The sequence below is a fragment of the Rhodococcus sp. 14-2496-1d genome (assembly GCF_002259365.1).
GTDB lineage: Bacteria > Actinomycetota > Actinomycetes > Mycobacteriales > Mycobacteriaceae > Rhodococcoides.
Map to the genome: position 1 here is coordinate 1 of NZ_NPFV01000002.1, position 108,875 is coordinate 108,875.

Sequence of the window (108,875 nt, forward strand, 5' to 3'; positions counted from 1 at the left end):
GGTGACCGCACCGATGCAGGGCACCGTGGTCAAAGTCGCTGTCGACGAAGGCCACACCGTCGAGGCCGGGGACCTCATCGCCGTCCTGGAAGCGATGAAGATGGAAAACCCCGTCAACGCCCACAAAGCAGGCACCATCACCGGCCTGACCGTCACCGCAGGCGACGCCATCACCCAAGGCACCGTCCTCGCAGAAATCAAATAACGACATATCGGTAGCGATGCGAATTTTGGCTCGAATCCGGGCCTTGGATAGCGTTACCCTGTAGCAATGTCCGAGCTTCCGGAAATTCGTATCGGTACAGCTGATCGGGAAAAGGCGCTCGACGCGCTGAGCCTGCACTTCAGCGAGGGTCGCCTCACGGTTCCCGAGTTCGACGAGCGCAGTGCCACTATCGCTTCGGCCACGACGCGTGGGGAGCTCGACACAGTATTCGTCGATCTCCCCGCGACGCCGGGTACGGCCCAGGCACCTGCTCGGACCGGGGCGTCGCCCGTTCCGGCAACGGCCGGAACCGGTATCGACTGGCGTGCAGTGGTGATGCCGGTGGTGATATTCGGTTCCCTGGCATTGTTCTTCCTCACCGACTTCGATCAGAACTGGCTCTTCTTCCTTCTCATTCCGTTGGCGGGTGCGGTGCTGTCGGCAGGTGGCCATTCCAAGAACGAGAAAAGGAAGAAGAAGAGGGATCGTTGAAGGCGCTTCTGTTCGATGTGTTCGGCACGGTGGTCGATTGGCGCACCAGTGTGGCCCGTGAGGTCGAATCTCTGTGTGGTTCCGACGTGGACAGTCATGCATTCGCCGACCGCTGGCGCAGCCTGTATCAACCGGCGATGGAACAGGTCAGGTCGGGTAGTCGACCGTTCACCCGGCTCGACGTACTTCATCTCGAGTCTCTTCGAGTCGTACTGTCGGAGTTCGACGTTCAGCTCGACGACGCCGACGTCGCATCCTTGAACAACGTGTGGCACCGATTGGATCCGTGGCCGGACTCGGTGCCCGGTCTCACGAGACTGCGGACCGATTTCATCATCGCCCCACTCTCCAACGGCAATATCTCGTTGCTTCTCGACATGGCCAAGAACGCTGGGCTGCCGTGGGACGCGATCCTCGGTGCAGAACCGGTCCAGGCGTACAAGCCCATGCCCGACGCGTATCTCCGCACCGCGGACATTCTGGGCCTGGAGCCGAGCGAATGCATGATGGTCGCTGCCCACAACAGTGATCTCATGGCAGCAGCCGACTGCGGGTTCGCTACGGCCTTCGTCGCCCGTCCACTCGAACACGGGCCGAGCCAGACCGCCGACCTCGCCGCGGAGTCGGACTGGACCCACAGCGTCGACTCGATCGAATCTCTCGCAACGCAATTGGGCTGCTGACCGCACCTGCCGCTCAGTGACGCGCGAGAGGAATCAGTTGGCGCGCAATCCACGCGTCCACGTCCCGATGCGACCGGAAGCGGACAATCGTCAGCTCTGGGCGGCGCACACTCAGTTGCCGCACCCGCTCGGTGGTCGACCGATCGGTGTTCCACGCCCATCGAATGATGTGCTCACGGTCGAGGAAGATGCGGTGCAGTGGCGGCTCGATGTTCCCGTTCCACAGCTCACGCCTACCGAACCTGCGGCGTAGCGTCCGAATTGTCACCTGCCGCATGACTGTTCGACGGGGTAGGTCGAGCCACAGGAACAGCTCGGCTCGATCGGCGAGACGGTCTCGGACATACTGCCATTCGGTGACCCACGAAGAACGTGCAACGAACTCGTCGACGTCGTGCTCGAAGGTCGGACGCGGTGTCCAGTTCGGGCCGTGGAACAGGCTGTCGATCTCGATGTGTTCGATGCCGAGCAGGCACCCGAGGCGCGCGGCCAGCGTGGTCTTGCCGGAACCGGATGTCCCCGCGACGACGATTCGCGCAGGGCGATGTGGCAGCGCGGCATCCGGTCCGAAAATCACGACCGCGTTGCTCGTGTGCGGGCCAACAGATACGCCTGAGGCGTGGGTTCGTGCCCCATCGGGGCTCGATGCACGCGCACGTCCACCTCGAAGTCCGCGTCGACGAGCATGCCCGCGACTGCGTCGGGGTCGAGTCGATAGGCGTCGTAGGAGACCGAGTGCCCGTAGACGTGTTCGAGCCGCACTCGCTGGTCGCCGGACTGAAATGCCAAGAGCAGTGAACCGTTGGGCATGAGCACTCGATGCAGTTCGGCGAACACGGCAGGCAGGTGCGCCGGAGGGGTGTGGATGATCGAGTACCAGGCAACGATCCCGGCGACGGAGCTGTCCCCCGCGTCCAACGCCTCCATGGATCCGACACCGAATCGCAGGTGCGGATGTTCGCGCCGAGCGACCTCGATCATGTTGGGCGACAAATCTATTCCCGCTACGTCGAGGCCGAGGCGGTGCAGCTCCGCGGTGACGCGGCCGGATCCGCAGCCCACCTCCAGAACGGACCCGCTCGGTACCCGGGCCGCGAATGTCGCCAACAATCCGTGCTCGAGATGTCGGCCGTCGAGCTCGTCGCGGACGAGGTCGGCGTAGCTTTCGGCGACGGTGTCGTAGACAGATCTCGTCATCGAAACATGCTGGTGCTCGGCCACGGTGGCTACGGTACCGGCTCACCCGGCGTCGGCAGGTACGAGTGCGTCAGCATCTCGAAGAAGTGACCGGTCGGGTCGCGGAAGTACACTCCGCGGCCACCGTGCCCGGTGTTGACGGTGCCGGGTTCGGTCATCCGAGGATCGGCCCAGTGCTCGACGCCCTGGTCGACAAGCCTGGCGTAGGCCGCATCGAACAGATCGTCGCTGACTCGAAAGGCGTAGTGCTGGAACTGAATATCGTCGAAGGGAGGCTCGGCGAATTGAACGAGCGTGCCGTCGGTGAGTTGCACGTTGACGAACGGCCCCCACGACGGTGCCTCCGGCAGAGAGAACAGCGTGCGAAAGAACGCCGCAGAGTCGGAACTGTTCTTCGCCACGATGATGGTGTGATCGAACGAAATGGACATGCGCTGCTCCTGGGCAGTACGACGCCTCCATGCCTGACGCAGTCCGTCATCGACACGCGACGCTGCCGCCGATGCTCGCACGGACCCCGAATCCGAGTCAACCGGTGAATTCACGGCCGCAGTTCGGTCATCTCCGATGACAGCATTGCCGAGGAAAGGACCACAGCATGGTCGGCAGACTTCTGTTCGTTCACGGTGCCGGCGGATTCGTCGACGACGCACCGCTGGCCAACGGGCTTGCGCAGGCTCTGCGCCTCGACCCTCGGATGCCGGAGCTGCCCGACACCGCGATGGGTTTCGAGGACTGGGCCGAACCAGTTCGGCAGCACCTGGACCGGCTCGGACCCGACGATGCGGTGATTGCGCATTCTTTCGGCGCATCGATCCTCGTCAGGGTCTTGGCAGAACATCGCCGGGAGCGACCCCTGCGAGCCACTCTGTTGGCAATGCCGGACTGGACGCCGCGTGGGTGGGACGTCGCCGACTACGCGTTCACCACCCAGGAGCCCGAGACCGACCTGACGCTGCTTCACTGCGGGGACGACGACGTGGTTCCCATTTCTCACCTGGCGCTGAACTCGAAGGCTCTTCCGTCGGCGACGGTGGTCGAGTTCCCGACCGGTGGTCATCAGTTCGACGGCATGATCGACGCCGTTGCCGCTCGAATCCTCCGACCGGGCGCTCACCGATAGTCGTGATCGATTCCCGTTGCCCAGTGCGAACATTCGACGGCAACGACGTCGTCTCTTCCCCGCAGGAAGTCTCGGGCACCGGAGTCTCCCGATGCCGATGCCACGGCTGCGTCCACGTGTCGATGCGCCAGAACGACAGGATGGCCGGGACGGCCGTCGAACACGGCCCTGGCGAGACCGGTTTCCCGCGCGGCGGCGAGTACTGCCCGCACCACCTCGGGTCCGACGTCCGGGGTGTCGACCACGTGCACCACCGCGTATTCCGCGTCCGCCGTCGCCGCCAAACCGGCGGTGAAGGAGGCGCTCATGCCCTGGTTCCAGTGGGGCGTGTGCACCGCGATCACGCCGTCGGGCATGGGCGCATCTGCTGCGCCGAGAACCACGACCACGCGATCACAGCCACCGTCGCGCAGCGCCTGCACCGCCGTCCGCAACCACAGCCCGTCGTGGGCGAGAACCTTGGGCGATCCGTATCGCGTTCCGGCACCGGCGGCCAGTAGCACTCCGACGGCCAGGTCCGACACGATCGCTCCCTTCTCCGTTGGATGGAGTCTTGGATGTTCGCACAACGTCCACGTCGAGTACGCCCCGAAGTTTGTGCGCGCTCGACTAGCGAGGATAGGCGTGATGGCTGATTCTTAGTGCACTTCTCCTGCAGCGTCGCAGGAATCCTGCCCTGTTGCTTCCGCGAGGTGCCCACCCATGTCCGTCAAGCCCACCACACGCAAACGTGTCCATCCTGTCGACGAAGTGCTTCCCGTTCCGAAACTTGCCGCCTACGGGTTCCAACATGTCGTCGCGTTCTACGCAGGCGCTGTCCTGGTACCGATCATCATCGGCAGCGCGATCGGACTGACCAACGAACAGTTGATCCACCTGATCAATGCGGATCTGTTCACCTGCGGCATCGCATCGATCATTCAATCGGTCGGATTCTGGAAGGTCGGCGTTCGACTCCCGCTGCTGCAGGGTGTGACGTTCGCCGGTGTCTCTCCGGTGATCGCGATCGCGATGGCGAACGGCGGCGGCACCGAGGGGTTGCTGTACGTCTACGGTGCCGTCATCGTCGCCGGACTCGTCACCTTCTTCATGGCTCCGTACTTCAGCAAGCTGCTGCGGTTCTTCCCGCCGGTGGTGACCGGTACCGTCATCACGATCATCGGTGTCGCGCTGCTCCCGGTGGCCGTCAACGATGCGGTGACCAATCCCGCTACGCACGAGCAGGATCCGACGAACGGCCGGTGGATGGCGTACGCGATCGGCACGCTGCTGATCATCGTGCTGATCCAACGTTTCTTCAAGGGCTTCATGGCCACCATCGCCGTGCTGCTCGGCCTCGTGATCGGAAGCGCCGTGGCATTCGTGCTGGGAGACATGAACTTCGACGGCACCTCGGATGCATCGTGGGTCGGCTTCACCCAACCCTTCCTGTTCGGAGTACCCAAATTCAGTGTCATCGCGATCATTTCGATGATCGTGGTCATGCTCATCATCGCCGTCGAAACCACCGGCAGTGTGTATGCGACGGGTGAGATCGTCGGCAAGCGCATCAAGAAGGACGACATCGCAGCGACTCTGCGGGCGGACGGAGTGGCCACCGTCATCGGCGGTACGTTCAACTCGTTCCCGTATACGGCGTTCTCGGAGAATGTGGGCCTGGTGCGCCTGACCGGTGTGCGCAGCCGGTGGGTCGTCGCCGTGGCCGGCGGCATCATGATCCTGCTCGGCCTGCTGCCCAAGACCGCGGCGGTCGTCGCGTCCATCCCGCCACCGGTACTCGGTGGTGCCGCGCTGGCGCTGTTCGCGACCGTCGCCGTGGTCGGAATCCAGACGCTGTCGAAGGTGGACTTCACCGATCATCGCAACCTGATCATCGTGGCCACCAGTCTCGGACTGGCGATGCTGGTGACCATTCAACCGTCGGTCTCCGAGGGCGTGCCGGATTGGCTCGAGATGTTGTTCGGCAGCGGCATCGTTCTCGGCGCGGTGTCCGCGATCGTGCTCAACGTGTTGTTCTTCCACATCGGCAACCGCGGCCAGGCGGTTGCAGGCGGTCCGGGTAAAGGCATCACCCTCGACAAGGTCAACGAGATGTCCGCCGAGGACTTCGCCGCCACGTTCGGCGGCCTGGTGCAGGGCACTCCGTGGGTGGTCGAACGCGCCTACCAGCAGCGCCCTTTCGCCGATGCGCACGGTCTGCGCGAGGCCTTCCAGGAGGCACTGTTGGCCGGCACCACCGAGGAACAGATCGAGCTGATCAACAGCTACCCCGATCTCGGCAGCGAGGACGCCACCGGCACCCTCAACGCGGCCGATCACGTCGGCCTGTCCAACCTCGAGGAGGACGAACACAACAACATCGTCCAACTCGCCGCCGAGTACAGGGAACACTTCGGCTTCCCGCTGGTGATCTGCGCGCGGGAGACCGAACGCTACGATCGAGTCCTGGCCAACGGCTGGTCTCGCGTCGAGAACGCACCGTCGGCCGAGCGGTCGTTCGCGATGATCGAGATTGCCAAGATCGCCAACTACCGGTTCGACGATCTCGTGGCCGATGCCAACCCGATCGCGGCCGCGCGGTTCGGTCGCATCAACGATTTCAGATAGAGAGCGCGAGTTGCTACACGAATGGATAGGGCTCGACGGGTTCAATCGGCTCAGTGACAGGCAGGCGATGCATGCGCTCTACGAGTGCTGCGCGTCGTCGATCTGGGCCCGTCGAGTCGCCCACGGTCGCCCCTTCGACAGCCGAGACATGCTGTTGGACAGAGCAGATCGGGTGTTGGCCGAACTACCCGAGGCGGAGATCGACCATGCGCTCGACGGTCATCCTCGGATCGGAGGCAAGGCCGACAACCCGTCGTCGAAACGTGAGCAGGCCGCGGTGACGAGCGCGGGCACCGAGGTGCTCGACAAGCTGGCGGCGGGAAATCGTTCCTACGAGGAGAAGTTCGGTCACGTCTACCTGGTGTGCGCCACCGGCAGATCCGCGGAGGAACTGCTCGCTATCCTCGAGGAGAGGCTCGACAACGATGCCGAAACCGAAAGACGGGTGCTGCGCGTGGAACTGGCCAAGATCAATCGAATTCGCCTCGGCCGCATGCTGGGCCCCGAGCAGTGACGGGATTGTCGACGCACGTCCTCGACGCGACGTCGGGGACACCTGCGGTAGGGATGAGGGTGCGGTTGTTCCATCCCGAGGAAGGCGAGATCTCCACGGCCACCACCGATGGCGACGGCCGCATCGGCGAGGTCGTGCCCGGTCCGATCGATCCGGGCGTGTACCGCCTGTCGTTCGACACCGGCGACTACTTCGAGGCGACGAGAACACCGAGCTTCTATCCCGAGGTGTCCATCTCGTTCACCGTCACCGATCCCGACGCCCACTACCACGTCCCATTGCTGTTGTCCCCCTTCGCTTATTCGACCTATCGCGGGAGCTGACATGACCGACCTGACCGGCAAGATCGTCCTCGGATCCAATCAGTACGGCAAGGCCGAGAACCGCGTGGTGCGGATCTATCGGGACTCGCCCCGGCACGAGATCCACGACATCAACGTCTCGAGCGCTCTGCGTGGCGATTTCTCTCCCGCGCATCTGGTGGGTGATCAATCCAATGTGCTTCCCACCGATACTCAGAAGCAGACCGCTTATGCGTACGCGAAGACCAAGGGATTGCTCCACCTGGAGAGTTACGGCCTCGATCTGGCCCGCCACTTCGTCGACGATGTGGAGCCGGTGGAGGGTGCGCGCATCGAACTCGAGGAGTACGCGTGGGCTCGCGCGGTGATCGACGGCGTCGAGCACGATCACACGTGGACCCGCAAGGGCGAGGAGATCCGTACGTCGGCGGTGACCGTCGAGGGCAAGGGTGACGCGCAGCGGACGTGGGTGATCAGCGGCTTCAAGGAAATGGTGATTCTCAAGTCGACAGGTTCGGAGTTCCACGGATTCCTCGAGGACGACCTGACGATTCTCGAGCCCACGACCGACCGGGTGATGGCGACATCGTTGACAGCGCAGTGGCGATACACCACCACCGACGTCGAGTGGGACGGCGTCTACGCGGGCGTGAAGGCGGCGATGATCGAACGGTTCGCCAATTTGCAGTCACTGGCCCTCCAGCAGACCCTCTACGCCATGGGCGAGGCGGTGCTGGAGAAGTATCCGTTCATCGCCGAGATCACCATGTCCGCACCCAACAAGCATCACTTCGTCTACGACCTGGGCAAGTTCGGCATCGAGAACAATCTCGAGGTGTTCAACGCGGACGATCGGCCGTACGGTCTGATTCAGGCAACCGTCGAACGCGAGGATGCCCCGGACGCCGGAAGTGCCTGGCGGACATACTCTGTCGTCGGGTAGTGCGCTGAGTTCACGTGTGCAGTGCCGCAGTCCACTCCACCAACGGTGCGAGAGCTCGCCAGGCATCGCGCACCTTCGTCGCGGCCTTGGGTGTCTCGAGCCACGCGGGTGAGCCGAAATGCCTGCCCGCGGTGAGTGACTTGTGGCGCAGGAGGTCGATGCGCGGGTGGTCGAGCTCGTATCCCCGCGGCTTGGTCTTGAGCTTGTCGCCGCCGATCTCGTAGCCGGCCTTGGTCAGCGTCGCCAGTATCCGCTCGAGTTCGGCTCCGCGGACGTCGTCGTCGACGGTGCGGCGGTAGCGGGCAACGCCCTCGGACGAGGAGTTGTAGAAGCCGCCTGCAACGAACAATCCGGCGGGATCTATCTGCACGTAGAAGCCGAGACTGTCACCGCGAGCGACGAAGCCGCCCTGGTGGGTCTTGTACGGGGTCTTGTCCTTGGAGAAGCGAACGTCGCGGTAGGGGCGGAAGACCTTTGCGGTACCGAACTCCGATTCGAGTGTCGCGAGCAACGCCGTCATCGGACCCCTGACCGCGTTGTCGTAGACGTCCTTGTGCTCGTTCCACCAGAGCTTGCTGTTGTCGGCTTCGAGGTCCTCGTAGAAGTCCAGAGCCGCGAAGGGTATTCCGGTGAAGCCAGTCATCGTTCGATCCTATGCGGCCCCGGTAGCCGACGAACGAGGGATGGATTGAAGCGCGAGATAGACATCGAGCCGATCCGAGGTGGAACTCATATCGCGGCCCAGCAACTCCTCGACTCGCTTGATTCGGTACCGCACGGTGTTCAGGTGTACGTGCAACGATTCGGCCGTTCGGTTCCACGATCCGCCGGTGGCCAGGAACTCGCGGAGGGTATCGGTCAGACCGGCATCGGTTCGCCTGTCGTAGTCGAGCAGCGGCGCCAGAACGTGTTCGACGAACGACCGACGCACGTCGTCGGGCAGAGCCGAGAGCATCGTCACCGCCGATGTCGGCTGCGCACCCGCGGTGATGGTCACCGGGCTCGACCCTTGCCTGCTCATTTCCAGTGCGTGGCGGGCCGATCGCAGCGCGCCGTCGATGGTGATCCCGGTCGCTTCGGAACTGACGCCCACGAGCAGACGGCTGTGTCCGATGCCGGAGCCCAAGCGGCTCAATCGGGTTCGCAGTGTGTGCGTGAAGCTCGGATCGTCGGTGTTCACGACGGCGACGATGTCGCCGTGCGTGCTGCATCCGACGCACCCGCCGCCGAAGGAGGTCAGGGTGTCGCTCAGAACCGTGCGCAGCATCTCGCGCAGGTCGATCCGTCCGCTGTGGACGACCCTGACGACGACCAGCGAGCGGTCCGGGTCGACTCCTGCCTGGCGCAGCCGCGTCATGGCTTCGGGTCTGGTGCTGTCGGTTTCGATCAACGCCACTGCCTGGTCGGCGATTTCACGACGGACCAGCCGCCCCTCCTCGCGTCGAGCACGATCGAGCGCGGCGATCGCCGCGAGCTGACCGAACGCGTCGGAGATGGCGGGTGGGAACGTCGCCATGTCTCCGGCCACTGCGAGGAACCATCGCGTGGTCCGCTGCACGAGCGACGGTCCGATACCGAAGATGCTGTACACATCGCCGTCACCGAGAGTGGTTGTCGTGGGGAGCCTTTCGGAGGACAGCGCGGCGTGCGTCAGCGTGTCCACGTCGGCATCGGTGAACGCCGAGACCTCGGCGACCAGCCGACGTCCGGTCGCGGTGAAGATCAGACACGCCATCCCGGTCTCCCTGGAGGTGTGCAACGCCAACTCGTCGAGCGCCCTGCCGTCCGCGATCGCCGCGAGCAGCTGACGTTGCCGGACGAGCGAGGTGTTCAGCATGGCTATGCGGTCTCCGGTGACACGGCCGACGAGGAACTCGGTCACCTCCCCGAACGACACGGCCTCGGGTATTGCGAGCAGCGGTAGACCGTGCCGCTCGCAGGCCTCGATCAGATCGGGTGGGACGTGGCCGAGAAGCCCTTCACCGGCGGCCAGTGCCGACGCTCCCGATTCGGTGACGGCCCGGACGAACATCTCACTGTCCGCGCGCGTTCGATGCCATACGAGACCGGTGATGACCAGCTCACCACCCGCGATGTAGCGCGACGGGTCGGGCAGATCCGTCGTGTACGTCCATCGCAACGTCCGACCCAGTGCGTCGGTATCGGAGGTGAGCAATCGAATGCCGAGCTGCGCGGCGTCCAGCAAGTCCTTGACCTGCACTGCGGTTCCTCCCCCGGCCCTCGCTGAGCGTGCCCGAAACAGCCGAGCGCGTAGGAAGAAACAGTATGTGTGGGTTGTTTCCACCGGGTTTCGGGCGTATCGCCGAACGACCGAAGATCGGTAACAGATACTCACTACAGTTCGAGAGAACACATCGGCTGGTGGATCTGCCGGCGTGGAGGATCCGCCGGCGAGGACGAGGGGTGAACGACGACCATGGATCTCGGTACTGTCGACGACATCGTGCTTCCCGGCTCCCGCGCGGACCTTCCGCCAGGACGTGTGGACACTGCGGTCCTCGCGGGAGGTACCTGGCTGTTCTCGGAGAAGCAGGACCATCTGGCCACCCTCGTCGACATCACCGCCTTGGGCTGGGAGCCGTTGACAGTCACCGAGACCGGGCTCTCGATCGCCGCGACGTGCACCATCGAGACGCTGGCACGCTACACCTCTCCGTGGCCGGCCACCGCGCTGTTTCCCCGCTGCGCAGCAGCATTGTTGGCCTCGTTCAAGATCTGGAAGACCGCCACCGTCGGCGGCAACATCGCGCTGGCTCTTCCTGCCGGAGCGATGATCTCGTTGACCGCAGCCCTCGACGGCGTCGGGCAGGTGTGGTCGGGCGATGGCCCCGATCACGACTATCGCATCGCGATCGCAGACCTGGTCACGGGCCCGCACGCCAATGCCCTCCGACCGGGAGACGTGCTGCGCAGTATCGATGTTCCACTGCACGCTCTCCAGTCGCGAACGGCGATGCGCAAGCTCGCGCTGTCACCGCTCGGCCGATCGGCGGCCGTGGTGATCGGGCGGGTCGACGAGGGCGGCGAGTTCGTTCTGACCGTCAGCGCGTCGACCGTCCGTCCGTTCGTTCTGCGCTTCCCGGCCCTGCCGACGGCGGGCGAGCTCGACGACGCGCTCGCCGCCACCATCGGTCCCCAGCACTGGTACGACGACCCCCACGGGGCTCCGGACTGGCGGCGTCACATCAGTTGCACTGCAGCGCAGCAGATTCGCGAGGAGTTGTCATGATCGTAGACATCAACGGTGTGCCGACCGATGTCACTCCACGGCCAGGTCAGTGTCTGCGCACCATGCTCCGTGAACACGACCACTTCGAGGTGAAGAAGGGGTGCGACGCGGGCGACTGCGGCGCATGTTCGGTTCTCGTCGACGGTGAACCGGTGCATTCGTGCATCTTCCCCGCGTTCCGTGCAGCGAACCGGTCCGTCACCACCGTTGCGGGGCTCGGTACACCGGACGATCTCCATCCGATGCAGAGCCGGTTCGTCGAAGCCGCCGGATTCCAATGTGGGTTCTGCACTGCGGGAATGATCGTCACGGCCTCGACGCTGACCGAGGGCGATCTGGACGAGCTTCCCGAACGACTGAAGGGAAACCTGTGTCGCTGCACCGGGTATCGCGCCGTGTCCGACGCGGTCTGCGGAGTGGTCAACACCGAGAAGTCCGTCGACGGTCCGGCGTGTGGACGGTCCCTCGCGGCACCGGCAAGTACCCGCATCGTCACCGGAACCGAGCCGTACACACTCGACCACACCCCTCCCGGATTGCTGCACGCCAGTGTTCTCGGAAGTCCACATGCACATGCCCGGATCGTGTCCATCGATACCAGCGCGGCCGAGCAGGTGCCGGGCGTCGAGTTGATCCTGACTGCGAAAGACAGTCCGAGAACCGCGTTCTCGACGGCCCGACACGACCGCCGCGTCGACGATCCGGACGACACCCACGTTCTCGATACCGTCGTGCGCTTCATCGGCCAGCGAGTGGCGATCGTGGTAGCAGAATCGGTCGCGGCAGCCGAGGAAGGGTGCCGCGCTCTCGTCGTCGAGTACGACGTGCTGCCCGCAGTGTTCGATCCGGAGTCCGCGCTCGCCCACGATGCGCCGAAGATCCACGGCGACAAGGACGCGACGGCTCGGATCGCGGATCCGTCGCGCAATCTGGTGGCCGAGCTGCACGGCAGTACCGGGGACGTCGACGCAGGCGTTCGCGACGCAGCTGCGGTGGTCACCGGTCGCTGGACCACTCAGCGGATTCAGCACGTGCACTTGGAAACCCACGGCACCATCGGCTGGTTGGACGAGACCGGAAAGCTGAATCTGCGCACCAGCACTCAGGTTCCGTTTCTGGTGCGAGACGAGATCTGCGAGATCTTCGGCTTGGCACGCGATCGCGTCCGCGTGTTCACCGCGCGCGTCGGCGGCGGATTCGGCGGCAAGCAGGAGTTGCTCACCGAGGACGTGGTGGCGCTGGCGGTACTGCGTACCGGTAGACCGGTGCAGTTCGAGTTCACGCGCACGGACGAGTTCACCGTGTCGCCGTGTCGTCACCCGTTCCGTGTCGACGTCACCGCCGCCGCGAGCGCCGACGGTATCCTGACGGCCCTGGCGATCGACGTCCTCACCGACGCCGGTGCCTACGGGAACCACAGTGCCGGTGTGATGTTCCACGGCTGCGGCGAGTCGGTGGCGATCTACCGGTGCGCCAACAAGCGGGTCGACGCGAAAACCGTGTACACCAACAACATTCCGTCCGGAGCCTTCCGCGGTTACGGGTTGGGGCAGGTGATGTTCGCGATCGAATCGGCGATGGACGATCTCGCCCGAGAGATCGATATCGATCCGTTCGAGTTCCGCAGGCGCAACGTGATCGTCCCCGGCGACGACATCGTCGCCGCCCACCACGAGGCGGACGATCTGCAGTTCGGCAGCTACGGCCTCGACCAGTGCATCGATCTGGCCGAAGCCGCTCTGCGACGCGGCAACGGCGAGCACGCACCGGCGGGATGGAAGGTCGGCGAAGGGATGGCGGTGGCCATGATCGCGACCATTCCGCCGCGCGGTCACCGCGCCGAGACCTCGGTGGCGTTGCTGCCCGAGGGTCGGTACGAGATACGGGTCGGGACTGCAGAATTCGGCAACGGCACCACCACCGTCCACACTCAGATCGCGGCGAGTGAGCTGGGCACGTCCGTCGACCGCATCGGAGTCGATCAATCCGATACCGACTCGGTCACGTACGACACGGGCGCATTCGGTTCGGCGGGCACCGTGGTGGCGGGCAAGGCCCTGTACGCGGCGGTTCGCGCGATGTCGACTCGGATCCTGGAGTTGGCCGCCGCCGCGACCGGACACCGGAATTCGGACTGCACACTCGGACCGGAGGGGGTGCGCTGCGGAGATCGCTTCGTCACCCTCGACGACGTTCTGACGATGGCAGGAGGCACCCTCGTGACCGCGGGCAACAGTGGTGGGCTGCCGCGTTCGCTCGCGTTCAACGTGCACGCGTTCCGGGTGGCGGTGCACGAGGACACCGGTACCGTGAAAATACTGCAGTCGGTGCAGAGCGCGGACGCAGGAACCGTGATGAACCCGCAGCAGTGCCGTGGACAGGTCGAGGGTGGCGTCGCCCAGGCGATCGGGAGCGCACTGTACGAGGAGATTCGTACCGACGGGGCCGGTCTGGTCACCACCGATTCGATTCGCAGCTATCACGTTCCGCAGTTCGCGGACATTCCCCGCACCGAGGTTCTGTTCGCCGACACCTACGACCGTCTGGGTCCCTTCGGTGCCAAGTCGATGAGCGAGTCTCCGTACAACCCCGTGGCACCGGCTCTGGCCAACGCGATCCGTGACGCCGTCGGTGCCCGACTGTACGACCTGCCCATGTCGTCGGACCGGGTGTGGCGTGCGGTCAGCGGTCGTAGAAGGTCTGCAGAATGATCGTGCTGCGTGTCCGCACGTTGGCGGTTGCTCGGATCTCCTGCAGCAGACGCTCGAGCGCCCTCGGCGACTCGACGCGTACCAGCAGGACGTAGCTTTCCTCACCGGCAACCGAGTGGCACGACTCGATGGCCGACAGATGCTTCAACCTGGCGGGGGCATCGTCCGGTTGCGCGGGATCGATCGGAGTGATGGCCACGAACGCCGACAGCGGCCGACCGAGGGCCTCCGGGTCGACCTGCGCCGTGTACCCACGGATCACGCGTCGGGACTCCAGCCGCCTGACTCTGGATTGAACGGCCGAGACGGACAGCGAAGCCTTCTCCGCCAACGTCGCCAGAGTGGCGCGTCCGTCGGAGACAAGCTCGTCGATGATCAAACGATCGACGCGATCGAGATTTTCACTCACCTGCGCAATGTAGCCCAGATCCCGAACGAATCAGCGGCCAGATCCGTTATCGCTGGTCGAATCGGTGCTTGTGCCTCTTTTCGATCGTCCGGCAGAGGTCACACGAAGAGCGGCGGTAGGGCGAGAACCATGACCGCCGACCAACTGACGTGCGTCAGGATCGGCGCCAGAATTCCGCCGGACGCACGCCGCTGCAGTCCCATCACGTACCCCAGAAGTACCGCGGCGAAGCCGAGCATCGGGTTGCCCGAGGCGAGGGTGGCGATCGCGTAGACGACCGTCGAGATGATGACCGGATGCCTGACGCCGATGGCCGCGTACAACGCTCCTCGGAAGAAGATCTCCTCGGCGACGCCGTTGAGCAGCGCGATGAACACGATGAGCACCAGCGAACCCACCCGAGCGTGCGCCAGTACGTTCTCGGTGAAGTCGGCGAGCGGCGGTATCTGCCGAACGACGAGTCCGCCGAGCATGAACACCCCACCGACGGCGAGGCCGATCAGGATGGGTGTGACGATCGGTCGCCTGATCGATCCCCCGACCTGAATGCGTCCGAGATGCAATGGGCCCGAAAGGAATCCACCTACCGTCCACACCGCAGCCAACACCAGGGTCAGTGCGTAGAACGCCGGATCGCCCGGCTCGACCTTGAGCGAGAAATAGAGCACCGTCGCACCGATCACCAGTGTGATCAGCACGATGATCCGCCGCTTGCGGAACGCTGCGTCGGACTCCTTGTGATCGCGCTCGACCGGGTCGACCAGAGCTGACTTCATCACGTTGAGCGCGGTCGTGGACCACGTTCCCATCACGCCTCCTCGGTATCGGTCAGTCGGCGCACGACCGACCTCGCGCGTCGATTCACGTCGGCCATCACGTCGAGATTGGTCCGCACCGCCGCCGCAACGGGCTTCGAGTACAGCAGTCGACGCCCACCGAGGGCTTCGATCAACCCCCACGTGCGGTCCGACGACGCCGCGACACCGCGACGCCTGATCCCCAGGGCGTCACCGCCGCTCCACGCCGCGTCGGTGTTCGCCAGCCGAAGCGGATCCTTCAGGGAGCACACACCGGGAGGGTCACCGACCATTCCCCGCACACTACGGGCCATGGCGTCGGCAATCGTGGTGAGACCTCGGGGAGGGTCGGGAACGAGCTCGCGAATCCGACTCTCGGACGTCGTCATCGTGTTGTGCAATGATCCGACGAGATCCTCGGCGAGTCCGGCGGGAACCGGAATGATCTTTCCGATCACCTTTCCTGCGAGCGAGGTCGGCACCAGCGGCACCGGAACGCCGATGCGCTGGAGACCGGCAGCCTCGACGTACGCGAACACCAGATCTCGATACGGCACCACATCCGGCCCACCGATGTCGTAGGAGCCCGCCGGAACCGTCTCGGCGTCGGCGGACGCCACCAGGTAGTGCAGCACGTCGTCGACGGCGATGGGCTGCACGGGCTCGGCCAGCCAACTCGGCAGCGGCAGCACCGGCAAGCGGTCCGCGAGGTAACGCAACATCTCGTACGACGTCGAACCGGCACCGAGGACGATGGCCGCTCTGAGCCAGACCAGCTCGACGCCGTCCACCGTCAGTTCCTCGCCGACGTCCGCCCGGCTCGCGAGGTGCTCCGACAGATGGTCGTCGTCGGGTACGAAACCGCCGAGGTAGACGATTCGGCGTACTCCCGCACGGGCGGCCGCGGCTGCGAACTGCTCGGCGGATCGTCGGTCCTGCGCGCGGTAATCCGACTCGCCGATGGCGTGAACGAGATAGTAGGCGACATCGATGTCACCGGATTCCGCGAACGCGGCCGCGCAGGACCGTTCGTCGGTGACGTCGAGCGAGACTGCGGTGACGGAGTCGAAGAAGTCGAAGGTCCGCAGGTTGTCCGGCGTTCGGGAGCCGACGACGACGTCGGCATCGTCGGCCAGCAGCGCTGCCACCAACCGCGACCCGATGTATCCGCTGGCACCGGTGACGAGAGCTCTCATGCGTCGAGGCTAACGGCACTCGGGGCGTGGTGTCGGTGTGGCATTGTCGCTCCTATGGCTCTGGTCTTGGCAGGTGTGGTTCTCCCCGATCCCCTCGGTACCGAAACGGTGCTCCGGCGCGGAGTCGCGGTAGCGCGGGCCGGAGCGGGCTGGATGCTCACCACGACCGCTTTCGCGCTTACCCTCCCCGGCCGAATCGAAGCACTGCTGACGCGTATTGAGATGTTGATGACACGCATCGATCACGTGATCGACTCCGCCGACGCCGTGGTCGCCAGCGTGCAGCGGACGACCGGTGCCGCGGACGACGTGGTCGCCTCGGCATCGGTCGCCTCGCACACCGCGCTCGAACTGATCGAGTTGTTCGATCCCATCGCCAAGAAATCCGAACCCATGGCCCGCAAGTTCGTCGACAACCTCTCGGAGGAGGAAGTCGACGCAGCGATCGCCATGGTCGATCAGCTGCCTGGACTCCTCGCTCACATGGAAGCGCTGCTTCCCATCCTCGCCACCCTCGACACGGTGTCCCCCGAGATTCACGAGCTGCTCGGAGTCACCAAGGACGTCCGGCGCGCGGTCATCGGAATCCCCGGATTCAAGTTCTTCCGAAACCGCGGCGAGGACAAGCTGGCCGACGAAGAGCGATTCGAGGACTGACCCCTACTTGACGAAGGCGAACTCTTCGCCTGCGTGGAACCGGGCGAGGGTCTCCGAGATCGATCGCCGTGACGGCGGATGAAAAGCAAAGGCGTGCAATGCCGCTGCGACATAAGCGATTTCGGGTGACTTGATGAAGCCGATCCCGCCCAACGATTCGACCGCAGCGGAACTGCCCCGCACCAGAGCGTCGCGAACGGCGATGCGGTTGAACAACAACCTCACCGAGATGTCCTGCCCGCGTTCACCTTCGTCGAAGGCGCGGGCCACGTTCTCGATCGCCGCCATCGACGTCTCCAGTTCGGCCGCCGCGCGAGCGTATCCCTCGTAGTCGCCTTTGTCCTGCTCGATCATGCGCTCGAGCAGAGACGTCGCTGCACCGATGTAGTTGGCCGAGATCAGCATGCCGAACCAGAGGTATCCGGTCATCTCGTGCACACCGTCGGGGTCGTCGTCCTTGTTCGGCAGAACCAGACTGGCAGGCACTTCGACGTCCTCGAGCAGGACCTCTTCGCTCTGCGCGCCGGCCAGGATGTCGGTGGTCCAGAACGGCTTCACGCTCATTCCCGGGAGACTTGCCGGGATCAGGGCGACGGCACGGTCGCCGGAGTCGATCTCCACGCTGCAGGTCAGCAGATCCATCGATCGTGCCAGGCTGCACGGCTTCTTGCTGCCATTGACGATGTAGTTCTCGCCCTTCTTCACCGCGGTCATCGTCGGGATGAACACACTCCCGCCGGTCACGCCCTCCGAGAATCCGGAGGCGACGATCGCCTTCTGTTCGACCAGTCCCTTGATCAAGGCACGGTCGTCCTCGGTGGCACCGCGAGCGAATTCCGTCAGCGAGGCGACCGAGAGATGGTGCATCGTGGTTCCCGCACCCAGAGAGGGCGACCGCGACCCGATGGCCCGCTGCGCCCGGACCGCGTCGATGGCCGGAGCACCGAGACCCCCGAGTTCGGTCGGAACCACCAAACCGGTGCCACCGAATTCTCGAAACTTGTCGATCGCGTCCGACTCACGCGACTCGAGTCGATCCAGCGGGGTTGTGTCCAGATAGTGCATCAAACCCGGCATGTACTTCTCGAGGGTTTCCCTTTCGCGCACCATTAATCCAGTCACAGTTCTTCTCCTTGTGTCACTAATCGATTGTGTGCCACTGATTGATTGTATCTACGCCGTTTTGTGCCATCACTTGATCGCGACATATCGGTCGTAATCCATAATCACAGCGGTGGAGCAGGTGAATTCGCGCTGACCATCGACGATACCCTGTGACCTGCACAGATAAACTAAAGATATCGTAAAATCTTGGCGATCAAAAAATACCGAGATCATTTTTTCGGGCCGTTTTACCGACTGATTTCCGTTGCGAAAGCGTCTATCGAAACATCGAATATTCTTTCGTCGAATACCGATCGATGTCGCCGCCGGCTCCGAATCAAATCATGAATTCGCGACGAACCACAATCGACTCTGTGAGGAGTTCTGGTACACGATGGTTGTCAACAGATTGGTGAAACGACTCGGCGGCGACGAACGCGTGGATTTGCTGCGGGCCGTCCGAGAAGCCGATGTGGTCCCCTACTTCCGCAAGATGGAATCGGCTGTCGCTCCCGTCGTTCGCGTCGAGGGCGAAGACAAGATCATGCTCGGTTCCAACAACTACCTCGGCATCGCCGACCACCCGAAGGTGGTCGAGGGTGCTCAGCACGCGCTCGACACGTTCGGCAGTGCCGTCACCGGAAGTCGCCTGCTCAACGGCACCCTGGACCTCCACCTCGAACTCGAACACGAGATCGCCCAGTGGCACGGAACCGACGACGCACTCGTCTTCACCACCGGCTACCAGACGAATCTCGGAACGATCAGCGCGATCGTCGGCCCCGGTGACACGGTGATCGTCGATTCTGCAGCCCACGCCTCGATCCGCGACGGCAGCGCGCTCTCCGGAGCGTCGGTGGTCAAGTTCAAGCACAACGACATGGCCGATCTCGAGGCCCGACTCCAGCAGCCCGTCGTCGACGACGGGGCCGTGCTGGTCATCGTCGACGGCCTCTACTCCATGGAGGGCGACCTCGCACCGCTCGATGCCGTCTCCGAGCTGTGTATCCGTTATCACGCGGCACTGATGGTCGACGAAGCCCACAGCCTCGGCATCTACGGGCCCCAACTCACCGGAGCCGCCGAGCTGTTCGGCATCACCAAGGACGTCGACGTCACGATGGCGTCACTGTCGAAGAGCCCCAGCTCCACCGGCGGGTTCGTCACCGGATCGAGTGATCTGATCGACACCCTGCGAGTCAAGGCCCGCGCCTTCCTGTTCACGACTTCCGGCGTGCCTGCTGCGGTGGGAGCCGCGCTGGCTTCCGTCAAGCTGATCCGCAGCGACGAAGGTAAGGATCGGGCTCGGCGCGTCCTCGACAACGCCGAGATGCTGCGCGGCGGATTGCAGGCGGCCGGGCTCGACGTAGCCGGTCGCTCCGCGACCCCGCACGGAGACACGGCCTCACCGATCGTCTCACTCCACGTCGGCGACGATCTGGTGGCCATGAGTCTGTGGAAGAACCTCTACGATCGCGGCATCTTCACCAGCGCCGCCTTGCACCCCGCGGTGCCGAAATCCGGTGCGATACTGCGCCTGTGTGTGATGGCAACACACACCGAACAACAGCTGTCGACCGCAACGGACCACATCGTCGAGGCCGTGGCCGGACTACCCGGATGAGTGAGCACACCCGCGGTCTTCGTATTGCGGTCACCGGCGCCACCAGCGATTTCGCGGCCGCGATCCTGCCCAGATTGTTCGACGACCCCGAGGTGGACACGGTCGTCGGCATCGCCCGTCGGCCTGCGCGAATACAACACCCCAAGTTCACCTCCGTCCGATCGGACATCCGGTCGCCGGATCTCGAGACGCTGTTCGACGGCTGCGATGCCGTCCTGCATCTGGCGTTCGTCGTCGAGGAGCTCAGGGACAAGACCGAAACTCACGACATCAACCTGCGCGGCTCACGCAACGTGATCGACTCGGCGTACCGAGCGGGCGTCGCGCGGGTGGTGATCGCGTCGAGCATCAACGCGTACGGTGCCGACATCGCACCGGAACCGCTCACCGAGAACACCTATCCCACAGGTGACCCGGGCCGCTACTACTTCTACGACAAGGCCGAGGTAGAGCACTACGCGGAGTGGTGGCTACGCAGACACCCCGAGGAGATGGCCATCTCCATGCTGCGGTGCACCTACATCGTCGGACCCGACTTCTCCAACGACGGGATCGATCAGTTCACCGGCCCGGTGGGAGCCTTTCCCGACGCGGATCGCGCGTCGTATCAATTCCTGTATCAGGACGACATGGCCGACGCGTTCCACCGAGCCGCGAAGACCGACCTCGTCGGCCCGTACAACCTCGGTCCGGTGGACTGGGTCGGTGTACGCGAACTCGCCGCGATGCAGGGGCAGGTGATGTTCGACGTTCCCCAGAAAGCCGCGACCCACGTCGCGAACGTGGCGTTTCGGCTGGGCCTGACGCCCTTCTCCGGGCAGTGGGTGACACCGGGCGAACCGATCGTCGACTCCTCTGCCCTCGGCCGCGCCACCGGCTGGGCACCGACTCTCACGGCACACGAGAGCGCGGCGGTGATGATTCTGTTACAAGGCAAGCCGCTGCTTCGGCGCGGTGACGCCCTCGCACGCGGCATCGCCTGCGAAGCCGCCCTACGCCCGGCCTCCGAGGCGGTGGAGCTGAGCCGCGCGGACCTCGCGGCCCTGCAGATCGACCATCGACAGCTCGATACCGGTCACGGAAGCGTGCACGTCGAGATCCATCGGTCGTCCACGGGATCCGATCGTTCCGTCGTTCTTCTGGCGGACACCGGTACGCACGGGCGGTATCTGACGACGTTGGCGTCGGACATCGCGGCCGGAGGCGTCGATGTCGTCGTGCTCGATCTCCCCGGGCACGGCTTGAGTACGGGTCGGCGCGGTCGATCGTCGGCGGCGCAGACCACCGCCGCCGTGGATGCGGCGTCACGGTTCGCTCGGGTGGAACTCGACACCGCGCCGATCACGGTGCGCAGCGGTGTTCGCCACGCAGCGGACACGCTGATCGGCGGTATCGTCCGGCGGGCGACCGGCTGGACGACGATGGACGAGCCCAGCCGATCCGACGGCCTGCTGCCGGACCGGACTCGCGTCGACGGGACCTCGAGCATTCCGTTCGTGTCGACCGCCGCCGATGCACTGGCCCTGTGCGCGACGACACCGGGCCTCAGCGCCGCCGGATGAACCTGCTGCCGATACGCGTCCACCACGACGGTCGGCCGACGCCCGTCGTCGTGGCACCGGACGTCCGGGCCGCCTGAGCGGCGTGCTCGCGCGCGAGTCGGTCGACCTCGGCGCGGTTGATCCGCCAACTCTCCATCCAGGTCTCGACGTCCACCGGGCCGAGCGGCACGACCGGCGGCGTCGGGAACCGAATCCAGTCGACGATGCGAGCATTCAACTCGTCCAGCACATCTCGCGCCGAGTCCTCGCGCCGGATGGCGATGAGCGTCGAGGGCAGCCGCTCGATCTCCTTGCGGAGCTGCAATGCGGTCGGCAGCAGTGCGTCGGCGGGCAGGTTCTCCCTCTTGAGAAAGCCTCGCACCCACCACAACTCGTCACCGGGATCCCCCATCGGGATCGGCTTGCCGGTCCCTTCCAGATTCTCGAACGCGCCGTTTTCCTGCGCCTGACGTATCTGTTTGTCCACCCAGGACTCGAACGTGACTCCTGGTTCCTTGCGCTCGGTCACCCCACCGACTGTAGATCCGTGGCTGCGCTGTTCGCCAGATCGGAACACGAGGAAGCCCCGGACCGGTGTGCGGGCCGGGGCCGGGGTCGCGGCGGTGTCGGGGGTCAGCCGTACTCGGCGACCAATCGATCGAATTCGTCACGGTCGATGACCTGTGGCTCGTTGATCGCGAGCGCCTGCGCGTACTTGCTCGCCAGGTGGTAGTCACGACCGAGCGGCCCCTGCTCGGCATCGTCATCGTCGGATTGGATGCTTGCGCCCGGAGGCACCTCGTTCTGCAGTCCGTTGGTCTTGCTGCCGAGCAGAGCGTCGAGTTTCGCGGAAATCTTCTGCATGATCTCTTGGTCGTCGGTCATGGGAGGGGTGTACCCGAATCGCTCGAATCGACACCGCTGCGCGATCGGGGAACCGCGTGAGGATTATCTGTCGGTGCCCGGGGGCATGATGATGGGATGGCCAGGCACAGTACGGGCACCGACGTAGCGGGCGAGCTGTCGGTGATGGAGAAGTTGTCGCGGCCGACCCGGGAGTGGTTCTCCGGCGCTTTTCCTGCTCCCACGTCCGCGCAGTTGGGCGCGTGGTCGTCGATCTCGAGTGGTTCGCACACGCTCGTGGTGGCGCCGACGGGTTCGGGCAAGACGCTCTCGGCCTTCCTGTGGGCCTTGGACGAGCTGGCGCAACTGGGTGCGGACAGCACTCGCAAGACCAAGGTTCTCTACATCTCGCCACTCAAGGCCCTTGCCGTCGACGTCGAACGCAACCTGCGTGCGCCACTGGTCGGCATCACCCAGACCGCCAAGCGGCTCGGCCTGAACCCACCCGAGATCTCGGTCGGCGTGCGGTCCGGCGACACCAGCGCCGCCGACCGCAGAAACATGATCAAGACTCCGCCGGACATTCTGATCACCACCCCGGAATCGCTGTTCCTCATGCTCACCTCGGCCGCCCGCGACATCCTCGCCGAGGTCGACACCGTGATCGTCGACGAGGTTCACGCCGTGGCAGGCACCAAACGCGGCGCGCATCTGGCGGTGTCCCTGGAACGGCTCGACGCGATGCTGGACAAGCCCGCCCAGCGCATCGGCCTGTCCGCGACGGTGCGACCGCACGAGGAGGTGGGCCGTTTCCTGGCCGGTGCGGCCCCCATCGAGATCGTCGCACCACCCGCTCCGAAAACCTTCGATCTGACGGTCCAGGTGCCGGTGGAGGACATGACCGAACTGGGCGTCACCGATCCGAACGCCGACACCTCCGCCGCTCCCCCGGCGCAGGGCTCGATCTGGCCGCACGTCGAGGAGAAGATGGTCGATCTCATCCTCGAGCACAAATCGTGCATCGTCTTCGCCAATTCCCGTCGCCTCGCCGAACGGCTCACCGCGCGGCTCAACGAGGTGTACGCCGAACGGATCGGCGACGGCGTGGAGACACAACACAAGCCGCCCTCGCAGGTCGGCACTCCGAACGACGTGAACCACGGGGCCGATCCGTTGCTGGCCCGGGCCCACCACGGCAGCGTCAGCAAGGACCAACGCGCACTGATCGAGGACGACCTCAAGACCGGCAGGCTGCGCTGCGTCGTGGCCACCAGCAGCCTTGAGCTCGGAATCGACATGGGCGCAGTCGATCTGGTCGTTCAGGTCGAAGCACCGCCATCGGTGGCCAGCGGTCTGCAGCGCGTCGGACGCGCAGGCCACCAGGTCGGCGAGATCTCCAAGGGCGTGTTGTTCCCCAAGCATCGAACCGACCTGATCCACTGCGCGGTCACGGTCGAACGCATGACGTCGGGCAAGATCGAGGCGTTGTTCGTTCCCGCCAACCCTCTCGACGTCCTGGCGCAGCAGACCGTGGCAGCCTGCGCTCTCGAACCGATCGACGCGGAGGACTGGTTCGATTCGGTCCGTCGCACAGGCAGTTTCGCCACCCTGCCCCGATCTGCCTACGAGTCGACTCTCGACCTGCTATCGGGCCGCTACCCCTCCGACGAGTTCGCAGAACTGCGGCCGCGGTTGGTGTGGGACCGCGACGCCAACACTCTCACCGGCCGTCCCGGGTCGCAGCGACTGGCCGTCACCTCCGGTGGCACCATCCCGGACCGCGGACTCTTCACCGTCTACATGGTGGGTGAAAAGCAGTCCAGGGTAGGTGAACTCGACGAGGAGATGGTCTACGAATCGCGAGTGGGTGATGTGTTCGCACTCGGTGCCACCAGCTGGCGCATCGAGGAGATCACCCACGATCGGGTGCTCGTGAGCCCGGCGTACGGCCAACCCGGCCGGCTCCCCTTCTGGCACGGCGACGGTCTCGGTCGACCGGCCGAACTGGGCCAGGCGCTGGGCGAATTCCTGCGAAGCACCACCGATCGCAGCAACCTGGCCGAGCGACTGAGCTCCGACGGCCTCGACGCCAACGCCGTCAACAACCTCATCGCCTTGCTCGACGAGCAACTCGAGGCCACCGGTCAGCTCCCCACCGACAAGACGATGATCGTCGAGCGGTTCCGCGACGAATTGGGCGACTGGCGGCTGGTGCTGCATTCGACCTACGGTCAGCAGGTACACGCGCCGTGGGCCCTCGCAGTCGGCGCGAGGCTCATCGAGCGCTACGGCATCGACGCCGCCCCCACCGCATCCGACGACGGCATCATCGTCCGGCTCCCCGACACCGACGACCAGCCGCCGGGCGCAGAACTGTTCGTGTTCGAGCGCGACGAGATCGCCGACATCGTCACAGAGCAGGTCGGCGGGTCGGCGTTGTTCGCATCGAGATTTCGCGAATGTGCCGCGCGCGCACTGCTTCTCCCCCGCCGAAACCCGGGCAAACGCGCGCCGTTGTGGCAGCAGCGCCAGCGTTCGGCTCAGCTGCTCGACGTGGCACGCAAGTACCCGACGTTCCCGATCCTGCTCGAAACCGTCCGCGAGTGCCTGCAGGACGTCTACGACCTCCCTGCCCTCGAGGACATCCTGGCCCGCATCGGCCGACGCCAGATCAGAATCGTCGACGTCGAAACGCCGTCACCGTCACCGTTCGCCAATTCGCTGTTGTTCAACTACGTCGGCGCATTCATGTACGAGGGCGACAGCCCGTTGGCCGAACGCCGGGCCGCCGCACTGTCACTCGACTCGGCGCTCCTCGCCGAACTGCTCGGACGCGTCGAGCTGAGAGAGCTGCTCGACGACAGCGTCATCACCACCACCGAACTCGAACTGCAGCGTCTTCCCGAGGACCGTCACGCCAAGGACATCGAAGGCGTGGCCGACCTGCTACGCCTGCTCGGACCGTTGACCGTGGACGAAGTCGGCCTGCGCACCGACGGCGACGAATATCCGCAGTGGCTCGCCGAACTCGCCGACGCCAAACGGGCGATGGAGGTCTCGTTCGCCGGCCGGAACTGGTGGACGGCCATCGAGGACGCCGCTCGATTGCGCGATGCGTTGGGCGTCCCGCTTCCCATCGGTACTCCGGCCGCCTTCATCGAACCCGTCGACGATCCGCTGGTGGACCTGATCAGCCGGTATGCCCGAACCCACGGACCGTTCACCCTCGACGACGCAGCGGCGCGCTTCGGGGTCGGCACCGCCGTGGTACGCGACGTCCTACGCAGACTCGCCGTCGACAAGCGCGTCGTCGAGGGCGAATTCCGGCCCGGTGCCACGGGTAGCGAATGGTGCGACGCCGAGGTACTTCGGCGACTGCGGCGGCGGTCGCTGGCTGCGGCCCGGCAGGAGGTCGAACCCGTCTCCACCGCCACCCTGGGCCGCTTCCTGCCCGCGTGGCAGCACGTGGACAGCCGACGCCTGAGCGGGATCGACGGCGTCGCGACCGTCATCGAACAGCTCGCGGGCGTTCCTGTTCCGGCATCGGCGTGGGAATCTCTCGTGCTCTCGTCGCGGGTGACCGACTACAGTCCGGCGATGCTCGACGAGCTCACCTCGACCGGCGAGGTGCTGTGGTCCGGACACGGCGCGATCTCGTCGAAGGACGGCTGGGTGAGCCTGCACATGGCCGACACCGCACCACTGACCCTGGTGCCTGCAGCCGAGTCCGATCTGTCGGAACTGCAGATTCGCATTCAGGACGCCGTCGCGGGGGGCGGTGCGTACTTCTTCCGGCAGCTGTCCGACACCGTCGGCAGTACCGACGACACCGCACTGCAGGCTGCACTGTGGGAGCTGGTGTGGGCTGGTCGTCTGAGCAACGACACATTCGCTCCGCTTCGTGCGCTGCTGAACTCCACGACCACCCGCTCGGCCCCGAGTCATCGTGCACCTCGCCGTACACCGCGGTTGCGCTCGTACCGACAGTTCGAGCGTCCCTCGCTCCCGACCCGAACCGGACCGCCGACGGCGGGTGGGCGATGGTCACGATTGCCCGAGCTCGAACCCGACCTCACCGTCCGTGCGCACGCTACCGCCGACGTCCTGCTCGAACGCTATGGCGTGGTGACCCGCGGTTCGGTGATGAACGAAGGTGTGCCCGGCGGCTTCGCCACGATGTACAAGGTGCTCACCGGATTCGAGGATTCCGGTCGATGCCGTCGGGGCTACTTCGTCGACTCACTCGGCGGTGCGCAGTTCTCCACCTCCGACGTGGTCGACCGATTACGCAGCTACGACGAACCGAAGAAGAACGCCAGCGCTGTCGTACTCGCGTCGTGCGATCCGGCCAATCCCTACGGCGGAGCACTGCCCTGGCCGAAAGCCGGCAGCGGCGAGGCCGGTGTCGGAGATACGCCGGACGAGACGACGAAGCATCGGCCGGGCCGAAAGGCCGGTGCACTGGTCGTCCTCGTTCGGGGCGAGTTGACGATGTTCGTCGAACGCGGCGGGAAGTCGGTGCTCACGTTCGGTGAGAACGCCGACGACATCGACGCTGCAGCAACCGCATTGGCGGCCACCGTTCGCCGCGGCGGAGTCGACAAGCTACTCGTCGAGCGCATCAACGGTCACGACATCCACGGCACCGACTTCGCCAAGACCTTGACCGAAGCAGGTTTCTCGGCGACCCCACGCGGACTTCGCCTGCGTCGCTGATTGCCCACTGCCTGCGAGACCACCGGAGAGGACACGAACACCGATGCCCGAGGGCGATACCGTCTGGCGCGCCGCCAACACCCTGCGCGCCGCACTCGAGGGCCGGCAGCTCACCACCTGCGACATTCGCGTACCGCGCTACGCCACAGTCGACTTCACCGGCGAGACCGTCGATTCCGTCGCCTCACGCGGTAAGCATCTGCTGATTCGAGTCGGCGGATACTCCATTCATTCGCATCTGAAGATGGAGGGCACCTGGCACGTCTACGCGCCCGGTGCTCGCTGGCACCGCCCTGCGTTCCAGGCGCGGATCATCTTGAACACCGCCGACGCGCAGGCCATCGGTTTCGAGCTCGGAGTGCTCGAGATCCTCGAGGACGAGGACGATGCCGTCGGATATCTCGGACCGGATCTGCTCGGTCCCGACTGGGATCCCGACGTGGCGCTGTCCAGGCTCGCAGCGGATCCGGCCCGGCCGATCGGGCTCGCGCTTCTCGATCAGCGCAACATTGCCGGCCTGGGCAACGTCTACCGCAACGAGATCTGCTTTCTCCGGGGCGTCGACCCGCGCACCCCGGTCGGCGAAGCCGGTGACCTGAGCAAGACGATCGACCTGTCCTACCGATTGATCATGGCCAACAAGGATCGCAACCAACGCGTCACCACCGGAGATCGACGTCCGGGCCGACACTTCTGGGTGTACGGGCGCGAGAACAAGCCGTGCAGACGCTGCGGAACCACCATCGAATTCGGTCTGATCGGAGACAATCCTCTGGAGGAACGCCAGATCTACCACTGCCCACACTGCCAGAAACGAGGTGTGGCGAGATAGTTCGGTCCGTGGTGTCCTTTTCGACGAACCCCGTTCGTCCTTCGTGTGTAGGTCGGCAAACGGTGCCGATCGCGACGAACCCGAGGAGTCTTCATGACCACGTACGCAGCCATCGTCTACACCCATGATGCCGACTGGACCTCGCCCGAGGTCGCCGACGAGATGGCCGAATACGGTGCATTCAGTGCCGCGGCCGGATCCGCGATCACCGGCGGAGCGGTCCTCCACCCCACCTCGACCGCCACCACGGTGCGCGTGTCGGGAGGAAAGGGAGGTGACGTCCTGACAAGGGACGGTCCGTTCGCTGAGGGAAAGAGATGCTTGCCGGGTTCTTACTCCTAGAGTCGCGAAACGTGATCATCAGTGGGTGGAGCAATTGATCCATCTGGCGTTGACGCTGCCGTTTGTCGCGACGACTGCGTATGCGTCGACGGTTGCGAGTCGTCATCGTCATCAGGTGTGGTGGGCGAAGACTATGGCGGCACAGTTGCGTACTGTAAACCCTTGCGTTTTGGCGTTTAAACGAACGATCGCTCGATAGTGTTGTCGCAGTTGAGTTTTCGTTTTCTTGGCCATGCGGCGTTCAATACGTCCGAAATGCATCCGGGGACGGTGTCTGTCCTAGCTCCCGTGCAGTCTTTGTGGCGATCGCGGACACGAGTGGGTCGGAGTAGTCGTTCGATCTCCCTTTTGCGGATTCGCAAGAATCCCCAGTTCAGACTCGCAAGAGCACGGTCGCGCGGTGCCTGTTGCTGAACGTGGTGCGCACATCGCATCAGTACGGCGTTCGACATGTCCGTGCGCACGGGAGCCGAGTCCGCCGCGTGCGGCACCTCGGTAGCGCGTCCGTATCGCAGAACACCCGTGGTCTATCACGCTCAGCCGATACATTGGATGGTTGTTGTTCTCGGGCAGAAAAAAGGGGGGCCCATGCTGGTCAGTGGTTGGCAGCAAGCGTTGACTCTTGTCGCTGTGTTGGTGCCAGGGTTTGTTTTTCAGGGAGTAAAGAAGGCTCGCGTCGGTCCATCTCCCGAGGATCGCGATCTGAGCGCGCGTCTGATCCGCGCCCTCGCGCTGTCGGTCGGGTTTCTGCTTGTCTACGTCCTATGTCTGGGTGAAGCCCTAACGAAGCGACTGACCCAGCCTGAACACCGGTTCGATGATCCTCGATTGGTCGGGTTCGTTGGCGCACTTCTTGTTTTCGTCATTCCAGCCCTGGCAGGGCATGTGGCTGCAAGCTTTGTCATGCGTCAGAGCTACAACAACACGGGTTTCTGGGGGACAATTTTCCACTCAGCTGATTCGGAGCGCGATGAAGTACCCTGGCGGAAAGCACTTTTCAGTGCTGACAGCAACTATTCCCCAGTGCCGACTGCGTGGGACTATGCGACTGCTAAGGTCGCGCCCAACAGCTTCGTGCGGGTACTGAATGCCCAGGGTTCATGGATTGGTGGATGCGTTACCACTGAAGCATTTTTCACCGGCTATCCAGAGCCTAGGGATATTTACGTCGACCGAGCTTGGAGCATGGCAGCTGACGGTGAGTTCTTGGACGAGTTACCTGGCCCAACTGGAGTATGGATCCCGTGTACCGATGCTGCTCTTGTTCAGATAGTCGCTCCGTCACCCGAAACACCAGAATCAGACGAGGAGTCATCCACATTCCTAGGGTGAGAAGGCGCAGGTACAATCGAGAAAGCGGGCGGAAGATTCTTGTCGTCAGGGACCCGTGCGTTCGGCAAGGGCATGCTGGCTACCGGAGGTATCGATAATGGCAGATCAGACCAGTTCACAGCCAAGTGGGAAATCCCGGCGTGTGTGGATCGCGCCGCGATCGGGAGGCTACCGGCCCGGCGGCGAGTTCGTTGCTAGCTCGTCACAACAGAAGTCCTCTCCCAAAAAACCTAAGGGTAGCGCTGGCGTTCCCTCTAAGACGGGCGCAAAGGGATGACGGGCAACAAAGACTGCACGGATGAACCGGAATCCCTGGTCGGCGGAGGGTATCGCCCGATCTCAGCTAGGTCAGATGCACCCGACGAACAGCGTCACGGCGGTCGTAAACCGGTAAATACCGGCCAACGCCCCCCTCGTCAGCAGCAAACGACCCAGAAGCCCCCTCCTGGTTCAGGTGGAGTGAAGAAGAGCTCCTAGATCATCCAGAGAACCGGCAATCGCCTGGACCGCGCGGAGGAGGCCAGGAACGCACGAACGACCGCGCTCGCTCTCGGCCCGTCGCCTGCCGAGAGGGCGTATCTCGAGGCGCAGCTCGTGCCGCCCTCCCACCCTGTCGAGCGACAACGAGAAGAAACCTGAAAGCTCCCTGTCAGGTGCGACCAAGCCCCTTCACAGCTTCGCCGACCACCATGGATCGCATGCTGACACTTGCGATACTCACCCTGCTCGTCATGGCCGTCTCCGGCGCGACGGCCGCTCGCGCGCCCCGGACGCTGGTTCGACTCCGTTAGATCGTGCGAACGGGTTCGAGGATTTCCTGGCGGGCCTCGGGAGCGACGACGCGCAGCGCGTCTGCCGACTCGTCGTCGGGCTGACGCTGCGACTCGATCTCGGCCTCCACTCGGGCGCGGTAGGTCTCGACCTCACGATCGACCGTCGCCTCGTCCCAGCCCAGAACCGGTGCGATCAATGCAGCGACCTGACCCGCGCAGTTCATCCCACGATGCGAGTACTCGATCGAGATTCGGGTCCGACGCGAGAGCACGTCCTCGAGATGCAGTGCGCCCTCCGCTGCCGCGGCGTACACCACCTCCACCTGGAGGTATGCCGGCGCATCGGTGAGTGGTTGCAGCAGTTCGGGTTTGCCGTCGGCCATGGCCAACACCTCGTCGATCAACGAACCGTATCGGTCGAGCAGATGCGTCACCCGATGCGGATGCAGCTTGTGCATCTCGCCCAGGTGCGGTGCCTGATTGACCAGCGCGAAGTAGCCGTCGGCACCGACGAGGGGCACCTTCTCGGTGATCGAGGACGCCACCCGCACCGGGATGTCCTCGGCGGCCAGATCGACTGCGTCCTCGGCCATCACGCGGTAGGTCGTGTACTTGCCGCCCGCGATGGCGACGAGTCCGGGTGCAACCCGAGCGACCGCGTGTTCCCGGGACAGCTTGGAGGTTTCGTCGCTCTCGCCGGCGAGCAGTGGCCGCAAGCCCGCGTAGACCCCGTCGATGTCCTCGTGGGTGAGCGGCGTGACGAGCACCGAGTTGACCTCGCCCAGGATGTAGTCGATGTCGGCCTTGGTGGCGGCCGGGTGTGCGAGATCGAGGTTCCAGTCGGTGTCGGTGGTACCGATGATCCAGTGCGCGCCCCACGGAATGATGAACAGCACCGACTTCTCGGTGCGCAGAATGATCGCGGCCTCGCTGACGATTCGATCGCGCGGCACCACGATGTGCACGCCCTTCGAGGCGCGTACCCGGAACCGGCCGCGCATGTTGGACAGTGACTGGATCTCGTCGGTCCACACGCCGGTGGCATTGATCACCACGTGTGCCCGCACCTCGGTGGTGGCACCGGTCTCCGAATCACGCACGCGGACACCGGAAACCCGGTCGGCCTCACGCAGGAATCCGACCACCTGGGTCGATGTGCGCACCACTGCGCCGTAGTGGGCGGCCGTTCTGGCGACCATCATGGTGTGCCGGGCGTCGTCGACGACGGTGTCGTAGTACCGAATCCCGCCGATCAGCGACTTGCGTTTGATCCCGGGCGACATACGCAGTGCACCGGATCGAGTCAGGTGCTTCTGCTGCGGCACCGATTTGGCCCCACCCATGCGGTCGTAGAGGAAGATCCCCGCGGCGATGTAGGGCCGCTCCCACAACCGATGCGTGAGCGGGAAGAGAAATTTCAGCGGCTTGACCAGGTGCGGTGCGAGCGTGGACAGAGAGAGTTCGCGTTCGTGCAGGGCCTCGCGCACGAGCCCGAACTCGAGCTGCTCGAGGTATCGAAGCCCGCCGTGGAACATCTTGGACGAGCGAGAGGACGTTCCCGACGCGTAATCACGCGCCTCGACCAGGGCGACCTTCAGTCCGCGCGTCGCCGCGTCGAGGGCCGCTCCTGAGCCGACGACGCCACCGCCGACGACAACTACGTCGAACTGCTCGGTTCCGAGCTGGTCCCACGCCTCCACCCGCTGGTCGGGTCCGAGGAACTTCGTATTCGATCGGTTGCTCATCTCGAACGCTACCTCTCCTTCGAAAATCCCCGCATTGCTTGCACGTCAGGCTACCGCCCCTGGTCGTCAGGCCGCAGAACCTGCCGAGTGCGCGGCGGCCAATCGTTGCACTGCGTCTGCCAGCACGGGCGGGGTGGATCCGGCGTAGCTCAACCGGAGCGAGTGACGGTACTGCGCACCCGACGCGAACGCCGTTCCCGGCACGAAGGCAACTCCGTGCTCGAGTGCCGCATCGAGCAACTGGCCGGTGTCGGTTCCGTCCAGGAAGGTGGCCCAGGCGAACATCCCTCCCGCGGGGCGTGAGACGACCAGCCGATCAGCGAACTGTGCGGCGAGAGCGGCGATCAATGCCGTTGCACGGCAGGCATACTCGCGCCGCAGAACAGTCAGGTGTGCGTCCAGCCACGCGGAGTCGGCGAGCATCTCCGCCGTCATCGACTGCGTCAGCGAGGATCCGCACAGATCCGCGCCCTGCTTGAGCAGTTCCACCGCCGCACAGACGCTGGGTGGGGCGACGAACCAGCCGACTCGGAGCGTCGGAGCCAGGATCTTCGACGCACTCGACAGTCGGATGACGCGATCGCTGTGACGCGCGATCGGTGCCGGCGGGGCGTCGACGCCGGATTCCGTTGTTCCGAACCAGATCTCACCGTACGGGTCGTCCTCGATCACCCAGAATCCGTAGTGATCCGCCAGCGCCGCGAGGTGACGACGTCGCTGCTCGCTCATCGTGACTCCACGCGGATTGTGGAAGTTGGCGACGGTGTGGACCACAGCGGGCCGCAGTCCCGCTGTCAGTCGACGTTCGAGTTCGTCGGTGTCCATTCCGGTAAAGGTCAGGGGAATGGACTCGATGCTCGCTTCGGCGATAGAGAAGACCTGCAGCGCACCGGTGTACGCGGGTTCGTCGACCACGACGACAGCGCCCGGGTCGATCAGGGCCTGCGCGAGCAACGTCAGGGCCTGTTGCGAACCGTGCGTGACGATGACGGACTCGACCGGAACGGGCACTCCCCCGCGCACGGCCGATTCCCTGGCCGCAATGACGCTGCGCAGAGTGCGGTGACCGGATGTCTCGCAGTACTGCACCGCGTCGGGGCGGCGAAGCGCAGCCTCTGCGGCTGCGGCGATGCGGTCGACCGGTATCAGATCGGTGGCCGGTAGACCTCCGGCCAGGCTGATCACGTCGTCACGTGCGGTGAGGGACAGGAGATCGCGGATGGCCGAGCTGGTGAGCGAGTCGGTGCGCCTGGCCAGGCCGGCGGGAAGGTACGTAGAGGACATGAGAGAGACTCCGGGGCAGCAGGAATGGGGGAAGAACGGCCCGCGGATCCGCTGAGTCGAAGAAGGAGCGGACGGGTGTGTCCGCTCCTTCGACTGTCTCACGCGCTACCGAAATATGAAACGCGATTCTCACATCGTGAGATCAGTCCAGATCGTCGTGCGCCATCAGCTGGCGCGCGGCCTCGATGACCGAACCGGACAGCGACGGGTACACCGAGAACGTGTTGGCCAGGTCGTTGACCGACAGATTGTTCTGCACCGCCATCGCGATGGGCAGAATCAGCTCCGACGCACTCGGGGCGACCACGACACCGCCGATGACGACGCCGGTGGCCGGACGGCAGAAGATCTTTACGAAACCACGCTTGAGGCCGCTCATCTTCGCTCGCGGATTGGTGGTGAGCGGCAGCATCACCACGCGCGCGGGCACGTCGCCTGCGTCGATCGTGGACTGCGCGACGCCGACCGACGCGATCTCGGGCCGAGTGAACACCGCCGAGGCCACGGTCTTGAGCTTGATCGGGCTGACCGCCTGCCCCAGTGCGTGGTACATCGCGATGCGTCCCTGCATCGCCGCGACCGAGGCCAGCGGCAGCAGACCGGTGCAGTCGCCGGCTGCGTAGATGCCCGCGACCGCGGTACGCGAGACGCGATCCACGCGCAGATATCCGCCCTTGTCGAGTTCGATGCCGACCCTCTCGAGACCGAGACCGGAGGTGTTGGGCACCGATCCGACCGTCATCAGCGCATGGCTGCCCTCGACGGTGCGACCGTCCGAGAGCGTGACGCGGACACCGTCGTCGGTGCGGACCACCGAATCGGCGCGGGCATGCTTGACGAGGGTGACACCGCGCTCGTTGAACGCGTCCTCGAGCACCAGCGCGGCGTCCTCGTCCTCGTGCGGGAGGACGCGGTCACGGCTCGAGACCGCGGTGACCTTGACGCCCATCTCGGTGTAGGCCGAGACGAACTCGGCACCGGTCACACCGGATCCGACGACCACCAGGTGTTCGGGGAGAGCCTCGAGGTCGTAGAGCTGACGCCAGTTGAGGATGCGTTCGCCGTCGGGCTCGGCTCCCTTGACCACGCGGGGGCGGGCTCCGGTCGCGATGAGCACGACATCGGCGTCGAGGATGCGTTCTTCGCCGTCGGCGAGGACGGCCTTGATCTGGTGCGAGGCCATCCCGACATGGGAGTCGATCATCTCGGCGCGTCCGGCCAGCAGTTGCACCCCGACGGAGGTGACGCGGTGGGCGATGTCGGACGACTGCGCCTGCGCGAGGCTCTTCACGCGGTCGTGAATCTTCGGCAATGCGACGGCGGCCTGCGACGGATCGAGGGAGATGCCGAGGTCGCTGGCTCGACGCATCTCGGTGCGAATGCCGGTCGACGCGATGAACGTCTTCGACGGCACGCAGTCCCAGAGGACGCAGGCACCGCCGATACCGTCGGAATCGACGAGCGTCACCTCTCCGCCGTGCTGTGCGGCAACCAATGCTGCTTCGTACCCTGCCGGACCACCACCGATGATCACAATCCGGGTCATTGATCCTCTTCTCGCGTGCTCGAAATCTCTCGTTGTCTCGCGTCAACGGTATTCGAGAGGCCGTCCTCGCGCGTCGGTAGGGCTGGCTTCGTCGGCCCGATGGGAGGCCGGACCTGGGGCGACGCACCGAAACACGACCACGGGGCGTCAGTGTGCACCGATACGGTTTAGGCTGGCCGACGTGCCAATTTATGCCGCCTACGGATCGAACATGCATCCGGAGCAGATGTTGCAGCGATGCCCTCACTCGCCCCTGTCGGGAACCGGATGGCTGCACGGATGGCGGTTGACCTTCGGCGGCGGCGACATCGGCTGGGAAGGCGCGCTGGCGACGGTCGTCGAGGATCCCGACTCGCAGGTCTTCGTGGTGCTCTACGACGTGTCCGAGGAGGACGAGGAGAGTCTGGATCGCTGGGAGGGCTCCGAACTCGGCATTCATCGGAAGATCCGGCTGCGCATCGAGACCGGCCGGGAGCCGGTGCTCGCGTGGATGTACGTACTCGACGCCTACGAGGGCGGTCTGCCGTCGGCACGCTACCTCGGCGTGATGGCGGAGGCAGCCGAAATCGCCGGTGCCCCAGCCGAATACGTGCGAGACCTACGCACCCGCAACAGCCGCAACGTCGGCCCGGGTACCACCTCGTAGCGGGAGATCCAGCTCAGAAATAGTTCTTCATGACCGACGCCACCCACGCCGGTTCCCTCACGTCTTCACGCTTCGGAACCATGGACTGCAGGAACGGCTTGATATCGAACACCGGTGAGCCGTCGATCGCATCGAGACCTCGGACTCGGATGCGCAGTCCGTCCACGTCGACGAGCTCGCACCGCGACACCCCGAGATGATTGGGTCGGTCCTTGACTCGTTGAGCGAGGACACCCACCCGAGGAAGCGTCGTATCACCGCGGGGGTGCCGTGAGCCGGTGGTCGTCGCGGCGGGATCGCACAGGTGGAAGCCGTAGATCACCTCGAGGTGGGAGAACTCGGCGAGACCGAGGGTCGCGTCGGCGTCGAGGACACTCTCGTGCAGGTCGATCACGGACTCGACCGACCCCCAGTTGTCGTCGACCACTTCGGCGCGATCGGATCCGACGATCCCGATCGGCGACACGTCGAACACCGTCTCGTCCCCCACGTCTAGTTCGGATCCAGCGCGATTGCGGTCATCACCTTCACGCCGACGGCCAGTGCTCGTTCGTCGAGATCGAAGGTGGGTTGGTGGATGTCGAGTTGTGGTCCGGTACCCGGCCACACACCGAGTCGAGCCATTGCGCCCGGCACGCGTTCGAGGTACCACGAGAAATCCTCACCGCCACCGGATTGCGCGGTATCGGCCAGCGCGTCGGGTCCGACCCGGCCGATGGCCTTCTCGAACGTGTGCGTCGACTCCGGATCGTTGACCACGGGAGGCACGCCGCGACGGTAGTGCAGCTCGAATCGGACCCCGGTCGGTGCGAGCAATCCGGTGACGATCTCGCGGACCAACGGTTCGAGCAATGCCCAGGTCTCGTGGTCACCGGTGCGGACGGTGCCGGTCAGCATGCCGGTCTGCGGTATGGCGTTGGGAGCCTGGCCGGCGACCACCGCTCCCCAGACCATGACCGTGCTGGTCCGCGGGTCGATTCGCCTGCTCAACATTCCGGGCAGGCCGGTGATGACGGTGCCGAGCGCGTACACGAGATCGGTGGTCAGATGTGGCCGCGAGGTGTGCCCGCCGGGCGAATCCAGCCGCAGCTCGACGGTATCCGCCGCCGAGGTGATCGCACCGAGACGTAGGCCGACCTGCCCCACTTCGAGCCGCGGATCACAGTGCAGCGCAAAGATCTTGGTGACGCCGTCGAGCGCTCCCGCCGCCACCGCGTCGAGCGCACCGCCCGGCATGACCTCCTCGGCGGGCTGGAAGATCAGACGCACCCCGTACTGCAGGTCCGGCAGCGACGCCAGCGCCAGCCCCGTTGCGAGCAACACGGTGGTGTGTGCGTCGTGCCCACAGGCGTGGGACACCCCAGGCACGGTCGACGAGTACACCGCGCCGGTGTTCTCCTGCAGCGGCAGGGCGTCCATGTCCGCCCGCAACGCCACCCGGGGACCGTCGGGACCGATGTCGCAGATCAACCCTGTTCCGCCGGGGAGCGGCTTGGGTGACAGGCCCGCTGCTTCGAGATGCTCCATCACGAATGCGGTGGTGCCGAATTCGCGTCGAGCCAGTTCCGGATTGGCGTGAATGTGCCGACGCCACAGAGACAGGTCGGTCGTGTGCGCGTGAATCCACCGATCGATCGCGTCTTCTCGGGTGCTCACGACTGCGCCGCCGAGCGGGCGATCACGCCGTCGAGCAGACGAGCACGGGTACCGGGATCAGCGGCGGCACGCGCAGCGGTCCTGGCGAGACCGAGGGCCCCGTCGAACAATGCCCGATCGGCCGACTCCGTGATGCACGCGGCGGCGAACTCCGGCTGATGCGTCACCGCCCCTCCTGCATCGAGTCCGACGACGGGATGGATACCGGGTAGAACATTCGTCACGTTTCCCATGTCTGTGCTGCCCAACGGGCGAAATCCTTCCAAATCCGGAGCGAGGGGCGATCGGCCCAGCGCTTCGATCTCCTGCCGAAATGCCGCGACCAGCCACGAATCCGGCGTCAACGCCGCGTAGGTCGGCGACACCGTACGGATCTCGTGAGTGCACCCGGTGGCGATCGCTCCTGCCTCGAAACACGCGTACGTCTTCGCGGTCAGAGCGTGCAGCGATTCGGTGGTGTTCGCGCGGAGGTAGTACAGCAACTCCGCGTGGCCGGGCACGATGTTCGGGGCCGCACCCCCGTCACTGACGATGCCGTGCAGCTGCTGACCCGGCGCGAGGTGCTGCCGCAGTAGCCCGAGTGCCACCTGACTGATGGTCACCGCATCGCCTGCGTTGATCCCCCACTCGGGAGCGGCGGACGCGTGTGCGGCCCGGCCGGTGAACTCGACGGCGATGTCCGCCAGCGCCAGCGACGTCGCACCGACGATGTCGAAGGGACCGGGATGGACCATCAACGCCGCGCCGACGCCGTCGAACACTCCTCTCTCGAGCATCAACACCTTGCCGCCGCCGGTCTCCTCGGCCGGGGTACCGAGCACTCGCACGGTGATGCCGAGAGCGTCGGCGACCGGAGCGAGCGCAAGCGCAGCACCCACAGCCGAGGCCGCGATGATGTTGTGCCCGCACGCATGACCGATCTCGGGTAGAGCGTCGTATTCGGCACAGATACCGATCACCAGATCGCCGCTGCCGAACGACGCGGTGAAGGCGGTGTCCATGTCTGCAACGGCCGTCTCGACCTCGAAATCGTGCGCCCGGAGGGTATCGAGGATCTTGGCGACGCTGCGATGTTCGGCGAACGCCAGCTCCGGTTCCGCGTGGATCGAGTGCGAGAGCGCGACCACTTCGTCGGTGGCGTCGGCCAGGGCGCGGTCCATCGCCTCGCCCACGGCAGCACTGTTCGATTCGTCGATCACGAGAGACAGTGTGTCACTAGCGCGACCGAGTGTCGGAACAGAGCTGTGCCGAGTCGCGGGTGACGACGGTCCTGCTACTTCCCGAAGCTGAAGTTGCTGTCGTCTGTCGTGGTGTTCAGCGCGGCGAGCAGATCCACGTGCATACGACTCTTGATCCCGGCAAGGTTCGCACCCCGGGTGCTCGTCAGCGCCGCCGCCTTCGCGACCGCGTCGGACAGCAGCGTCTCCTCCGATGCCGTCGCCTCGACGATTCCGGCGGCCACTGCGTCGGCACCGCCGTAGCGGCGACCGGTCGTCATGGCTTCGACGGCGGTCTGCTTGGGCAGCCGGGAGTTGATCAGAGCAGACATTCCCACGGTGAACGGCATGTTCAGGTTCACCTCGGGCAGGCAGTAGAAGCCTCGGTCGGCGCGCTGGACACGGAAGTCGTGCGAGGTGGCGAACATCGCGCCCGCACCGAATGCATGCCCCTGCACAGCTGCGACGGTGGCCATCGGGAAAGCGAGCAACCGGGTGTAGAGGGTGTGGACGCGGTCGAGATACCAGGTGATCTTGTCCAGGTTGGCGAACAGCCAGTCGGTATCGAGACCGTTGCTGTAGAACTTGCCTGCCGACGTGGTCACCAGAGCCGCCGGGCCCTCCGAGGCCTCGACCTCGTCGAGCAACGCGTGGGTGGTGTCGATCCAGTCCGGGTGGAAACGGTTCTCTGGATTGTCCGCTCCGTCCTGGGCACCGAGGAACAGGATGTGGACGTCGCCGTCGCGTTCGAGATAAGGCATGCAGCGGATACTACCCAACGGTAACTTCCGCCGGTCGCACATCCGTGTCGTCGATCTCCTACTGTTGTTCATCGTGGCAACCACCGACGCACATACGACCGACCCCGTGACCGATCCCGACGGTGCCGCGCGCACCGCCGCCGACGCACTCGCCGCAGCAACCGGGGTCGATACCCACACCGTGGCCATCGTTCTCGGTTCCGGATGGCAGGCGGCAGCCGACGTCTTCGGCTCCCCCACCGCGACCGTGCGCATGGCCGACCTGCCCGGTTTCGCGCCGCCGTCGGCGTCGGGGCATTCCGGCACCATCACCTCGGTGGACGTCGGCGGTACCCACACACTGCTGCTCCAGGGACGCACTCATGCCTACGAGGGCCACGATCTACGACGCGTCGTGCATCCCGTGCGGACCGCGATCGCCGCCGGTGCCACGACCGTCGTGCTGACCAACGCTGCAGGCGGTATCAGGGACGGTATGAGCGTCGGGCAGCCCGTGCTGATCTCCGACCACCTCAATCTCACGGCTCGCTCGCCCCTCGTCGGTGCCGAATTCGTCGATCTGGTCGACGCGTACTCGCCCGAACTTCGCGCGCTCGCGGCACGGATCGACCCGTCGCTCGAGGACGGCGTCTACGCCGGACTGCCCGGCCCCCACTACGAGACGCCCGCCGAGATCAAGATGCTGCGCACGCTCGGTGCCGACCTCGTGGGGATGTCTACGGTGCACGAGACGATCGCCGCCCGCGCGAAGGGTGCACGCGTCCTCGGCATCTCTCTGGTGACGAATCTTGCCGCCGGAATGACCGGCGAACACCTCGATCACACCGAAGTGCTCGCTGCCGGTAAGGATTCCGCCGCTCGCATGGGAGCGCTGTTGCACGAGTTGGTTTCACGCCTGTGACCGAGGAGCTCACCGAGCGGGTGCAACGATGGATCGCAGGCGATCCCGACCCCGTCGCCCGCGAGGAACTCGACGGCCTGTCCGACGCCGAACTCGCCGACAGGTTCAGCGGTCCCCTGACGTTCGGCACCGCGGGGCTCCGTGGTCCGGTGCGCGCGGGACCGAACGGGATGAACGTGGCGGTGGTGACGAAAACCTCGGCCGGCATCGCGGCGTGGTTGATCGAGAACGGTCTCGGCGGGTCAACCGTTGTGGTCGGTCGCGACGCCAGAAACGGATCCGAGCAGTTCGCTGTCGCGGCCGCCGAAGTCTTCTCCGCGCAGGGCTTTTCCGTGGTGATGCTGCCGCGGCCACTGCCGACCCCCGTCGTCGCCTTCGCTGTGCGGGCACTCGACGCCGAACTCGGCGTACAGATCACGGCGTCGCACAACCCTGCGGCCGACAACGGGTACAAGGTGTACCTACGCGGCGGCTCGCAATTGATCCCGCCGAGTGACGCCCAGATCGAAGCGCTGATCGCCGCCACGGCCGACGCGGTCGAGATCCCGCGCGCGATCGTGCAGCCCGGCGGCTCCGACATCGCAGCGCGATACCTCGACTCCGTTGTCGCACTGCCACGTTCGACGCGTCGAGACATCCGCATCGCGTTGACTCCCCTGCACGGTGTCGGTGGCGAGCTCGCGACGGCCGCACTGCGTGGTGCGGGGTTCCGTGACATCCGGGTGGTCGAGGACCAATTCGAACCGGACCCCGCGTTCCCGACCGTGACGTTCCCCAACCCCGAGGAACCGGGCGCGGCCGACGCGGTGCTCGCACTGGCGGCCGACATCGACGCCGATATCGCGATCGCACTCGACCCCGATGCCGACCGCTGTGCGGTCGGAGTTCCCGGGCCCGACGGCTGGCGCATGCTGACCGGCGACGAGACCGGTGCCCTCCTCGCGAACCACCTGCTGAGTCATTGCCCCGCAGACCCGTTGGTGGCCAACACGATCGTGTCGTCACAACTGCTCTCTGCGCTCGCCCCGGCGCGCGGCGCTCGCTATGCCCGCACCCTGACGGGCTTCAAGTGGCTCGTCCGTGCGGGTGAGGGCCTCGTGTACGCCTACGAGGAGGCCATCGGACACTGTGTCGATCCGACGGTGGTGCGCGACAAGGACGGCATCTCGGCCGCCGTGGTACTCGCCGACCTGGCCGCCGGCCTGAAGCAGGAGCGCCGCACCCTGCTCGATGTGCTCGACGACCTCGCGGTCGAGTTCGGCGTACACCTGGGTGCACAGGTCTCGCGGAGGGTGCAGGACCTCGCCGAGATCGGGAACATGATGGACCGGCTCCGCACCGAACCGCCGACCGAATTGGCCGGTCGGGCCGTCACCGTTGTGGACTACGCCCAGCGCGACGACGAATTACGCACCGACGCAGTCGACATCAGCGGATCGGGGCTGCGGGTGATCGTGCGACCGTCCGGTACCGAACCGAAGCTCAAGGCCTACCTCGAAGTGATCGAGCAGGTCGTCGGCCGAGAGGACCTGCCGAGAGCGCGGGCGGCAGCAGCCGAGATCCTGGCCGAACTGACCGACTACGCCCAACACCTCTAGGCGCGCCGACGAACCCTCAGAACAGCGCCGACTGCACCGCAGGCAGATCGGACGTGAAGGCCCCCAGTTCGATTCGCCGACCCTTCAGCGCCGCCAGATCCACGACGTAGGTCTCGTCGTCGACGGTCGCGATCACCGCCTGCCCGACGCAGGTCCTGATCTCGAGACCGTGGGATCCGGTTGCGATGTCTGCGGGGTAGGCGACGCGACTGACGTTCTCGCTCAACGCTTCCCGGCCTGCGGGCGGGGCCCATCGTTCGTCGATCGGAGTGCATCCGGCGATGTCTGCCTCGGTCAGCATCTCGCGGACCTGCTCGGCCCGAGCAGCGGCGGCGGCATCGAGCCTGTCGACGTCGATCGGCAGACACAGCGAGGCGGCCTTTGCGGCCGACCGCACCGCCTGCCGTAGTCCCATCGATTCGGTCACGAGATCCTCGGCTACTCGGACGACCTTTCCGTCGTCCGCGTGAGCGACGTACCGAGCGCAGATGGCACCTTGCTCGGCCAATCGGCCCCATTTACGGGTGTCCGCTGCCGTCCCGATCTTGAAGGTGCCGTTGGCGAACGCTGCCAGATACAACCAATGCGGTTGCATGACATGCTTTTCCAGATCCCGCGAGACGAACCCGCTGCGATGCACGGTGTGCACGAATCGGAAGCTGTCCTTGTCCGCGCACGACGCGCACTGCCCCGACGCGACGGCCCGCTCCCGGCCGGGGCACGGCACGTAGCGCGGCGGGCCGTCGGCCCGAAATGCCATGCGCCCGGTGCAGTATCGATCGGTCGACGCACCCGGCGCACGGAATCCGAGCGTGCGACCGACCAGTTCGCGGAACTCGATCTGCTCGGTGGCGACGTCGAGCAGCCGCAAGCCGGGCTGCGGTGCAGGTGACGCCACCGACGGCCACGAGACGCCGAGGACCAAACTCGGCGCGGCAGCGTTCGTCAGCGCGGGCCGAACTGACGATCGCCCGCGTCGCCGAGGCCGGGAACGATGAAGGCGTTGTCGTTGAGGCCGTCGTCGATGCTCGCGGCCACCAGTCGCACCGGCAGACCCGAGGCTTCGAGGGCGGCAACCCCTTCGGGAGCAGCAACGACGCAGATGGCGGTCACGTCGGCTGCGCCGCGGCCGACGAGCAGTTCGATCGTGTGGACCATGGATCCACCGGTGGCGAGCATCGGGTCCAATACGTAGACGGGCGTCCTCGACAGATCGTCGGGCAGGGACTCCATGTACGGCACGGGCTGGTGCGTTTCCTCGTCTCGGGCCATCCCGACGAAACCGACGCCGGACTGCGGGATGAGGCTGCTGGCCTTCTCGACCATGCCGAGGCCCGCACGCAGAACCGGAACCAGCAACGGCGGTCGAGCCAGCCTGGTTCCCTCGGTGACCGCGACGGGTGTCCGAACCTCGAAGGTGTCGATCGCGGCATCGCGGGTGGCCTCGTAGACCAGCATGTGGGTGAGCTGGCGCAGAGCCGACCGGAACGTGGCGTTGTCGCTGCGCTCGTCCCGCATCGTGGTGAGCAGGGCTGCGGCCAGTGGGTGATCGACCACGTGTGTTTCCATGCCGACCAGGATAGGACGTGCGCGGCGGGGCGCGAACGGCAACTCGGGGGAACCGAATGGCACGTACCCGCGTCGAACCAGTTGGGCGTCGCACTCGGCGACCGTGAATCGATTGCATACTCAGGGGGCAGTGATGGCCGAGCTCGTCGTCGAAACCGAGGGGGTCCTCGCATACGGTGCGGTGGCGTCGACCATGGCCGAGCAGATCGCGGCGGCAGGTGCTGCCGCCGCCGCGTGCGGCCCCGCTGTGCTGGCTCCGGTCTTCGGCCTGATCGGACAGGAGTTTCTCGGCGCGGTCACCGGCACCCATCTGGCGCACACCGATGCCGTGGTGCGCCTGGCCGGCGCGGTGGCGAGCATCGGCTCCGCGGCCACTGCATCCGCGGTCTCGTACGCCCTCACCGATGCCGGCACCGGCGCAACCGTTTCGGCCTCGGCCGCCGGTGTCGCGACGGACGCGCGGTAAGCGCCGATGATCGATCTGCTGGCCCGTCCCATCGTCGATCTGCTCGGGGCCTTCGGCAACGGGGCGCTCCCCACCGGGGGGCCGGCCGACGTGCTGCGGGTGCCCTCGGCAGCGATCGAGGCGGCTCGGGGAATCGGCAGGGTCGCGGTCACCGAGCTCGCTGCGAATTGGAACGGTGAGGCCGCCGATGCGGCAGTTCGCTACGCCGAGAACGCCCATAAGAGCGCCGTCGCTCTCGCCGACCACGCCGACGACATCGCTGCCGTCGTCGATCGGGCCTGTCGCGACACCAACCAAGGCTTCCTCGAGCTGCAGGCGATCGTGCAGTCCTTCGTGGGAATCGCACTGTCGGCCGGGCCGATCATCGCCACCCCGCCGGGGCAGACCATGCTGATCACGGCGGCCATCGAGCACCTCGAGCGAGCTCTCGTGGTGGTGTCCAGGGTTCGCGGCGAATTGGCCGTCCACACCACGAAAGTCGGTGAACTGGCCGTTCCGCCCACGGTTCCCGCCCCCGTGGGCGGCGAACCGACACCGGCCTCCGGCGCACCCTCGAATCTCATGACCTCACCCGCGACATCACAGGTGATCGAGGCAGGCGAGAAGCTGGCGAAGACGTTCGCCCAGTCCGTCTCGTCCCCCGCCGCGGGGACCGAGTCGCTCGGCAGCGGTGGTGCCCACAACTACCTGGGCAATCCGGGCACCGATCCCTCCCGATCCCCCGAGCACATCGGCCGGGGAGTCCAGATACGCCTACCCGACGGCAGTACCGTCACCGCGCCCAACGCCGAAGCCGCAGGTGCCGTCCGCAGCGCACTGACCCAACAGGGTGTGCCCTACGCGTGGGGAGGTACCACGCCGGGCCGCGGGCTCGACTGCAGCGGATTGACCCAGTGGGCGTACGCGCAGCAGGGCATCGAGATCCCGCGTCTGGCACAGGAACAGGACATCGGATCCGCCGTGGCACCCGGTGAGGTGATGCCCGGTGACCTCGCAGTCTGGGACGGGCACGTGGCCATGGTCATCGGAAACGGTCAGCTCGTCGAGGCTGACAGTGACAAGGGGTTCAGTTCGCCTAACGATGGAATCTCGAGATGAACGCGGGTCAACCTGAGTTCACCCCTGCCGAGGAGACGTGGCTCGCCGAGGTTGAGCTGACACACAAGGTGCCTCTCAGCGCTGAGCAGAACGCCGAGGTGCTGCGATTTTTCAGATCAGCGACGCCGGCCGATGCCGCGCACAATGCGTGCCCCCCTGGTAAAAACATCACGTGACCGAGACGGATGCAGTAGAGCAGAACCCATCACCGCGACTGCCCAGGAAGCGACTGATCGTAGTCGCGGCCGTGGTCTTCGTCGTAGCCATCCTTGCCTTCGGGGCCTGGGCGTTACTTCGCGACACTGAGCCTGACGCGTTCGAGCTAAGAGGCTCGGTCGGAATCGTCGACGGGGCGAGGTCCACTGTCAGCGGCGGATGCGAAGGAAAGGGGGGCTACGACGACCTTGCGGAAGGTGCTTCGGTCACGGTTTCGGACGCCTCGGGAACCACGGTCGCCACTGGCAATATCAACGACAGCACATACATCGACGGCGCGTGCCTTCTGAGTTTCGCTTTCGATGTCCCTGCAGGGAGCGACTTCTACAAAGTGGAAGTCAGTCACCGCGGAGAAGTGACGTATCCGGCCGATCAAGCGCGGTCCGGCGTGTTCATGACCATCGGAGGTTAATGCCCCACACAGCCGATGACCGGCACCGTGCAGTCACGTTGGTCACCGTTCGACTTCGAGGTCAGTGCGTGCACCCCGACCCGGACGATTGAGCACCCACTCGTCGATCGTGGACTCAAGCCAGCCTCGACGACCGGCGATTTCCGCGTCGGCCTCAGGGAGCTTGTACCGACTCATGGCGTTGTCGCTGACGCCGATACGCTTGGCGAATTCTCCGCGAGACAAGTATCGAATAGTCATTTTTTCTCCTGAGTAAGAAATACGCGAAGCCCGGTTACCTATAGATGATACACGACGGTAGTGCATAGTGCAAGTCGGGAAACAGCTACCGGGTGGGGCCGAAGCCCCACCCCCTCAGGCTGCCGTCAGCCAGGGGCAGAGCTGGTAGCTGGTGCCCTGGGTTCCGGTCTCGTCCAGCCACTCGGTGGCGGTCTCGATGTCCACGGGAGCCTCAGTGCCCTCGTCCTCGTTGTAGGCGGTGATGGCTGCCAGGGTGGCCTTGATGTCGAAGTGGCGGGGGCTGAGGCCGGCTGCGGTGATGATGTTGGCGAGTGTCTCTGCGGTGATCATTTCGTTCTCCTTTGTGTTGTTCTCTCTTATGTCTATAACTATACACGCCACTCGTGCACAGTGCAAGCCCAAATGGAGAATTATTCCAAATTTCTTTTTCTGGAATTAGAGTTGCACAATGCACGGTGGCCGTGTATCGTCTATAGGTAACCGGGCTTGACCATTTAGTTTCGAACGCAGAAAAAGCGCCCCCGCCTCGACTGAGACGGGGGCTCTCCTTTGGCCTTGGTGGCTACCGGGGCAGTGCCTCGCCCGGGACGATGCCGCCTTCGGGGGTGACGTCGCCCGGCTCGGTGCCGGTCCCGGTCTCGATCTCGGCTGCCTCGCCGTCGGTGCCGGCCTCGGCGTCGTCCGTCGCAGCATCGGGAACGATGCCCTTGATCGGGGCCAGGAGCTTGCGCACCTCGGCAGCCGTCTCGGCGTCAGCACCGAGCGCCTCGATGATCTTGTCTGCGGCCTGATCGGTCTCGGCCGCGATTGCTGCCGACACCTCTGCGAGTGCGGCTCTGGTTTCGGTTCCTACTGCCATGACGGATCTCCTTGTTCGTTCGATCGTGAAAAGAATCGTGCCGAGTAGCACGATCTCGATGAGTCGCCGAAGCATGGCGACACCTCCCTCTGTCGGGAAACGAGAGAACCCCCGAGCCGTTGGGCTTCGGGGGTTCAGTGGGGGGTGGCGTGTCGGTGGGCACGCCTACCGTGTGGCGGATGGAGCTCTACCGCCGCGGTGATCAGTGGGCAGAACCGGCACCCGAGTTCTGCCCTCGTGGGCATCTACTCGGGCCGCGCCGGGTGCTGGTGGGCTCGCAGGTCTGCTCGTGCGAGGTGCACCACCACCGCACTCACACCTGCATGGTCTGCGGCGAGGTTGTTTGCACGCCGCCAATTACGCCCGAGTGCACCGATTCGAGCTTCGACGGCCGGGCGCGGTAGGAGCACAACTCACGTTATGCACCCGATCGGGACTGTCGTTCAAACGGTCTACGCGACTGGATTCGCTACAGGCAATCGTGACATTCGCCCGTGAACTGTCACGGAACCTGTCATGCTGTTTCGATGCTCTGGTGGGTAATCGGCATCGTCGCCGTGTGGGTCGTGATCGGCGCGGTCGCAGCCGTGTGGATCGGCCGGGCCATCAGCCACGCCAAGCTCGAGGAAGCTGCCGCCGAGCTGCGCCGCGCAGAGAAGCACGAGACGCAACTCGCCGACGACACGTAGGAAAACTCGGACCCATCCGCGTTGTGATCGGTCACGAATGCGTGGCGTGATCGCCGTGATTCGACGTCTCTTCGCCACCTTCACAGGTCGGCCCAAGCGCACCCGTGGGTGCACCTGCGCCGCCTGCTGCTGGACTCGCGACTAGGCTGGTTCCGGCTCCGGCACGAACGGCTCTGGTTCGTCCTGCGGCTCCGAGCATCGAGGTAGCTGCGAGAGCACGTGCAGCGTCTCACCGCTCTCGTACGTGAACAGAGCCTCACCGCAGTCCTTGCAGTTCACTGTCGTCATGGTCATGCCTTCCTGAGCCAGATTGCCGGTGCCACGTTCGACGCCTGCGTACCTGTGAACGTTGCGGGCGGGTCTGCTGTCACGCCACCCTGGAACACTCCCGCGCTCGCGCTGTTGGTCAGTGCTGCGATTTCGGCAGAGGTCAGCCCGACGTCGGGGATACTCGTCGTTCCTGAAAAGGTGCGCAGCCCCGGATCGCCGCCGTTGGCGATGAGCCCGAGCCACACCCTGCGGCCTGCGACGAGCTGCTGACTGATCGTCGCTTCCTTCCATCCCGTCGTCGACGCGTCCCCGACCCCGACCCCGGCTGGGGCCGAATCGAGAAGCAGGGTCGAAGGCCAACCTCCACCGTCGCGATAGATAACCCACCGCAGCGTCGATGCTGCGACCGCTGTAGTCACGAGCGAGCCGATCCGGTCGTAGGTCGCGGTCTCGGGAACCACCCACGGAAACAGGCGGAGACGGTCCTGCGTCGGCGTTCCCGTGGCCAATGGCACGCCGACCGCTCCGTAGTACTTGCCTGACACCAGCGGACGGAGCGGGGCCGCCGAGCCGAACAGTGGCACCCAGGTCAGGCCACTGTTCACCATGTCGACCGACTCGCCGGGATTGAGGACAAAGCTGGTGGCCGTCAGGCTGCCGTTGACCGCGATTAGATCGGCCGACGATCGGCTGACGATCACCGGTGCCGCAGTCGGGGACGCCACAATTCGGTAGATCGCCAGGTCCGAGTTCGGGATGCCGGCGCGCGGAGGCAGAACGACGGTCGCCTGCGTCGTCGCGTAGACGAACCACGTGCCCGGACCTGTGACGTTGATGTTGGTTGCGGACGATGTATAGACCGGAAAATCAGATTTGTTCCACGCCATCAGAGGCCTCCTGCTGCTCGGCTGACCAGTGGGGTGATGGGGTCCGCCATGTCGACGTTTGCGCCGTCGCCGGGGTGGATACCGTCGGGGAGCTTCCCCGCGATCGGCAGCACCTGACCCGACGATGTCGCCCCCGACAGGGGTGTCGAGGTATCGGCCACGAGGACGCCTCGGTCACGAAGCGCGAGAGCGCGAGCATTGGCTGCGAGGCGCTTGGAATCGGCCGCTCCCCACGCGTGGATCGACGGATCGGTGGGAATCATGGTCCACAGCACCGGAGTCACACCTGTTCGCGCGCAGGCTGCTAAGACACGTTGGTACATCGCGTCGGAGGCCGCGAACCCCGCGTCGGTCAGGGCGGACTCGTTGTTCGGTGAACTGTTCGGGAAGACGAGAATGTCCGGCTTGACGTCGGAGTGCACGATGTCGATGGCACGCTCACCGAAGATGCTCGTCGCCTGGCCCGACCATCCGCAGTTGGAATACTCCACTGCGAGAGCATCGGAGGTGAGGCGGTCAGCGACAAGTCCGCCGAAGCCCTCGCCGAGGTACGTTCCGCGGCCGTCCGAGATGGAGTCGCCGACGACCATGAGGTTGACCACGCGTCCGCGGGACCAGTACCGGATGCCAACGATTGGTGACTGGGAGACGTTCGTCGTGCTGGTGAATGCGGTGGGCGTCGAGACGCCGTCGCCGTCCATCTGCCGCATGACCCAGCGTCGGCCGTTGGTGCGGGATGCCCAGTTGGTGAAGTCGTCCGTTGTGGGCGTGCCGGGTGTGCCGTTGCCGAGAACCGTGATGTCGCCGCCGGTCATGTAGACCCGTACGACGACGAGTGGCTTCGAACCGCCGTCTGTGCGCGGGATGCTGGCCAATGGAATCACGTCGGACAGGGCGTAGCTCAGGCGTCCGGTGGCGGGCGAGATGGGCAGAGCCATCCGCAACAGGCCACTCTTGGTGACAGTGGTCCACGGACCGGCACTACCGTTCAGGTCAGCGGCCGAGGGTAGGACCGACGCTTTCATGTTCACAACGTTGTCGGAGTAGCCGGGCTTCTGGTTGGCGAAGATGACCTGTATGGCGTCGAAGTGCTGCTGTACCTCGCATGTGACCTGGAAGGTCTTGGCGACGCTGGCGTTGTAGAGGCCCATGCGTCCGCCGAAGATGCGCTGCCCGACATTGCCGAAGGGCCGTTGGTCGCGGAGGTTGCGCTTGGATATTCCTGGTGCGTCGAGTACGCCCATGTCAGCTCACCGTCATTGCGGGTCGGGCCGTCACTGCGCCGTTGGCGTCGCGGGTGAGGGCAGATTGGGTGTACGTGGTGGTCACGCCGCCGAGTACGTGGGTGACGGTGTAGCTGTCGATCGCGCCGGGAGTCGTGGTCGATTCGGTGCCGACGAACACGCCGGTCGCGCCGTCGTCCCACACCACCGCGAAGCCAGTTGCCGCACCGTTCGCGGAGCGGGTGATCGCTCCGACTGCGATCTCGTCGGGGTTCTTCGCCGCCCGAGAAACGGGCGCATAACTCTGGTCAGCTTCCTCTTTCGTGATCCCCCCGGTCTCGATCGGGTTGGCCTCGAAGTAGTCGCCGACGGCTGTCATGAGCCGCTCGACGGGGGTGTCCGGTGGAACGTTCACCGCGGCCGAGATCAGCGGCCACAGCGGCAGAGGCGTTCCCGACGAAGGAATGATGATCTCGAGGTCGCCGTCGAGACTGCCGGCGAACCGGACGATGGCCCGGCCGGGATCGAGGTCGGGGGTGGTGAAGACGCCCGAGCTGTTCGGGACCGCCTTGTGCCACTTGTCGACGATGATGCCGCCCGACGTTGCCTGCCGCAGAGAGGCCGAGAACCACACCGCGGTGGTGGTGGCCGGTGTCTTGGCCACGTTCTTGAGGGTGTCACTGATGATGGTCATGCCGTGGGACCTCGTCTCTTCTGCTTGATGGCGGTCGCGAGAACTTGCACGTAGGCGCGGAGTTGGGCGGGGACCGACCCTCCGACGATGAGCCCGATGGCCCAGTTGAGGTGGTCGAGCGAGGCGTAGAGACCGTCGACCGCGGCCATCGGGTTGCTCAGGTCCGCGGCCTGCTTGGTGTCGTAGGTGACGTGATCGTTGACCGCCGCGGCTCGGCAGATGTATTTCGGCCACGTCGCCGGGTGCTGCAGCTCGTGCAGCGGTTGGTCGGGCACGATCTCTGTCGTTCCATCCTGGTGAAGAATCCAGATGTCGGAGTCGTGAGCGTTGTCAGCGTTGTGCGCGAGGATCTCGGTGAACTGTTCGAAGGTGACGTACTCGGTCATGCTGCCAGCTCCGTATCCGGTGTGTCGTAGGCCAACCAGTCCGCGATGCGCGGGCTGTTCTGAAACGGCGTTCGTGAGACGCCGACGCCAGCGAACCGACGCTGCGGCCCGTAGGGGACGGTGCTGGACGGGATTGATGTGCGAATAATCTCGATACCCTTGTGGTAGACGATCACTCGATCGAGGTAGTCCACACCGTCAACAGTTTCGCCGTCGACCACTGTGATCTCATTGGCTTGCGCGACGGTGGCGGGGACCGTTATCGCAGCCGAAAACGATCCGTTGGAGAGCGTCTCGAGTCGGATCGTGCCTTGCCGATATGCGACCGCGAGACCAGTTGATCGGTTCTGGGCGCAGCGGAACAGCATTCGCGCCCATGCCGCCGGCGTCTCGACCGTCGGAATGGAGCCGACGTGGATCGTGTGAACCTGCTTGTCGGTCGTGAGCGGCGAGGACCACAACGCCGTCGCGACGCCATCGTTTGTGTCGATGAACGCAACATCGTTGGATCGGATACCTAGAGCACCCGAGATCGACCACTTGCCGCCGATCCCGAACAGCCCACCCGAATCCTCCCGGTCGAAATTATCCGAGAAGTACCGCTTCGCCTGCGCCACGACAATGTTGTTTCCGACGGCCACGTAGACCACAAAGCCAGACGGATACGCAGGCCATGTGACGGACGATTCCGGAATAGAGTCCGGCGCGGCCGTCGTGGACGAGATTGCAGTCGTTGCACTGATCTGACGAGGGTAGAAACCCTGCGGCAGTTCGGGTGTGAAGTTCTCGGTTCCCGCCAGATACACCGTTCCGACGGCCCGGAACCGGACCGCCACCCACGTACCGGCCTCCACGATCGCGTCTGCAAAGTTGGTTGGGGTCGAGGTGTGCTGAGAGTTGACGAGCAGGCTCCCCAGGTTCGGGGACTCCGGCGTCAGCGCGGTCATATCTCCGGTGGGCGAGACGGAAAAGACCCTGGTATGCAGAGCGGTCGGTGTACCACGCGCGAAGAAGTTCAGGCCCGACAGCGCCGTATCATCCGGGATGCGGATGAACGCGAACCACTGCGTGTTCGCCGGTAGCAGCTTCTCCGGCAGCCGCGTCATCCGGACGTCGACGGACCCGATCGTGTCGTAATCGGTGTAGCCGTTGGACCCCGGTGTCGGGTGCCGGTGACGAGTGATGTTCACGTCGGCGGGCAACATCTTCAAATCCGAACGTGGAATCGACGGCCACTCCGTGCCGTTGATCGCGACGTACCCCGGAGTGGAGGATCGGACGTCGAACACTTCGAGCTTCTGAGTGACCACTTTCTGCACGTTCACAACCGCCTGTGCAGCACCCGTGGCGGTGTTGATCGCGGTGTCAGCCTTTGTGTCCGTGGCCTTGAGTGCGCCGGTCAGGTCGATCAGGCCACCGGTGATGCCCTTGAGCCCGAACACAAGTGCCGAGATCAGGCCGAGTATTCCGTTGAAGAATCCGCCGAACAGGTTGTTGATCCACTTGTCGAAGAAGTTCGTCTCGTACTTGGTGGCGAACTGCCCCGTCTGTTCGGCTTTCCACTGCGACTGCGTCTTCGCGGCATGAGCAGAGATGCCCGTGCCCGTGTTGATCGAGCCCGCGGGATAGCCGCCAGAGGGGAGTGTCATTCGTCCATCTCCGGTGGCCGAACAGGCACTTCGATGTTGCGGTCGATGAGGAGCCGTGACAGACGGGCGATGTACTGCCGCAGGATGAGTACCAATCGGTCCTGCTTGGTCAACTGAGCAACGACCTCGACCACGCGCTCGTTGGCCCGTTCCTCGTTCTCTCGCGCCTCGTCACGCTGCCGAATCGCGAGAGCGAGATCGTCGAGGTGATTGTTCTTCCGGGTCGTCAGTACGCCGACGATGATCGCGCCGATACTCGTGATCACGCCGCCGATGGCTGCAAGCAGGCTCGGATCCATCAGCGATGCCCCCTGTCCCTGCATCCAATTGCGATGCAAATGTGCAGCAACCCAACGAATGTCGCGTAGGTCCCATGAACGACCGGCACGGGTGGTTCGGTGAGAATTGCGGAGATCAAGATGCACGAGCCGTACAACACGCTGATCCCGGCTGCCGCGATGTGTGCATTCACGAAGCCCTTGCCGCGCACCGCCGCCGCCAGCAGCGCCAGTGCGGTTCCAAGGAAGAACACCGTCCACAGCGGGCCGATCGTCTCGATGTACGCCACCGCCGACACCTGCCCTGGCAGCAGGGGCCGACGCACCAACGACTCGGGAAATGCAGGCAGGTAGAGCACTCCCACGGTCGCCTGCATGATCCCGCCCGTCGCAGCGGTCAGGCGAGCGCCGAGCACTATTCGACCTCGGGGGCGCGATGCCTGCCGACGTACTCCTCGATCTCGGCAACCTGCTTCTCGGTCACACCGTTCGGAGTGAATCGGATGCCGACAGTCGCGAGAGACTGGATGGCGACGGCGATGCCGACGAGCACGTTCGTCGGGATGTCGACACCGAGGCCGATGAGAACCCAGATCAGGTTGACGCCCAGGCCGAGCAGGGATGTGACGGTGTTCGAGTACCGTTTGACGAGCGGCTGATTCGCGACGATCTCGCGCAATGCGTCGAGCGCGGCGTTGTTCGGATTCGTCATCACTTGCCGTCCTTGATCGCCGCAGCAATGGCAGCAGGCAGACCGTCGAGGGTCCGCTGCAGATTGCCCAGCTTCTCGACAATGAACGCGCCGTCGAGCGCATCGAGGACAGCTGCTCCGCCGTGCGGGAAGTTTGCCGGGTCCACCTCGACGCCCTCGGGTGCCACCCGGGAGCGAACTACCCCGTTGACCCGGTCCGCCGCGTCGAGTACTCGCTTCTGCTCTTCGTCGCTGAGTGCCATCAGGAATCCCTTCGTGAGTGGTTGGCCCGCAACGATTGCGCGAGCTCGGTCGATCAGTACGTCCCAGGGAAAGTTGGGCCCCGGGTCTGTGTGTCCGCCGCCCCATGCGCCGAAATCGACGTGGCCGACGACGCCTCGAATACCGGCATCGACGCCGGCCTTTCCGACGTACACGAGTGGGATGTCGCGGGCGATGGATCGCTCGGCGAGCCACGCCGCACCGCGCCACATCATCAGGTCCTGGTTGACCCCGTCCGCGTCCTTGCCGGGGTCGAGCCACTGCTCGCGGGTCCACTCGGCGAACGAACCTGCGAAGCAGAAGTGGTCGGCGCGCGAGTTCGCATTCGATGCCGCCCAGGGATTCTGGTCGTACGGGACGATGAGAACCGTCTCGCGCTCGTCGGCGATCGCGTTGTACGACACCTGATTCGCGGAGTTGCCGAGGAAGTTCGCGAGGTTCGCCGCCGACGATCGGGCTTGCTGCGTGTGAATCGCGAGCCAGTCGACGTCGCGACCGCCACTGTGCCGATTCGGACTCAGCTGCGTTCGGGTGATCGGATTCTCGGGCACGAGCACGGCCCCTTCCTGTGTGGGAGTTGCGAGCAGGTCGTAGAGAGCGGACGCTTCGGCCATGTGCTCGTCGTAGCGCTCGGGATAGTCCGACCGCTGGACCTGTTGGGCGTACCAGCCCGCCGAGCGGGGGCCGTTGTAGTCGAGCCTGGCCAGGGCCTCGAAGAACATTCGCGCCGACGCTGTCGGATTCATGCGCTCGGCGACGGTGCCCCACCACGGTGGCTGCTGCTGAAACAGTCCCGACGACTTCGAGTCCTTGCCGAGGCCCTCGTGCGGGTAGTTAAGCGTCTCGGGATCGGCACGGTTGGCGAGCATGCGCAATCGACACTCGACGAGCGAGGTTGCGAGGCCGATGATCTGACCGCGCTTGGTGATCCCCTGACGCACACCCTCGGCGACGATGATGCGGGCGTAGGCGAGCTGCTGGTCGGTGTACATCAGAGGCCCATGTGCGCGACGAGTCGCTCGGCCACGACGCGGTCGATCGTCGAGTCGACGGTGATGTTCTCGATGCCGTAGTCCGCGAGGACCATCACGAGGCGGTCCACGTTGACCTTGAGCCGCGTCGCCAGCTCGGACACTGGCATATCGACATCCTCGGCACCCTCGGGAAACCCGAGCTTGTCGAGCATCACGCCGCGCAGCTCGGCGCGCTGATCGGCCGGCACCTGCGCCCGCGTCACGTCGGCCAGCGTCGTCGGCTCGGGATCGACCTCGTCCATGCCGACCCACGTCCCGGCCGCGGTCGACTTCTGCAGCATCGACTCCGTGGTCGGTCGATACTTCTTGATCGGATCGGCCGCGAGACGCAGACCGAGCTCGACCATGTGGAAGCTCACCAGCTCCCAGTACTCGATCGGGAACACCAGCGGCGCTCCGACGACGCCGGGCAGTCCGACGAAGCACCAGAGGAACACCTGCCGCGGGTTGCCGAGGTCGCAGTTGTGGATCGTCGGCAGCCCGAGCGACTGGTCGAACTCCTCCCAATCGTCGGGCACGCCGAGATCGGTCGGATCGAACAGATCGGTGAAGGTCATGTGCAGCAGCCCTTTCGGTCAGAACACGCCAGCCTGTTGGAGGCCCGAGGCGTAGGCCTCGATGCGCTCCCAGGCGCGTTGCAGCGGATCTTGCAGCGCTCGGTCGTCGCCGAACGCGGTCTTCCACTCCCACGGGGATTCGTCATCCCATGCGAGCGTCAGCTTCGACAGGCGGTTCATGTAGATACGCGCCGTCGGGTCGTTGCGGATCGTGTTGCCACCGCGGTCGCCGAGCCAGATGTGCCCTTCGCCCTGGTCGCCGATAAGGAACGGTGACCCGTCGCCGACGTTGATCTCGACGGACTCGTAGGATCGCGTTGCCCAGAAGCCCTGCCGCAGCACCATGAGCGAGGCGAGCGTGTAGGCCTTGCCCGCGCCGTCCTGGAAGAACTCGAAGAATCGGATGAAGCCCGAGTTCTGCGCTCTCGCCAGACTTTTCACCGAGATCCACGCGAGCACGGTGTCTTCGTAGAACGGCCTCAGGAGGGTGTCGACCGATCCGCCGATGCTTCCGATCTGCGCGAGGTTGCCGAGAATGTCGCCGAGAGCTTGAATGCCGGCGCTGATCGCCTCGTTGACGCCGGGCATGGAGTGGCCACCGACGACGACCTGCACGGCCTTCGACGGCACCTGCTTGAACGCGTACGTTTCGATGCCGGTCTCTTCGGCATCGCGCCACACGCAGTACGGCACCGACTTGTGCGTGCCCTTCTTGCCCGCGATGTAGTAATCGGCCGGGATCGCGGTATCGGTGACGAGTTGCGTTGTCGTGTCGATGAAGTCGGATGCGAACTGCTCGAAGGTGCGGAACAGGCCGTCGAACATCGTGCCGCCCGCCGCGGTGCCGGTGAACGTGCCCGATCGATCCTCGAACGAAACGACCAGCGCGCCGTGCTTGACGACTGCACCCGGCCACGGCGGTGGGTCGCCGTTGAACCAGCGGCGCACGTAGGGGGTGATCTCGCCGTCCTCGAGCATGGACTTGGCCATCTCGTACCAGTTCTTCATCCGCGAGATCGCCGCGCCCCAGATCGCGCCCGAGGCCATCGATTCGATGAAGCTGATCGGTTTGACGACGACGCCCCACGTCGACTGATTCAGGTTGAACCAGTTCGACAGTTTCGTCGGATCGTCGGGGATGGCCCAGAGGCTCGACTGCTCTCGAAGCACCTGGAAGAACAGCGAATTGGACAGCACCCACGGCAGGGGACCGGGCAGGATGAACACGCGAGGTGCCTGAAATGCGGCCGGCAAGAAACTGTTGGGCCACACGTGGTACCACTTGAGCTGCTCGAAATCGGAGGTGAACGTCGCGACGACGACCTGATCGCCGTTGTCGCGGAGCTCGAGCGTCACGTCGGACATCAGCCCACCGGGCCGCGCGCCCGTGTAGTCGCAGGAGATGACGACGTTGCGCTTCTCGCCGCGCTGCATCCGGCCCCACGTGTCGACGAGCCACCGGCCCGTCGGGTGGTCGTACGGATGCTCGACGCGAATCGCGCCGGTATCGCCGTCGACGAGCTCGAAGCTCGCTGAGTACTCCATCTGCACGACGTGCTGCAGCTTGGCGTCACCGTCCCACAGGCGCACGAGCGGCGGCACCTTGCGGAGGTTGTCTTCGCGCTCCTTGATCGCCTCGGTCGCCGCCCAGATCGCCTCGCACTGATCAAGGAGTGATGCCGACGTATCGATCGTCATAGAGCTAGTTCCATACCCTGGCAACGCGACCAGAGGCGCGGCTGCACGAGTTGGCACATCGCCCCACCGGCAGGCGCATTCGTCACGGAGACGGGCAGTTGAACTGGTTCAGTGGTGTAAGGCGGAATGACGTATTGGAAGTAGCGACCGGGCACAGGCATCTGGCCGAGCAGATTCGTGTCGTGCGCGTCGCGGACCATCAGCTCTTTCGGGTCCAGATCGACGATCGCGCCACCGTTCGTCGACGTGATCGGCGGCATGATGATCTTGCGCGTCGAGTCGTCGCGGCCGCGCAGTTTGTCGGTGCCGGGCACACGCTTGCCCTTCGGCCCAGTCCACGATTGATCAGGGAGAATCCAGTCACCGCGCGTCAAAATCCACTTGTGCGCCATCGGAATATCCGTCGGATTCGAGACCTCGATGAAGCCTGAGCCTGAGCTGCCCGTCGTCGACCACATCGTCGTAACCGGGTCCTCGTACCAGAACGGCTGGCCCGCGCGGAGCGGGATCACCGGGTTCGAGTAGCCCTGCACGTTCGGGTCGACGCCGGGATCGAAATCGGGCTGCTCGTACAGTTGCACGTCGAGCATCCGCAGACCGGATTGCTCACTGGTGTAGTCGATTCGAGCGAGCTTCGAGTCGGGATCCCAGTCGTCCTCGCGATAGTCGAACGCCTGCCGGAACGCCGAATCGATCGCACCCCACTTGGCCGGCGTCCGGTCGTCGGACAGATGGAAGCCGAGCATCAGGTCGCGCACGAGCCGCTTCCGGCGCTTCATCGAGCCACCGGACTGATGCGGCGACGAGACCCACGTCGTCGACGTCGGCGCGTCGTAGAGCCCCTTCACCTGATCTTGCCCCAGGTAGACACCCTGAGCGCCCTGGCCGACACCGTGGACATTCCACGTGCGGCCGTTGTCGCAGGCCTGAATCTCAACCTTCGCGGACTCGAAAATCGGCGCCGAATACATCAGAACGGCCGACCCGCGTAGCGCACGGCCTGCTTGCTCTGCAGCGCCGTGATCTTGCGAATGATCTCGTCCGCGTTGCTGCCCTCGACCTTGTCGATCCGAATCGAGTAGTCGGCAGGTACCGCAGCCGCGGGCTCCGAACCCAGCAGGCCAGTCACATTGGCAAGCACCTCGTTGGCCCCCGTCGCGTTGTTGATGAGATTGAGACCGGGGCCGACAACGCCGCCCTGATCGAAGATCGGGACGTCCGCAGCCGGGCGTCGCAGCGCCTTGAGCATGTCCTCGACCCAGTTCGGTGCACCGGTCGTGACGGGCTGCTGGTTCGCGAGATCGGTATCGGTGAAGGACTGCGCTGCGTTCGGTGCCTCGGTCAGGATCGGCGTGGTCAGGAAGCGACTCTCGCCGATTCCGAACGGAAGCTGCTCGAAGAACGCGTCGACGGCGACACTCGACAAATCAGCGCCGAGCTTCTTCATGCGGTCAGCGACCGAGAATCGCTGAGGCTCTGCGGGAGTCGCCGCAGATGCCGTTCCGGCCGAGGAAGCGCTGCCGCCTGTGACAATGCGTTCGCCCGTGATCGGATCGACTTCGCCGATGGTTGCAGCGATGTCGGGTGGCGGGTTGAGTAGGGAATCAGGCAGGAAGAACACCTGCGTGAACTGTGGATCGAATGCGCCCGCCGCAGTGCCGCCGTACTGCACGTTGCCGCCTGCGCCACCGGCCTCGACGTTGACGCCGTCGAGAGTGCCGGCCATGTGCTCGGAGTTCACCCCGACCAGGAAGTGCGTGTTGCCATCCCCGGTGCCGCGCTCGAGACCAGCAGTCTGGCCGGCCATGAGGGTCGACGTCGTGTAGAGACGCTTCCGCTCGAGACCCATCAGATCCGAGTGAATCCACGACATAAACATCGAGCAATCGCGGTCACCCCAGATGTAGGACTTGCCGTTGTCGGCCTGCGCATTCGTCCGTGCGCGCTCCACAGCGCCACCGGTGGCGTACGCGCCGACCTGCCCGGCCGCGAGCGCCGCACGGAAGCGGTAGACGCCCTCCTGGCCACCGAGACGGCGAACGTCGTTGACGTCGAGCATGTGCTCGCCAGGCATGCCGAGGATCGGAATCGAGTCGCGTCCCGGTAGCCCTCCGACCAACGGCCCGCCGTTGGCGAACTGACCGCGGTTGATCCGCCGACCAGTCGCAGCCTCGGCCTCGGTGATCGCAGCCGACACCGCGCCGGGGTTCTCGATCGCGAAGTTCACCGACACCTGGCGAGGCTTGAGCAACCCCTGGATGGCCGTTTCGGCTTCCGCGGTCAGTGCTTCGATCTCGACCTGACCGTCGGGCAGTGTGGTGACCTTGTAGTTCAGCCCTTCGAGCCGCTTGATCGCGTCCGCGTCGAGGGTGTCGACGGTGATCTTCTTGTCGTCGGGGACGAGATCGACCTTGCCCTTGAGGATGTCGAGTGCGAGCTGCGACGCGGCCATGTTCGGCTGATCGATGAGTGTGGCCACGACTGACGGGATGCCGATGTACTTGTCGGCCAGGCGCTGCGCCTGATCCCCGACGATGCCGAGGGTGCCGATCTGCTCGAGGAACTTCTGGCGCGATTGCTCGACGACGGTCGCAGCCGCGCCCTGAGCACCTGCGAGGTCGCCGTTCGCGAGACCAGCATCCCGTGCTGCGCGCGCCGCATCGAGCGTTGCTTCCTGCTGCGCCACGGTGACGTCGAGCAGCTTTCGTCCGGCCTCTGTGGCTACGTCGATCGTGTTCGTGTCGAGGTTGACCGTCGGCGCGGCCTCACCTTCCTTCGGCTTCACCGCCTCCTGCGTGTTCGCGAACGCGTCCTGCAGAGTGGAGTTCGCCTGCTCGAGGTCGAGCGGGTTTCCATTCAGCGCATCGATGGCAGCCTTGAGCGCTGAGGTGCGATCCTCGGCAGTCGATGCCGAATCGGAGATCTTGTCGATCGCTTCGGAGAACGCCGAGGCGGTCTCGGTGCCCTGGTCCATCGCGAGGGCGGTGTCCTCTTGAATCCGCTGCGCATCGGACAACTGATCGTTCGTGGTGCCGATGCTCGTAGCCATATCGACTGCGCCGACACCCGCTGCGTCGAGGCTGTTCTTGAGTCGATCGAGCGATGCCACCTTGTCGGTCTCGCTGGCACCAGCAGCCGACAGGGTGGTGTTGTACGCGTCGAGCTTCGACTTGACGTCGTCGTACTTCTCGCTGTTGCCACCGAGCGCTGCGGTGAGATCGTTGAGAGAGACGCCTGCGCGCTCGTAGCCTTCGACGTTGCTCTTGTAGACGTTCGAAGCCTCGGTCGATTTCCGAATGTTCTCCTGGACAACCTTGTTGACGCGACCGAGTGCGCCTTCCTGGTTCAGGTGCGCAGCAACGAGATCGCCCTCGGCGATGCCGTAGTTGCGCGCCGACTCGATCAGTCCGCTCTCGGCGAGGATCTTCGCCTGAGATGCGATGGTGTTCGCGGTGACAGCGCCGGTCTGCGCGTCGAGAGTTCCGCTGAGTGCTTCGACGGCAGCCTTGTTGGCCTCGGCCGCGGCCTTCGCCTCCTGGTTCTTCTTCATCCAGAAGAACAGCGCGGCACCGGCCGCGAGCACAGCGACTCCGAAGGGACCGCCGAGTGCCGACACGATGCCGCCGCCTGCAAGCTTGAGTGCAGTTCCAGATGCTGCAGCCAGACCAGCCGCTGTCGAGAAGCGTGCGGCACCCGTGGCCGCGTTGACGAACGCGCCCTGGATGCCAGCGATCGCGGGACGTGAGGCACCGATCTGCTGAATGGCGGTTCCGAATCTGCCCATCTGGACAGCGCCGACCCGGCTCGTGTTGATGATTCCGCCCTGCGTGGTGGCGAGCATGCGCGTCGTCGCGATCGCACGTGCCGTCGCCGCACTGACGTTGGACAGGATTGGCGGTATGACTTTCCACGCAACGAAGGCTGCGACAACGGCGAGCACGGTATCCGTGTTGCCCGCCAGGCCGTCGAACACCGGCAGGAGGAACGACGACAGCGCGTTGACTGCCGGGATGACTCGACCGGCGATCTCTTCACCGAAGTTACCGAGTGCGTTCTGCGCCTTCGCGATTCCGCCTGCAGTCGTCTCGCCGAATGCCACCGCGCTACCGGCAAACTGCGAATTGACCTCAGCGAGAATGATCTTCTGCGCACCGAGGAGGTCGTTCTGAGCGACCATCTGCTCGATCTGCGTCTTCTGCTCGGCCGAGAACGTGATGCCGACCTTCGCCAGAGCAGAGACGCCCTTGATCGGATCGTTCAGCGCCTTGCCGAGCTGCAGTGCAGAGCCCTTGGCGTCGGTGCCCATCGCGACGGACATATCCGTCATGGCCTGCACGGTCTGGTCGAAGACGTCGTTACCGTCCCCGGCCTGGTTCTGAATGTTCTTGAAGGTCAGCAGGAAGTTGGCACCGGCAACGGTGCCTTCCATCTCGACCGACGTCATCGCCTCGATGTTCTCGGCGAGATCGCCGACGTGCTCGGCGGTAACCTGCGCTGCACCACCGGTCGACTTGATGACCGATGCCGTCTGTGCCGCAAGGGTTTCGACTCCCTGCACATCCTGCAGGGACTGCGTCAGGAAGCTGATTGCCGCCGCGCCGGCCGCGAATCCTGCGATCTCGCCCGTGAAGCTGTCGTTCGCCCCGGGTGCGCTCTCGCCCTGCTCTGCAGCATCACGAGCGTTCGCGGCCTCGTTGGCGTTGACTGCGGCTGCCGAGATCGCACCGCCGACGGTGCTGATTCCGCTCGATGCTTCCGACGAGAACGAGCTCGCGAACCTTGATCCCTGCTCCCGCCCGGCGTTCTCCATCTCCGGTCCGACGTTGCGATTGAGCTCGCCCGCGAGGCCGGGCACCGCGGCGATGAGCGCTGCAGCCTCGGTCGAGAACGACCTGCCGTAGTCCTCGCCTTGGCCCTTGCCGACTCGCGCCAGGGCGGTGCTCTGACGGCCCAGGTCGTTGCTGATCTTCTTCGTCGCCGCGTTGGTGTCGATGCCGCCAGCGAAGGCGGTACCGAAGCGGCTGCCCTGGTCTCGCCCGATGGAGCCGACGCCCGCGAGACCGCGAGTCAGGCCCGTATTGACCCCGCGCTGCGACGTCGACGTGAACGCGTTGCCGAAGTTGTCGCCCTGACTACGACCGGTGCGGGTGACGAGCGAACCAACACGGCCGAGGGAGCCCGTGAATCCGGTACCGAACTTCTGTCCCTGCTCGGTGCCGGATCGCGCGAGTCCCGGTCCAACCTGACGATTGAATTCGGGAACGAAGTTTCTTGCCTCAGGCAGCATGGATACATACGCGACAGCGAGTTCAGTTGCCACGAGCCACCTCCGTATCGGTCGGATCTCCGAGGTCGGCCCACGTCTCACGACGCACAATGCGCCCGATAGTGGATTCCGAGACCTCGTAGGACAGTGCGATTTCCTCGCGGGTGAACTGGCCGGCTTTGGACAGTGACCGAATGGCGATCGCCTGATCGGCCGTGAGCTTGCCGCGGCGAACAGGCTCGTCGGCGACCGCGTGCAGGTGGTACTCGCGTGCGACCTTCTCGGCCATCTGATCCATTGGGATGGCCTTGCCGCCGTAGTGCTTGGTGTTCGAGTTCTCGTCCTCGACACCGGGCCGCGGCAGTGGCTTCGGGCGGCGAATGCCTTTCGCGCCGTCCCGACTGATCATCCAATTGTGTTCAGCCTGTTTGTCGTACAGCAACGCGAGGAGATAGTCAGTGTGCGACCACATCCACGCGTCGGGGTTCAGCTTCCTGACGAGCGCGCTTTCGCGCGGGAGGTGCTCGATGATCGTGAGGAGGTCGCGGAGCGAGAAGTCCTCTTTGCCGATCCAGCGGAGGCGGAGGCCTTTGTCGATGAGGTCGGCTTCGACGGCCCCTCCGTGGTCGGCGAGGACGACGCAGAGGCCGAGGATTCCGGGATTGCCACCGCAGACGACTCGGTCCACTTATCGGACAGCCACCCGATCTGCGACGGGTCGAGTTTCGGAATGACCTCGGTCAGGTCGGAATTGAGCATCACGGCCAGTTCGCGTACCAGGTCGTATTGCTGCGCGACGGTCAACTTCAGCTTCGATGCCTCGATGGCGCGCTTGCCGGCGTCCGAGTCGGGGTTGATGTACTCGAGCTTCGGAAGGCTGAACGTGGCGAGTGTTCCGGCCTCGTCGATGGGAACGTCGAACTCCCAACGATTCTCGGGTATTAGGTGAGCGGGGAGTGGCATGACGTCGCGCTTGGTGACCATTGCAGCGGCCCTTTCCAGATTTGGCAGCGGCCCTAGGTCCCGCCCGGTCAAGGCAGGGCCGCTGCATGGTTACCTTCACCGGGCGGGATTGGGTGCGGACTATGCGCCGGAGAAGACGCCGTCGTTCGCGTACTCGTAGAGCTTGTTGCCGAGCGAATCGGCGAAGCACTCGATGGTGAGTTGGCGGCTGATCACGTTGGTGTGCACCAGCTGCGAGTCACCGAGCGTGGTCACCTGACCGTCAGGCACCCACAGCCGCAGGCGCTTGTTGTCGTCGATGACGTCGACGCACCACGTCTTGTGCGGCAACTTCTTCGCGTTCTTCACCGACGCGATGCGCTTACCGACCGTCGAGGTGGCGGGGGTGACAACGACGTTCGAGTCACCCGAAACAGCCTTGGCCACTTCCTCGTTGAGGAATTCGAGCACCGAGAACTGCAGGGTCACTGTGTGATCGGTCTGCACGACGAGAACGGTGTCGCCGCCGAACGCCTTGATCTTGGTGGTGTCGCGACCCTCGGTGAGAGTCACGCCGTCCTCGCCGATGTAGCCGAGCGACTTCAGTGCTGCGTTGAGCGCGGTGGACTCGTTGGTGGGCCCCGTCGTCGCGAGCGGACCCCAGAAGATGGGGCCGGTGACGGGCGGCAGTGCGTTGAATACGTTGGCGGCAGTCTGCGCCATGATCGGCCCCTTTCAGGCACGTTGCAGCGGCCCTGATGGGGAGGGGTGAAGCAGCCCGGCCGACAGAGCGGCCGGGACAGTCAGTTGGTCGTCGGCGCGAGTGCGAACGAGACCGTGCACTGGTACCGAGGGAGGTCGGTACGTGGGTCAGGAAAGTAGGTCGGTTCGCCGACGGACATCATGTAGCGCACCCAGGCGTCACCGACCGAACCCCGGGTTGCCATCGCGATCGCGTACACACGCTCGCAGAGATTCGCAGCATCGTCACGGTCGACGTCCCAGCATTCGAGGATCGTCGAGCGCACTGTTGTAACGAGATTCGGACGAGACGAGGGGCCACCCGCGGTGACCTTCACGATGCGGCCAGGGCGGTCGGGCGACGGAATCGTGTCGGATACGAGCGCATCGTCACCGAGGTTCGTGAGAGCGCCACTCAGTCGCAGAATGCCGACGGGCTCGATCGGAGGGAAGGTGATCACCTCGAAGGTTGGGATCACGAGCCCGCTCCCAGGTTGTTGACGAGCGTGTTGTCGCGCGCGTTGCGCACCATTGCGACGGGCGTCGCCGTGACCACTGTGCCGCGCACGCGCGTCTTGCCTTGCGTGACCTTCGCCTCGAAACCTTCGCCGCACGCTGCAGCAATGGCCTCGACGTGCCGTCTGATGAGCTTCTCGACCGGCGCCGATTTTCTCATCGCGGAGAACCCCGCGATGTTCCACACGAAGCGCACAGCCATCAGTCGAGCCTCGTCGTGTGCTTGCTCGTGGTGACGATCGATGCGGCGGGGATGGTCAGACGCACCGCGGGCACGATCCCGCCCTCGTCGCCGAGGTTGTGCAGGACGGGTTCTACCTCGGTGAAGAAGAACGGGATCGTCGAACCGTCGATGGTGATCTCGACGCCGTCGGAGGTGTCGACCGAGATGTTCTGCGCGAGCTCGTGCTTCTTCGGCATTACCCTGCAACCCCTTTCAGTCGAATAACGACGCCGTGGCGACGTCCACCGGGTCGCGAGTTGGTCCAGCGGTCGGGCTTGCCGTCGACCTCGTATCGATCGCCGAACACCTCGACGCGGTCGTATTCAGTGAGGTCCACACCGGCACGGAAGTAGAGGGTCGGTGCGGAGACGATCGCGTTGCGCCCCGGTTCGTGCGGCTCGGGCGCGCCTGCCGGCGCGAACTGCCGTGCGCGGACCGTGCGCGTCGGGGTATCGGAGTACGTACGAACCCGGGTGCCGCGGTTGTTCGCCGGTTGAAGTGTCGGCTTGAAGACCTTGACCTCAACGCTCATATGCTCGGCAGTCGGTAGACGTCGAGGATTGCTTGCTCGTGCGCGAACAGTCCGAGACCGCCACCCGACCCGGCCGACAACTGTGCGGCTGAGAACGTGAACGGTCCCGCATTGTCCGCGACTGCGCCCGATGGAGAGGATGCCGCGCGCGCCGCGAGTGCGTAGATCGTCAACACGAGATCGTCGGCGTGGGAGTAGCCGTCGCGCAACGATACTGAGATCGATCGATACCGGTTCGTCCACGCGCCGTAGCTACGTCGAACCATGCCCATCTGTGACCACTCGAAGTCGATTTCGGGTATCAGCGCGACGCCGTTCTCGGTGATCGCGGTGATCTCGACGACGCGGAGAGTGGGCAGGATCAATTCGGTGGCACCAGAACCGTCTTCGACGATGGTTCGTTCCTTCACGGGGAAGACGTGCCAGCCGCAGTAGTTGCGAACGGCCAACGTCGCCGCCGCGAGAAACGAGCGCGAAAGATCGTCGGTCTGAGAGAGTTCGACTCCCTCGACGAACTGCTCGAGCTCTGCGAGATCGCCGAGGATCTCGGCCTCGTCGGCGACGACGGGCTCGGTCATTCTGCTGTCGCAGCCTTGTTGGCGGGCGACGTGACAGCCTTGTTGGCCGGCGCTTTCGGCGCGGCCTTCGCGGCAGCGTCGTCGGCTGCCTTCTTGGCAGCGTCGGCGTCGGCCTTCTTCTGTTCCTCGGCCACTCGCTTCTCCTCCTTCGCGGCAGCCTCTTCGGCTGCCTTCTGGGCTGCAGCCTCGATGCGTGCCGAGGTCTTGTCCGCAGCCTTGAGTCCGCGCTTCTTGGCGTCCTCTGCGTTGAGCTGCAGGGTGGCCGGGTAGCCGTTGATTTCGACGGTGTACTCGTCGAGGTCGGTATCTGCCATCGTTCCGATTCCCTCCTGATCTGGTGCTCCAGTCGGGCGCGGGACCAGAGCCGCCGCGCCCGACTGGGTGCTAATGAGAGCCATCGCTTATGCGGTGGCGACCTTGACGAACGCGGTCGGTCGGACGACGGCGAACGCGATGCGCTCCTCGGCGAGGATCGCGACCATGTTGCGGATGAAGAAGTCGGCGTGCGAATCGGTCATCGTGACCGTGGTCTGCTCGCGGTCCCACAGGACGGCCTTGGTGAAGTCGCCGAGCAGGCCTTCGCCGTCGGGCTGAGACTCCGACTCGACGATCGGCAGGCCCCACAGGGTGCGGGGGCCCATCGCGAACGGTCCGGCACCGCGGTAGCGGCCTTCCAGATCCTTCGCGAGATCGACCTTCTCGACGTCGGCGGGCGAGAGAACGATGCCGTTCGGAGCGACGCGGCCGATGGTGCGCGCCTTGGTGATCGCCTTGCGCACGGACTCGAACATGTCGGTCGAGAAGGCCTGCGTCTGCAATCCCGACCAGTTGCGGATGCCGGTCAGGTTCTCACCGGAGCCGTTGCCGTTGAGGATCTGGGCCTCTTCGGCCTCCGCGATGTCCGCGCGGAGCTCGTCATTGATGAGTCCTTCGAGCTGGCCCACGTCGGCGAGTGCGCGCTTCGTGGCGGGCACCCACTCAGCGATGGTCCGCACGGTGGCGGTCTTGCGCTCGAAAGCCCATGCGCCCTCAGGCTTGTAGCCACCACCGGCTGCCTGAACCAGCGCGCCTGCGGTGCCGGGAGCGGTCGGGGCCGCGCTCGTCGTCGCCTCGGCGACGGTCGCCGCCGCGTTGGTGTGCGAGGTCTGCTGCACGTACTCGACCGTGTCCGATCCGGTGGTGCGCACCGAGACCAGATTGCGGATCTTGAGCTCCTTGCGGCCGAGCATCTCGACGATGCCGGTCTGCTCGTTGACCACGAACGTTCCGGCCGAGGTGTCGGAGCCGCCGACGAACAGCGACTTGACGGCGATCGGATCGGTGCGGAACGGGGTGCCGGACGGAATGCGACCGTCCTTGTAGGGGGCCATCGCCGCCTTGAACTCGTGCGACTCGACCAGCTGCAGGCCGAGCGACTTGACGCGCTCGCGAACGGTCCCGCCGCCGCCCTTCGTCTCGTCGCCGGTTTCGAGCGGCTCGCCGATCTCGTCGACGATCTTCGCGGCCTCGTCGAGCACGGCCTGATCGGCCTTCGCCGCCTTGACCTGTTCGAGCAGGTCGCGGCCCTTCTGCATCTCCTGATCGAAGGTGCCGCGCTCGTCGGCGGTCATCTCCCGCGACTCGGAGTCGGCCTTCTCGGCGATCTCGCGAGCCTTCTTGACGGCGGCGACGGCCGCACCCTGCAGATTCTTGAGCCTTGCGCTCATTGGTTGCCTCCTCGGCAGTAGTGGAATGTCATGCGCTGAGTTCGATTTCGATCTCAAGCGCGTCCAGCAGCGCCGAGGTGTCGACGGACGGGTTGACGCCGGGCTCCTCCGACTTGACCCCTGAGGGCTCCTCGTCGTTGGCCGCAGCTTGACCGCTGGCCTTCTCCTCGTCGGTATCGAGAACAGCGAGCACACGACCCAGAGAGTCGTAGGCTGTGCGCAGCTCGGTCTCGTTCTTGGCCGAGATCACTCGGCCGGCCTTGATGTCCTCGGCGATACGGTCGGCGACTTGGCCGGCCGACTTCACGCCGAGAATTTCGGTCTCCTGATTCGCGCCGATCGGCACGACCGAGACCTCGTACAGGTGCAGCTTGCGGAGCGCGTAGTACGACTCCTTCTCGCCGCCCGCCGCGTCGGCGCGCTCGGCGTATCCGCCATCGAGCACGTCGTAGGCGAAACTCATCTGCTCGACGCGCTTGCCCTTGAGCAGGCGATAGACCTGCGGAGCCTTCGAGCCCGGCAGGGGGTTCTCGAGGTCGATCTTGATGTGGACCTTGAGGCCCTTTTCGTCTTCCTCCGCCGACAGAACGTGCCCGATGTTGTAGTCCGGGTCGCTCATGTTGTGGCCCCAGAGAGCCGGGATCGGCGCATCCTTCGAGTTCCAGGCGGCGAGCGTGTCCGTGAATGCGCCCGGTTCGACGATGTCGCCGTACGAATCCTTGTTGCCGAACACGCTTGCGTACGCGATGAATTCACCCTCGCCGAGACCGTCGTCGGGTCCGACCTTGAGCGAGGCGAGGGTGCATGCCTTGGTGATCATGTTCATTCCTTCCGATCAGTCCGCGAGGGTGATTTCGATCGAGCACTGGCAGCCGGCCGTCTCGTCGACTCCGCCGACCGGGTCGCCAGGCCAGGCCATGCCGTTGCTGAACACGTCGTCGATTCCGACGGTCTCGCCGTTCATTGCCGCGTGCGAGCTACGAGAGTTGGGGGAGTTGGTAATCCACCGCTTCTGAGACTGCGACGGCGCGAGCTGAGCCCCGGCCTCCGCAGTGGCAAATGCGGAGAACGTGGTGATCAGCGCGGTCGCCGCCTGCAGTACTCGCGATGTCTCTGCCTTCTCGAACACAGCCTTCGGTGAGTGGTCCTCATCCTCGGATGCGAGCGCATCCTCGATCTGCGCCTTCGTCGTCGAATTGATCGCGCCCGCACGAGAGTCGGCGACCGAACGCAGGAACGCGAGCGTCCGGTCGGCGTCGTAGTCCTTCGGATCGAAGCCCATCGACTCGGCCGCGGCCGGGCCGATCTGACCGGCAGTGAGGACGCCGATCTTGAGCAGGTCATCCGAGAGTTCGGAGTTCCATCGATCCTCGTCCCACCACTCGGCGTCGGCCTTCGCGCCCAGCGCGGTGAGAACGATTCGAGCCTGACGACGGAAGAACTTCGTCAGCACCTCGGTTGCTTTGTCCTCGTACGTCGAGCTGGCGCGATCCTTCGACTTCACCGTGCGGACCCGCCGACGCTTCGGCTCGGAATCGACCGGTGCCGAATCGCGCGGCGAGGCCTGGCCACCGACCAGAACGTTCAGCGGTGTCACGATGTCGTCGCCGCCCTCGATCTCGGGCAGGTTCTGGCGAGCGCGGATCTCGTTCGTCGTCATCCACGGACGTCCCGACGCCGACGAGTTCGCCTGCGCCTCTTCGACGAAGGTGCCCTTGAGCTTCTCTTTTAGATTGAACTCGAGGTAGACGTCCGAGGTGTCGCCGAGATCGGGAAGTAGCTGCAGCGCAAACTCTTCGGTGATCATCGTCAACCACGGGCCGAGGGTGTCCTGATAGAGCATCTTGTGCTGCTCGGTGATGTTCGAGAACGTCGCGTGGTCGAGAATGCCGATCATCGGCGGCGGGATGTAGTACGCCGACGCCACTTCCTCGCGAGTGAGTTTGCGCGCATCGATGTACTGCAGCTGCTCGGCCGTCTGCGAAACGGGTGTGAAATCCATGCCGTCTTCGAGGATCGGTGTGCCACCGGCCTCGGGACCGCCGCCCGAGTACTGCGACTTCCACGACGTGCGGAACTGCTCGCGCGCCGGGTCCGACCATTGCTTCGTTGAGGCCGGTCGCTTGAGGTAGCCCGACATACGAGCGCCGTTGCGGAGCGTCTGCTCGCGCATCCGGCCCGCTTCCCACTCCTCGGCGAGGGTGCGGCGCAACGATTCCAGCGGCGAGGTGCCCATCGTGCCGTCGGGCGAGTAGCCGTGAAAGTGGATGACCTGCTCGGCGTCGTATTCCTTCTTGCCGCGTGAGCCGCTGACGATGAACTTCTCGGGCCACAGCCACGAGTCACCCTTCGGCTCGATCATCCACGGCGGGATGCGAATCAGCCCGTTGCCGGCCATCTTCAACCAGAACGCGTTGTCGTAGATGCCGAGGTCGTGCACCAGGGCGTCGAACATGCGGTAGCGCGTCGTCCTGGCGTTCGGCCGACCGATCATCTTCGAGATCGGATGATCGGTCAGGCGGACGCGATCGGTGTCCGACACTCGCCGGTACGCGTGGAGTCCGAGCTGTGCGATGTTGCGGGCCAGGAACGACACCGACGTACGCACGGCCGGTTGCTTCTTCCACAGCTCGGCGTACGTCGCGGTGTAGTCGTTCGCGAGGGTGAGCCGCTGAACCGATGGGCCGTACGTCGGACGGGACAGGCCTCGCAACGTGCCCTCGGAGACGACAAATGCCACTGCGGCTCACCGCCTCTCGATCAGAACAACTGAGTGAAATCGATGTGTTCCTTCTCGATGACGATCGACCCGTCGACAGCGGCAGGCTCGGAACCCGGTGTGTGCACCGTCGCGTCCTTCACCTCGAGCAACGGGCCGCGCGAGGCGGTCACGACACCCGAAATAGCCGTCCCTGACTTGAGATTGATCATTACTCGACGAAGAACTACGAGCTTTTTGTAGGCATCCATTGCAGCGGACCTTTGTTCCGGTCAGACCACCATCAGCGGTCGTGACTCGTAGACCGAGTCCGGTTCGGGCTCGGGGATCTGGTCAAGCGCCCAGTCGGCACCGTTGGCCGCGACGAGCGGCGCGGCGTCCATTGGCGACTTGCGGCGGTCGATCATCCACGCATCACCGGCCTGCTTGATCGCGGCCGACGTCGCGGCCACGTCGAGCACCGGCTGAGCAGTGTGGAAGATCAGCGGATCGGCGACCTTCTCGCCGTCCTCCGTCGCGGTCTTGTTGGTGACCTTGTCGTAGAACGCACCCGACGCTCGGCCGAGCTCGGTGCCGGACCACTCGGCGATCACGAACAGCGGGTTGCCGTCGTCGTCGACCTCGGATCGAAACTCCTCGAGCATCGACGACACGGGCGCGCCTATCGACTGCAGAGCGAGGACGTCGAACACATCGTGGCGTTCACGTAGCCACGGGATCACCCACTCGGTACCGGCGCGCTGAGCGACGATCTCGACGTGCCGCTTGCCGTCCTCGCGGAGACCGCAGAACGCGACGTAGGCCATCGAGCGATCCCAGGACACATCAACGCACGCTGCGATCGGAGCACCTTCGACGATCTCGGACGAATTTTCGGTGCCCGCGGCCCACGCGTTCGGCGGATACGGCCCGCCGTCGACGGTGGACATCCACCGGCACAGCACCTCGACCTCGAACACGTGGCGCGGTTCTTTCATCGCCGCCGCGATCGCACGCTCGGTGATGACGTCCTCGACGATGTCGGTGTGGTTCATCGACGGGTTCGCCTGCGCCCAACCGTCGCGATCGTTGCGAGGGATGCCGGGAGTCGCCGACCACTCGAAGATGCCGAGCGAGTCGATCTCGTCCTCCGAGAACACGTCCTCCTGGTCCTCGTCGTCGTCGATCTCGAGCGCGGTCTTGTCCGCGTCCCCGTCGGGCCATCCGAGCGCCTGGTGAGCCAATGCACGCATGTAGCGCAGCACCACGGCCATCGCGTCGCCCGCGTTGGAGAAGCACCACACCTGAGCCTTGGGGCGCGCGAGAGTCGATTTCGTGGCAGCCGCCCAGGACTCCCAATGCCGATGCTCTCGGAGCTCGTCGAGCAGGACCAGATCACCGGACTTACCGCGGGCCCCTCGGCGGTTCGTGGCCACCGGCTCGTAGCGTTCGCGTGACTTGAGCACCAGCGCTTTATTGTTCGTCTTCTGAACGACGTCCTCGATCTCGACGGCGAGGTCGGGGATGTCCTGAGCGAGCTCGGTCGCCTCGCGCCATGCCTCCTCGGCCTTGCCGAGGGACTGCGCACTGGCGACGACCATCTTCGAGCCGCGCACGTACAGATGCCAGAGCGCGAGGATCTTCATCACCAGCGTCTTGCCGTTCTGGCGGGCGACGAGCACGATCACCGTGCGGAAGCGGTAGAGGCCGTTCTCGAGTAACTCAAGCGCGTGGATCAGCAACCACTTCTGCCACGGCATCAGGCGGAAACCGAGCACCTGCTCGGCGAAATCGATGCACGCGAATCCGTGCGAGGTTTCGCGGGTCAGCGGTCGAAGTGGTTGTGTGTAGATCCGCGGCGTTTCCTTGCCCAGCCGCAGCGTGCGGTGCCGGACGAGCGAGCCGTCCTTCATGCCGAACGCAGCTCGGCGCGCATCTTGTCGAGGTTCGACTGCTGCTTGACGCCGTACTTCGCGATCGTCGTCAGCAACGATTCGAGCTTGCCCACCGCGGCTGCGTGCTGCGGCAGTGCCGACGGAGTGTCGAGCACCCGAGCGAGCGCAAGAGCCATCGCCGCGAGCGCCGGCCGCGTCTCAGCGCCGACGTACGTTTCGAGCTCGGCCTTCACCGCGGCGGTGACGGATTCCTTGTACGGAATCTTCGTGGTCTCGGCCGGCGTCGTGCGTGGCTTCGAGCCGCCCTTGATGGCAGCAGGCTTGGCGGGTGCGGACTCGCTGGCCTTCGCAGCCTTGGCCCGACGTCGCTCGCGGTCGTACTCACGCTGAGCCGTCTTGCAGACCTCGCACCGGCAACCGGCGACGTAGCGGGTTCGGTTATGCACATCGGCCATGTGTGCACCTCCCACCACATGTGGGGCTGAGCCCTCGGAGAGAAAGGAAAACCTGCCGGGGAAGGTCTCCGGGGTCGGGCGACCCAGCGATCCAGACGCCCCTACCCCTCTGACCAGGGGTTATGCGCCGGATGGAAGGGCGTAGGGCTGACCGTCGGCCGCTGCAAGGCTCTGACCAGCGGAAATGCCACGCTGACCGCCTCGCTCGGGTGTCCAGGTCTTGAACAGCGTCGCGAAGGCATCGGCGTAGGTCGGGGCGACGATGGTCACGTAGCGCCGCATCTCGGCCGAGAGGGTGTATCGCTCGTTGACGACGGTCTGACGTGAGCCGAGGAAGTCGCGGACGATGTCTCGCTCGACGTCGAGCTCGGCTTCGGTCAGCTCGTTCGACGCGAGCAGCATGACTCCGTCGTCCGTCGAGACGCCGACCATCACGAAGTCGGGTCGAGTGTGTTCGATCATCACCACTCCCTCGATCGGACTCCGAGGCCCGGCTTGTACGCGCGGTTACCTCGGCGTTTGTTGCAGTCCAGATGGGCTGCGAAGCAGTTGGCTGGATCGGTGACGAGGTGCGGATGCGTCGAGCGCGGGTAGCGATGCTCGAGGCTGAACGCGTCGGGGTGATCCGGTGGCAGCGAGTAGTCGATCGGCTGGCCGCAGATGAAGCACGGCGGGCGACGGGACTTGAGTTCGTCGGCGATGCGGTTGAGGTCTGCGTTGCGACTGGGCATCAGCGAAACCGGGCAGTCGAGACAGTTGTGCCCACTGCAGTCAGAGCATTCACGCAGGTCACGGCATTGTCAAGCTGACGCGCTGACACGGTCACGCTCCTCGATCAGGGCCAGTGCATCGCCGAGTCGGTAGACCGCTGGATCGTTGGCGTGAATCCAGTGATCGGTGATCCGGCCGTTGTGCTTCCAGCCGCGTGGTTGCATGCGTCGTCGTGCTGCCCAGGTGTGGATGGTTCCCTTCGGTACGCGGTGTCCGAGTTCGTTGAGCAGTGCGATCAGTTCCGTTGTGGTGTAGACCATCTCGTGCATGCGAGCAAGGATCTGTCGGTCGAGTTGGCGTACGTCGTAGTGTGCACCGCATGCCGGGCATCGGGCGAAGTCCTCGCCTCGTTCGACGTAGAGATCCCTTCCGCACGTTCGGATCTCGCCCCGATTGTCGGTGGTGGTGTACTCGCACGGTCCCTTGTAGCTCAGGTCGGGGAGTCGATCGACGGCTCGCCGTGAGTCGGCCACGGCGTCGGTGATGTCGTCGAACAGCTCGTCCGCTGCGGGGTGATGTCGCAGGTCGTTGGGGTGGTGGGCCATCCAGATCGCGGCGAGTTCGATGGCGAGGAACGCTTCGGTGCTGACGGTCGCGTTGTCGCCGAATCGTCCACCGCGTGCGTATCCGGTGAGTACTCGCAGTCCGGGTGCCGCAAGGATGTCGAAGAGGTCGACGCCGAGGTAGCCGGCGAAGTCCTGTGCCCAGGTCAGGATGGTGTTGTTGAGCACGTCGAGGGGCCTGTCGGTGGGTCTCTGGTCGTACCGATCGAGGCGTATCGGCAGGGCTGTTTCGGCGCTCTTGCCACCGTTGCGGGATCGGCTCATGCGGTCGAGTCGGGCCCTGGTGACGGTCATGTCGTCGACGAGCCCGGGTACTGCTCGCAGGTCTGCGACGAGGGTGCCGATGCAGGTGGTGCACACTGCCGATCCGTCCGCGGTGGGGCGGTCGCAGTTGTGGCACGTGGTGGCGCTCATGCGTTTTCGCGCTTCGCCCGTGCGGCCTTGATGCGGTTGATGTGCGCGGGGAATGCTTCGAGTTGCCGCCAGGTTCCGGCTCGGTCGCGGTATCCGCATGCGACGTTGACGGGCTGGCTGCAGTCGGGGCAGGGGACGGCGAGGGACTGGGTTCGTTCCTGCATCTGGTCGAGGCTCGGGTTACGCATGGCTCGGCTCCTCGGTCGGGATCAGTGATTGCCACTCGTCGAGTGCCATCGGCGTGTGCTCGCATCGGATCGCCGGGATGTCGTGATCTCGGACCTCGGAGGGTTCGATGCGCCAGCCGAGGTCGTCGCACCACTCGCAGGCGTCGATGCGAGCCTGCCGGGCGGTGCGTGCGGTCTCGGCGGTGCGGGTGTCCCACTGCTGGCGTGCGTGCCGGGCGTCGCCGCAGGCGCGGCACGGCCGCTCGGTGCCGTTGGGGTGCATCGAGCAATTCGGGGAGGGGGGCTCGGAGTCGGCGGTTTCGCCCTGGTGACCTTCCGTACTTACGTAACCACTATTGGAGTATGGAGAAGGTGAAGGAGAGGGAGAAGGAGTAGAGGGGGGTTGCCGAGGGGGTTGAATCGGGGGGTGCGATTCATACTGAATCGGGGGGTCAATCACGGGGTGAATCGGGGTATGACCGAGGGGGTAAGTCGCGGGGTCAACCGAGGGTTGAGTGAGGAGTCGCTGAACCGTTTCGGAGGCCCAACCTTTCAGATCTGGAGCGTCGTTTCGGAGCCTGATCAGCTCGTGCACGATGACCTCGCGGAGGGCATTCGAGGCGACGGTGCTGTGCGCTTTGGCCATCGAGACACCCATGTGACGCTGTTTCATGAGGCCGTCGTTGCGGACGAACGAGCGCACGAGAACCTCTTCGCTGTCTTCGTCGACGACGATGTAGAGGCGATCCACGAGCTCGTCTGCGGCCGCGTTGAGGCCTGCGAGAATCCATCCGTCGGCGAGCTGCAGGATGCGCTTGGGACGCCAATCTGCGACGCCGCAGTACGACAGGCTCGGCGCTGACAGCAGCGTCAGGTAGAGGTGCTGAGCGCGCGCGGTGAGCTTGCGCCAGTCGGGGTCTGACCAGATCGAGGTGAAAATCCGGCCGTGTTCACGCGCCATTGAGTGCCTCCTGAGGGTTCGGATTGGGCTCTTTCAGGAACGTCACCCAGTGCGTGCTGGATCGCTTACCGCTGCGATTGCCGATCAGCGGCGAATGCGGTGTCAGCGCGAGGATCTCGGACACTGGGATGTGCGTCTCGTTCCATTTGAAGATCAGCACGCCATGCTTGGCCAGGACTCGGAAACACTCGGCGAATCCGCGAGTGAGGTCATCTCGCCATGTGAGCCGATCAAGAACGCCGTACTTGAGCGCCATGTACGAATCGATGCCGGCACGCGCGAGGTGCGGTGGGTCGAACACCACGACACGAAAAGTCTCGTCAGCAAACGGGAGGGCCCGGAAGTCCAGCTGCACATCGGGCGCGACCGTCAGCAATCGCCCGTCACATAGCTGATGTTCCTCGGATCGCCTGTCGCCGAACACCACGCGGTTGTCGAGCTTGTCGAAGTAGAACATCCGACTACCGGATGCGGGGTCGAGGACGAGCTGTTCGCCGCTCACCGCCGCACCCCTTCCAACGTCCGACGCTCGTACGACCCCTGCGCGTATCCGAGTGCACGGTTGGCGTCACTCTCGCTCAGGAAGCCGCGTAGCGCCTTCCTGAGCCCGAGGATGCCGAGAGCGATTGCGGTCGAGGAGAATAGGAGAAGAATCATTCGGACACCACCATCGTCTTGCCCATGCAGAGCAACATTCCGCGCACGATCTTTACGGCCTGCTCGGGCGTGTAGTCGATGGTTGCGAACACGTCGTGCGATCCGTCGCGCCGCATCTCGACAACGTCGAGATGTAGACCGGGGGCGTCCCGTCGGGTCGATGCCCGGAGTCCAATCGCGCTCATCTGATGTACTCCAATATCTTCGTCAGCTCATCGGCGATGTTGCGCCGGGTGGTGAGCGCCGGATCGCCCCTCAGATCGGCTACATACTCGCGAATGTCCTTGAGGGTGGCCCTAGCTCGGTCTCGGTCCGCTGCTGCGGCGTGGAAGTCCTGAGCGAACGTGTCGGCCGCTTTGAGGGCGTCGCGTTCGCGGGATTCGGCGATTTCGGCGCGGTTCTGCCACGTGATCGCCGAATAGTCGACGGCGGGCATCTGTTCGGCGGTCATCGCATATCTCGATTCACTGCTTCGGCGAGCTGCTTAGTCAGTCCCTCGAGCACGTACGCGCTCGTGTGACGGCCATCGTTGGTGTAGCCGCGGAGCCAGCGTCCTGCCTCAGCCCAATCCCTGCGATTCGACCATCGCCACCACGGCTGCACCTGACCCTTCACCACCTTCGACAGGACATTCACCGCCCACGCGTTCACATCGCGGCCCATGAACTCCGAGAAGTCCGCGACCGTGCGTAGGTAGTTGCCGGCGGGAAGGCTCGTGATCGGGTCACCCCACGCAGCGACCCGGAACGTTGGGATGGTGTTGATGCGTCGCGCGCCACCGATGCCGTAGCCACCAGGATTGGGGCCGATGGTGGTTTGCAGGCCGTCACGCAAGGGGTCTGCGATGAGTGCGCACCCGATGACTTTGCGTGGGTTGGACCAGTTCGCTGCGTAGTTCCCTGCGATCGCTGCACCCTGGCTGTAGCCGCCGATCATCACTGCACCGGGGCATTCCCGCACGGCCCGGTCGAGTGCGAGGCGTCCTTCGGCGAGACTCGCGCCGTACGACATGTCGCGCCCGTAGTCGGCTGGGTATGGAATGTACCGATACCGGAATCGTTTGGGGTCGAGGTGTTTGAGGAAGTCGTCGGAGATGCCTTCGCCGTTGGGGTTGAAGGTGCCTGCGAGCCAGAGGACGTCGATCATGCGACCCACCCCTCACTTTTCAGTAGTCCGGCCGACTCTTCCTTCGACAGTGGCGAGAAGATGAGTCGCGTCTTGTTGTTGAGCTGGTCGTACTCGGCACTGGTGGCCATGAAGAAGAATCCGAAGTTGTTCGGGCCGACGACTTGGCCGACGTCCTCGGTGCGGTCGCCGTTGTACGTCGAGGCGTACTCGTTGTCGTTCAAAGCACTTCACCGTCGATGACAACCTCGAAGTACCCGATGCCCGTGTCGTGCTCGATGGTGAATGTGCCCGACAAATCCCCCGTGTCGACAAATCCCTCACCCGACACGTTCAGGCCCCACTTGGTGAGCATTGGAATCACAGTGTCGACCTGGTCGAACGCGACTTCACCGATAGGGATGGCATCGGCGTAATCGCGGTGGCGTAAGCGGATCTCGGTCATGATGTGGGCTCACTTTCGATGTGGTTGCTCAACTGCGACTTGGCTTTCGACTCTGCCGAGAGAACGGCCTGCCGCAGCGCCGCGTCGTCGTCGCAGTCCTTGTTGCTGATCTTCTGGGTGCCCTGAACGCGGCGACCGCACCTGCACCAGATGCCGACCTGAACTGTCGCGACGTTCTGCTCCAACTCGTGCGGTCGGGAGTTCGAGATGTCGACCTTGCTGCTCTTGAGTGCGTGCATCAGGACACCGCCAGATCGACCGTCGTGTCGCTGACGAGGGTGAAGTCCGAACTTGCTCCGGCACTTTCGCCTTTCAATGACAGGATGGTGATGCCGCCCTCGTGGACGATCTTTCGGATCTCACCCGAGACTCTGGCCTTCACGTTGGACTGCGGAAAAGTCCAGTCGAACCAGGCGGTCGAGCCAAGGTCGCTCGCACATAAATCGCGGGCGAAGGTTTTCGTGGCGCTCATGACGAAACTCCTAGAGGTAGATTGACCGGCCAGGCCACCGCGTCGAGCGCGAGCAGGTGGCGGTCGAGGATGGTGAACGGCAAGTCGAAACCGAGCTTCTGCCATCCGAGGGCCGCGCAGATCAGGCCATCGCCCTGGTCGTGGTTCACGATGTTGACCGCGGGGAACATCTCGCGGACGGCTGGGAGCACGAGCTCCTTCTTCGAGGTGCCCTTACCGGTGGCGTACTTCGCCCGGGTCGTCGGCGAGATCACCGCGATAGGTGCACGCCGGGACAGCGTTGACATCAGTCCCCAGAAAAGGCCGGCGCGATCGAAGTACGACGGCATGATCTGCCCGTGGTAGTACGGGCCTTCTATGACGATCAGATCGGGATGGCCGACGCGCTTGCCGATCTCATACGCCTGCAGCTCGATTCGCTCGCGCCGGTCGTCGTAGTTGTCGGTGGCGAGTCCGGCCGCGCCGACGCTGCACAGTCGGATCGGCGCGGCCGAGCTGATCGTTGCGATACCTGCTCGAGTGAGGGACAGATCGACGCCGACGACAGTGGTCATAGCGGCACGATCTTGCTGACGATGTCCGAGAACGTCGAGAACACTTTGCTGCACCAGAAGCATTGCGTGCCGCGGCCGAACAGAACCCACGACTCCCACGTCGAGCGGCACTGCTCGAGGTGCGCACTGCACACGAGAACGTCGGTCCACTCGTCCGCACGCGCCTCGACGACGTAGCAACCGTGCGTGACGATCATGAAGTCGGCCGCGTTCTCACACTGGCCGCGTAGGGCGATCTGGCATCCCGGCTGGAAGTCGAGGTGCGCGATCGCGAGGGCATCGATCAGGGGGCGCGTTCCGGTGCTCATGAGGCCATCCCTCGATACCGAACAACCTGGCGCTGGCTGATGCGAAGCTGCACGGCGATCTCGGCCGCAGACTTGTTCACTCGGGTCAGCTCGGCTACCGCTTGCACTCGACTCTCCCGCACCTCGTGATTCACGCGGTGCGCACTCTTCGGCTTGAGTGCTCGATACTTGGCCGGTACGGGAAGAGCTTCGAGATCGTCGATCGTGTCCTCGTCCCATTGCAGCGGTACGGCCCACTTCCGCTTCAAGCCGGTGTTGCGTGAGCGCTGCGATGGGCCGGGGGTGAGCTGCAAACGATCGAACAGGCGCGCGACCGAACGAGCTGTCCGCGCAAGGCATTCAGTGCGAGCGCCGCGAACCAGCTCGTGCACGGTGCACGCTGAGACCTCACCACTGAGTTGGTCCGCGAGATGTTCTGCGGGCCAACCGAATGCAACGAGAGCGCGAAGTCGTCGAATCGTGCCGATGGAGTCGACGAGCGCCGCGCCGGCCGCGGTGTCGACGGGGCGTGCAGGTACGGGCACAGCGAGGAACTTGTCGGCGTTGACGCGCGTGATCTCCTTGTTCGGCCCATGCCCGCGTTCTTTCCTGCCGTCGAGCAGGTAGGTGATGGCTTTACGGTTGAGGCCGGCCAATTGAGCGACGCGGTGACGCGAGAGTCCCGCGTCCAGTAGCTCGATGACGTGATCGCGCGCGGGCTGGGCATCGACATACAGCGACTCGAAGCGGCCGTACGCCTTCTGGCGTTCGAGGTATCGCATGTAGCAGGCGGCGCAGAGCCCGCGCGTGCGCGCGGGCCTGCCGTCCTTGTTGGTGCAATCGGCCATGATGATCAGACCTGCGTGTCCGAGAAGATCGCGGGGGTGCCCTGCTCCTCGGCCTCGGGTGGATCGATGGGCTCGGTGCCCTCGTCGTCGGTGCCATCACCCTCGGCCGCGTTCTCGGCGGCGACCTCGGCCTCGGCGGTTGCCGCTTCCTTCTCGGCCTCGGACTCACCGAACAACGCGGGCTGCTGCTCGTCGACGATCGGCACCTTGCCGCGCTCGTAGATCGAGGTCTGCTCGATGTCGACGACGAGACGATCCTCGCCGTCCACCTTGTCCATGTGGTGCTTCTTGCAGACGCCCTTGACGATGTACGTGCGGGACTCACCGACGGCGGGCGGATCTTCGAGGGCGTACTCGCTCATGCCGCCGACGATCTTCACCTTCGCGGCAGCGATCAGGGGCTTCGTCTGAGTCGAGGGAAGATTGTCGGGGGTTTCGGTAATCAGTGCCATTGCAGTGCCTTTCAGGATTCGGATTATCGGGAAATGCCGAGGGTGTCGAGCAGGGAATCGAGCACGTACTCCATGCGGTCGCCGGTAGCGCCGCCGTGGTGCGCCCACCACTCGCTCATCTGCAGGGCGAGCGCCGGGCGGTCCTCGTCGGGCACGCGGGGCATCTGCGCCTGCAGGCGGGAGCCGAGGTACTCGATCGCCTCGGCCACCGCGATGGACGCATGCCCGGCAGCCGCGGTCATGCCGTAGAGATCGCCCTGGTCGATAGCGCGCTTCGCCTTCTCGATCGACGTCTCGGCGGTCACGACTGCGCCTCGGCCTTCTCGAGGAAGTCGATCAGCTCCGACGCTTCTTTCAGCGTCAGCTCCTTCGACGAGTCGAACGGCCGGTGGAACGTCTCGGCGAGGTACTCGAGCTTCTTGTCGCGTTCGGTCAGACCCTCTTTTTCGAGCAGGATGTTCAACTTCGTCCACTGCGGCTGCGTGGACATCTCCTGCCCGTTCGAGTCGTACGTCAGCTCGTGCGACTCGTCCTTGACCTGCGGCGTGTCCTGTTTTGCGCCCTGATCCGAGGCGGCGACACCCTGCTCGTTGCCGTCGTCGAGCAGGTCGTCGGACGGCGGCGTTGCCTTCGCCTTCGGCGCTGCAGCCTTGCGTGGCTTGCGGTTCGTCTGGGCCCGCTGAACCGGTGCCGACTCGAAGGCCGGCGCGGACTCCTCGCCGCCGCTCGTGATCGCAGGTGTCGCCGCGGTCGGTGCGCTCAGCTCGACCACGCCGTCTTCGAGCTCGTCGACAGTCGGCAGGCCCGAGATCGCGTCGGGGAACTTGCGCCGGCACAATCGCGACGTCGCGCGGGCAACGAGCTTGTCCTCGGGGTAACCGCCGAGGTCGATCTTCGCCTTCTGCGCCTGCGCCACCGTGAAGGAGATGCGCGTCCAATCGGACTCGTCGCGGCGACGGCCCTCGACAACGCAACGCGTGTCGGACATTTCGACGTAGCGGATCTCGTGACCGGCGTTCATCGCCTGCGCACGCATCAGCTCGGCCGACTGGCCGGGCTTGCCCTTCACGACGTGGATGTGACGCAGTGACGCCATCGGCGGGACGCCCATCTCGCGGCCGGTCAGAATCGCCGAGGCGACCGCAGCAGGCTTGCGGCGCATCGCATCCGGCACGAAGTCGGTCTCGGCGATGTACTCGCTGAGCTTGACGATGTTGCCGAAGGACTCGAACCAGTCGTCGGTCTTCTGTCGAGAGATGTCGATCGCGTTCGGCTGCCGGGTGACGACTGGTGCGGGCTGGTAGTGCTCGATCTCTGCGGTCATGACTGCTCCTCGGATGTGATGTTCAGGTTGGCTGCTCTGGTTGCGGCTGCGCGTAGAGCGCCGACGACCTCGGTCTGCGTACGGTCGACGTCGTCGTTCCACTCGATGACAGAACCGGCATCCAGGTGGCCCGCCATCAGATCGATCGCCTGGGTTGCGGCGTTCGACGGGAAGTGGCCCTCGACCTTCCCGTCGGCCGCAATACGAATGGCCCCGACGGCGCAGAGGCAGCCCTTATCGTTGACGTACTCGCCCTGCATCCAGCCGTGCTCTTCGATCAGATCGGCTGCCCTGGCGAGGATTTCGGAGATCGTCACGCCTGCACCTCCGCCCAATCGACCTTCGCGACCATGCGCGTCGTCTCCGGTGGCTCGACGGCCGCGAGGATCAGCTCGCGAGACTCCGAGTCCCACCGCTTGATCTGCTGCGCATATCGGAAATCCTTGAGCTGCTGCTCTTCCGACACCGTCGGGATCAGGTCGGCCGACGACGCGGTGATGTGAATTGCGCCAGTCCGCTCGACCGGGATCATCGGCTTCTCCTCGCCGTCGACCACGATCACGTCCGCGTAGCGGTACGCGGCGAGCTGCAGTGCTGTCTCGCCGTAGATGCCCTTCTCGTTGGTCTTGAGATCGAGCAGCCAACGCACCGGATCACCCTCGGGATCGGCCGGGTCGACGAGGTCGGCGATCAGGTCACCGGTACCGGCGTAGCCGAAGCGGTACGAGGCGACGGTGAACTCGACTGCGATCGGGTCGACCTGGAATGCGTCGAGGAATCGGGTGTAGGCCTCGACGTGGCCGCGGAGTTCGGCCGGCACATTCTTGACCGCCTCGCCCTTCACCAGTCGCTCGCCGTAGCCGTGAACCTCGGTGCCGCGCTTCTTCGCCTTGTCGGTGACGCCGTAGCGGCCACCCTGCAGCTTCTTGAGCCGTTCGGTCATCGACAGACCCGAGAGCTCTTCCCAGTTGTCGACGGCGTACTCGGCGGTGGCGTTCGCGGCCCAGTTGATCAGAGCCTTCTTCGGCAGGCCATCGCCGAGAATCGTTGTCACGCCGGGCATCTTCTGACCGTTGCCATCGACGTATCCGTGTGAGCGACCGTAGTTTCGACGACTGATCGGAGGTACGTACTTCGTCATCAGACACCCGCCTTGATCAGCACGGCGAGCCAGAACGCGACCGCGAACACGAGCAGCATCGCGACCGGCCAGAAGTTCTCGCGCACCATCGAGGAGATGGATGCGGCGATGGGCAGGTCGTCCTCGTCGTCGCCGCCCTCGTACGGGTCGGTGTCGGCCTCGGTAGCCCAGTCGGAGCGCAGCAGGTCGGCGAGCGCTTCGCCGTCCATGATCAGTTCGCCGCCGCCGACGATCCGGCAGGCGACGAGGTTCGGGTGCGAGCGGTGACGACGTACCTCGACGACGTACTCGCCGCCGATCCGCAGGTCTTGCCCGCGGTACTTGGTTGAGACAGACATCAGCGGTCCTTCAGTTGTGCGGCGGATGGTTGGCTTCGAGCTGGGAAGCGAGTTGGCGCAACAGATCTGCAGCCTCGGAGGGGCAGACGCGGCGCTTGTGGTGTCGCGCGGACGATTGAATGAACAGGGCGTCGGGGTCGTCCGGGTCGTAGCCGATGCCGACGACGATCGATGCCCACTGAATGACGTCGAACGTCGACTTCTCGATCGCCTCGATGTCGCCACCGGCCTTCATCGCATCTATGCCCGAGGAAATCGACTCGAGTTCGCGCTCGGCCAAGTCGCGGGCCTTCACGGCGAAGTTCCGTCCGGTCATGAGTGCGGCGTGGCCCGGGCTGCCCGGCGTGGCTGAGGCGAGGCGGCGATCGGCCTCTTCGACCAGTCGGTATGCGTCAGCGAGGGTCTTCTTCAACTGCTCTTGCTGCATCTGCAGCTCGGACAGTCTCATCAGGCACCGAGCCACGGCAGTGCGCCCGCGAACAGCAGGCGAGGACGGAGGTAGCTCACAGTGAAACCTCCAATTGCACGACGGCTTCCAGCCCGAGTTTGCGCGCCACGAACGCGACTCCCGATGGCTGGACGCGCGGGGTGTACGACGTTCCGTGCGAGCCGTCGGATCGCACGAATTCAGTGGCCTTGACGGCGAAGTGGTGCATGAACCGCTGATAGGGCGTGTTCCGCATCGAGCCCTTACTGATGAGAATCCCGGCGTTGCGAAGATCCGAGAAGAGTTTGTTCTGCGAACGTCCGAGCATCTTTGCGACGGCCCCGATCGAGTACGTCCCGTCGGCGTCCATGAATCGGTCGTAGGCATCGACTTTCGGTGCCATGTCAGCGACAGTCGCCTCGAGCTCCTTCACCTTGCGAGACGTGATCTGCAGCGCTTGATGAACGATCTGCTCTTCGGTCAGCCCGAGCGGCGTGCCATAGAAACCGGTGTCGCGGATCGACGGCCACACCTCGTGCGTGAGAAATCGGCGGAACCGTCGCGCCTCGGGCTTGCGGGAGTCGAGCACGAGATCGGTCGCGCCGTTCTCGGACACAACCCACATGACCCGGTTCTGTGAACCGCACCTGATCGGTGTTGAACACCGATCAGCTTCGTCGAGTCGTTCGACCGCCTGGCGTGCGTCCTTAATTCCGAGCGCCCCGCAGATGTCTGCAGCGACAGCCCAACGGTGATCGTCAATGTCGACGGTGCGGATCTCGACGGAGTCGAAGGTGAAGAGTTCGACGCTCATGCCGCATCGGCCTGCTCTGCGCGAGCCTGCGCGGCACGGCGCATCGCGTTCTGGAGGTGGTCGCTGATAACGACGTCTTTGAACAGATGCCGATCGCGCTCGATCGCGTCGCGCATCTGCGCGCGGATTTCTTCGGTAGTCTGAGCCACGTGACTTTCCTTCTTGGTTGATGGATCACTGATAGGCCCTCGCTCTGTGTCCGCAGGCGAGGGCTTTTTCTATGCGGGAATTGAGGTCGTGCCGGCCGACTCGCGGCGAGGTCGCATGATCGCGAGCTGCTCGATTTCGAGCGCTTTGGCAGCCTTGGCCAACAAGACATTCGTGAGCTTCTTGCGGCCGGCTTCGATGTTCGCGAGGTAAGGCCGGGAGATGCCGATGGCTGATGCGAACTCGTCGGGCTTGTATCCGCGCGTCTCGCGCAGGTAGCGGAGCGTCAGCCCCACCCGTTCCCAGTCACACTCCTCGAACGGGGTGGTCGCCTCGACCTTCCCGCGTCTTGGCTTGAGTTCCGTTGTCATGAGTTTGAAGGTAGGGGAACTACACGGAACTTGTCAACGGAACACGCGGGAACAGGGGCGAAAAGGGAACATATCTGCAGGTAGAACAGGAACAACATTCGTGTAGTTACGCCGTTGTTTTCCCGCTTTTTGGCAGCTGTTCCGTCCAGCACCCTTGGTTGATGTTCCTGGAAATTCCCTGCAAGATTTCCCTATGGAAAGTGATGAGCAGTCGGCTCTCGATCGTGTTGCCGCCGCCGTAACTGCACGACGGGCAGAACTCAGGCTGAGCCAAGCGGCCCTTGCGTCGGCAGCGGACGTCGACCCGAAGACCGTGAGAAGTCTCGAAAACGGGGAACGTTGGCCACAGCTCGCAAAGCGCGCTGCCATCGCGAGCGCCTTGGGATGGACCAGTAGCAGCCTCGATCGAATTCGGAAGGGGTATCCGATCGAGCCCCTCCCCGCTATTCCCGCGGCGTCGGCCGCACCTCAACAGCGTCCGAAGCGCTACGGGGCATGGTCACTGGACACGGGAATTTTGGCCGAGCTATCAAGCACGGCCGACACCGTTCATGCGAAGGCAGATGAAGCCGAGAACTACGACAGCGAATCGGACATCGAGGACGTACTTTCGTCGACCGAGGAGCTTGTCGAATCCGCGAAAAGGCTGGTCGAACTTGCCCAGGCCGTGGCCGAGGTTGGAGTCGGAGGCCGTGTCCACCTCCAGATCTTGAAAACCGGCCCAGTGCAGTTTGACCAACCTGCCGCCTTGACTCGCCCGAATCAAGGCTCGCAGCCTGACTACGAACTGGCGCAGCGCAAGGGAGAGACCGAAGCCGAATGGCGCGAGCGCACTGGAAACGACTACGAATAGCCGCGTTTCCCCAGCTCAGCTAATTACAGCCGCGTAATTTGTCGGACCCCGGCTGCAAGCTGTGGAACCATGACATGGCACCCGTGGCGGCACCTGCGAGACCACCATCCGCACCTGCACGTGACCTACCCCGACGGAGGTACTGGGTGCCTCGGCCGATGGACCGACGACGGCATCGAGATCAATGGCAGCGCCAACCAGCGCGAACGGCGATGCACCCTGACGCACGAGCTCGTTCACATCGAACGCGGTCCGGTGCCGGGAGACCTACATCTCGCGATGCGCGAGGAAGAGACCGTCGAGCGGATCTCGGCCGAGCGATTGATCGAGATCGACTCACTCGTCGACGTGCTCGCCTGGAACAGGTACCGCGTCGATGACGAGACCGCCGAGGATCTGTGGGTCGATCTGGCCACCTTGCTGACGCGAGTGAAGAACCTCGACGACGACGAGCGCGCGTACATCGATCGCGAGCTGGAACGGAGGCAGCCATGACGCCGCAGCAGATGGAGATACTCGCGTTCGAGAAGCGTTGGTACACAGCGCAAGGATCGAAAGAGGCGGACATTGCCGAGCGGTTTTCGCTATCTCCGATCCGGTACTACCAGCTTCTGAATCAACTGCTCGACGATCCGGCCGCGCTGGCGGCAGAGCCCGTACTCGTGAAGCGGCTGCGACGGATTCGGGACGAGCGCGCCCTCAGTCGACGGTCCGCTCCGCGGGTAGCAGTCTGATGTCATCGATCGAGAACTGCCGCGTGCCGACCGATGACGGCAAGATCCTGACCGAGAGGTGCTCACGGATTGCCTGACGGCGGTCGACGATGTCCAGCTGGGCCCAGTGCGCGGCCGCGTTGGGTCCAGAAATTCTGCTCGTGAGCGGCGACGAGGCCGCGCGGCGAATCTTGGCCGCGGCCGCGGAAATCTTTGCGTTGATTGCCTTTTCGAGTTTTTGAAACGACTCATCGGTGATCTGCTCGTCGGCGAGCTGCTGGATGAAGTGGTCAAGGCGCTGGCGCTGGCGCTCGATCTCGGCGACGAGAATGCCGTTCTGTGCGTCGTCAACCGGGGCAATGTCGTGATCCTCGAGCAGTGCGATCATCCTGAGCTCGACATAGTCGTCTACCAATTGAGCGCGACGCCGGACACAGCTGTTCTCAGCGCACAAGTAGGTCGGCGACTTGAGCGACTTCGGACCGAAGAACCGCATGCCGCTGCCGCATACGCCACAGGTCGCGATTCCTGTGAGTAGGTGCTTCACTCCAGGCCCGGCCGACGTGCGACGGGCCGGGTCCGCGAGGATGCCGAGGATGCGGTGATGAGTCTCCTCGGATACGAGAGCATCCCAGGTGCCCTTACCGGTGATCTGGCCGTGCTGGGCACGCAGGCCTGCATAGGTAGGCGACGAGATCATGGTCCGAATCCGCTGCGCCTTCCATGGCACGCCCTCGTTGGGTGGTGGCACCTCGCGCGCCGTGAGGTCTCGGGCAACCGCGTGCAGCGACTCCCCCGCCAGGAACCGCTCGATGATCTCCATGACGATGGGTGCGGTCGCGGGGTCATGCACCCATCGCTCGGTCCGGCCGGTATTGGGATCGAACCGGCGTCGGAATCCGTACGGCAGGCGACCGTTCGGCCGGCCTTCCAGTGCTGCGGATCGCTTGCCGCGCAGAACTCGCTCGCGAATCTGCTCAGCCTCACGTTCGGCCAACAGGGCGTCGAGGCCGGATCCGAATCGGTCGTCACCGGAGTTCGGGTCGAGCAGCTTTCCGGAGACGCACCACTTCACGCCGCGGCTCGCGCACAGGTCGCGCAGCAGCACGTACGCCGCAAGGTCGCGCGACGCCCGGGAAGCCTCCCAGAGCACGAGCACGTCGCCCGGCCGCAGCACCTCGGCGAGCCTGCGGTACGCGGGACGGTCCTTCGTCGACCAACGGGATGCGCCGCGGTCGTTGTCGGTGAGCACCTCGGCGGCGGACCATCCCTCGCGCTCACATACCGCCCGGCACTCACGCTCCTGATCGGCAACCGACTTCGCTTTTCCGGTCTGGTCAGAACTCACCCGGCAGTAGATGATTGCACGCATGCAAGCAGAGTATCTGGACCGTCTGACACAGGTGGCCGAGGCCGGCGACCCCGTGCAGGTGGGACCGATCAGAACGACCAACAGCGGTATGGGCTTCAAGGGCTTCTACCGTCCGACCGAATGAGGGGTCAGACGATGACGGACTCGGATACCACCGTCGTCAGCGCGGTGTCGGGTACTCGATCGGGATCGGTGACGGTGCGTGCCACCGAGCACGGACTGCCGATCGGAATCGTCATCGACGAGCGCGAACTGCGCTACGGCGGAGGCGCATTGGCGTCGACGATTCTCCAGCACTGCGAACGGGCGAGCGCGGCTGCCCGCGCTCGGCGCCGCACGCTTCTCGCCGAGGACGGCGTTCCCACCGAGGTTCTCGATCGCCTCGGTCTGCCCACCCGTGCCCGAGTCGCTGCCGAGGCGAACGAGAATCTCGCAGAGGACTCCGCACCCACGAGTTGGTTGAAGCAGGTATGACCCACGCCCGCACCACCGACCTCGACACTCTGGTCGGCAGCGCCCAGGACCGGCTCGATGCGCTCCGCGAAACGCACGAGCGCCTGGACCGCATCAGGATTCGACTCACCTCGCCGGACAACCTGGTCACTGTCGTCGCCGACGGATCCGGAGCCCTGGTCGAGCTCGAGCTCGCCGAGAACCTCGGATCGGTTGCCGCCCACGCACTCGCGTCGACGATCACCGCAGCGGCCGCAGAGGCCGCCGCTGCTGCGCTCGAGCAGCGCGAGACGATCCTGCAAAGTCTGCGGGGTTCGTTCACAGACTCCTGAGATAGGCTTCGCGCCATGGCTGGAGACATCATCCCGATCGAACTCGGTCTCACCGCAGGTGACTTCTCGACGCTGTGGGCACCGGAGTGGCGAGAAGGCGACGACGAGTGGGAGGCATTTCTCGGACACGAGGAAGACCTGTACGGCTTCTCGAGCGTCGCAGAGCTCGCGGCATTCGTCAGATCCGACGACGACAACGATCTGGTCGACCATCCGTCGTGGAAGGTGGTCTCCGCACTCGCCGCACACGAACTCGAGCCCGACGATCTGCACCGCTTCGATCTGGTGGCGGTACCGGAGCTGGTGGCCTCCGACCCCGAGGCCGACGTTCTCGCCGAACTGCAGGCCACCTTCGATATCGTCTCCTCCATCGGCGATGTCTGCGAATTGCGCCCCGTCACAAGCTTTTTCGGCTCCAACCCATTCGTCGGGGCCGTCGGCGGAGGCGTCGAGAACTTCCTCGGTCGCGAGGGCGGAGAACTCTGGGACCGCATCGGAGCGGCTGTCGCCAAGCACTGGGACGACGTGCTCGACGCCGTCGACTCCATCGTCACCTCCCCCGCTGTCGACTCCGCTGCCGTCGCCGTAGCGGAAGCCGAGATCACCGCCGCGGCCGAGAATGCCGTCGACGCCGACGACGTCACGGACGACATCGACTCCGATTCGGACGACGACGACGACGACGACGACTCTGCCGAGGTGGACCGTGATCCGATCGCCGCGGCGGCCGCCGAGGAGACCTTCTGGACCACCGTGGGCATCGACCCGATTCGCATCATCACCTCGGACGACACCCTGTACACCCTGCGGTGCTACCTCGGTGACAAGCCGGTGTTCCTCGGTCGCGGCGGAGCCATCAGCGTCTTCGGTTCCGAGCGGTCGCTGGCCCGGTATCTCGCCGACGACCACGATCACGACCTGGCGCAGGTCAGTACCTACTCCGACGTTCAGACCGCGGCCATCGACGGATCCCTCGACATCACCGTCACCGACGACAACGTGTACGTGCTGCCAGGTCTGGCCGACGACCTCGCCGAAGGCCCCACTGCAGTCGACGTCGACCAACTCGACCTCGCTGTCGAGTTGTTCACCGACGCAGCCGATTTCGCCGGCGACGACTCCGTGGACGAGGCTCTCGCCACGTCCACGCCGCTGGGCTGGTACGTCTCGTACACCCTCGAACCCAGCCCCGATCGGCTCGCCCCGAGCGCACCGTTCGACGTCGAGGCCGAGGCGTGGCGCGTACTCGAGCGTGAGTTCGAGAGCCGGCTGCGCAAGAAGTAGCAGCCGGCTCGGTCCGCGGCATCAGCCGATGAGCACTGCGTAACCGGGCTTGATGACGTCGTCGATGAGGGCCAGCCGCTCGTCGAACGGCAGGAACGCCGACTTCATCGCGTTGATGGTGAATCTCTCGAGATCGCTCCAGCCGTAGCCGAAGGTCTCGACCAGCTTGGCCATCTCGCGACTCATCGAGGTATCGCTCATCAACCTGTTGTCGGTGTTGACGGTGACCCGGAATCGCGCTCGGGCCAGCAGATCGAACGGGTGCGTCGCCAACGATTCGACGGCACCGGTCTGGACGTTGGAGCTGGGGCACAGCTCCAGGGGCATTCTGGTGTCGCGGACGTAGGCGGCCAGCAGACCGAGTTGCGGTGTGCCGTCGTCACCGGTGGTGATGTCGTCGGTGATTCGTACTCCGTGACCGAGCCTGTCGGTGCCGCAGAACGCCACTGCTTCCTGGATCGACGGCAGACCGAACGCCTCCCCCGCGTGAATGGTGAAGTGCGCGTTGCTCGCTCGCATGTACTCGAAGGCGTCGAGGTGGCGGCTGGGAGGAAAGCCCGCTTCGGCACCGGCGATGTCGAAGCCGACGACGCCGCGGTCGCGGAAGCGAACCGTCAGTTCGGCGATCTCCCGCGAACGCGCCGCATGCCGCATGGCAGTGAGCAAGGTGCCGATCGTGATGTTCTTGCCGCGCACCTTGGCGGCGGAAATACCCGCCTCGAAACCGGCGAGAGTGTGGGTGACGACCTCGTCGAGAGTCAGGCCACGCTCGAGGTGCTGTTCCGGAGCGAAGCGCACCTCGGCGTACACGACCCCGTCGTCGGCAAGATCCTCGGCACATTCGCGCGCCACTCGGAACAGCCCTTCGGGGGTCTGCATCACGGCGACGGTGTGCGCGAACGTCTCGAGATACCGCACGAGGGAGCCGCTGTCCGCGGCGTCGCGGAACCACTCGCCCAATGCTGCACCGTCGGTGGCGGGAAGATCGTCGTAACCACATTCCTCGGCCAGCTCCAACACGGTCTGCGGGCGGAGTCCGCCGTCGAGGTGATCGTGCAGCAACGCCTTGGGAGCGGTCCTGATCGACGCGAGATCGAGTGGCGCACTACCACCGATCGAGGACTGAGTGTTCTCCGCGGTGCTCATGTGACGACGGTAGCGTGCGGCCCTCGCGCACGCGCGTCCGCCGAAGCCCATCGGCGAGTCCACGGATTTCGGCGAACCTCGCCGCTTGCGCGACCTATTCCGTTGCATTGTTACTCCGATGAAAACAATTCCGTCGATACACAGCGAATAGGCGACGGAAATCGTAGTGTTCATCCCACACACGCGGCCGATTCTGTCGGGTCCCCCCTCCGACGTGCTCGGTCGACTCGAACTTCGGAGAGACCTATGTCCACTGTGGAACCGCCGAACACCCTTCCGGGTAAAGGACTCAACACCGGCGCTCTCGGGTTGGTCGGCAACATCGTCATCGGGCTGTCGGCGGTGGCTCCGGCATACAGTCTGGCCGCCACCCTCGGCTACGTCGTTCTGGCCGTCGGCGACAAAGCGCCGTCCATGTTCCTCATCGCATTCGTCCCGATGTTGCTCACGGCCTTCGCCTACCGAGAGCTCGGACGCGACACCCCGGACTGCGGAACGTCGTTCACCTGGGGTACCAAGGCGTTCGGCCCGTGGGTGGGCTGGATGGCGGGATGGGGGCTGGCGGTCTCGGCGATCATCGTGCTCGCCAACGTTGCCGAGATCGCCGCCATCTACCTGTTCGAGTTCCTCGGCCTGTCGGACCTGGCGGAGTCGACCGCGGCCAAGGTCGCCCTCGGTTCGTTCTTCATCGTCTCGATGACCTACGTCAGTTTTCGCGGCATCCTCATCAGCGAACGGATGCAGAACGTGCTGCTCGTCGTGCAGTTCGGTGTGCTCATCGGAGTGTCGGTGACGGCATTGGTCAAGGTGGGCACGGGCACCGCGGGACCACAGGCCATCACCCCCGAGTGGAGTTGGTTGGTCCCCACCGGAGTGACGATGTCCGACGCGGCCCAGGCCATCATTCTGTGCATCTTCATCTACTGGGGATGGGATGCGTGCCTGGCCGTCGGCGAGGAAACCAAGGATTCGGAGAAGACCCCGGGCCGGGCCGCAGTGATCACCACACTGATTCTCGTCGCGACGTACGTGCTGGTCGGATACGCCGTGCAGTCGTTCGCCGGGTTCGGCGACACCGGAATCGGCCTGAACAATCCGGACAACGTCGACGATGTGCTCACCATTCTCGGCGATCCGGTCGCCGGCTCGATCGTGGCGTCGCTGCTGCTGTTGACGGTCTCCATCTCGGCACTGTCCTCGACGCAGACGACCATCCTGCCCACGGCCCGCGGAACACTGTCGATGGCCGTGTACGAGGCGATTCCCAAGCGGTTCGCCAGCGTGCACCCCAAGTACATGACGCCCGGCTTCGGCACGCTCGTGATGGGGGCCGCGGCCCTGATGTTCTACCTGGTGCTGACCTTCGTCAGCGCCAACGCGCTGCAGGATTCGGTGGCTTCGCTGGGACTGGCCGTCGCGTTCTACTACGGCATCACCGCGTACGCGTGCACCTGGTATTTCCGTCGGACCCTGTTCTCGTCCGTCCGAAACCTGTTCATGCGCGGCATCTTTCCACTTCTCGGCGGATTGTCGATGACGTGGGCGTTCGTCCAGAGCGCGGTCGACATGATCAAGCCCGACTACGGTTACACCGTCTACGGTCCGATCGGCGGAGTGTTCGTTCTCGGCGTCGGCATGCTGGTACTCGGAATTCCGCTCATGCTCTTGTGCTTCGTGGGCAACAGGGACTTCTTCCAGGGCAAGACACTCACCGCGTCCACCGAAGTCAAGGTTCCGGACACTTACTAGCAGAGAAGGACACCGAGCTCATGAAGATCACCGTCGGCTACCTCGCCACCCCCAGCGGAGACGACGGCGTAGCCCTGGCCACCGCCCTCGCCCGTGCCCTCGATGCCTCCATCGACATCGTGCTGGTCATGGCCGTGGACGAACCCGTCATGGAGGGCAGCGGACCGTACCGAAAGGTTCTCGAGGCCAAGGCGCGAGGCTGGGTGGACGACGCGGCCGCCCAGGTGCCGTCGGGCATCGAGGTGACCACGCACGTGCTCACCCACGAGTCGTTCGCCCGTGCCCTGATCGACTTCGCGGTGAACACCGATGCCGACATGATCGTCGTGGGCGGTGCCGGTGACGGTCTGTTGAACCGGCACTCGATCGGGTCGGTCGCCAGTCAACTGCTGCATGCGTCGGAGGTACCGCTGGCCCTTGCCCCTCGGGGTTACCGGCTCTCCAGCGCTCCGATCACCGACCTGACCGTCGCCGTCCCCACTCGGGCCTCTGCCCCGAATCCGCTGCCCTTCGCCATCACCCTTGCCAGCGCGGCGCACGTGCCGGTGCGCTTGGTGTCGCTGGTCTCGCTCGAACCGACCGGGGCTCCGAGCGACGAGACGTCACTGGACACCCGTCGACGACAGGTTGCCGCCGCGCAGGACAATCTCGACCGGGCGGTTCGCGCTCTCCCCGATATCGACGGCCTGCAGTCCGTCGTCGCCGACGGGTCGACGCTGGACGAGGCGATGGGCAACCTCGACTGGAAGCCGGGCGATGTGCTGTTCCTCGGCTCGAGTCGACTGGCGACTCCCAAGCGGGTGTTCCTCGGTTCGAGCGCAGCGAAGATTCTGCGGGCCGCCCCGGTGCCGGTGGTCGTCGTCCCGCACGAGTAGAGCGGCTGCGCCGCATGTGAGCGGAAATTCGTAGCAGAGGTCGAGTTTCCGTGCACGTGCGGCGAAGCCGCTCTGTCAGCTGTCGAAGCCCAGACCCAGCGCGTCCATTCCCTTGAGCCACAGGCCGCGCTTGCCGCCGTTGCGGTCGGCTCGGGCGAACTCGGCGCGGGTGACGTTGATGCCGATGGATCTGATGGGCTCGGGTGGGAACGGCAGAGGCTTGCTGCGCACCATCTTCAGTCGTGTTCGTTCGGTGTCCTTGCCATCCAGCAGATCGAGGGCGGTGCGGGCCCCGAAGTGCGACGCGCCGACGCCGAGGCCGGTGAATCCGGCCACCGAGGCCACCCGTCCGTTCAGTCCGAGGTCCCAGAAGGCGCTGAACCGCGAGCACGTGTCGATCGACCCGCCCCAGGCATGGGTGGCACGGATTCCTTCGAGGCCGGGGAACATCTGCAGCAGGTGTTCGGCGAGCAATGCGAACTCTTCGGGATGTTGGGTTCGGCGTGGGTCGGTGTCGCTACCGTAGAAGTAGTGCGCGTCCCACCCGCCGAACAGGATGCGATCGTCCGCCGTCAACCGGAAGTAATGGAATCTGTTGCCGCAGTCGGCCAAGCCTTCGCGACCGGACCAGCCGATGTCGGCGAGCTGCGCAGACGTCAGCGGTTCGGTCATGATCACGTAATCCCACACCGGGACGATCCAGTGACGGAGCTTGCGACGCAACGACTTCGATGCCGAGGTGGCGAGCAGAACCTTGGCGGCCTCGATGGTGCCGTATCCCGTCTTCACTCGAATACCGTTGCCGGACTTGCCGATCGACAGAGCCCTGGTGTTCTCGTGAATCCGAACGCCGAGCGACTCGGCCGCGTCGGCCAGGCCCCACGCGAGTTTGGCGGGATCTATCATCGCGACGTCGGGGTCGAACAGTGCGCCGCGCGCCATGGGTGAGGCGATTCTGGACCGCACTGCCGCGGCATCGAGGTATTCCATCGGCTGCGACAGTCGTCTCCCCTCGTCGCCGAGCTCCCGCAGGTCGTCCACCTGCCAGTCGAAATTGGCGATGTCGAGCTCGCCGGTGCGTTCGATGTCGGCGTCGATTCCGTACTTCTCGGCAGTCGCGCAGATCGCATCGAGCGTCTCGGTGCCCATGCGCAGCAGCTCGGGTAGTTCGTCGGCGTAGCGGTCGAGTCCGTTGCTCAGTCCGTGCGTCAGGCTGGCCGCGCAGAAGCCGCCGTTGCGTCCCGTTGCGCCCTCGGCGATTCGATCGCCTTCGAGCAGGACGATCGACCGGTTCGGATTCTCCTCCGCCGCCTGCAGAGCCGCCCACAATCCGGTGAACCCGCCGCCGACGATCACCAGATCCGCGGCTGCCGAACCCGTATGCCGTGGCCGTGGTGCCGGGCGTTCGGGACGGTCGAGCCAGTAGGACTCCGGTGCCGCGCCCGCCACCATCGCCACGCCGCGGTCGGTGGGGGCGGTTGCCCATGACGCGCTCATCGGGCATCCCCCTGCGCCTCGGGATGGGCCGAAGCGAACACCGTTCGGTGCCAGGCCTTTCGAGCCACACCGGTGATATCGGTCATGACGTGCTTGACGGTCAGATACTCGTCGAGAGAGTAGCTCGACATGTCCTTCCCGAACCCCGAGGCCCCGAACCCGCCGTGTGGCATCTCGCTGATGATCGGGATGTGGTCGTTGATCCACACACAGCCGACGGCGATCTCCCGCGTCGCTCGGCCCGCGCGGTACACGTCCCTGGTCCAGGCGGAGGCGGCCAGTCCGAACTCGGTGTCGTTGGCGCGTCGGATCGCATCGTCGTCTCCGTGATGCTTCGTCACCGTGAGCACCGGGCCGAACACCTCGTCGCGATAGATCTCGTCCTGCTCGCCGACATCGGCGATCAGGGTCGGCGGGTAGAACGCACCCGGGCCCTCCGGCACACGGCCTCCGGTGACGATCCTGGCTCCGGTGGCGCGAGCCCGATCCACCATGGCGGCAACACGATCGCGGTGCGCGAGGGAGATCAACGATCCCATGTCGGTCGCCGGATCGGTCGGGTCTCCCATCACGACGCGTCCCATCAACTCGGCGACTCCGGCGACGAAGTCGTCGTAAAGGGATTCGGCGACGATGGCGCGGGTGGCTGCCGTGCAGTCCTGGCCGCCGTTGATCAACGATCCCGCGACGGCTCCGTGGATGGCTGCGTCGAGATCTGCGTCCTCGAACACCACCAGCGGTGCCTTGCCGCCGAGCTCGAGCTGCACGCGGGTGCCGTGCGCGGCGGCCTGCGCCATCACGCGCCTGCCGACGGGAGTGGAGCCGGTGAACGTCATCAGGTCCAGACCCGCGTGGGAGGACAGCGCGACGCCTGCGTCGAGACCGGTTCCGGTGACCACGTTGAACACCCCGTCGGGAACGCCTGCTTCGGTGGCCAGGCGCGCCAGCCGCAACGTGGTCAGCGGGGTGAGTTCACTGGGTTTGAGCACGATGGAGCATCCGGCCGCCAACGCAGGCATCGCTTTCCACACCGCCATCTGCAGCGGATAGTTCCACGGCGTGATCGAACCGACCACTCCGACGGCATCACGACGGATGGCGGAGGTGTGCTCACCCGAGTACTCCGCAGCAGCCTTGCCGTCCAGGTGCCGCGCCGCTCCGGCGAAGAACTCGATGTTGTCGACGCTGCCCGGAACGTCGAATTCCCTTGCCAGTCTTGACGATTTGCCGGTCTGCGCCACTTCCTCGGACACGAAGTTCTCCGCGTCGGCGGCCACGAGCCGCGCCAGTTCCGTCAACACGGCACTGCGGTGCGCGGGGGTGGCGGTGGACCATGCGGGAAAGGCCGATCGGGCATGCGCGAGAGCCGAATCGACGTCGGCGGCGGTGGCCAGACCCACCTCGGCGACGACCGCTCCGGTCGCGGGATCGTCGATCTCGTACCGATCACCGCGACCGTCCGCCGAGCGTCCACCGATCCAACAACCAGGAATGTTCGCCATGCCTGCGACAGTACCGTCGGATCCACGGATTCTCTCTGTTTCCGGCCTTTCGACAACGGATTCTGTCGTATCGATCGAGAAATGACACGCTTTTCATCGTCGACGGGTTGTGTTCACGGCCACCACAGTGACAAGATCGATCCATGCCCGAGCAACCACCCATCGCACTCGACGACGTCTCCAAGGCGATCATCGAGCAACTCCAGGAGGACGGGCGTCGCTCGTACGCTGCCATCGGCAAAGCCGTCGGACTCTCGGAAGCGGCTGTCCGCCAACGAGTTCAGCGCCTGACGGACTCCGGTGTCATGCAGATCGTCGCGGTGACCGATCCGGTACAGGTCGGATTCAAGCGCCAGGCCATGATCGGCATCAGGTGCACCGGCGACAGTTACGCACTGTCCGAGGAACTGTCGGCTATCGACGCGATCGACTACGTCGTCCTCACCGCAGGGTCGTTCGACGTCGTCGTGGAAGTCGTGTGCGAGGACGACGAACAACTCCTGCAGATCCTGAACAAACAGATCCGCAGTCTGGACGGTGTCACCAGCACCGAAACGCTGGTCTATCTCAAACTCGTCAAGCAGCAATACAATTGGGGAACACGATGACGCGAACGACATCCGAGCTCGACGCCTCCGCAGCCAAGCATCTGTGGGGCCACTTCACCCGCCACGGCGCAGGGGTCACTCCCCCGATCATCACCCGCGGCGAAGGGTCGACCATCTGGGACTCGAACGGCAAGAGCTACATCGACGGTCTTTCGGGGCTGTTCGTGGTGCAGGTGGGGCACGGCCGAGAGGAACTGGCCGAGGCTGCCGCGAAGCAGGCCAAGGAGTTGGCCTTCTTCCCCCTGTGGTCGTACGTGACCGAACCTGCGATCGAGCTCGCCGAGCGGCTCGCCGGGTACGCCCCCGGCGATCTGAATCGCGTCTTCTTCACCACCGGCGGCGGCGAGGCCGTCGAGAGCGCATGGAAGCTCGCCAAGCAGTACTTCAAGAAGGTCGGCAAGCCCGGTAAGCACAAGGTGATCTCGCGATCCATCGCGTACCACGGCACCCCGCAGGGCGCGCTGGCCATCACCGGGATCCCTGCGCTCAAGGAACCGTTCGAGCCGCTGACACCGGGCGCGTTCCGAGTGCCCAACACCAACATCTACCGCGCCCCCGCTCCCCTGGACACCGACCCCAAGGCGTTCGGAATCTGGGCAGCGGACCGGATCGCCGAGGCCATCGAATTCGAGGGCCCGGATACGGTTGCCGCGGTGTTCCTCGAGCCGGTTCAGAACGCCGGCGGCTGCTTCCCTCCCCCGCCCGGATACTTCGAGCGGGTCCGTGAGATCTGCGACCGGTACGACGTTCTGCTCGTCTCCGACGAAGTCATCTGCGCTTTCGGCCGGATCGGGTCGATGTTCGCCTGCAGCGACTTCGGCTACGTGCCGGACATCATCACCTGCGCGAAGGGTATGACCTCGGGCTACTCACCCATCGGCGCAATGATCGCCTCCGACAAGCTCTTCGAGCCGTTCGACGACGGCAAATCGAGCTTCGCGCACGGGTACACCTTCGGCGGCCACCCCGTCTCCGCCGCCGTGGCCATGGCCAATCTCGACATCTTCGAGCGCGAGGGCATCAACGCGCACGTCGCAGACAGTGCACCGGCGTTCCGTGCGACGCTCGAGAAACTGCACGACCTGCCGATCGTCGGAGACGTGCGCGGCGAGGGATTTTTCTACGGCATCGAGTTGGTCAAGGACAAGACCACGAAGGAGACGTTCAGCGACGCCGAAGCCGAACGCATCCTTCGCGGCTTCCTGTCGACGGCCTTGTTCGACGCAGGCCTGTACTGCCGCGCCGACGACCGCGGCGACCCGGTGGTGCAGCTGGCTCCGCCACTGATCTGCGGTCAGAAGGAGTTCGACGAGATGGAGCAGATCCTGCGCAGCGTTCTGACCGAGGCAGGGAACCTGATCTGACGGAGGCTGCTACCGGCCGATGCGGTCGATCACGAGGGGCCTCGGCTGCGGGGCCGTGGCCCCTATCTCCCAGCTGGATTCGAGTGCCTGCTGCGCATACTCGAAGCGCTCGGGAGTATCGGTGTACAGCGTCGCCAGCCGATCTCCTGCACGCACCCGATCGCCGGGCTTGGCGTGCAATCGGACACCGGCGGCGGCCTGCACCGGCTCACCCTGACGCTCGCGGCCCGCGCCCAGCCGCCACGCCGCCAGTCCGACGCCCATCGCGTCCAATCCGGTGACGACACCGTCGGTGGCGGCGGTGAAGTCCTGGCTCTCGCGAGCGACGGGTAGTGCGGCATCGGGATCGCCGCCCTGCGCGGCGATCATCGTCCGCCACCGATCCATGGCCGAACCGTCGGCGAGTTTGTCGGCGGGGTCGATGCCCTCGATCCCGGCTGCGGCGAGCATCGTGCGGGCCAGCGTGATCGTCAGCTCGACGATGTCGGCCGGCCCACCTCCGGCGAGTACCTCCACCGATTCCTCGACCTCCAGCGCGTTGCCCGCGGTGAGCCCGAGCGGGGTGTCCATCGCGGTCAGCACCGCCAGAGTTCGTACGCCCGCGTCGGTTCCGAGCTCGACCATCGCGGTCGCGAGTTCGCGTGCGTCGTCGACGTTCTTCATGAACGCGCCTGCACCCACCTTGACGTCCAACACGAGCGCCCCGGTGCCCTCGGCGATCTTCTTGCTCATGATCGAACTGGCGATCAACGGGATGGATTCGACCGTTCCCGTCACGTCTCGTAGGGCGTAGAGCTTCTTGTCGGCGGGGGCCAGATCGGCACCGGCAGCGCACACGACGGCACCGATCGCCGGATCGGCGAGGATGCGATGCATCTCGTCACCGCTCAGATCCGCCCGCCATCCGGGGATCGACTCGAGCTTGTCGAGCGTTCCGCCGGTATGGCCCAGTCCTCGACCGGACAGCTGCGGCACAGCGGCCCCGCAGGCGGCGACGAGCGGAGCCAGCGGCAGCGTGATCTTGTCTCCGACACCACCGGTCGAATGTTTGTCGACCGTGGGCAGCGGCAGTGTCGAGAAGTCCATTCGTGTGCCCGACGCGATCATCGCGTTCGTCCACGTACCGAGCTCGCGACGCGACAGTCCGCGCCACAGAACGGCCATCGCGAGAGCCGACATCTGTTCCGGCGCGACGGATCCGCGGGTGAACTCCGCGATCACCCATTCGATCTGTTCGTCGTCGAGAACCCGCCCGTCGCGTTTGGCGCTGATGATCGATACGGCGTCAGGCATGGTTGTTCACGCGTCCTTCGTCGAGGTTGTCGGGGCCGAAAGCATTCGGGAGCAACTCTGCCAGTCGAGCCGGTCCCGAGACGGTGTCGACGAGCAGATCCGGGCCGCCGAACTCGTACAGCAGCTGTCGGCATCGCCCGCACGGCATCAGAATTTCACGTCGGGAATCGCAGCACGAAAAGGCCACGAGTCTGCCGCCGCCGGTCGTGTGCAGGTTCGAGACCAACCCGCACTCCGCACACAGCCCCAAACCGTATGAGACATTTTCCACATTGCACCCGGTGACTATCCGATTGTCGTCCACCAGAGCTGCGGCTCCGACCGGAAAGTTCGAGTACGGGGCGTAGGCACGGCTCATTGCCTCATGAGCATTGTCGCGCAACGTCTTCCAGTCGATTTCGTTCATGGTGAACCATCCAATCACGGTGTCTGAATTGATGCAGAGATCCGGCCGAAAGTGCCTGCGGCAATTGGGAAGGCAAACCTAACACCGGATTTCGGCAGCGTACGAACCTCGAGTCGAATTAGTTCCGTGTTTCGAATGGGTTTACAGTTTCGAGTAAGCGGCTAGTACAACCAGCACTAGGGCCGAATCGCGACAAATCGAGCCAGGCAAGACCGGCCACCGGGGCTCGATGCGTCCACCAACGACGTTGGAGGCATTGCACTCGATGAGTAGCACGACGGAAGTCGCTCCGGTCAAGGAGCGCAAGCGGTCTCTGTACCGCGGGGATCCGGGCATGTGGTCCTGGGTTCTGCACCGCATCACTGGCGTGTTGACGTTCTTCTTCTTGTTCGTCCACGTCCTCGACACGGCGATGGTTCGGGTCAACCCCGAGACGTACGACGCCATCATCGAGACCTACAAGACCCCGCTCGTCGGCCTGATGGAGATCGGCCTCGTCGCGGCTGTGCTGTACCACGCGTTGAACGGCATCCGCGTGATGTTGATCGACTTCTGGTCCAAGGGACCGCAGTACCAGAAGCCGATGCTGTGGGCGATCGCAGTGGTCTGGCTCGTCGTCATGATCCCCGGCGCGGGACGAATCTTCTACAACATGTTCACGGCGGGTGGTCACTGATGTCGACGCAGGGTCCCGAGGCGAAGGTCCTCGGCACGAACTACGACCGTCCGGCCAGCTTGGCCAACCCGCGTTCGCCGCGGCGCCAGAGCAAGGGCAACTTCGAGCTCTACGCATGGCTGTTCATGCGCTTCTCCGGCCTGGCACTCGTCGTGCTCGTGCTGGGCCACATGTTCATCATGCTCATGCTCGACGACGGTGTGCACCGCATCAACTTCGCATTCGTCGCCGGTCGCTGGGCCAGCCCGTTCTGGCAGTTCTGGGACCTGACGATGCTGTGGCTGGCGCAGCTGCACGGCGGCAACGGCCTGCGCACGATCATCGCGGACTACTCCCGCAAGGACTCGACGCGTTTCTGGCTGACCACGCTGCTGGTGCTGTCGATGATCCTCATCATGGGCGTCGGCACCTACGTCATCTTCACGTTCGATCCCAACATCACGGCGAGCTAAGGACACTGACGCTTACATGCAGGAACATCGTTACGACGTACTGATCGTCGGCGCAGGCGGTGCCGGTATGCGTGCTGCGATCGAGGCCGGACCCCGTGCTCGGACAGCCGTACTGACCAAGCTCTACCCCACGCGCTCGCACACCGGCGCAGCTCAGGGCGGCATGTGTGCCGCACTGGCCAATGTCGAGGAAGACAACTGGGAGTGGCACACGTTCGACACCGTCAAGGGCGGCGACTACCTCGCCGACCAGGACGCGGTGGAGATCATGGCCAAGGAAGCCATCGACGCAGTTCTCGACCTCGAGAAGATGGGTCTTCCGTTCAACCGGACGCCCGAGGGCAAGATCGATCAGCGACGCTTCGGTGGTCACACCCGTGACCACGGCAAGGCTCCGGTCCGTCGTGCGTGCTACGCAGCCGACCGCACCGGCCACATGATTCTGCAGACGCTCTACCAGAACTGCGTCAAGCACGACGTCGAGTTCTACAACGAGTTCTACGCACTGGATCTGTGTCTGACCGAGACCGACGACGGTCCCGTCGCAACCGGCATCATCGCCTACGAGCTCTCCACCGGTGAGCTGCACATCTTCCACGCGAAGTCGATCATCTTCGCCACCGGCGGGTCGGGCCGGATCTACAAGACCACCTCCAATGCCCACACCCTCACCGGTGACGGCATGAGCATCGTGTTCCGCAAGGGTCTTCCTTTGGAGGACATGGAATTCCACCAGTTCCACCCGACAGGTCTCGCAGGCCTGGGCATCCTCATCTCCGAGGCCGTGCGAGGCGAGGGCGGCATCCTGCGAAACGAGTCGGGCGAACGCTTCATGGAGCGCTACGCACCGACCATCAAGGACCTCGCGCCCCGCGACATCGTCGCGCGCTCGATGGTGCTCGAGGTGCTCGAAGGACGCGGCGGCGGCCCGAACAAGGACTACGTCTACATCGACGTCACGCACATCCCCGAGGAAGTTCTCGACGAGAAGCTCCCGGACATCATGGAGTTCTCCCGCACGTACCTCGGTGTCGACCCCGTCAAGGAGCCGGTGCCCGTCTACCCGACGTGCCACTACGTCATGGGTGGCATCCCCACCAAGATCCGCGGCGAGGTTCTGCGCAACAACGAGGACATCGTTCCCGGTCTCTACGCGGCCGGCGAGTGCGCTTGCGTCTCCGTGCACGGAGCCAACCGTCTCGGCACCAACTCGCTGCTCGACATCAACGTCTTCGGGCGTCGTGCCGGCATCGCCGCCGCCGAGTACGCGAACTCGGTCGACTTCACCCCGCTCCCCGAGGAGCCGGCGAAGATGGTGCAGGACTGGCTGGAGCTGATCCTGTCCGATCACGGCCACGAGCGCGCAGCCGACATCCGTACCGAGATGCAGCAGTCGATGGACAACAACGCATCGGTGTTCCGTACGGAAGAGCGTCTCGAGACGGCGCTCAAGGATGTCCGCGCCCTCAAGGAGCGGTACAACAAGATCACCGTCGAGGACAAGGGCAAGCGCTACAACAGCGACCTGCTCGAGGCCATCGAACTCGGCTTCCTGCTCGAAATGGCGGAGGTCACGGTCGTCGGCGCACTCAACCGCAAGGAATCGCGCGGCGGACACGCTCGCGAGGACTACCCCGAGCGCAACGACGCCGAGTACATGAAGCACACCATGGCCTACAAAGAGGGCGAAGGTCTGCTCACCGAGATCCGCTTGGATTACAAGCCGGTAATCCAAACCCGCTACGAGCCGATGGAGCGGAAGTACTGATATGAGCGCACCCACCCTGGACAAGAAGTCCAACGAGTCCGATCTGCCGCCCGTCCCCGAGGGCGCGGTGATGGTCAACCTCAAGATCGCGCGCTTCAATCCCGAGAGCGGTGACGGTCAGCGCTGGGACACCTTCCAGGTCCCCACCCTGGCCACCGACCGTCTGCTCAACCTGCTGCTGTACGTGAAGGGCTACCTGGACGGCACGCTCACGTTCCGTCGCTCGTGCGCACACGGAGTCTGCGGCAGCGACGCGATGCGTATCAACGGCGTCAACCGTCTCGCCTGCAAGGTGCTCATGCGCGACATGCTCCCCAAGGACTCGTCGAAGACGCTGAACATCACCATCGAGCCCATCAAGGGTCTGCCGGTGGAGAAGGATCTCATCGTCGACATGGAACCCTTCTTCGACGCCTTCCGCGCCGTGAAGCCGTTCCTGATGACTACCGGTAACGAGCCGACCCGTGAGCGGATCCAGTCCGCAGCGGACCGCGCCCGGTTCGACGACACCACCAAGTGCATCCTGTGCGCGTGCTGCACCACCTCGTGCCCCGTGTTCTGGAGCGATGGCAGCTATTTCGGTCCGGCCGCCATCGTCAACGCGCACCGGTTCATCTTCGACAGCCGTGACGAGGGTGCAACCGAGCGTCTGGACATCCTCAACGACGTCGAGGGTGTGTGGCGCTGCCGCACCACCTTCAACTGCACCGACGCGTGCCCTCGCGGCATTCAGGTGACCAAGGCCATCCAGGAAGTCAAGCGCGCGTTGCTCTTCGCACGCTGACACCGTCTCGCACCGACGCCGAACGCCCCTTCGCACACGCGAAGGGGCGTTCGGCGTTCGTCGTTCAGACGAACGCGCCGAAGCCCGTTACTCCGCGGCCGACGATCAGGTTGTTGATCTGCGCGGTTCCCTCGTAGGAGTACAGGGCCTCGGCGTCGGCGAAGAATCTGATGACGTCGTGCTCGATGAGAATCCCGTTGCCGCCCAGGATCTCTCGGGCCCAGCCGACAACCTCGCGCAACCGCGTCGTACAGAACGTCTTGGCCAGCGCCGCATGCTCGTCGTGGTGCACGCCGTTGCCCTGCAGCTGAGACACACGGATCGCCATGCCGAGCGAGGCGGTGATGTTCGCCGTCATGCGGGCGATCAGGTCGGAGATCAGCTGGAACGACGCGATCGGAGAGCCGAACTGTTCGCGTTCGCGCGCATAGGCCACGGCCCGCTCGTACGCACCCATCATCACGCCCACCGCCTGGAACGCCACTCCTCCGCGGGTCAGACGGAGCACCTTCGCGGTGTCGGCGAACGAGTTGGCGTCGGCCAGCTTGTTGGCGACCGGGACTCGGCAGTTCTCCAGATGGATGTCGGCGTTCTCGACGGCGCGGAGCGAATACTTGCCCTCGATCTTCTCCGCCCGGAACCCCTCGAAGTCTCGCTCGACGACGAAGCCCTTGACCTCGCCGTCGGCCTCGTCCTTGGCGAACACGATGGTCAGGTCTGCGAAGGTGGCGTTTCCGATCCAGCGCTTGCTGCCGTTGAGGATCCAGTGATCACCGTCGAGGCGAGCTGTGGTCTCGAGTCCGCCTGCGACGTCGGAGCCACCGTGTGGTTCGGACAGTCCGAACGCGCCGATCTTCTCCATTCGGCGCATGGCGGGCAACCATCGTTCGCGCTGCTCCTCGGACCCGAGAATCGAGATACTGCTCATCGCCAGCGAACTGTGCACGCTGAACATCGTTCCCGTGGACGGATCGACCCGGGCGAACTCCATTTCGAGCCAGCCGGTGAGCAGCTTGCGTGAGGCCTTGCGATCATCGAACGCGTAGCCGAGACCGGCGATCTCGAGTTCGGCGATCTTCGGCATCAGGTGCACCGGAGAGGTGGCCTTCTCCCAGAATTCGTTCGCCCGCGGCGCGACCTCGTCCTGCAGGAACCGGCGGGTACGCAGGACCACCTCGGTCTCGGTGCCGTCAAGCATGCTCTGGTACCCGTAGAAATCGGATTCGAGAAAGTCCGGCGACAGTGGTCCGAGGGGCTCGTGCTCGCTCATGTTCGGCTCCTTCGTCTGGTGCCTCCGTCGGGCACCGCTACCGAACTTCTACCCGCCGCGCCCGATTCTCACGCATGCAACCGCCGACCCGAGATGTCAGCGACGTAGTTCGTCGGAGAGGGTGGCCAGTTCGTCGCCGCCCGCCATCTCTGTGGTGAGGTCGTCGAGCGAGATGTCCTCGTGCGCACAGTCCAACGTCTGACGTCCACGATCGAGGAGGACGAAGTGATCTCCGACCATGTACGCGTGATGCGGATTGTGAGTGATGAACACGACGCCGAAGCCTTTCTCCCTGGCCGCCGAGATGTACCGGAGAACCATGCCGGACTGTTTGACGCCGAGAGCGGCGGTCGGCTCGTCGAGAATGAGTACTCGGGCACCGAAGAAGATGGCCCGAGCGATGGCCACGCACTGACGTTGGCCACCGGACAGTGAGCCGATGGGGGCATCGACATCGGGCAGATCGATACCCATCTTGCGGAGTTCGTCGATGGTTCTCGCGCGCATCGCGTTGGTGTCGAGGGTCTTGAAGACCTTGCCCCTGCGCAGCTCCTGACCAAGAAAGAAGTTGCGCCACACCGGCATCAGGGAGACGACGGCGAGGTCCTGGTAGACCGTGGCGATGCCCTGGTCGACTGCCTGCTTGGGCGAGCCGAACGTGGTTGCGGTGCCGTCGACGAGCAGTTCCCCCTCCGACTGCCTGTGCAGCCCGGACATGATCTTGATCAGAGTGGACTTGCCTGCGCCGTTGTCACCGAGGACGCAGGTGACCTCACCGGCACCGACGCGGAGGTCTATCCCGCGCAGCGCGATGATGTTGCCGTAGCTCTTGCCCACGCCTTTCAGTTCGATGAGGGGCGTGTTGTCCGAGGACGTCATGGTCACCTTTTCGCCGCGTAGTTGCGGAAGGAGCTGTTCGCGATCACTGCGAACAGCAGCATCGCGCCGAGGAAGAACTTGAACCAGTCAGGGTTCCAGCCTGCATAGACGATGCCCTGGTTGGTCATGCCGAAGATGAACGCTCCGATGAACGCACCGACGGCCGTGCCGTATCCACCGGTGAGCAGGCATCCGCCGATCACGGCGGCGATGATGTAGAGGAACTCGTTGCCCACGCCCTGACCGGACTGAACGGTGTCGAAGGCGAACAACAGGTGCATGCCGACGAACCAGGCGCAGAAGCCGACGAACATGAACAAGCCGATCTTGACCCGAGTGACCGGGACACCGACCGCACGGGCAGATTCCTGGTTGCCGCCGACAGCGAAGATCCAGTTACCGGTACGGGTCTTCATCAGCACCCAGGTCGCGGCGAGGGTGAACACGATCCACCAGACGACGGTGATGCGGACCGAGACCCCCAGCAGCGAGAACGAGGACGAGAAGACTGCCCTGGCCGAGTCGAATCCCTCCATGTCCGAGATGGACGGAGTGGCGACCTGGCCGGTGACGAGCTTGGTGACGGCGAGATTGATGCCGGTGAGCATAAGGAACGACGCCAATGTGATCAGGAACGACGGAATTCTGGTCGTCATCACCAGGTATCCGTTGAAGAACCCGACCGCCAGTGCCAGCACCAGCGCCAGCGCCGAGCCGGTCCAGACGTTCAGATGCAGGTTGTAGGCCAGCATGGAGGCCATGATCGAGGAGAACGTCACCGCAACCCCGGTGGAGAGGTCGAATTCACCGCCGATCATCAACAGTGAGACACCGATCGCCATGATGCCGATGGTCGAGGACGCGTACAGCACGGTGGCCAGAGCCTCGGGCGACCGAAACGGCGGTGCCACGATGCAGAAGAAGACGAAGATGGCGACCGCGCCGAACAGCGCCCCGACCTCCGGGCGAATCAGTAACCGCTGCAACGGCTTCTGCTTCTTGACCCGCTCGTCCGCTGTCACGGTGTGTTCGGACAGAGCCGGATCGGCCTGTGTGGACATGAGATTCCTTCCGCGCCGAGGCGACGCACTCAGCGTGTGCCGTTTCGGGCGTACTCGGCGACCGCGCCGATATTGGTCGTATCGATGAACGCGGGACCGGTCAGCACCGGGGTACCGCCACCGATGGTGTTGCCGTTGTTGAGGTAGAGCCACAGCGAGTCGATCGCCAGGTAACCCTGCAGGTACGGCTGCTGATCGATGGCCCACGCCACGTCGCCCGACTCGATCGCATCGACGAGTGCGGCATTGGTGTCGAACGTGACGATCGTGGCGTCGCTGCCCGCATTGTTCTTGGACTGCACGGCCGTCAGAGCGATCGGAGCGGCCAGCGCGATGACGTGGTCGATGCTCGGGTCCTGCTGCAGCTTGGCCGTGATGGTCGACTCGACGGACGGCATGTCCTTGCTGTTGACGTTCAGGATCTCGGTGGTGCCACCGGTGAAGCCCTGCCTGACCCCGGCGCAGCGAGCCTCGAGTGCCACGGCACCCTGCTCTTGAATGATGCACAGGGTCTTTCGTGCACCGTCCTCGGTGAGGCGAGCCCCTGCAGCCTGTCCGGCGATGGTCTCGTCCTGACCGAAGTACTGCTGCACTCCCATGTTCTTCCAGGAGTCGTAACCGGAATTGAATGCGACCACCGGAATGCCTGCGGCGGTTGCCGTCTCGACCGAGGGTGCCATCGCGTCGGGCTTGGCCAGGGTGACCGCGATGCCGTCGACCCGGGAATCGATCGCGCTCTGGACGAGGTTGGCCTGGTTGGGTGCCTCCGGATCTGCCGAGTAGCGCAGTTCGATGTTGTCCTTGGCCGCGGCGGCCTCGGCACCTTTGCGAACCAGATCCCAGAACGTGTCGCCGGGAACCTCGTGCGTGATCATCGCGATCGTTGCCGACGGCGTGTCGGCCACGCCCGCGTTGTTTCCGTCGTCGGAGGAGCGAGGAGCACCGCCGGTGCTCGAACAGGCAGCGACGGTCAGAGCCGCGACCGCACAGACCGCTCCGATCGCGATCGGCCCGCGCCTTTGCCGAAACCTCATTGCACTTCCCTTTCCAACAACCGGCTCTCGAACGACCGACGAATCCACCCCGCCGACCTGATCACTGTAAGAAACGATCGGTACCCGCCACGCATCTTCGACGATTATTCGTCAGGCGACGAAACCGGCGTGCGCAGCACCGGACCTCGGACATGAGAGAACTCTCATCTCCGATTCACGTGGCCACAATCCGCCGTCATCAGACTCGTCCGTGTGCGAACCATCATCGTCTCGGCCCTGGGACTGCTCACCCTCGCCGTGCTCGTCGCAGCAGTGCTGACGACTCGATCGACGGGCGAGCAGAGCCCGTTGCCCGCACCCATCGTTGCACCCGCTGCACCCGTGCAATCCGCCCCGGGTACTCCGGGGTCCGTTCCCCCTGCACCGGGACCGGGCGGCGCCGCGCCCAGTATCGCCCCCACCCCCGCGCCACAGCCGGTGGCACCGGACGGATTCGTGCCCCCACCGCCGCTGCCGCCTGCCGACTGGGACGATGACTTCGACGACGACTGGGATGACGATGACGACGACTGACCCTGCTGCGAGACCGACCACGTGATGCGGACGCGACTGCTCGCCCTGCGCCCGACGAGCGCTCGGAGCAGGATCTTCTCGTGGGTATTGCTGTTGGTGCTGGCATCTCTCGCGGCCGTCACCGTCACCACCTGGCTGCTGATGATCCGCGCGACCGACAATCGCATGCGCGAATCTCTGCGCACCGAGATCGCCGAGTTCACCACCCTCACCGACGCAGGCGTCGATCCGGGAACCGGCGCACCGTTCGACGACATCAACGACGTTCTCCGCGTGGTGATCACCTACAACCTCGCCCGCCCCAACGAGAAGTTCCTGGGCTACGTGGACGGTGCGTTCGCCGTACAGAGCAGGCAGCAGGCACCTGTGCGACTGTCCGACGACACCGGCTTCAC

General features: G+C 64.8%; 132 protein-coding genes (1 of these 132 running past the window's edge). 42 read left to right on the forward strand and 90 right to left on the reverse strand.

The window, feature by feature from the left end:
* From CH296_RS00070 to CH296_RS00080, 3 genes are all read left to right on the forward strand, one after another.
* The coding region (locus CH296_RS00070; RefSeq protein ID WP_143546281.1) for a biotin/lipoyl-containing protein at positions 1 to 205 on the forward strand (205 nt) is incomplete at its 5' end.
* Positions 206 to 271: 66 nt separating this feature from the next.
* Entirely contained in the window at positions 272 to 697 is a 426-nt protein-coding gene (locus CH296_RS00075) for a DUF1707 domain-containing protein (protein ID WP_094645304.1), read from the forward strand.
* Positions 694 to 1,380: a haloacid dehalogenase type II gene (locus CH296_RS00080; protein WP_094645306.1), complete on the forward strand. Its 687-nt coding sequence runs from the start codon at positions 694 to 696 to the stop codon at positions 1,378 to 1,380. The genes CH296_RS00075 and CH296_RS00080 overlap by 4 nt, the downstream gene beginning before the upstream one ends.
* A 13-nt stretch (positions 1,381 to 1,393) precedes the next feature.
* On the opposite strand, the gene CH296_RS00085 is transcribed toward CH296_RS00080, so the two are convergent.
* Genes CH296_RS00085 through CH296_RS00095 form a run of 3 tightly spaced genes read right to left on the reverse strand, consistent with a single transcriptional unit; the run spans position 1,394 to position 3,008 of the window.
* A complete protein-coding gene (locus CH296_RS00085) occupies positions 1,394 to 1,954 on the reverse strand; it encodes an AAA family ATPase (RefSeq protein WP_094628580.1) in 561 nt (186 codons plus the stop codon).
* Entirely contained in the window at positions 1,954 to 2,577 is a 624-nt protein-coding gene (locus CH296_RS00090) for a class I SAM-dependent methyltransferase (RefSeq protein WP_094683787.1), read from the reverse strand. The genes CH296_RS00085 and CH296_RS00090 overlap by 1 nt, the downstream gene beginning before the upstream one ends.
* A 29-nt stretch (positions 2,578 to 2,606) precedes the next feature.
* Complete coding sequence (locus CH296_RS00095; protein ID WP_094683788.1) at positions 2,607 to 3,008, reverse strand: VOC family protein; 402 nt, start codon at positions 3,006 to 3,008, stop codon at positions 2,607 to 2,609.
* A 167-nt stretch (positions 3,009 to 3,175) separates the two neighbouring features.
* On the opposite strand from CH296_RS00095, the gene CH296_RS00100 reads away from it, so the two are divergent.
* Positions 3,176 to 3,700 carry an alpha/beta fold hydrolase gene (locus CH296_RS00100; protein ID WP_094628562.1) on the forward strand — a complete coding sequence of 175 codons (525 nt, stop codon included), beginning with the start codon at positions 3,176 to 3,178 and terminating at the stop codon, positions 3,698 to 3,700.
* Here the strand turns inward: CH296_RS00100 and CH296_RS00105 are convergent.
* Entirely contained in the window at positions 3,691 to 4,227 is a 537-nt protein-coding gene (locus CH296_RS00105) for an NTP transferase domain-containing protein (protein WP_094683789.1), read from the reverse strand. The two genes, CH296_RS00100 and CH296_RS00105, sit on opposite strands and share 10 nt — an antisense overlap.
* Before the next feature lie 175 nt (positions 4,228 to 4,402).
* Here CH296_RS00105 and uraD (CH296_RS00110) point away from each other — a divergent pair, with 175 nt between their 5' ends.
* Genes uraD (CH296_RS00110) through pucL form a run of 4 tightly spaced genes read left to right on the forward strand, consistent with a single transcriptional unit; the run spans position 4,403 to position 8,066 of the window.
* A complete protein-coding gene (gene uraD, locus CH296_RS00110; protein WP_094683704.1) occupies positions 4,403 to 6,307 on the forward strand; it encodes a 2-oxo-4-hydroxy-4-carboxy-5-ureidoimidazoline decarboxylase in 1,905 nt (634 codons plus the stop codon).
* Positions 6,308 to 6,317: 10 nt separating this feature from the next.
* The gene (gene uraD, locus CH296_RS00115) at positions 6,318 to 6,821 is read left to right on the forward strand and encodes a 2-oxo-4-hydroxy-4-carboxy-5-ureidoimidazoline decarboxylase (protein WP_032397426.1); all 504 of its coding nucleotides are present in this window, start codon (positions 6,318 to 6,320) and stop codon (positions 6,819 to 6,821) included.
* A complete protein-coding gene (uraH, locus tag CH296_RS00120; protein ID WP_032397427.1) occupies positions 6,818 to 7,144 on the forward strand; it encodes a hydroxyisourate hydrolase in 327 nt (108 codons plus the stop codon). The genes uraD (CH296_RS00115) and uraH overlap by 4 nt, the downstream gene beginning before the upstream one ends.
* A 1-nt stretch (position 7,145) precedes the next feature.
* The gene (gene pucL / locus CH296_RS00125) at positions 7,146 to 8,066 is read left to right on the forward strand and encodes a factor-independent urate hydroxylase (protein ID WP_094683097.1); all 921 of its coding nucleotides are present in this window, start codon (positions 7,146 to 7,148) and stop codon (positions 8,064 to 8,066) included.
* 10 nt (positions 8,067 to 8,076) lie between these two features.
* Here the strand turns inward: pucL and CH296_RS00130 are convergent, their stop codons facing one another.
* Together CH296_RS00130 and CH296_RS00135 are read right to left on the reverse strand one after the other, a co-directional pair.
* Positions 8,077 to 8,709: a DUF2461 domain-containing protein gene (locus CH296_RS00130; protein ID WP_094683705.1), complete on the reverse strand. Its 633-nt coding sequence runs from the start codon at positions 8,707 to 8,709 to the stop codon at positions 8,077 to 8,079.
* A 9-nt stretch (positions 8,710 to 8,718) separates the two neighbouring features.
* The gene (locus CH296_RS00135; protein WP_094683706.1) at positions 8,719 to 10,287 is read right to left on the reverse strand and encodes a PucR family transcriptional regulator; all 1,569 of its coding nucleotides are present in this window, start codon (positions 10,285 to 10,287) and stop codon (positions 8,719 to 8,721) included.
* A 216-nt stretch (positions 10,288 to 10,503) separates the two neighbouring features.
* On the opposite strand from CH296_RS00135, the gene CH296_RS00140 reads away from it, so the two are divergent.
* Together CH296_RS00140 and CH296_RS00145 are read left to right on the forward strand one after the other, a co-directional pair.
* Positions 10,504 to 11,316, forward strand: a complete 813-nt coding sequence (locus CH296_RS00140) for an FAD binding domain-containing protein (RefSeq protein ID WP_032397431.1) — start codon at positions 10,504 to 10,506, stop codon at positions 11,314 to 11,316.
* On the forward strand, positions 11,313 to 14,027 hold the full coding sequence (locus CH296_RS00145; RefSeq protein ID WP_094683707.1) for a molybdopterin cofactor-binding domain-containing protein: 2,715 nt from the start codon (positions 11,313 to 11,315) through the stop codon (positions 14,025 to 14,027). Before CH296_RS00140 ends, CH296_RS00145 begins: the two co-directional genes overlap by 4 nt.
* On the opposite strand, the gene CH296_RS00150 is transcribed toward CH296_RS00145, so the two are convergent.
* From CH296_RS00150 to CH296_RS00160, 3 genes are all read right to left on the reverse strand, one after another.
* Positions 13,999 to 14,436: an Lrp/AsnC family transcriptional regulator gene (locus tag CH296_RS00150; protein ID WP_032397433.1), complete on the reverse strand. Its 438-nt coding sequence runs from the start codon at positions 14,434 to 14,436 to the stop codon at positions 13,999 to 14,001. The genes CH296_RS00145 and CH296_RS00150 overlap by 29 nt on opposite strands.
* A gap of 98 nt (positions 14,437 to 14,534) precedes the next feature.
* Complete coding sequence (locus CH296_RS00155; RefSeq protein WP_094645320.1) at positions 14,535 to 15,245, reverse strand: CPBP family intramembrane glutamic endopeptidase; 711 nt, start codon at positions 15,243 to 15,245, stop codon at positions 14,535 to 14,537.
* On the reverse strand, positions 15,245 to 16,429 hold the full coding sequence (locus tag CH296_RS00160) for an NAD(P)H-binding protein (RefSeq protein WP_094683708.1): 1,185 nt from the start codon (positions 16,427 to 16,429) through the stop codon (positions 15,245 to 15,247). Before CH296_RS00160 ends, CH296_RS00155 begins: the two co-directional genes overlap by 1 nt.
* A gap of 54 nt (positions 16,430 to 16,483) precedes the next feature.
* Between CH296_RS00160 and CH296_RS00165 the strand changes: the two genes are divergently transcribed.
* Complete coding sequence (locus tag CH296_RS00165) at positions 16,484 to 17,086, forward strand: ribulose 1,5-bisphosphate carboxylase large subunit (RefSeq protein WP_032397436.1); 603 nt, start codon at positions 16,484 to 16,486, stop codon at positions 17,084 to 17,086.
* Between the two features lie 3 nt (positions 17,087 to 17,089).
* Here the strand turns inward: CH296_RS00165 and CH296_RS00170 are convergent, their stop codons facing one another.
* Complete coding sequence (locus CH296_RS00170; RefSeq protein ID WP_032397437.1) at positions 17,090 to 18,208, reverse strand: acyl-CoA dehydrogenase family protein; 1,119 nt, start codon at positions 18,206 to 18,208, stop codon at positions 17,090 to 17,092.
* Between the two features lie 376 nt (positions 18,209 to 18,584).
* Between CH296_RS00170 and CH296_RS00175 the strand changes: the two genes are divergently transcribed.
* Together CH296_RS00175 and CH296_RS00180 are read left to right on the forward strand one after the other, a co-directional pair.
* Positions 18,585 to 19,814, forward strand: a complete 1,230-nt coding sequence (locus CH296_RS00175; protein ID WP_094683709.1) for an aminotransferase class I/II-fold pyridoxal phosphate-dependent enzyme — start codon at positions 18,585 to 18,587, stop codon at positions 19,812 to 19,814.
* The gene (locus CH296_RS00180) at positions 19,811 to 21,376 is read left to right on the forward strand and encodes an NAD-dependent epimerase/dehydratase family protein (RefSeq protein ID WP_094683710.1); all 1,566 of its coding nucleotides are present in this window, start codon (positions 19,811 to 19,813) and stop codon (positions 21,374 to 21,376) included. Before CH296_RS00175 ends, CH296_RS00180 begins: the two co-directional genes overlap by 4 nt.
* On the opposite strand, the gene CH296_RS00185 is transcribed toward CH296_RS00180, so the two are convergent.
* Positions 21,360 to 21,884: a DUF1992 domain-containing protein gene (locus tag CH296_RS00185; protein WP_094658835.1), complete on the reverse strand. Its 525-nt coding sequence runs from the start codon at positions 21,882 to 21,884 to the stop codon at positions 21,360 to 21,362. The genes CH296_RS00180 and CH296_RS00185 overlap by 17 nt on opposite strands.
* 104 nt (positions 21,885 to 21,988) lie before the next feature.
* Positions 21,989 to 22,240, reverse strand: a complete 252-nt coding sequence (locus CH296_RS00190) for a modification methylase HgiDII (RefSeq protein ID WP_094628544.1) — start codon at positions 22,238 to 22,240, stop codon at positions 21,989 to 21,991.
* Positions 22,241 to 22,336: 96 nt separating this feature from the next.
* Between CH296_RS00190 and CH296_RS00195 the strand changes: the two genes are divergently transcribed.
* The 4 genes from CH296_RS00195 to CH296_RS00210 all read left to right on the forward strand — a co-directional run bounded on the left by CH296_RS00195 (position 22,337) and on the right by CH296_RS00210 (position 29,420).
* A complete protein-coding gene (locus tag CH296_RS00195; RefSeq protein ID WP_373557260.1) occupies positions 22,337 to 26,914 on the forward strand; it encodes an ATP-dependent helicase in 4,578 nt (1,525 codons plus the stop codon).
* Positions 26,915 to 26,957: 43 nt separating this feature from the next.
* Entirely contained in the window at positions 26,958 to 27,746 is a 789-nt protein-coding gene (locus CH296_RS00200) for a DNA-formamidopyrimidine glycosylase family protein (RefSeq protein WP_094683711.1), read from the forward strand.
* Positions 27,747 to 27,839: 93 nt separating this feature from the next.
* The gene (locus CH296_RS29825; protein ID WP_256980278.1) at positions 27,840 to 28,088 is read left to right on the forward strand and encodes a hypothetical protein; all 249 of its coding nucleotides are present in this window, start codon (positions 27,840 to 27,842) and stop codon (positions 28,086 to 28,088) included.
* A gap of 588 nt (positions 28,089 to 28,676) precedes the next feature.
* Positions 28,677 to 29,420 carry a DUF6338 family protein gene (locus CH296_RS00210; RefSeq protein WP_094683792.1) on the forward strand — a complete coding sequence of 248 codons (744 nt, stop codon included), beginning with the start codon at positions 28,677 to 28,679 and terminating at the stop codon, positions 29,418 to 29,420.
* 787 nt (positions 29,421 to 30,207) lie between these two features.
* On the opposite strand, the gene glpD is transcribed toward CH296_RS00210, so the two are convergent.
* From glpD to CH296_RS00225, 3 genes are all read right to left on the reverse strand, one after another.
* A complete protein-coding gene (glpD, locus tag CH296_RS00215) occupies positions 30,208 to 31,938 on the reverse strand; it encodes a glycerol-3-phosphate dehydrogenase (protein ID WP_032397444.1) in 1,731 nt (576 codons plus the stop codon).
* A gap of 66 nt (positions 31,939 to 32,004) precedes the next feature.
* Positions 32,005 to 33,222, reverse strand: a complete 1,218-nt coding sequence (locus CH296_RS00220; protein ID WP_094683712.1) for a PLP-dependent aminotransferase family protein — start codon at positions 33,220 to 33,222, stop codon at positions 32,005 to 32,007.
* Positions 33,223 to 33,364: 142 nt separating this feature from the next.
* Positions 33,365 to 34,768, reverse strand: coding sequence for an NAD(P)H-quinone dehydrogenase (locus CH296_RS00225; RefSeq protein ID WP_045195809.1), 1,404 nt, complete (start codon positions 34,766 to 34,768; stop codon positions 33,365 to 33,367).
* Between the two features lie 181 nt (positions 34,769 to 34,949).
* On the opposite strand from CH296_RS00225, the gene CH296_RS00230 reads away from it, so the two are divergent.
* Positions 34,950 to 35,414: a gamma-glutamylcyclotransferase gene (locus CH296_RS00230; RefSeq protein ID WP_032397447.1), complete on the forward strand. Its 465-nt coding sequence runs from the start codon at positions 34,950 to 34,952 to the stop codon at positions 35,412 to 35,414.
* A 13-nt stretch (positions 35,415 to 35,427) separates the two neighbouring features.
* On the opposite strand, the gene CH296_RS00235 is transcribed toward CH296_RS00230, so the two are convergent.
* The 4 genes from CH296_RS00235 to CH296_RS00250 all read right to left on the reverse strand — a co-directional run bounded on the left by CH296_RS00235 (position 35,428) and on the right by CH296_RS00250 (position 39,048).
* Positions 35,428 to 35,889, reverse strand: a complete 462-nt coding sequence (locus CH296_RS00235) for an SAM-dependent methyltransferase (RefSeq protein WP_218829649.1) — start codon at positions 35,887 to 35,889, stop codon at positions 35,428 to 35,430.
* A gap of 17 nt (positions 35,890 to 35,906) precedes the next feature.
* A complete protein-coding gene (locus CH296_RS00240; RefSeq protein ID WP_094683713.1) occupies positions 35,907 to 37,070 on the reverse strand; it encodes a M20 family metallopeptidase in 1,164 nt (387 codons plus the stop codon).
* On the reverse strand, positions 37,067 to 38,230 hold the full coding sequence (locus tag CH296_RS00245) for a M20 family metallopeptidase (RefSeq protein WP_045200012.1): 1,164 nt from the start codon (positions 38,228 to 38,230) through the stop codon (positions 37,067 to 37,069). Before CH296_RS00245 ends, CH296_RS00240 begins: the two co-directional genes overlap by 4 nt.
* A 113-nt stretch (positions 38,231 to 38,343) precedes the next feature.
* Positions 38,344 to 39,048 carry an enoyl-CoA hydratase/isomerase family protein gene (locus CH296_RS00250; RefSeq protein ID WP_032397449.1) on the reverse strand — a complete coding sequence of 235 codons (705 nt, stop codon included), beginning with the start codon at positions 39,046 to 39,048 and terminating at the stop codon, positions 38,344 to 38,346.
* Between CH296_RS00250 and CH296_RS00255 the strand changes: the two genes are divergently transcribed.
* Both CH296_RS00255 and CH296_RS00260 read left to right on the forward strand, forming a co-directional pair.
* Complete coding sequence (locus tag CH296_RS00255; protein WP_371828388.1) at positions 39,047 to 39,949, forward strand: purine-nucleoside phosphorylase; 903 nt, start codon at positions 39,047 to 39,049, stop codon at positions 39,947 to 39,949. The genes CH296_RS00250 and CH296_RS00255 overlap by 2 nt on opposite strands.
* The gene (locus CH296_RS00260; protein ID WP_094645334.1) at positions 39,946 to 41,547 is read left to right on the forward strand and encodes a phospho-sugar mutase; all 1,602 of its coding nucleotides are present in this window, start codon (positions 39,946 to 39,948) and stop codon (positions 41,545 to 41,547) included. The genes CH296_RS00255 and CH296_RS00260 overlap by 4 nt, the downstream gene beginning before the upstream one ends.
* 16 nt (positions 41,548 to 41,563) lie before the next feature.
* On the opposite strand, the gene CH296_RS00265 is transcribed toward CH296_RS00260, so the two are convergent.
* Positions 41,564 to 42,445, reverse strand: coding sequence for a DUF2797 domain-containing protein (locus CH296_RS00265; protein ID WP_256980279.1), 882 nt, complete (start codon positions 42,443 to 42,445; stop codon positions 41,564 to 41,566).
* Between the two features lie 47 nt (positions 42,446 to 42,492).
* Entirely contained in the window at positions 42,493 to 43,116 is a 624-nt protein-coding gene (gene upp, locus CH296_RS00270) for a uracil phosphoribosyltransferase (protein WP_032398209.1), read from the reverse strand.
* 103 nt (positions 43,117 to 43,219) lie between these two features.
* Between upp and CH296_RS00275 the strand changes: the two genes are divergently transcribed.
* The 3 genes from CH296_RS00275 (at position 43,220) to CH296_RS29275 (ending at position 45,308) form a co-directional block, all read left to right on the forward strand.
* Positions 43,220 to 43,582, forward strand: a complete 363-nt coding sequence (locus tag CH296_RS00275; RefSeq protein ID WP_256980280.1) for a type VII secretion target — start codon at positions 43,220 to 43,222, stop codon at positions 43,580 to 43,582.
* Positions 43,583 to 43,588: 6 nt separating this feature from the next.
* Positions 43,589 to 44,680, forward strand: a complete 1,092-nt coding sequence (locus CH296_RS00280) for a C40 family peptidase (protein WP_094683714.1) — start codon at positions 43,589 to 43,591, stop codon at positions 44,678 to 44,680.
* A 172-nt stretch (positions 44,681 to 44,852) separates the two neighbouring features.
* Positions 44,853 to 45,308 carry a hypothetical protein gene (locus CH296_RS29275; RefSeq protein WP_218830233.1) on the forward strand — a complete coding sequence of 152 codons (456 nt, stop codon included), beginning with the start codon at positions 44,853 to 44,855 and terminating at the stop codon, positions 45,306 to 45,308.
* Between the two features lie 42 nt (positions 45,309 to 45,350).
* Here CH296_RS29275 and CH296_RS00295 read toward each other — a convergent pair whose 3' ends face one another.
* From CH296_RS00295 to CH296_RS00305, 3 genes are all read right to left on the reverse strand, one after another.
* On the reverse strand, positions 45,351 to 45,548 hold the full coding sequence (locus CH296_RS00295) for a hypothetical protein (RefSeq protein WP_094683716.1): 198 nt from the start codon (positions 45,546 to 45,548) through the stop codon (positions 45,351 to 45,353).
* Between the two features lie 114 nt (positions 45,549 to 45,662).
* The gene (locus tag CH296_RS00300; protein WP_094683717.1) at positions 45,663 to 45,878 is read right to left on the reverse strand and encodes a hypothetical protein; all 216 of its coding nucleotides are present in this window, start codon (positions 45,876 to 45,878) and stop codon (positions 45,663 to 45,665) included.
* A gap of 232 nt (positions 45,879 to 46,110) precedes the next feature.
* Entirely contained in the window at positions 46,111 to 46,407 is a 297-nt protein-coding gene (locus tag CH296_RS00305) for a hypothetical protein (RefSeq protein ID WP_143546283.1), read from the reverse strand.
* A gap of 527 nt (positions 46,408 to 46,934) precedes the next feature.
* Between CH296_RS00305 and CH296_RS28700 the strand changes: the two genes are divergently transcribed.
* Positions 46,935 to 47,096 carry a hypothetical protein gene (locus CH296_RS28700; protein ID WP_179277591.1) on the forward strand — a complete coding sequence of 54 codons (162 nt, stop codon included), beginning with the start codon at positions 46,935 to 46,937 and terminating at the stop codon, positions 47,094 to 47,096.
* A 141-nt stretch (positions 47,097 to 47,237) separates the two neighbouring features.
* Here the strand turns inward: CH296_RS28700 and CH296_RS28705 are convergent, their stop codons facing one another.
* The 34 genes from CH296_RS28705 to CH296_RS28460 all read right to left on the reverse strand — a co-directional run bounded on the left by CH296_RS28705 (position 47,238) and on the right by CH296_RS28460 (position 74,495).
* Entirely contained in the window at positions 47,238 to 47,390 is a 153-nt protein-coding gene (locus CH296_RS28705; protein ID WP_179277592.1) for a hypothetical protein, read from the reverse strand.
* Positions 47,387 to 48,253 (reverse strand): hypothetical protein, encoded by an 867-nt coding sequence (locus CH296_RS00310; RefSeq protein ID WP_094683719.1) that lies wholly within the window; start codon positions 48,251 to 48,253, stop codon positions 47,387 to 47,389. Before CH296_RS00310 ends, CH296_RS28705 begins: the two co-directional genes overlap by 4 nt.
* On the reverse strand, positions 48,253 to 49,497 hold the full coding sequence (locus CH296_RS00315; protein WP_094683720.1) for an SGNH/GDSL hydrolase family protein: 1,245 nt from the start codon (positions 49,495 to 49,497) through the stop codon (positions 48,253 to 48,255). The genes CH296_RS00310 and CH296_RS00315 overlap by 1 nt, the downstream gene beginning before the upstream one ends.
* A 1-nt stretch (position 49,498) precedes the next feature.
* Positions 49,499 to 50,170, reverse strand: coding sequence for a hypothetical protein (locus CH296_RS00320; RefSeq protein ID WP_094683721.1), 672 nt, complete (start codon positions 50,168 to 50,170; stop codon positions 49,499 to 49,501).
* Positions 50,167 to 50,556 (reverse strand): hypothetical protein, encoded by a 390-nt coding sequence (locus CH296_RS00325; protein ID WP_094683722.1) that lies wholly within the window; start codon positions 50,554 to 50,556, stop codon positions 50,167 to 50,169. The genes CH296_RS00320 and CH296_RS00325 overlap by 4 nt, the downstream gene beginning before the upstream one ends.
* Complete coding sequence (locus CH296_RS00330) at positions 50,553 to 52,205, reverse strand: hypothetical protein (RefSeq protein WP_094683723.1); 1,653 nt, start codon at positions 52,203 to 52,205, stop codon at positions 50,553 to 50,555. The genes CH296_RS00325 and CH296_RS00330 overlap by 4 nt, the downstream gene beginning before the upstream one ends.
* The gene (locus CH296_RS00335; RefSeq protein WP_094683724.1) at positions 52,202 to 52,504 is read right to left on the reverse strand and encodes a hypothetical protein; all 303 of its coding nucleotides are present in this window, start codon (positions 52,502 to 52,504) and stop codon (positions 52,202 to 52,204) included. The genes CH296_RS00330 and CH296_RS00335 overlap by 4 nt, the downstream gene beginning before the upstream one ends.
* Complete coding sequence (locus tag CH296_RS00340) at positions 52,504 to 52,899, reverse strand: hypothetical protein (protein ID WP_094683725.1); 396 nt, start codon at positions 52,897 to 52,899, stop codon at positions 52,504 to 52,506. The genes CH296_RS00335 and CH296_RS00340 overlap by 1 nt, the downstream gene beginning before the upstream one ends.
* A complete protein-coding gene (locus CH296_RS00345) occupies positions 52,899 to 53,195 on the reverse strand; it encodes a hypothetical protein (protein ID WP_094683726.1) in 297 nt (98 codons plus the stop codon). Before CH296_RS00345 ends, CH296_RS00340 begins: the two co-directional genes overlap by 1 nt.
* Positions 53,195 to 54,448 carry an N-acetylmuramoyl-L-alanine amidase gene (locus tag CH296_RS00350; protein WP_094683727.1) on the reverse strand — a complete coding sequence of 418 codons (1,254 nt, stop codon included), beginning with the start codon at positions 54,446 to 54,448 and terminating at the stop codon, positions 53,195 to 53,197. Before CH296_RS00350 ends, CH296_RS00345 begins: the two co-directional genes overlap by 1 nt.
* Positions 54,448 to 55,047, reverse strand: a complete 600-nt coding sequence (locus tag CH296_RS00355; protein WP_094683728.1) for a translation initiation factor IF-2 N-terminal domain-containing protein — start codon at positions 55,045 to 55,047, stop codon at positions 54,448 to 54,450. The genes CH296_RS00350 and CH296_RS00355 overlap by 1 nt, the downstream gene beginning before the upstream one ends.
* 18 nt (positions 55,048 to 55,065) lie before the next feature.
* A complete protein-coding gene (locus CH296_RS00360) occupies positions 55,066 to 56,745 on the reverse strand; it encodes a hypothetical protein (RefSeq protein WP_094683729.1) in 1,680 nt (559 codons plus the stop codon).
* Complete coding sequence (locus CH296_RS00365; protein WP_094683730.1) at positions 56,742 to 57,716, reverse strand: hypothetical protein; 975 nt, start codon at positions 57,714 to 57,716, stop codon at positions 56,742 to 56,744. Before CH296_RS00365 ends, CH296_RS00360 begins: the two co-directional genes overlap by 4 nt.
* Positions 57,716 to 62,065: a hypothetical protein gene (locus tag CH296_RS00370; RefSeq protein ID WP_094683731.1), complete on the reverse strand. Its 4,350-nt coding sequence runs from the start codon at positions 62,063 to 62,065 to the stop codon at positions 57,716 to 57,718. Before CH296_RS00370 ends, CH296_RS00365 begins: the two co-directional genes overlap by 1 nt.
* Complete coding sequence (locus tag CH296_RS00375) at positions 62,055 to 62,420, reverse strand: hypothetical protein (protein WP_143546284.1); 366 nt, start codon at positions 62,418 to 62,420, stop codon at positions 62,055 to 62,057. The genes CH296_RS00370 and CH296_RS00375 overlap by 11 nt, the downstream gene beginning before the upstream one ends.
* A 77-nt stretch (positions 62,421 to 62,497) precedes the next feature.
* Positions 62,498 to 62,995, reverse strand: a complete 498-nt coding sequence (locus tag CH296_RS00380) for a hypothetical protein (RefSeq protein WP_094683733.1) — start codon at positions 62,993 to 62,995, stop codon at positions 62,498 to 62,500.
* Between the two features lie 99 nt (positions 62,996 to 63,094).
* Positions 63,095 to 63,676 (reverse strand): hypothetical protein, encoded by a 582-nt coding sequence (locus CH296_RS00385; RefSeq protein ID WP_094683734.1) that lies wholly within the window; start codon positions 63,674 to 63,676, stop codon positions 63,095 to 63,097.
* An 80-nt stretch (positions 63,677 to 63,756) separates the two neighbouring features.
* Complete coding sequence (locus tag CH296_RS00390; RefSeq protein ID WP_094683735.1) at positions 63,757 to 64,173, reverse strand: hypothetical protein; 417 nt, start codon at positions 64,171 to 64,173, stop codon at positions 63,757 to 63,759.
* A complete protein-coding gene (locus tag CH296_RS00395) occupies positions 64,170 to 64,412 on the reverse strand; it encodes a hypothetical protein (RefSeq protein ID WP_094683736.1) in 243 nt (80 codons plus the stop codon). Before CH296_RS00395 ends, CH296_RS00390 begins: the two co-directional genes overlap by 4 nt.
* The gene (locus tag CH296_RS00400; protein ID WP_094683737.1) at positions 64,412 to 64,630 is read right to left on the reverse strand and encodes a hypothetical protein; all 219 of its coding nucleotides are present in this window, start codon (positions 64,628 to 64,630) and stop codon (positions 64,412 to 64,414) included. The genes CH296_RS00395 and CH296_RS00400 overlap by 1 nt, the downstream gene beginning before the upstream one ends.
* Positions 64,630 to 64,965, reverse strand: coding sequence for a hypothetical protein (locus CH296_RS00405; RefSeq protein ID WP_094683738.1), 336 nt, complete (start codon positions 64,963 to 64,965; stop codon positions 64,630 to 64,632). The genes CH296_RS00400 and CH296_RS00405 overlap by 1 nt, the downstream gene beginning before the upstream one ends.
* On the reverse strand, positions 64,962 to 65,543 hold the full coding sequence (locus CH296_RS00410; protein ID WP_094683739.1) for a hypothetical protein: 582 nt from the start codon (positions 65,541 to 65,543) through the stop codon (positions 64,962 to 64,964). Before CH296_RS00410 ends, CH296_RS00405 begins: the two co-directional genes overlap by 4 nt.
* Positions 65,540 to 65,857: a hypothetical protein gene (locus tag CH296_RS00415; RefSeq protein ID WP_143546285.1), complete on the reverse strand. Its 318-nt coding sequence runs from the start codon at positions 65,855 to 65,857 to the stop codon at positions 65,540 to 65,542. The genes CH296_RS00410 and CH296_RS00415 overlap by 4 nt, the downstream gene beginning before the upstream one ends.
* Before the next feature lie 87 nt (positions 65,858 to 65,944).
* Positions 65,945 to 67,249 (reverse strand): phage major capsid protein, encoded by a 1,305-nt coding sequence (locus tag CH296_RS00420; RefSeq protein WP_094683741.1) that lies wholly within the window; start codon positions 67,247 to 67,249, stop codon positions 65,945 to 65,947.
* Positions 67,250 to 67,277: 28 nt separating this feature from the next.
* Positions 67,278 to 68,069 (reverse strand): HK97 family phage prohead protease, encoded by a 792-nt coding sequence (locus CH296_RS00425; protein ID WP_094683795.1) that lies wholly within the window; start codon positions 68,067 to 68,069, stop codon positions 67,278 to 67,280.
* Between the two features lie 15 nt (positions 68,070 to 68,084).
* Positions 68,085 to 69,989, reverse strand: coding sequence for a phage portal protein (locus CH296_RS00430; RefSeq protein WP_094683742.1), 1,905 nt, complete (start codon positions 69,987 to 69,989; stop codon positions 68,085 to 68,087).
* 20 nt (positions 69,990 to 70,009) lie between these two features.
* A complete protein-coding gene (locus CH296_RS00435) occupies positions 70,010 to 70,219 on the reverse strand; it encodes a hypothetical protein (RefSeq protein ID WP_094683743.1) in 210 nt (69 codons plus the stop codon).
* A gap of 21 nt (positions 70,220 to 70,240) precedes the next feature.
* Positions 70,241 to 71,860, reverse strand: coding sequence for a terminase large subunit domain-containing protein (locus CH296_RS00440; RefSeq protein WP_094683744.1), 1,620 nt, complete (start codon positions 71,858 to 71,860; stop codon positions 70,241 to 70,243).
* The gene (locus CH296_RS00445) at positions 71,857 to 72,297 is read right to left on the reverse strand and encodes a hypothetical protein (protein WP_094683745.1); all 441 of its coding nucleotides are present in this window, start codon (positions 72,295 to 72,297) and stop codon (positions 71,857 to 71,859) included. Before CH296_RS00445 ends, CH296_RS00440 begins: the two co-directional genes overlap by 4 nt.
* A 120-nt stretch (positions 72,298 to 72,417) precedes the next feature.
* The gene (locus CH296_RS00450; protein ID WP_143546286.1) at positions 72,418 to 72,759 is read right to left on the reverse strand and encodes a hypothetical protein; all 342 of its coding nucleotides are present in this window, start codon (positions 72,757 to 72,759) and stop codon (positions 72,418 to 72,420) included.
* Positions 72,759 to 73,028: an HNH endonuclease gene (locus CH296_RS00455; protein ID WP_094683747.1), complete on the reverse strand. Its 270-nt coding sequence runs from the start codon at positions 73,026 to 73,028 to the stop codon at positions 72,759 to 72,761. The genes CH296_RS00450 and CH296_RS00455 overlap by 1 nt, the downstream gene beginning before the upstream one ends.
* A 69-nt stretch (positions 73,029 to 73,097) precedes the next feature.
* Positions 73,098 to 74,045, reverse strand: coding sequence for a hypothetical protein (locus tag CH296_RS00460; protein ID WP_094683748.1), 948 nt, complete (start codon positions 74,043 to 74,045; stop codon positions 73,098 to 73,100).
* Positions 74,042 to 74,233 (reverse strand): hypothetical protein, encoded by a 192-nt coding sequence (locus tag CH296_RS00465; protein ID WP_094683749.1) that lies wholly within the window; start codon positions 74,231 to 74,233, stop codon positions 74,042 to 74,044. The genes CH296_RS00460 and CH296_RS00465 overlap by 4 nt, the downstream gene beginning before the upstream one ends.
* Positions 74,226 to 74,495, reverse strand: coding sequence for a hypothetical protein (locus tag CH296_RS28460; RefSeq protein ID WP_143546287.1), 270 nt, complete (start codon positions 74,493 to 74,495; stop codon positions 74,226 to 74,228). Before CH296_RS28460 ends, CH296_RS00465 begins: the two co-directional genes overlap by 8 nt.
* Before the next feature lie 192 nt (positions 74,496 to 74,687).
* On the opposite strand from CH296_RS28460, the gene CH296_RS28465 reads away from it, so the two are divergent.
* On the forward strand, positions 74,688 to 75,074 hold the full coding sequence (locus CH296_RS28465) for a hypothetical protein (protein WP_143546288.1): 387 nt from the start codon (positions 74,688 to 74,690) through the stop codon (positions 75,072 to 75,074).
* 88 nt (positions 75,075 to 75,162) lie between these two features.
* On the opposite strand, the gene CH296_RS00475 is transcribed toward CH296_RS28465, so the two are convergent.
* The 22 genes from CH296_RS00475 to CH296_RS00565 all read right to left on the reverse strand — a co-directional run bounded on the left by CH296_RS00475 (position 75,163) and on the right by CH296_RS00565 (position 84,575).
* Complete coding sequence (locus CH296_RS00475) at positions 75,163 to 75,630, reverse strand: class I SAM-dependent methyltransferase (RefSeq protein WP_094683796.1); 468 nt, start codon at positions 75,628 to 75,630, stop codon at positions 75,163 to 75,165.
* Positions 75,631 to 75,671: 41 nt separating this feature from the next.
* Entirely contained in the window at positions 75,672 to 75,830 is a 159-nt protein-coding gene (locus CH296_RS28710) for a hypothetical protein (RefSeq protein WP_179277593.1), read from the reverse strand.
* Positions 75,827 to 76,015 (reverse strand): hypothetical protein, encoded by a 189-nt coding sequence (locus CH296_RS00480; RefSeq protein ID WP_094683751.1) that lies wholly within the window; start codon positions 76,013 to 76,015, stop codon positions 75,827 to 75,829. The genes CH296_RS28710 and CH296_RS00480 overlap by 4 nt, the downstream gene beginning before the upstream one ends.
* Positions 76,012 to 76,281: a hypothetical protein gene (locus CH296_RS00485; protein ID WP_094683752.1), complete on the reverse strand. Its 270-nt coding sequence runs from the start codon at positions 76,279 to 76,281 to the stop codon at positions 76,012 to 76,014. Before CH296_RS00485 ends, CH296_RS00480 begins: the two co-directional genes overlap by 4 nt.
* Positions 76,278 to 76,976 (reverse strand): PE-PPE domain-containing protein, encoded by a 699-nt coding sequence (locus tag CH296_RS00490; RefSeq protein ID WP_143546289.1) that lies wholly within the window; start codon positions 76,974 to 76,976, stop codon positions 76,278 to 76,280. The genes CH296_RS00485 and CH296_RS00490 overlap by 4 nt, the downstream gene beginning before the upstream one ends.
* On the reverse strand, positions 76,973 to 77,179 hold the full coding sequence (locus CH296_RS00495; protein ID WP_094683754.1) for a hypothetical protein: 207 nt from the start codon (positions 77,177 to 77,179) through the stop codon (positions 76,973 to 76,975). The genes CH296_RS00490 and CH296_RS00495 overlap by 4 nt, the downstream gene beginning before the upstream one ends.
* Entirely contained in the window at positions 77,176 to 77,400 is a 225-nt protein-coding gene (locus CH296_RS00500) for a hypothetical protein (protein ID WP_094683755.1), read from the reverse strand. The genes CH296_RS00495 and CH296_RS00500 overlap by 4 nt, the downstream gene beginning before the upstream one ends.
* Positions 77,397 to 77,639 carry a hypothetical protein gene (locus CH296_RS00505; protein WP_094683756.1) on the reverse strand — a complete coding sequence of 81 codons (243 nt, stop codon included), beginning with the start codon at positions 77,637 to 77,639 and terminating at the stop codon, positions 77,397 to 77,399. The genes CH296_RS00500 and CH296_RS00505 overlap by 4 nt, the downstream gene beginning before the upstream one ends.
* Complete coding sequence (locus CH296_RS28470; RefSeq protein ID WP_143546290.1) at positions 77,639 to 77,872, reverse strand: hypothetical protein; 234 nt, start codon at positions 77,870 to 77,872, stop codon at positions 77,639 to 77,641. Before CH296_RS28470 ends, CH296_RS00505 begins: the two co-directional genes overlap by 1 nt.
* A complete protein-coding gene (locus CH296_RS00510) occupies positions 77,869 to 78,426 on the reverse strand; it encodes a hypothetical protein (protein WP_094683757.1) in 558 nt (185 codons plus the stop codon). Before CH296_RS00510 ends, CH296_RS28470 begins: the two co-directional genes overlap by 4 nt.
* Positions 78,423 to 78,734: a hypothetical protein gene (locus CH296_RS00515; protein WP_094683758.1), complete on the reverse strand. Its 312-nt coding sequence runs from the start codon at positions 78,732 to 78,734 to the stop codon at positions 78,423 to 78,425. The genes CH296_RS00510 and CH296_RS00515 overlap by 4 nt, the downstream gene beginning before the upstream one ends.
* On the reverse strand, positions 78,731 to 79,561 hold the full coding sequence (locus tag CH296_RS00520) for a hypothetical protein (RefSeq protein ID WP_094683759.1): 831 nt from the start codon (positions 79,559 to 79,561) through the stop codon (positions 78,731 to 78,733). Before CH296_RS00520 ends, CH296_RS00515 begins: the two co-directional genes overlap by 4 nt.
* 5 nt (positions 79,562 to 79,566) lie before the next feature.
* Positions 79,567 to 80,013 carry a hypothetical protein gene (locus CH296_RS00525; RefSeq protein WP_094683760.1) on the reverse strand — a complete coding sequence of 149 codons (447 nt, stop codon included), beginning with the start codon at positions 80,011 to 80,013 and terminating at the stop codon, positions 79,567 to 79,569.
* 23 nt (positions 80,014 to 80,036) lie between these two features.
* Positions 80,037 to 80,318: a hypothetical protein gene (locus CH296_RS00530; RefSeq protein WP_094683761.1), complete on the reverse strand. Its 282-nt coding sequence runs from the start codon at positions 80,316 to 80,318 to the stop codon at positions 80,037 to 80,039.
* Complete coding sequence (locus CH296_RS00535; RefSeq protein WP_094683762.1) at positions 80,315 to 81,337, reverse strand: hypothetical protein; 1,023 nt, start codon at positions 81,335 to 81,337, stop codon at positions 80,315 to 80,317. The genes CH296_RS00530 and CH296_RS00535 overlap by 4 nt, the downstream gene beginning before the upstream one ends.
* Entirely contained in the window at positions 81,334 to 81,654 is a 321-nt protein-coding gene (locus tag CH296_RS00540) for a hypothetical protein (RefSeq protein WP_094683763.1), read from the reverse strand. Before CH296_RS00540 ends, CH296_RS00535 begins: the two co-directional genes overlap by 4 nt.
* On the reverse strand, positions 81,651 to 82,478 hold the full coding sequence (locus CH296_RS00545; protein ID WP_256980283.1) for a hypothetical protein: 828 nt from the start codon (positions 82,476 to 82,478) through the stop codon (positions 81,651 to 81,653). The genes CH296_RS00540 and CH296_RS00545 overlap by 4 nt, the downstream gene beginning before the upstream one ends.
* Positions 82,478 to 82,816: a hypothetical protein gene (locus CH296_RS00550; protein ID WP_094683765.1), complete on the reverse strand. Its 339-nt coding sequence runs from the start codon at positions 82,814 to 82,816 to the stop codon at positions 82,478 to 82,480. The genes CH296_RS00545 and CH296_RS00550 overlap by 1 nt, the downstream gene beginning before the upstream one ends.
* A 10-nt stretch (positions 82,817 to 82,826) precedes the next feature.
* Entirely contained in the window at positions 82,827 to 83,264 is a 438-nt protein-coding gene (locus tag CH296_RS00555) for a hypothetical protein (protein ID WP_094683766.1), read from the reverse strand.
* A 55-nt stretch (positions 83,265 to 83,319) separates the two neighbouring features.
* Positions 83,320 to 84,057: a phage antirepressor KilAC domain-containing protein gene (locus CH296_RS00560; RefSeq protein ID WP_094683767.1), complete on the reverse strand. Its 738-nt coding sequence runs from the start codon at positions 84,055 to 84,057 to the stop codon at positions 83,320 to 83,322.
* On the reverse strand, positions 84,054 to 84,206 hold the full coding sequence (locus CH296_RS28715; protein ID WP_179277594.1) for a hypothetical protein: 153 nt from the start codon (positions 84,204 to 84,206) through the stop codon (positions 84,054 to 84,056). The genes CH296_RS00560 and CH296_RS28715 overlap by 4 nt, the downstream gene beginning before the upstream one ends.
* 69 nt (positions 84,207 to 84,275) lie before the next feature.
* A complete protein-coding gene (locus tag CH296_RS00565; protein ID WP_094683768.1) occupies positions 84,276 to 84,575 on the reverse strand; it encodes a helix-turn-helix domain-containing protein in 300 nt (99 codons plus the stop codon).
* Between the two features lie 193 nt (positions 84,576 to 84,768).
* Between CH296_RS00565 and CH296_RS00570 the strand changes: the two genes are divergently transcribed.
* The 3 genes from CH296_RS00570 (at position 84,769) to CH296_RS00580 (ending at position 86,162) form a co-directional block, all read left to right on the forward strand.
* Positions 84,769 to 85,428, forward strand: coding sequence for a helix-turn-helix domain-containing protein (locus tag CH296_RS00570; RefSeq protein WP_094683769.1), 660 nt, complete (start codon positions 84,769 to 84,771; stop codon positions 85,426 to 85,428).
* Positions 85,429 to 85,497: 69 nt separating this feature from the next.
* Positions 85,498 to 85,923, forward strand: coding sequence for a hypothetical protein (locus CH296_RS00575; RefSeq protein WP_094683770.1), 426 nt, complete (start codon positions 85,498 to 85,500; stop codon positions 85,921 to 85,923).
* A complete protein-coding gene (locus CH296_RS00580) occupies positions 85,920 to 86,162 on the forward strand; it encodes a DUF3263 domain-containing protein (protein ID WP_094683771.1) in 243 nt (80 codons plus the stop codon). The genes CH296_RS00575 and CH296_RS00580 overlap by 4 nt, the downstream gene beginning before the upstream one ends.
* Here CH296_RS00580 and CH296_RS00585 read toward each other — a convergent pair.
* On the reverse strand, positions 86,128 to 87,513 hold the full coding sequence (locus CH296_RS00585; RefSeq protein WP_094683772.1) for a recombinase family protein: 1,386 nt from the start codon (positions 87,511 to 87,513) through the stop codon (positions 86,128 to 86,130). The genes CH296_RS00580 and CH296_RS00585 overlap by 35 nt on opposite strands.
* Here CH296_RS00585 and CH296_RS29380 point away from each other — a divergent pair.
* The 4 genes from CH296_RS29380 to CH296_RS00595 are packed head-to-tail and all read left to right on the forward strand — an operon-like array spanning position 87,512 to position 89,582.
* Positions 87,512 to 87,637, forward strand: coding sequence for a hypothetical protein (locus CH296_RS29380; protein WP_256980284.1), 126 nt, complete (start codon positions 87,512 to 87,514; stop codon positions 87,635 to 87,637). The genes CH296_RS00585 and CH296_RS29380 overlap by 2 nt on opposite strands.
* Before the next feature lie 11 nt (positions 87,638 to 87,648).
* The gene (locus CH296_RS00590) at positions 87,649 to 87,987 is read left to right on the forward strand and encodes a hypothetical protein (RefSeq protein WP_045195819.1); all 339 of its coding nucleotides are present in this window, start codon (positions 87,649 to 87,651) and stop codon (positions 87,985 to 87,987) included.
* Positions 87,984 to 88,298, forward strand: a complete 315-nt coding sequence (locus CH296_RS28720; RefSeq protein WP_045195821.1) for a YbaB/EbfC family nucleoid-associated protein — start codon at positions 87,984 to 87,986, stop codon at positions 88,296 to 88,298. Before CH296_RS00590 ends, CH296_RS28720 begins: the two co-directional genes overlap by 4 nt.
* A 15-nt stretch (positions 88,299 to 88,313) precedes the next feature.
* Positions 88,314 to 89,582: a primosomal protein gene (locus CH296_RS00595; protein WP_179277595.1), complete on the forward strand. Its 1,269-nt coding sequence runs from the start codon at positions 88,314 to 88,316 to the stop codon at positions 89,580 to 89,582.
* A gap of 21 nt (positions 89,583 to 89,603) precedes the next feature.
* Here CH296_RS00595 and CH296_RS00600 read toward each other — a convergent pair whose 3' ends face one another.
* Positions 89,604 to 90,728, reverse strand: coding sequence for an adenosine deaminase (locus CH296_RS00600; RefSeq protein ID WP_045200020.1), 1,125 nt, complete (start codon positions 90,726 to 90,728; stop codon positions 89,604 to 89,606).
* Positions 90,729 to 90,974: 246 nt separating this feature from the next.
* Between CH296_RS00600 and CH296_RS00605 the strand changes: the two genes are divergently transcribed.
* The gene (locus CH296_RS00605; RefSeq protein ID WP_094628530.1) at positions 90,975 to 92,477 is read left to right on the forward strand and encodes an APC family permease; all 1,503 of its coding nucleotides are present in this window, start codon (positions 90,975 to 90,977) and stop codon (positions 92,475 to 92,477) included.
* 20 nt (positions 92,478 to 92,497) lie between these two features.
* Entirely contained in the window at positions 92,498 to 93,352 is an 855-nt protein-coding gene (locus CH296_RS00610) for a universal stress protein (RefSeq protein ID WP_094628528.1), read from the forward strand.
* A 75-nt stretch (positions 93,353 to 93,427) separates the two neighbouring features.
* On the opposite strand, the gene CH296_RS00615 is transcribed toward CH296_RS00610, so the two are convergent.
* Positions 93,428 to 94,849, reverse strand: a complete 1,422-nt coding sequence (locus CH296_RS00615) for an FAD-binding oxidoreductase (protein WP_094630139.1) — start codon at positions 94,847 to 94,849, stop codon at positions 93,428 to 93,430.
* A complete protein-coding gene (locus CH296_RS00620; RefSeq protein ID WP_094683774.1) occupies positions 94,846 to 96,351 on the reverse strand; it encodes a gamma-aminobutyraldehyde dehydrogenase in 1,506 nt (501 codons plus the stop codon). The genes CH296_RS00615 and CH296_RS00620 overlap by 4 nt, the downstream gene beginning before the upstream one ends.
* A gap of 143 nt (positions 96,352 to 96,494) precedes the next feature.
* Between CH296_RS00620 and CH296_RS00625 the strand changes: the two genes are divergently transcribed.
* On the forward strand, positions 96,495 to 96,959 hold the full coding sequence (locus tag CH296_RS00625) for an Lrp/AsnC family transcriptional regulator (RefSeq protein ID WP_032397459.1): 465 nt from the start codon (positions 96,495 to 96,497) through the stop codon (positions 96,957 to 96,959).
* Positions 96,956 to 98,323, forward strand: coding sequence for an aspartate aminotransferase family protein (locus tag CH296_RS00630; protein WP_032397460.1), 1,368 nt, complete (start codon positions 96,956 to 96,958; stop codon positions 98,321 to 98,323). Before CH296_RS00625 ends, CH296_RS00630 begins: the two co-directional genes overlap by 4 nt.
* A 9-nt stretch (positions 98,324 to 98,332) precedes the next feature.
* On the opposite strand, the gene CH296_RS00635 is transcribed toward CH296_RS00630, so the two are convergent.
* Entirely contained in the window at positions 98,333 to 99,616 is a 1,284-nt protein-coding gene (locus CH296_RS00635; RefSeq protein WP_094630136.1) for a thymidine phosphorylase, read from the reverse strand.
* A complete protein-coding gene (locus CH296_RS00640; RefSeq protein WP_032398212.1) occupies positions 99,609 to 100,022 on the reverse strand; it encodes a cytidine deaminase in 414 nt (137 codons plus the stop codon). Before CH296_RS00640 ends, CH296_RS00635 begins: the two co-directional genes overlap by 8 nt.
* Positions 100,023 to 100,287: 265 nt before the next feature.
* On the opposite strand from CH296_RS00640, the gene sdhC reads away from it, so the two are divergent.
* From sdhC to CH296_RS00660, 4 genes are read left to right on the forward strand one after another with little or no spacing between them, the layout of a single operon-like run.
* Positions 100,288 to 100,698 (forward strand): succinate dehydrogenase, cytochrome b556 subunit, encoded by a 411-nt coding sequence (gene sdhC, locus CH296_RS00645; protein WP_082073728.1) that lies wholly within the window; start codon positions 100,288 to 100,290, stop codon positions 100,696 to 100,698.
* Positions 100,698 to 101,150: a succinate dehydrogenase hydrophobic membrane anchor subunit gene (locus CH296_RS00650; RefSeq protein WP_032397462.1), complete on the forward strand. Its 453-nt coding sequence runs from the start codon at positions 100,698 to 100,700 to the stop codon at positions 101,148 to 101,150. Before sdhC ends, CH296_RS00650 begins: the two co-directional genes overlap by 1 nt.
* A 16-nt stretch (positions 101,151 to 101,166) precedes the next feature.
* Positions 101,167 to 102,918, forward strand: a complete 1,752-nt coding sequence (gene sdhA / locus CH296_RS00655) for a succinate dehydrogenase flavoprotein subunit (RefSeq protein ID WP_032397463.1) — start codon at positions 101,167 to 101,169, stop codon at positions 102,916 to 102,918.
* A 1-nt stretch (position 102,919) separates the two neighbouring features.
* Complete coding sequence (locus tag CH296_RS00660; protein WP_008718029.1) at positions 102,920 to 103,702, forward strand: succinate dehydrogenase iron-sulfur subunit; 783 nt, start codon at positions 102,920 to 102,922, stop codon at positions 103,700 to 103,702.
* A 64-nt stretch (positions 103,703 to 103,766) separates the two neighbouring features.
* Here the strand turns inward: CH296_RS00660 and CH296_RS00665 are convergent, their stop codons facing one another.
* The 4 genes from CH296_RS00665 to CH296_RS00680 all read right to left on the reverse strand — a co-directional run bounded on the left by CH296_RS00665 (position 103,767) and on the right by CH296_RS00680 (position 107,946).
* A complete protein-coding gene (locus tag CH296_RS00665; protein ID WP_094683775.1) occupies positions 103,767 to 104,972 on the reverse strand; it encodes an acyl-CoA dehydrogenase family protein in 1,206 nt (401 codons plus the stop codon).
* Between the two features lie 96 nt (positions 104,973 to 105,068).
* Positions 105,069 to 105,851 (reverse strand): ATP-binding cassette domain-containing protein, encoded by a 783-nt coding sequence (locus CH296_RS00670; protein WP_045200022.1) that lies wholly within the window; start codon positions 105,849 to 105,851, stop codon positions 105,069 to 105,071.
* Between the two features lie 2 nt (positions 105,852 to 105,853).
* A complete protein-coding gene (locus CH296_RS00675; protein WP_094645344.1) occupies positions 105,854 to 106,912 on the reverse strand; it encodes an ABC transporter permease in 1,059 nt (352 codons plus the stop codon).
* A gap of 29 nt (positions 106,913 to 106,941) precedes the next feature.
* Positions 106,942 to 107,946: a substrate-binding domain-containing protein gene (locus CH296_RS00680; protein WP_032397465.1), complete on the reverse strand. Its 1,005-nt coding sequence runs from the start codon at positions 107,944 to 107,946 to the stop codon at positions 106,942 to 106,944.
* 213 nt (positions 107,947 to 108,159) lie between these two features.
* Here CH296_RS00680 and CH296_RS00685 point away from each other — a divergent pair, with 213 nt between their 5' ends.
* Positions 108,160 to 108,480 carry a hypothetical protein gene (locus CH296_RS00685; RefSeq protein WP_094683776.1) on the forward strand — a complete coding sequence of 107 codons (321 nt, stop codon included), beginning with the start codon at positions 108,160 to 108,162 and terminating at the stop codon, positions 108,478 to 108,480.
* 24 nt (positions 108,481 to 108,504) lie between these two features.
* Positions 108,505 to 108,875: the 5' portion of a cell wall metabolism sensor histidine kinase WalK gene (locus CH296_RS00690; RefSeq protein ID WP_094683777.1), read on the forward strand. The gene runs 1,099 nt beyond the window's last position; the window shows 371 of its 1,470 coding nt (coding positions 1-371); its start codon is at positions 108,505 to 108,507; the stop codon falls past the right edge of the window.

Coding starts and splice junctions, on each gene's coding strand:
- CH296_RS00305 (WP_143546283.1), bottom strand. CDS start 46,407: ATGGCAGTAGGAACCGAAACCAGAGCCGCACTCGCAGAGGTGTCGGCA.
- CH296_RS00075 (WP_094645304.1), top strand. CDS start 272: ATGTCCGAGCTTCCGGAAATTCGTATCGGTACAGCTGATCGGGAAAAG.
- CH296_RS00680 (WP_032397465.1), bottom strand. CDS start 107,946: ATGAGGTTTCGGCAAAGGCGCGGGCCGATCGCGATCGGAGCGGTCTGT.
- CH296_RS00450 (WP_143546286.1), bottom strand. CDS start 72,759: ATGATCGAACACACTCGACCCGACTTCGTGATGGTCGGCGTCTCGACG.
- CH296_RS00560 (WP_094683767.1), bottom strand. CDS start 84,057: ATGAGCGTCGAACTCTTCACCTTCGACTCCGTCGAGATCCGCACCGTC.
- CH296_RS00595 (WP_179277595.1), top strand. CDS start 88,314: ATGGCTGGAGACATCATCCCGATCGAACTCGGTCTCACCGCAGGTGAC.
- CH296_RS00465 (WP_094683749.1), bottom strand. CDS start 74,233: ATGCGTAACCCGAGCCTCGACCAGATGCAGGAACGAACCCAGTCCCTC.
- CH296_RS00375 (WP_143546284.1), bottom strand. CDS start 62,420: ATGATCAGTCGGGACGGCGCGAAAGGCATTCGCCGCCCGAAGCCACTG.
- CH296_RS00360 (WP_094683729.1), bottom strand. CDS start 56,745: ATGACGATCGATACGTCGGCATCACTCCTTGATCAGTGCGAGGCGATC.
- CH296_RS00090 (WP_094683787.1), bottom strand. CDS start 2,577: ATGACGAGATCTGTCTACGACACCGTCGCCGAAAGCTACGCCGACCTC.
- CH296_RS00255 (WP_371828388.1), top strand. CDS start 39,047: ATGCAGCGGATACTACCCAACGGTAACTTCCGCCGGTCGCACATCCGT.
- CH296_RS00165 (WP_032397436.1), top strand. CDS start 16,484: ATGGCTCTGGTCTTGGCAGGTGTGGTTCTCCCCGATCCCCTCGGTACC.
- CH296_RS00635 (WP_094630136.1), bottom strand. CDS start 99,616: ATGCCTGACGCCGTATCGATCATCAGCGCCAAACGCGACGGGCGGGTT.
- CH296_RS00630 (WP_032397460.1), top strand. CDS start 96,956: ATGACGCGAACGACATCCGAGCTCGACGCCTCCGCAGCCAAGCATCTG.
- CH296_RS00480 (WP_094683751.1), bottom strand. CDS start 76,015: ATGAGCGCGATTGGACTCCGGGCATCGACCCGACGGGACGCCCCCGGT.
- CH296_RS00435 (WP_094683743.1), bottom strand. CDS start 70,219: ATGGATGCCTACAAAAAGCTCGTAGTTCTTCGTCGAGTAATGATCAAT.
- CH296_RS00660 (WP_008718029.1), top strand. CDS start 102,920: ATGAGCGCACCCACCCTGGACAAGAAGTCCAACGAGTCCGATCTGCCG.
- CH296_RS00600 (WP_045200020.1), bottom strand. CDS start 90,728: ATGAGCACCGCGGAGAACACTCAGTCCTCGATCGGTGGTAGTGCGCCA.
- CH296_RS00355 (WP_094683728.1), bottom strand. CDS start 55,047: ATGACCTTCACCGATCTGTTCGATCCGACCGATCTCGGCGTGCCCGAC.
- CH296_RS00510 (WP_094683757.1), bottom strand. CDS start 78,426: ATGACCACTGTCGTCGGCGTCGATCTGTCCCTCACTCGAGCAGGTATC.
- CH296_RS00675 (WP_094645344.1), bottom strand. CDS start 106,912: ATGTCCACACAGGCCGATCCGGCTCTGTCCGAACACACCGTGACAGCG.
- CH296_RS00500 (WP_094683755.1), bottom strand. CDS start 77,400: ATGACCGAGATCCGCTTACGCCACCGCGATTACGCCGATGCCATCCCT.
- CH296_RS00095 (WP_094683788.1), bottom strand. CDS start 3,008: ATGTCCATTTCGTTCGATCACACCATCATCGTGGCGAAGAACAGTTCC.
- CH296_RS00395 (WP_094683736.1), bottom strand. CDS start 64,412: ATGGCTGTGCGCTTCGTGTGGAACATCGCGGGGTTCTCCGCGATGAGA.
- CH296_RS28465 (WP_143546288.1), top strand. CDS start 74,688: ATGACCGAGGGGGTAAGTCGCGGGGTCAACCGAGGGTTGAGTGAGGAG.
- CH296_RS00490 (WP_143546289.1), bottom strand. CDS start 76,976: ATGATCGACGTCCTCTGGCTCGCAGGCACCTTCAACCCCAACGGCGAA.
- CH296_RS00580 (WP_094683771.1), top strand. CDS start 85,920: ATGACGCCGCAGCAGATGGAGATACTCGCGTTCGAGAAGCGTTGGTAC.
- CH296_RS00180 (WP_094683710.1), top strand. CDS start 19,811: ATGAGTGAGCACACCCGCGGTCTTCGTATTGCGGTCACCGGCGCCACC.
- CH296_RS00515 (WP_094683758.1), bottom strand. CDS start 78,734: ATGAGCACCGGAACGCGCCCCCTGATCGATGCCCTCGCGATCGCGCAC.
- CH296_RS00460 (WP_094683748.1), bottom strand. CDS start 74,045: ATGAGCGCCACCACGTGCCACAACTGCGACCGCCCCACCGCGGACGGA.
- CH296_RS28720 (WP_045195821.1), top strand. CDS start 87,984: ATGACCCACGCCCGCACCACCGACCTCGACACTCTGGTCGGCAGCGCC.
- CH296_RS00335 (WP_094683724.1), bottom strand. CDS start 52,504: ATGGATCCGAGCCTGCTTGCAGCCATCGGCGGCGTGATCACGAGTATC.
- CH296_RS00670 (WP_045200022.1), bottom strand. CDS start 105,851: ATGACGTCCTCGGACAACACGCCCCTCATCGAACTGAAAGGCGTGGGC.
- glpD (WP_032397444.1), bottom strand. CDS start 31,938: ATGAGCAACCGATCGAATACGAAGTTCCTCGGACCCGACCAGCGGGTG.
- CH296_RS00400 (WP_094683737.1), bottom strand. CDS start 64,630: ATGCCGAAGAAGCACGAGCTCGCGCAGAACATCTCGGTCGACACCTCC.
- CH296_RS00535 (WP_094683762.1), bottom strand. CDS start 81,337: ATGACCGCAGAGATCGAGCACTACCAGCCCGCACCAGTCGTCACCCGG.
- CH296_RS00250 (WP_032397449.1), bottom strand. CDS start 39,048: ATGCCTTATCTCGAACGCGACGGCGACGTCCACATCCTGTTCCTCGGT.
- CH296_RS00225 (WP_045195809.1), bottom strand. CDS start 34,768: ATGACCCGGATTGTGATCATCGGTGGTGGTCCGGCAGGGTACGAAGCA.
- CH296_RS00145 (WP_094683707.1), top strand. CDS start 11,313: ATGATCGTAGACATCAACGGTGTGCCGACCGATGTCACTCCACGGCCA.
- CH296_RS00475 (WP_094683796.1), bottom strand. CDS start 75,630: ATGTTCTACTTCGACAAGCTCGACAACCGCGTGGTGTTCGGCGACAGG.
- CH296_RS00295 (WP_094683716.1), bottom strand. CDS start 45,548: ATGACTATTCGATACTTGTCTCGCGGAGAATTCGCCAAGCGTATCGGC.
- sdhA (WP_032397463.1), top strand. CDS start 101,167: ATGCAGGAACATCGTTACGACGTACTGATCGTCGGCGCAGGCGGTGCC.
- CH296_RS28470 (WP_143546290.1), bottom strand. CDS start 77,872: ATGAGCGCCACGAAAACCTTCGCCCGCGATTTATGTGCGAGCGACCTT.
- CH296_RS00300 (WP_094683717.1), bottom strand. CDS start 45,878: ATGATCACCGCAGAGACACTCGCCAACATCATCACCGCAGCCGGCCTC.
- CH296_RS00575 (WP_094683770.1), top strand. CDS start 85,498: ATGACATGGCACCCGTGGCGGCACCTGCGAGACCACCATCCGCACCTG.
- CH296_RS00650 (WP_032397462.1), top strand. CDS start 100,698: ATGTCGACGCAGGGTCCCGAGGCGAAGGTCCTCGGCACGAACTACGAC.
- CH296_RS00505 (WP_094683756.1), bottom strand. CDS start 77,639: ATGCACGCACTCAAGAGCAGCAAGGTCGACATCTCGAACTCCCGACCG.
- CH296_RS00420 (WP_094683741.1), bottom strand. CDS start 67,249: ATGAGCGCAAGGCTCAAGAATCTGCAGGGTGCGGCCGTCGCCGCCGTC.
- CH296_RS00380 (WP_094683733.1), bottom strand. CDS start 62,995: ATGGTCACCAAGCGCGACGTCATGCCACTCCCCGCTCACCTAATACCC.
- CH296_RS00615 (WP_094630139.1), bottom strand. CDS start 94,849: ATGAGCGCGTCATGGGCAACCGCCCCCACCGACCGCGGCGTGGCGATG.
- CH296_RS00385 (WP_094683734.1), bottom strand. CDS start 63,676: ATGGCGCAGACTGCCGCCAACGTATTCAACGCACTGCCGCCCGTCACC.
- CH296_RS00590 (WP_045195819.1), top strand. CDS start 87,649: ATGACGGACTCGGATACCACCGTCGTCAGCGCGGTGTCGGGTACTCGA.
- CH296_RS00350 (WP_094683727.1), bottom strand. CDS start 54,448: ATGTACACCGACCAGCAGCTCGCCTACGCCCGCATCATCGTCGCCGAG.
- CH296_RS00210 (WP_094683792.1), top strand. CDS start 28,677: ATGCTGGTCAGTGGTTGGCAGCAAGCGTTGACTCTTGTCGCTGTGTTG.
- CH296_RS00520 (WP_094683759.1), bottom strand. CDS start 79,561: ATGGCCGATTGCACCAACAAGGACGGCAGGCCCGCGCGCACGCGCGGG.
- CH296_RS29380 (WP_256980284.1), top strand. CDS start 87,512: ATGCAAGCAGAGTATCTGGACCGTCTGACACAGGTGGCCGAGGCCGGC.
- CH296_RS00330 (WP_094683723.1), bottom strand. CDS start 52,205: ATGACACTCCCCTCTGGCGGCTATCCCGCGGGCTCGATCAACACGGGC.
- CH296_RS00665 (WP_094683775.1), bottom strand. CDS start 104,972: ATGAGCGAGCACGAGCCCCTCGGACCACTGTCGCCGGACTTTCTCGAA.
- CH296_RS00620 (WP_094683774.1), bottom strand. CDS start 96,351: ATGGCGAACATTCCTGGTTGTTGGATCGGTGGACGCTCGGCGGACGGT.
- CH296_RS00415 (WP_143546285.1), bottom strand. CDS start 65,857: ATGGCAGATACCGACCTCGACGAGTACACCGTCGAAATCAACGGCTAC.
- CH296_RS00315 (WP_094683720.1), bottom strand. CDS start 49,497: ATGGGCGTACTCGACGCACCAGGAATATCCAAGCGCAACCTCCGCGAC.
- CH296_RS00605 (WP_094628530.1), top strand. CDS start 90,975: ATGTCCACTGTGGAACCGCCGAACACCCTTCCGGGTAAAGGACTCAAC.
- CH296_RS00190 (WP_094628544.1), bottom strand. CDS start 22,240: ATGACCGACGACCAAGAGATCATGCAGAAGATTTCCGCGAAACTCGAC.
- CH296_RS00485 (WP_094683752.1), bottom strand. CDS start 76,281: ATGACCGCCGAACAGATGCCCGCCGTCGACTATTCGGCGATCACGTGG.
- upp (WP_032398209.1), bottom strand. CDS start 43,116: ATGGAAACACACGTGGTCGATCACCCACTGGCCGCAGCCCTGCTCACC.
- CH296_RS00200 (WP_094683711.1), top strand. CDS start 26,958: ATGCCCGAGGGCGATACCGTCTGGCGCGCCGCCAACACCCTGCGCGCC.
- CH296_RS00245 (WP_045200012.1), bottom strand. CDS start 38,230: ATGGACCGCGCCCTGGCCGACGCCACCGACGAAGTGGTCGCGCTCTCG.
- CH296_RS00455 (WP_094683747.1), bottom strand. CDS start 73,028: ATGCCCAGTCGCAACGCAGACCTCAACCGCATCGCCGACGAACTCAAG.
- CH296_RS00345 (WP_094683726.1), bottom strand. CDS start 53,195: ATGACGAATCCGAACAACGCCGCGCTCGACGCATTGCGCGAGATCGTC.
- pucL (WP_094683097.1), top strand. CDS start 7,146: ATGACCGACCTGACCGGCAAGATCGTCCTCGGATCCAATCAGTACGGC.
- CH296_RS00625 (WP_032397459.1), top strand. CDS start 96,495: ATGCCCGAGCAACCACCCATCGCACTCGACGACGTCTCCAAGGCGATC.
- CH296_RS00550 (WP_094683765.1), bottom strand. CDS start 82,816: ATGTCTGTCTCAACCAAGTACCGCGGGCAAGACCTGCGGATCGGCGGC.
- CH296_RS00545 (WP_256980283.1), bottom strand. CDS start 82,478: ATGACGAAGTACGTACCTCCGATCAGTCGTCGAAACTACGGTCGCTCA.
- CH296_RS00325 (WP_094683722.1), bottom strand. CDS start 50,556: ATGACCGAGTACGTCACCTTCGAACAGTTCACCGAGATCCTCGCGCAC.
- CH296_RS28705 (WP_179277592.1), bottom strand. CDS start 47,390: ATGACCATGACGACAGTGAACTGCAAGGACTGCGGTGAGGCTCTGTTC.
- CH296_RS00410 (WP_094683739.1), bottom strand. CDS start 65,543: ATGACCGAGCCCGTCGTCGCCGACGAGGCCGAGATCCTCGGCGATCTC.
- uraD (WP_094683704.1), top strand. CDS start 4,403: ATGTCCGTCAAGCCCACCACACGCAAACGTGTCCATCCTGTCGACGAA.
- CH296_RS00100 (WP_094628562.1), top strand. CDS start 3,176: ATGGTCGGCAGACTTCTGTTCGTTCACGGTGCCGGCGGATTCGTCGAC.
- CH296_RS00610 (WP_094628528.1), top strand. CDS start 92,498: ATGAAGATCACCGTCGGCTACCTCGCCACCCCCAGCGGAGACGACGGC.
- CH296_RS28460 (WP_143546287.1), bottom strand. CDS start 74,495: ATGCACCCCAACGGCACCGAGCGGCCGTGCCGCGCCTGCGGCGACGCC.
- CH296_RS00280 (WP_094683714.1), top strand. CDS start 43,589: ATGATCGATCTGCTGGCCCGTCCCATCGTCGATCTGCTCGGGGCCTTC.
- CH296_RS00405 (WP_094683738.1), bottom strand. CDS start 64,965: ATGAGCGTTGAGGTCAAGGTCTTCAAGCCGACACTTCAACCGGCGAAC.
- sdhC (WP_082073728.1), top strand. CDS start 100,288: ATGAGTAGCACGACGGAAGTCGCTCCGGTCAAGGAGCGCAAGCGGTCT.
- CH296_RS00365 (WP_094683730.1), bottom strand. CDS start 57,716: ATGTATTCGGCGCCGATTTTCGAGTCCGCGAAGGTTGAGATTCAGGCC.
- CH296_RS00220 (WP_094683712.1), bottom strand. CDS start 33,222: ATGTCCTCTACGTACCTTCCCGCCGGCCTGGCCAGGCGCACCGACTCG.
- CH296_RS00440 (WP_094683744.1), bottom strand. CDS start 71,860: ATGAAGGACGGCTCGCTCGTCCGGCACCGCACGCTGCGGCTGGGCAAG.
- CH296_RS00310 (WP_094683719.1), bottom strand. CDS start 48,253: ATGGCGTGGAACAAATCTGATTTTCCGGTCTATACATCGTCCGCAACC.
- CH296_RS00555 (WP_094683766.1), bottom strand. CDS start 83,264: ATGAGACTGTCCGAGCTGCAGATGCAGCAAGAGCAGTTGAAGAAGACC.
- CH296_RS00140 (WP_032397431.1), top strand. CDS start 10,504: ATGGATCTCGGTACTGTCGACGACATCGTGCTTCCCGGCTCCCGCGCG.
- CH296_RS29825 (WP_256980278.1), top strand. CDS start 27,840: ATGACCACGTACGCAGCCATCGTCTACACCCATGATGCCGACTGGACC.
- CH296_RS28700 (WP_179277591.1), top strand. CDS start 46,935: ATGCTCTGGTGGGTAATCGGCATCGTCGCCGTGTGGGTCGTGATCGGC.
- CH296_RS00525 (WP_094683760.1), bottom strand. CDS start 80,013: ATGGCACTGATTACCGAAACCCCCGACAATCTTCCCTCGACTCAGACG.
- CH296_RS00640 (WP_032398212.1), bottom strand. CDS start 100,022: ATGAACGAAATCGACTGGAAGACGTTGCGCGACAATGCTCATGAGGCA.
- CH296_RS00425 (WP_094683795.1), bottom strand. CDS start 68,069: ATGATCACCAAGGCATGCACCCTCGCCTCGCTCAAGGTCGGACCCGAC.
- CH296_RS00320 (WP_094683721.1), bottom strand. CDS start 50,170: ATGACCATCATCAGTGACACCCTCAAGAACGTGGCCAAGACACCGGCC.
- CH296_RS00175 (WP_094683709.1), top strand. CDS start 18,585: ATGGTTGTCAACAGATTGGTGAAACGACTCGGCGGCGACGAACGCGTG.
- CH296_RS00570 (WP_094683769.1), top strand. CDS start 84,769: ATGGAAAGTGATGAGCAGTCGGCTCTCGATCGTGTTGCCGCCGCCGTA.
- CH296_RS00160 (WP_094683708.1), bottom strand. CDS start 16,429: ATGAGAGCTCTCGTCACCGGTGCCAGCGGATACATCGGGTCGCGGTTG.
- CH296_RS00445 (WP_094683745.1), bottom strand. CDS start 72,297: ATGGCCGATGTGCATAACCGAACCCGCTACGTCGCCGGTTGCCGGTGC.
- CH296_RS00585 (WP_094683772.1), bottom strand. CDS start 87,513: ATGCGTGCAATCATCTACTGCCGGGTGAGTTCTGACCAGACCGGAAAA.
- CH296_RS00130 (WP_094683705.1), bottom strand. CDS start 8,709: ATGACTGGCTTCACCGGAATACCCTTCGCGGCTCTGGACTTCTACGAG.
- CH296_RS28710 (WP_179277593.1), bottom strand. CDS start 75,830: ATGATTCTTCTCCTATTCTCCTCGACCGCAATCGCTCTCGGCATCCTC.
- CH296_RS00195 (WP_373557260.1), top strand. CDS start 22,337: ATGGCCAGGCACAGTACGGGCACCGACGTAGCGGGCGAGCTGTCGGTG.
- CH296_RS00155 (WP_094645320.1), bottom strand. CDS start 15,245: ATGGGAACGTGGTCCACGACCGCGCTCAACGTGATGAAGTCAGCTCTG.
- CH296_RS00565 (WP_094683768.1), bottom strand. CDS start 84,575: ATGACAACGGAACTCAAGCCAAGACGCGGGAAGGTCGAGGCGACCACC.